General features: G+C 72.0%; 105 protein-coding genes and 3 pseudogenes (1 of these 108 running past the window's edge). 61 read left to right on the top strand and 47 right to left on the bottom strand.

Features of this window, described 5'->3' with window-relative positions; all coding sequences use genetic code 11:
• Positions 1–762, bottom strand: the 5' portion of a protein-coding gene (locus FLL47_RS02995) for a pseudouridine-5'-phosphate glycosidase (protein WP_144119019.1). It extends 150 nt beyond the left edge of the window; the window shows 762 of its 912 coding nt (coding positions 1–762); the start codon lies at positions 760–762; its stop codon lies beyond the left edge, outside the window.
• Positions 763–1,019: 257 nt separating this feature from the next.
• Here FLL47_RS02995 and FLL47_RS02990 point away from each other — a divergent pair, with 257 nt between their 5' ends.
• The 4 genes from FLL47_RS02990 (at position 1,020) to FLL47_RS02975 (ending at position 4,987) form a co-directional block, all read left to right on the top strand.
• Positions 1,020–1,265 (top strand): DUF3039 domain-containing protein, encoded by a 246-nt coding sequence (locus tag FLL47_RS02990; RefSeq protein WP_144118848.1) that lies wholly within the window; start codon positions 1,020–1,022, stop codon positions 1,263–1,265.
• 161 nt (positions 1,266–1,426) lie between these two features.
• On the top strand, positions 1,427–2,368 hold the full coding sequence (locus tag FLL47_RS02985; RefSeq protein WP_144118847.1) for a ribokinase: 942 nt from the start codon (positions 1,427–1,429) through the stop codon (positions 2,366–2,368).
• An 84-nt stretch (positions 2,369–2,452) separates the two neighbouring features.
• Positions 2,453–3,094, top strand: a complete 642-nt coding sequence (locus tag FLL47_RS02980) for a trimeric intracellular cation channel family protein (protein ID WP_144118846.1) — start codon at positions 2,453–2,455, stop codon at positions 3,092–3,094.
• A 174-nt stretch (positions 3,095–3,268) separates the two neighbouring features.
• A complete protein-coding gene (locus FLL47_RS02975; protein WP_281286639.1) occupies positions 3,269–4,987 on the top strand; it encodes a DEAD/DEAH box helicase in 1,719 nt (572 codons plus the stop codon).
• Between the two features lie 256 nt (positions 4,988–5,243).
• Here the strand turns inward: FLL47_RS02975 and FLL47_RS02970 are convergent, their stop codons facing one another.
• Both FLL47_RS02970 and FLL47_RS02965 read right to left on the bottom strand, forming a co-directional pair.
• Positions 5,244–5,477, bottom strand: a complete 234-nt coding sequence (locus tag FLL47_RS02970; protein ID WP_120321755.1) for a DUF7455 domain-containing protein — start codon at positions 5,475–5,477, stop codon at positions 5,244–5,246.
• 381 nt (positions 5,478–5,858) lie between these two features.
• On the bottom strand, positions 5,859–7,556 hold the full coding sequence (locus tag FLL47_RS02965) for an RNA polymerase sigma factor (RefSeq protein ID WP_144118845.1): 1,698 nt from the start codon (positions 7,554–7,556) through the stop codon (positions 5,859–5,861).
• Between the two features lie 236 nt (positions 7,557–7,792).
• Here FLL47_RS02965 and FLL47_RS02960 point away from each other — a divergent pair, with 236 nt between their 5' ends.
• On the top strand, positions 7,793–8,593 hold the full coding sequence (locus FLL47_RS02960; RefSeq protein ID WP_246157462.1) for an inositol monophosphatase family protein: 801 nt from the start codon (positions 7,793–7,795) through the stop codon (positions 8,591–8,593).
• Positions 8,594–8,726: 133 nt separating this feature from the next.
• On the opposite strand, the gene FLL47_RS02955 is transcribed toward FLL47_RS02960, so the two are convergent.
• Complete coding sequence (locus FLL47_RS02955) at positions 8,727–9,257, bottom strand: LytR C-terminal domain-containing protein (protein WP_144118844.1); 531 nt, start codon at positions 9,255–9,257, stop codon at positions 8,727–8,729.
• A 344-nt stretch (positions 9,258–9,601) separates the two neighbouring features.
• On the opposite strand from FLL47_RS02955, the gene FLL47_RS02950 reads away from it, so the two are divergent.
• Entirely contained in the window at positions 9,602–9,898 is a 297-nt protein-coding gene (locus FLL47_RS02950; RefSeq protein ID WP_144118843.1) for a DUF4193 domain-containing protein, read from the top strand.
• 202 nt (positions 9,899–10,100) lie between these two features.
• Entirely contained in the window at positions 10,101–10,928 is an 828-nt protein-coding gene (locus tag FLL47_RS02945) for a hypothetical protein (protein ID WP_246157460.1), read from the top strand.
• Here the strand turns inward: FLL47_RS02945 and FLL47_RS02940 are convergent.
• Entirely contained in the window at positions 10,911–11,354 is a 444-nt protein-coding gene (locus tag FLL47_RS02940; protein ID WP_144118842.1) for a DUF3093 domain-containing protein, read from the bottom strand. The two genes, FLL47_RS02945 and FLL47_RS02940, sit on opposite strands and share 18 nt — an antisense overlap.
• Positions 11,355–11,533: 179 nt before the next feature.
• On the opposite strand from FLL47_RS02940, the gene dut reads away from it, so the two are divergent.
• The 4 genes and pseudogenes from dut to FLL47_RS02920 all read left to right on the top strand — a co-directional run.
• A complete protein-coding gene (dut, locus tag FLL47_RS02935) occupies positions 11,534–11,989 on the top strand; it encodes a dUTP diphosphatase (RefSeq protein ID WP_144118841.1) in 456 nt (151 codons plus the stop codon).
• 9 nt (positions 11,990–11,998) lie between these two features.
• Positions 11,999–12,751 (top strand): annotated as a pseudogene (locus tag FLL47_RS43875) (DUF3710 domain-containing protein); the annotation flags it as partial.
• Between the two features lie 388 nt (positions 12,752–13,139).
• On the top strand, positions 13,140–13,529 hold the full coding sequence (locus tag FLL47_RS02925; protein WP_144118840.1) for an OB-fold nucleic acid binding domain-containing protein: 390 nt from the start codon (positions 13,140–13,142) through the stop codon (positions 13,527–13,529).
• 42 nt (positions 13,530–13,571) lie between these two features.
• Positions 13,572–14,268, top strand: a pseudogene (locus tag FLL47_RS02920) (DUF3159 domain-containing protein); the annotation flags it as partial.
• A gap of 168 nt (positions 14,269–14,436) precedes the next feature.
• On the opposite strand, the gene FLL47_RS02915 reads toward FLL47_RS02920, so the two are convergent.
• Together FLL47_RS02915 and FLL47_RS02910 are read right to left on the bottom strand one after the other, a co-directional pair.
• Entirely contained in the window at positions 14,437–15,129 is a 693-nt protein-coding gene (locus tag FLL47_RS02915; RefSeq protein ID WP_144118838.1) for a potassium channel family protein, read from the bottom strand.
• Between the two features lie 11 nt (positions 15,130–15,140).
• Complete coding sequence (locus FLL47_RS02910; protein WP_144118837.1) at positions 15,141–15,803, bottom strand: potassium channel family protein; 663 nt, start codon at positions 15,801–15,803, stop codon at positions 15,141–15,143.
• Between the two features lie 184 nt (positions 15,804–15,987).
• On the opposite strand from FLL47_RS02910, the gene FLL47_RS02905 reads away from it, so the two are divergent.
• The 7 genes from FLL47_RS02905 to FLL47_RS02875 all read left to right on the top strand — a co-directional run bounded on the left by FLL47_RS02905 (position 15,988) and on the right by FLL47_RS02875 (position 26,698).
• Positions 15,988–17,994, top strand: coding sequence for an APC family permease (locus FLL47_RS02905; protein WP_144118836.1), 2,007 nt, complete (start codon positions 15,988–15,990; stop codon positions 17,992–17,994).
• Complete coding sequence (locus FLL47_RS02900) at positions 17,994–19,202, top strand: class I SAM-dependent RNA methyltransferase (protein ID WP_144118835.1); 1,209 nt, start codon at positions 17,994–17,996, stop codon at positions 19,200–19,202. Before FLL47_RS02905 ends, FLL47_RS02900 begins: the two co-directional genes overlap by 1 nt.
• Positions 19,203–19,412: 210 nt before the next feature.
• Positions 19,413–21,350, top strand: coding sequence for a 1-deoxy-D-xylulose-5-phosphate synthase (dxs, locus tag FLL47_RS02895; protein WP_144118834.1), 1,938 nt, complete (start codon positions 19,413–19,415; stop codon positions 21,348–21,350).
• A 144-nt stretch (positions 21,351–21,494) separates the two neighbouring features.
• Positions 21,495–22,811, top strand: a complete 1,317-nt coding sequence (locus FLL47_RS02890) for a PQQ-binding-like beta-propeller repeat protein (protein WP_144118833.1) — start codon at positions 21,495–21,497, stop codon at positions 22,809–22,811.
• Positions 22,808–24,109 (top strand): PQQ-binding-like beta-propeller repeat protein, encoded by a 1,302-nt coding sequence (locus FLL47_RS02885; protein ID WP_144118832.1) that lies wholly within the window; start codon positions 22,808–22,810, stop codon positions 24,107–24,109. The genes FLL47_RS02890 and FLL47_RS02885 overlap by 4 nt, the downstream gene beginning before the upstream one ends.
• The gene (locus tag FLL47_RS02880; protein ID WP_144118831.1) at positions 24,106–25,401 is read left to right on the top strand and encodes an outer membrane protein assembly factor BamB family protein; all 1,296 of its coding nucleotides are present in this window, start codon (positions 24,106–24,108) and stop codon (positions 25,399–25,401) included. Before FLL47_RS02885 ends, FLL47_RS02880 begins: the two co-directional genes overlap by 4 nt.
• A gap of 22 nt (positions 25,402–25,423) precedes the next feature.
• Positions 25,424–26,698 (top strand): outer membrane protein assembly factor BamB family protein, encoded by a 1,275-nt coding sequence (locus FLL47_RS02875; RefSeq protein ID WP_144118830.1) that lies wholly within the window; start codon positions 25,424–25,426, stop codon positions 26,696–26,698.
• Positions 26,699–26,762: 64 nt separating this feature from the next.
• Here FLL47_RS02875 and FLL47_RS02870 read toward each other — a convergent pair whose 3' ends face one another.
• Complete coding sequence (locus FLL47_RS02870; RefSeq protein WP_144118829.1) at positions 26,763–28,049, bottom strand: C39 family peptidase; 1,287 nt, start codon at positions 28,047–28,049, stop codon at positions 26,763–26,765.
• A 129-nt stretch (positions 28,050–28,178) separates the two neighbouring features.
• On the opposite strand from FLL47_RS02870, the gene FLL47_RS02865 reads away from it, so the two are divergent.
• From FLL47_RS02865 to FLL47_RS02845, 5 genes are all read left to right on the top strand, one after another.
• Complete coding sequence (locus tag FLL47_RS02865; RefSeq protein WP_144118828.1) at positions 28,179–28,859, top strand: response regulator transcription factor; 681 nt, start codon at positions 28,179–28,181, stop codon at positions 28,857–28,859.
• Positions 28,856–30,016, top strand: a complete 1,161-nt coding sequence (locus FLL47_RS02860) for a sensor histidine kinase (RefSeq protein WP_246157459.1) — start codon at positions 28,856–28,858, stop codon at positions 30,014–30,016. Before FLL47_RS02865 ends, FLL47_RS02860 begins: the two co-directional genes overlap by 4 nt.
• Positions 30,013–30,402, top strand: a complete 390-nt coding sequence (locus tag FLL47_RS42665) for a VOC family protein (protein ID WP_186315533.1) — start codon at positions 30,013–30,015, stop codon at positions 30,400–30,402. The genes FLL47_RS02860 and FLL47_RS42665 overlap by 4 nt, the downstream gene beginning before the upstream one ends.
• Positions 30,403–30,492: 90 nt before the next feature.
• Positions 30,493–30,693, top strand: coding sequence for a type II toxin-antitoxin system VapB family antitoxin (locus FLL47_RS02850; protein ID WP_222105943.1), 201 nt, complete (start codon positions 30,493–30,495; stop codon positions 30,691–30,693).
• A 41-nt stretch (positions 30,694–30,734) separates the two neighbouring features.
• Positions 30,735–31,130, top strand: a complete 396-nt coding sequence (locus FLL47_RS02845) for a PIN domain-containing protein (RefSeq protein ID WP_186315532.1) — start codon at positions 30,735–30,737, stop codon at positions 31,128–31,130.
• A 130-nt stretch (positions 31,131–31,260) separates the two neighbouring features.
• Here the strand turns inward: FLL47_RS02845 and FLL47_RS02840 are convergent, their stop codons facing one another.
• From FLL47_RS02840 to FLL47_RS02830, 3 genes are all read right to left on the bottom strand, one after another.
• Entirely contained in the window at positions 31,261–33,288 is a 2,028-nt protein-coding gene (locus FLL47_RS02840) for a 3-hydroxyacyl-CoA dehydrogenase NAD-binding domain-containing protein (protein WP_144118825.1), read from the bottom strand.
• Positions 33,285–34,481: a thiolase family protein gene (locus tag FLL47_RS02835; protein WP_144118824.1), complete on the bottom strand. Its 1,197-nt coding sequence runs from the start codon at positions 34,479–34,481 to the stop codon at positions 33,285–33,287. The genes FLL47_RS02840 and FLL47_RS02835 overlap by 4 nt, the downstream gene beginning before the upstream one ends.
• A 194-nt stretch (positions 34,482–34,675) precedes the next feature.
• On the bottom strand, positions 34,676–36,037 hold the full coding sequence (locus tag FLL47_RS02830; protein ID WP_144118823.1) for a ribonuclease D: 1,362 nt from the start codon (positions 36,035–36,037) through the stop codon (positions 34,676–34,678).
• A gap of 195 nt (positions 36,038–36,232) precedes the next feature.
• Here FLL47_RS02830 and FLL47_RS02825 point away from each other — a divergent pair, with 195 nt between their 5' ends.
• Positions 36,233–37,447 (top strand): S1C family serine protease, encoded by a 1,215-nt coding sequence (locus FLL47_RS02825; protein WP_144118822.1) that lies wholly within the window; start codon positions 36,233–36,235, stop codon positions 37,445–37,447.
• 49 nt (positions 37,448–37,496) lie between these two features.
• Positions 37,497–38,363 carry a hypothetical protein gene (locus FLL47_RS02820; protein WP_144118821.1) on the top strand — a complete coding sequence of 289 codons (867 nt, stop codon included), beginning with the start codon at positions 37,497–37,499 and terminating at the stop codon, positions 38,361–38,363.
• A gap of 99 nt (positions 38,364–38,462) precedes the next feature.
• Here the strand turns inward: FLL47_RS02820 and FLL47_RS02815 are convergent, their stop codons facing one another.
• Positions 38,463–39,035 (bottom strand): DUF3000 domain-containing protein, encoded by a 573-nt coding sequence (locus FLL47_RS02815; RefSeq protein ID WP_144118820.1) that lies wholly within the window; start codon positions 39,033–39,035, stop codon positions 38,463–38,465.
• A gap of 104 nt (positions 39,036–39,139) precedes the next feature.
• Here FLL47_RS02815 and hemE point away from each other — a divergent pair, with 104 nt between their 5' ends.
• The 10 genes from hemE to FLL47_RS02765 all read left to right on the top strand — a co-directional run bounded on the left by hemE (position 39,140) and on the right by FLL47_RS02765 (position 54,106).
• Positions 39,140–40,210, top strand: coding sequence for a uroporphyrinogen decarboxylase (gene hemE, locus FLL47_RS02810; RefSeq protein WP_144118819.1), 1,071 nt, complete (start codon positions 39,140–39,142; stop codon positions 40,208–40,210).
• Positions 40,211–40,232: 22 nt separating this feature from the next.
• Positions 40,233–41,624: a protoporphyrinogen oxidase gene (gene hemG, locus FLL47_RS02805; protein ID WP_144118818.1), complete on the top strand. Its 1,392-nt coding sequence runs from the start codon at positions 40,233–40,235 to the stop codon at positions 41,622–41,624.
• 5 nt (positions 41,625–41,629) lie between these two features.
• Positions 41,630–42,331 (top strand): hydrogen peroxide-dependent heme synthase, encoded by a 702-nt coding sequence (hemQ, locus tag FLL47_RS02800; protein WP_144118817.1) that lies wholly within the window; start codon positions 41,630–41,632, stop codon positions 42,329–42,331.
• Between the two features lie 123 nt (positions 42,332–42,454).
• Positions 42,455–43,474 carry a LacI family DNA-binding transcriptional regulator gene (locus FLL47_RS02795; RefSeq protein WP_144118816.1) on the top strand — a complete coding sequence of 340 codons (1,020 nt, stop codon included), beginning with the start codon at positions 42,455–42,457 and terminating at the stop codon, positions 43,472–43,474.
• A gap of 735 nt (positions 43,475–44,209) precedes the next feature.
• Positions 44,210–45,589 (top strand): ABC transporter substrate-binding protein, encoded by a 1,380-nt coding sequence (locus FLL47_RS02790; protein WP_144118815.1) that lies wholly within the window; start codon positions 44,210–44,212, stop codon positions 45,587–45,589.
• Positions 45,590–45,734: 145 nt separating this feature from the next.
• Entirely contained in the window at positions 45,735–46,688 is a 954-nt protein-coding gene (locus FLL47_RS02785) for a carbohydrate ABC transporter permease (protein WP_144118814.1), read from the top strand.
• A gap of 11 nt (positions 46,689–46,699) precedes the next feature.
• Positions 46,700–47,587, top strand: a complete 888-nt coding sequence (locus FLL47_RS02780) for a carbohydrate ABC transporter permease (RefSeq protein WP_144118813.1) — start codon at positions 46,700–46,702, stop codon at positions 47,585–47,587.
• An 86-nt stretch (positions 47,588–47,673) separates the two neighbouring features.
• Positions 47,674–49,323 (top strand): glycoside hydrolase family 13 protein, encoded by a 1,650-nt coding sequence (locus FLL47_RS02775; protein WP_246157457.1) that lies wholly within the window; start codon positions 47,674–47,676, stop codon positions 49,321–49,323.
• A 128-nt stretch (positions 49,324–49,451) separates the two neighbouring features.
• Positions 49,452–52,910, top strand: a complete 3,459-nt coding sequence (locus tag FLL47_RS02770) for a galactose-binding domain-containing protein (protein WP_222105942.1) — start codon at positions 49,452–49,454, stop codon at positions 52,908–52,910.
• A gap of 197 nt (positions 52,911–53,107) precedes the next feature.
• Complete coding sequence (locus tag FLL47_RS02765) at positions 53,108–54,106, top strand: LacI family DNA-binding transcriptional regulator (protein WP_144118812.1); 999 nt, start codon at positions 53,108–53,110, stop codon at positions 54,104–54,106.
• A gap of 72 nt (positions 54,107–54,178) precedes the next feature.
• Here FLL47_RS02765 and FLL47_RS02760 read toward each other — a convergent pair whose 3' ends face one another.
• Complete coding sequence (locus FLL47_RS02760; protein WP_144119010.1) at positions 54,179–54,616, bottom strand: GNAT family N-acetyltransferase; 438 nt, start codon at positions 54,614–54,616, stop codon at positions 54,179–54,181.
• A gap of 122 nt (positions 54,617–54,738) precedes the next feature.
• Here FLL47_RS02760 and FLL47_RS02755 point away from each other — a divergent pair, with 122 nt between their 5' ends.
• From FLL47_RS02755 to FLL47_RS02740, 4 genes are all read left to right on the top strand, one after another.
• Positions 54,739–55,470, top strand: a complete 732-nt coding sequence (locus tag FLL47_RS02755; protein WP_144118811.1) for an ATP-binding cassette domain-containing protein — start codon at positions 54,739–54,741, stop codon at positions 55,468–55,470.
• The gene (locus FLL47_RS02750; RefSeq protein ID WP_246157456.1) at positions 55,467–57,614 is read left to right on the top strand and encodes a YhgE/Pip family protein; all 2,148 of its coding nucleotides are present in this window, start codon (positions 55,467–55,469) and stop codon (positions 57,612–57,614) included. The genes FLL47_RS02755 and FLL47_RS02750 overlap by 4 nt, the downstream gene beginning before the upstream one ends.
• A gap of 196 nt (positions 57,615–57,810) precedes the next feature.
• Positions 57,811–58,413, top strand: coding sequence for a TetR/AcrR family transcriptional regulator (locus FLL47_RS02745; RefSeq protein WP_246157455.1), 603 nt, complete (start codon positions 57,811–57,813; stop codon positions 58,411–58,413).
• A gap of 53 nt (positions 58,414–58,466) precedes the next feature.
• Complete coding sequence (locus FLL47_RS02740; protein WP_144118809.1) at positions 58,467–58,715, top strand: SCO4848 family membrane protein; 249 nt, start codon at positions 58,467–58,469, stop codon at positions 58,713–58,715.
• Here FLL47_RS02740 and FLL47_RS02735 read toward each other — a convergent pair whose 3' ends face one another.
• Both FLL47_RS02735 and FLL47_RS02730 read right to left on the bottom strand, forming a co-directional pair.
• On the bottom strand, positions 58,716–59,084 hold the full coding sequence (locus FLL47_RS02735) for a VOC family protein (protein ID WP_144118808.1): 369 nt from the start codon (positions 59,082–59,084) through the stop codon (positions 58,716–58,718).
• Between the two features lie 197 nt (positions 59,085–59,281).
• On the bottom strand, positions 59,282–60,340 hold the full coding sequence (locus FLL47_RS02730; RefSeq protein WP_144118807.1) for a 3-deoxy-7-phosphoheptulonate synthase: 1,059 nt from the start codon (positions 60,338–60,340) through the stop codon (positions 59,282–59,284).
• A gap of 380 nt (positions 60,341–60,720) precedes the next feature.
• Between FLL47_RS02730 and FLL47_RS02725 the strand changes: the two genes are divergently transcribed.
• The 3 genes from FLL47_RS02725 (at position 60,721) to FLL47_RS02715 (ending at position 62,839) form a co-directional block, all read left to right on the top strand.
• Positions 60,721–61,380 (top strand): GntR family transcriptional regulator, encoded by a 660-nt coding sequence (locus tag FLL47_RS02725; protein ID WP_186315531.1) that lies wholly within the window; start codon positions 60,721–60,723, stop codon positions 61,378–61,380.
• Positions 61,381–61,522: 142 nt separating this feature from the next.
• A complete protein-coding gene (locus tag FLL47_RS02720) occupies positions 61,523–62,176 on the top strand; it encodes an MBL fold metallo-hydrolase (RefSeq protein ID WP_144118805.1) in 654 nt (217 codons plus the stop codon).
• 141 nt (positions 62,177–62,317) lie between these two features.
• Positions 62,318–62,839: a flagellar basal body L-ring protein FlgH gene (locus FLL47_RS02715; protein WP_144118804.1), complete on the top strand. Its 522-nt coding sequence runs from the start codon at positions 62,318–62,320 to the stop codon at positions 62,837–62,839.
• A gap of 3 nt (positions 62,840–62,842) precedes the next feature.
• Here the strand turns inward: FLL47_RS02715 and FLL47_RS02710 are convergent, their stop codons facing one another.
• Positions 62,843–64,048 (bottom strand): RNA polymerase sigma factor, encoded by a 1,206-nt coding sequence (locus FLL47_RS02710; protein ID WP_144118803.1) that lies wholly within the window; start codon positions 64,046–64,048, stop codon positions 62,843–62,845.
• A gap of 1 nt (position 64,049) precedes the next feature.
• A complete protein-coding gene (locus FLL47_RS02705; RefSeq protein ID WP_144118802.1) occupies positions 64,050–64,397 on the bottom strand; it encodes a YciI family protein in 348 nt (115 codons plus the stop codon).
• A gap of 191 nt (positions 64,398–64,588) precedes the next feature.
• Between FLL47_RS02705 and FLL47_RS02700 the strand changes: the two genes are divergently transcribed.
• Positions 64,589–64,795, top strand: a complete 207-nt coding sequence (locus FLL47_RS02700) for a hypothetical protein (RefSeq protein ID WP_144118801.1) — start codon at positions 64,589–64,591, stop codon at positions 64,793–64,795.
• 60 nt (positions 64,796–64,855) lie between these two features.
• Here FLL47_RS02700 and FLL47_RS02695 read toward each other — a convergent pair whose 3' ends face one another.
• Positions 64,856–67,606, bottom strand: a complete 2,751-nt coding sequence (locus tag FLL47_RS02695; RefSeq protein WP_342780297.1) for an FtsX-like permease family protein — start codon at positions 67,604–67,606, stop codon at positions 64,856–64,858.
• Positions 67,607–67,611: 5 nt separating this feature from the next.
• Entirely contained in the window at positions 67,612–68,367 is a 756-nt protein-coding gene (locus FLL47_RS02690; protein ID WP_144118799.1) for an ABC transporter ATP-binding protein, read from the bottom strand.
• Positions 68,368–68,460: 93 nt separating this feature from the next.
• On the opposite strand from FLL47_RS02690, the gene FLL47_RS02685 reads away from it, so the two are divergent.
• Positions 68,461–68,979 carry a PadR family transcriptional regulator gene (locus tag FLL47_RS02685; RefSeq protein WP_144118798.1) on the top strand — a complete coding sequence of 173 codons (519 nt, stop codon included), beginning with the start codon at positions 68,461–68,463 and terminating at the stop codon, positions 68,977–68,979.
• Between the two features lie 3 nt (positions 68,980–68,982).
• Here the strand turns inward: FLL47_RS02685 and FLL47_RS02680 are convergent, their stop codons facing one another.
• Entirely contained in the window at positions 68,983–71,736 is a 2,754-nt protein-coding gene (locus tag FLL47_RS02680; RefSeq protein ID WP_144118797.1) for an FtsX-like permease family protein, read from the bottom strand.
• Between the two features lie 138 nt (positions 71,737–71,874).
• Here FLL47_RS02680 and FLL47_RS02675 point away from each other — a divergent pair, with 138 nt between their 5' ends.
• The 5 genes from FLL47_RS02675 to FLL47_RS02655 all read left to right on the top strand — a co-directional run bounded on the left by FLL47_RS02675 (position 71,875) and on the right by FLL47_RS02655 (position 75,290).
• The gene (locus tag FLL47_RS02675; protein ID WP_144118796.1) at positions 71,875–72,447 is read left to right on the top strand and encodes a dihydrofolate reductase family protein; all 573 of its coding nucleotides are present in this window, start codon (positions 71,875–71,877) and stop codon (positions 72,445–72,447) included.
• A 49-nt stretch (positions 72,448–72,496) separates the two neighbouring features.
• On the top strand, positions 72,497–72,769 hold the full coding sequence (locus FLL47_RS02670) for a hypothetical protein (protein ID WP_144118795.1): 273 nt from the start codon (positions 72,497–72,499) through the stop codon (positions 72,767–72,769).
• Between the two features lie 212 nt (positions 72,770–72,981).
• Entirely contained in the window at positions 72,982–73,185 is a 204-nt protein-coding gene (locus FLL47_RS02665; protein ID WP_120318694.1) for a cold-shock protein, read from the top strand.
• A gap of 175 nt (positions 73,186–73,360) precedes the next feature.
• Positions 73,361–74,773, top strand: coding sequence for a DEAD/DEAH box helicase (locus FLL47_RS02660; RefSeq protein ID WP_246157454.1), 1,413 nt, complete (start codon positions 73,361–73,363; stop codon positions 74,771–74,773).
• Between the two features lie 253 nt (positions 74,774–75,026).
• On the top strand, positions 75,027–75,290 hold the full coding sequence (locus FLL47_RS02655) for a hypothetical protein (protein ID WP_144118793.1): 264 nt from the start codon (positions 75,027–75,029) through the stop codon (positions 75,288–75,290).
• 15 nt (positions 75,291–75,305) lie between these two features.
• On the opposite strand, the gene FLL47_RS02650 is transcribed toward FLL47_RS02655, so the two are convergent.
• Complete coding sequence (locus FLL47_RS02650) at positions 75,306–76,079, bottom strand: class I SAM-dependent methyltransferase (protein WP_144118792.1); 774 nt, start codon at positions 76,077–76,079, stop codon at positions 75,306–75,308.
• Positions 76,080–76,202: 123 nt separating this feature from the next.
• Between FLL47_RS02650 and FLL47_RS02645 the strand changes: the two genes are divergently transcribed.
• Entirely contained in the window at positions 76,203–76,973 is a 771-nt protein-coding gene (locus FLL47_RS02645) for a hypothetical protein (RefSeq protein WP_144118791.1), read from the top strand.
• Here the strand turns inward: FLL47_RS02645 and FLL47_RS02640 are convergent.
• The 3 genes from FLL47_RS02640 to FLL47_RS42660 all read right to left on the bottom strand — a co-directional run bounded on the left by FLL47_RS02640 (position 76,970) and on the right by FLL47_RS42660 (position 80,356).
• Positions 76,970–77,398 (bottom strand): hypothetical protein, encoded by a 429-nt coding sequence (locus FLL47_RS02640; protein WP_144118790.1) that lies wholly within the window; start codon positions 77,396–77,398, stop codon positions 76,970–76,972. The two genes, FLL47_RS02645 and FLL47_RS02640, sit on opposite strands and share 4 nt — an antisense overlap.
• Before the next feature lie 29 nt (positions 77,399–77,427).
• Positions 77,428–78,867: a SigE family RNA polymerase sigma factor gene (locus tag FLL47_RS02635; protein WP_144118789.1), complete on the bottom strand. Its 1,440-nt coding sequence runs from the start codon at positions 78,865–78,867 to the stop codon at positions 77,428–77,430.
• A 94-nt stretch (positions 78,868–78,961) separates the two neighbouring features.
• Positions 78,962–80,356: a SigE family RNA polymerase sigma factor gene (locus tag FLL47_RS42660; RefSeq protein ID WP_186315530.1), complete on the bottom strand. Its 1,395-nt coding sequence runs from the start codon at positions 80,354–80,356 to the stop codon at positions 78,962–78,964.
• A 211-nt stretch (positions 80,357–80,567) separates the two neighbouring features.
• Here FLL47_RS42660 and FLL47_RS02625 point away from each other — a divergent pair, with 211 nt between their 5' ends.
• Positions 80,568–80,933, top strand: coding sequence for an ArsC/Spx/MgsR family protein (locus tag FLL47_RS02625; protein WP_222105951.1), 366 nt, complete (start codon positions 80,568–80,570; stop codon positions 80,931–80,933).
• A 64-nt stretch (positions 80,934–80,997) separates the two neighbouring features.
• On the opposite strand, the gene FLL47_RS02620 is transcribed toward FLL47_RS02625, so the two are convergent.
• On the bottom strand, positions 80,998–81,795 hold the full coding sequence (locus FLL47_RS02620; RefSeq protein ID WP_144118787.1) for an isocitrate lyase/PEP mutase family protein: 798 nt from the start codon (positions 81,793–81,795) through the stop codon (positions 80,998–81,000).
• A gap of 122 nt (positions 81,796–81,917) precedes the next feature.
• On the opposite strand from FLL47_RS02620, the gene FLL47_RS02615 reads away from it, so the two are divergent.
• Together FLL47_RS02615 and FLL47_RS02610 are read left to right on the top strand one after the other, a co-directional pair.
• Positions 81,918–83,288 (top strand): DNA-3-methyladenine glycosylase 2 family protein, encoded by a 1,371-nt coding sequence (locus FLL47_RS02615; RefSeq protein WP_144118786.1) that lies wholly within the window; start codon positions 81,918–81,920, stop codon positions 83,286–83,288.
• A 97-nt stretch (positions 83,289–83,385) separates the two neighbouring features.
• Positions 83,386–83,739 carry a hypothetical protein gene (locus FLL47_RS02610; RefSeq protein WP_144118785.1) on the top strand — a complete coding sequence of 118 codons (354 nt, stop codon included), beginning with the start codon at positions 83,386–83,388 and terminating at the stop codon, positions 83,737–83,739.
• On the opposite strand, the gene FLL47_RS02605 is transcribed toward FLL47_RS02610, so the two are convergent.
• Positions 83,732–84,214 (bottom strand): DUF4231 domain-containing protein, encoded by a 483-nt coding sequence (locus FLL47_RS02605; protein WP_144118784.1) that lies wholly within the window; start codon positions 84,212–84,214, stop codon positions 83,732–83,734. The two genes, FLL47_RS02610 and FLL47_RS02605, sit on opposite strands and share 8 nt — an antisense overlap.
• A gap of 146 nt (positions 84,215–84,360) precedes the next feature.
• The gene (locus FLL47_RS42655) at positions 84,361–84,621 is read right to left on the bottom strand and encodes a PASTA domain-containing protein (RefSeq protein ID WP_186315529.1); all 261 of its coding nucleotides are present in this window, start codon (positions 84,619–84,621) and stop codon (positions 84,361–84,363) included.
• A gap of 294 nt (positions 84,622–84,915) precedes the next feature.
• Between FLL47_RS42655 and FLL47_RS44630 the strand changes: the two genes are divergently transcribed.
• On the top strand, positions 84,916–85,050 hold the full coding sequence (locus FLL47_RS44630) for a type II toxin-antitoxin system RelE family toxin (protein ID WP_281286635.1): 135 nt from the start codon (positions 84,916–84,918) through the stop codon (positions 85,048–85,050).
• A gap of 44 nt (positions 85,051–85,094) precedes the next feature.
• Here the strand turns inward: FLL47_RS44630 and FLL47_RS02595 are convergent, their stop codons facing one another.
• The 5 genes and pseudogenes from FLL47_RS02595 to msrB all read right to left on the bottom strand — a co-directional run bounded on the left by FLL47_RS02595 (position 85,095) and on the right by msrB (position 87,174).
• On the bottom strand, positions 85,095–85,670 hold the full coding sequence (locus FLL47_RS02595) for a hypothetical protein (RefSeq protein ID WP_144118782.1): 576 nt from the start codon (positions 85,668–85,670) through the stop codon (positions 85,095–85,097).
• An 84-nt stretch (positions 85,671–85,754) separates the two neighbouring features.
• A pseudogene (locus tag FLL47_RS02590) lies at positions 85,755–85,967 on the bottom strand (peptide-methionine (R)-S-oxide reductase); the annotation flags it as partial.
• Between the two features lies 1 nt (position 85,968).
• Positions 85,969–86,430, bottom strand: a complete 462-nt coding sequence (locus FLL47_RS02585; protein ID WP_222105941.1) for a nucleotidyl transferase AbiEii/AbiGii toxin family protein — start codon at positions 86,428–86,430, stop codon at positions 85,969–85,971.
• A gap of 123 nt (positions 86,431–86,553) precedes the next feature.
• Positions 86,554–86,760 (bottom strand): hypothetical protein, encoded by a 207-nt coding sequence (locus tag FLL47_RS45105; protein WP_144118780.1) that lies wholly within the window; start codon positions 86,758–86,760, stop codon positions 86,554–86,556.
• A gap of 9 nt (positions 86,761–86,769) precedes the next feature.
• Positions 86,770–87,174, bottom strand: a complete 405-nt coding sequence (gene msrB / locus FLL47_RS02575; RefSeq protein ID WP_144118779.1) for a peptide-methionine (R)-S-oxide reductase MsrB — start codon at positions 87,172–87,174, stop codon at positions 86,770–86,772.
• A 29-nt stretch (positions 87,175–87,203) separates the two neighbouring features.
• On the opposite strand from msrB, the gene ligD reads away from it, so the two are divergent.
• On the top strand, positions 87,204–88,229 hold the full coding sequence (gene ligD / locus FLL47_RS02570) for a non-homologous end-joining DNA ligase (protein WP_144118778.1): 1,026 nt from the start codon (positions 87,204–87,206) through the stop codon (positions 88,227–88,229).
• 71 nt (positions 88,230–88,300) lie between these two features.
• On the opposite strand, the gene FLL47_RS02565 is transcribed toward ligD, so the two are convergent.
• Together FLL47_RS02565 and FLL47_RS02560 are read right to left on the bottom strand one after the other, a co-directional pair.
• Complete coding sequence (locus tag FLL47_RS02565) at positions 88,301–89,836, bottom strand: alpha/beta hydrolase (protein WP_186315528.1); 1,536 nt, start codon at positions 89,834–89,836, stop codon at positions 88,301–88,303.
• A gap of 38 nt (positions 89,837–89,874) precedes the next feature.
• Positions 89,875–90,939, bottom strand: a complete 1,065-nt coding sequence (locus FLL47_RS02560; RefSeq protein ID WP_144118776.1) for an ATP-dependent DNA ligase — start codon at positions 90,937–90,939, stop codon at positions 89,875–89,877.
• 229 nt (positions 90,940–91,168) lie between these two features.
• Here FLL47_RS02560 and FLL47_RS02555 point away from each other — a divergent pair, with 229 nt between their 5' ends.
• Positions 91,169–91,678 carry a SigE family RNA polymerase sigma factor gene (locus FLL47_RS02555; protein WP_144118775.1) on the top strand — a complete coding sequence of 170 codons (510 nt, stop codon included), beginning with the start codon at positions 91,169–91,171 and terminating at the stop codon, positions 91,676–91,678.
• On the top strand, positions 91,675–92,355 hold the full coding sequence (locus FLL47_RS02550; protein WP_144118774.1) for a hypothetical protein: 681 nt from the start codon (positions 91,675–91,677) through the stop codon (positions 92,353–92,355). The genes FLL47_RS02555 and FLL47_RS02550 overlap by 4 nt, the downstream gene beginning before the upstream one ends.
• Before the next feature lie 108 nt (positions 92,356–92,463).
• On the opposite strand, the gene FLL47_RS02545 is transcribed toward FLL47_RS02550, so the two are convergent.
• Positions 92,464–93,192: an SDR family oxidoreductase gene (locus tag FLL47_RS02545; RefSeq protein WP_144118773.1), complete on the bottom strand. Its 729-nt coding sequence runs from the start codon at positions 93,190–93,192 to the stop codon at positions 92,464–92,466.
• A 268-nt stretch (positions 93,193–93,460) separates the two neighbouring features.
• Between FLL47_RS02545 and FLL47_RS02540 the strand changes: the two genes are divergently transcribed.
• A complete protein-coding gene (locus FLL47_RS02540) occupies positions 93,461–95,140 on the top strand; it encodes a pectate lyase family protein (protein ID WP_144118772.1) in 1,680 nt (559 codons plus the stop codon).
• Between the two features lie 73 nt (positions 95,141–95,213).
• On the top strand, positions 95,214–96,875 hold the full coding sequence (locus FLL47_RS02535) for a pectate lyase family protein (protein WP_144118771.1): 1,662 nt from the start codon (positions 95,214–95,216) through the stop codon (positions 96,873–96,875).
• 134 nt (positions 96,876–97,009) lie between these two features.
• Here the strand turns inward: FLL47_RS02535 and FLL47_RS02530 are convergent, their stop codons facing one another.
• Positions 97,010–97,594 carry a hypothetical protein gene (locus FLL47_RS02530; protein ID WP_144118770.1) on the bottom strand — a complete coding sequence of 195 codons (585 nt, stop codon included), beginning with the start codon at positions 97,592–97,594 and terminating at the stop codon, positions 97,010–97,012.
• 67 nt (positions 97,595–97,661) lie between these two features.
• A complete protein-coding gene (locus FLL47_RS02525) occupies positions 97,662–98,288 on the bottom strand; it encodes a CG0192-related protein (RefSeq protein WP_144118769.1) in 627 nt (208 codons plus the stop codon).
• A 158-nt stretch (positions 98,289–98,446) separates the two neighbouring features.
• Here FLL47_RS02525 and FLL47_RS02520 point away from each other — a divergent pair, with 158 nt between their 5' ends.
• Positions 98,447–100,192 carry an MOSC and FAD-binding oxidoreductase domain-containing protein gene (locus tag FLL47_RS02520; RefSeq protein WP_144118768.1) on the top strand — a complete coding sequence of 582 codons (1,746 nt, stop codon included), beginning with the start codon at positions 98,447–98,449 and terminating at the stop codon, positions 100,190–100,192.
• A gap of 15 nt (positions 100,193–100,207) precedes the next feature.
• Here the strand turns inward: FLL47_RS02520 and FLL47_RS02515 are convergent, their stop codons facing one another.
• The 10 genes from FLL47_RS02515 to FLL47_RS02470 all read right to left on the bottom strand — a co-directional run bounded on the left by FLL47_RS02515 (position 100,208) and on the right by FLL47_RS02470 (position 112,497).
• The gene (locus FLL47_RS02515) at positions 100,208–101,089 is read right to left on the bottom strand and encodes a DNA-3-methyladenine glycosylase family protein (protein ID WP_246157486.1); all 882 of its coding nucleotides are present in this window, start codon (positions 101,087–101,089) and stop codon (positions 100,208–100,210) included.
• Between the two features lie 37 nt (positions 101,090–101,126).
• Positions 101,127–102,050 (bottom strand): lytic polysaccharide monooxygenase auxiliary activity family 9 protein, encoded by a 924-nt coding sequence (locus FLL47_RS02510; protein ID WP_246157453.1) that lies wholly within the window; start codon positions 102,048–102,050, stop codon positions 101,127–101,129.
• A gap of 98 nt (positions 102,051–102,148) precedes the next feature.
• Positions 102,149–103,108 carry a hypothetical protein gene (locus FLL47_RS02505; protein WP_144118766.1) on the bottom strand — a complete coding sequence of 320 codons (960 nt, stop codon included), beginning with the start codon at positions 103,106–103,108 and terminating at the stop codon, positions 102,149–102,151.
• Positions 103,109–103,131: 23 nt separating this feature from the next.
• Positions 103,132–105,609: an AAA family ATPase gene (locus FLL47_RS02500; protein WP_144118765.1), complete on the bottom strand. Its 2,478-nt coding sequence runs from the start codon at positions 105,607–105,609 to the stop codon at positions 103,132–103,134.
• A 73-nt stretch (positions 105,610–105,682) separates the two neighbouring features.
• Complete coding sequence (locus FLL47_RS02495; protein WP_144118764.1) at positions 105,683–106,846, bottom strand: exonuclease SbcCD subunit D; 1,164 nt, start codon at positions 106,844–106,846, stop codon at positions 105,683–105,685.
• A 31-nt stretch (positions 106,847–106,877) separates the two neighbouring features.
• A complete protein-coding gene (locus FLL47_RS02490; RefSeq protein ID WP_425457642.1) occupies positions 106,878–108,629 on the bottom strand; it encodes an ATP-binding protein in 1,752 nt (583 codons plus the stop codon).
• Positions 108,630–108,821: 192 nt separating this feature from the next.
• Entirely contained in the window at positions 108,822–109,892 is a 1,071-nt protein-coding gene (locus FLL47_RS02485) for a hypothetical protein (RefSeq protein ID WP_144118762.1), read from the bottom strand.
• Between the two features lie 70 nt (positions 109,893–109,962).
• Positions 109,963–110,382 (bottom strand): SigE family RNA polymerase sigma factor, encoded by a 420-nt coding sequence (locus FLL47_RS02480; RefSeq protein WP_246157452.1) that lies wholly within the window; start codon positions 110,380–110,382, stop codon positions 109,963–109,965.
• Positions 110,383–110,567: 185 nt separating this feature from the next.
• Positions 110,568–111,278 carry a pyrimidine reductase family protein gene (locus FLL47_RS02475; protein WP_425457641.1) on the bottom strand — a complete coding sequence of 237 codons (711 nt, stop codon included), beginning with the start codon at positions 111,276–111,278 and terminating at the stop codon, positions 110,568–110,570.
• Between the two features lie 148 nt (positions 111,279–111,426).
• A complete protein-coding gene (locus tag FLL47_RS02470; protein WP_144118760.1) occupies positions 111,427–112,497 on the bottom strand; it encodes a potassium channel family protein in 1,071 nt (356 codons plus the stop codon).
• A 283-nt stretch (positions 112,498–112,780) separates the two neighbouring features.
• On the opposite strand from FLL47_RS02470, the gene FLL47_RS02465 reads away from it, so the two are divergent.
• Complete coding sequence (locus tag FLL47_RS02465) at positions 112,781–114,085, top strand: ABC transporter substrate-binding protein (RefSeq protein ID WP_144118759.1); 1,305 nt, start codon at positions 112,781–112,783, stop codon at positions 114,083–114,085.
• Positions 114,086–114,141: the final 56 nt, after the last annotated feature.

Below are 114,141 nucleotides of genomic sequence, written 5' to 3'. Positions count from 1 at the left end.
GCGCTCCACGATCGCCAGGCCCTCGGCCAGGGTGCGGTCGTGCAGATCCGGGTCGAGCTGCTCGTCCTGCGGCAGCGGGTTGGCCACCACCAGCGCGCCGCGGTGCACGCCCTGGTCGCGCTGCGCCCGCATGGCCGCCGCGATCTGCTCGGGGGTGTCCACCCGCCAGTCCACACCGAAGCCGCTGTCCCGGATGAAGAAGCCCGGGAAGCGGTCCGTCCGGTAACCGGCCACGCCGACCCCCAGCGTCTCCAGCCGCTCCAGCGTGGCGCCCACGTCGAGGATCGACTTGACCCCGGCACAGACCACCACGATCGGCGTCTGGGAAAGCGTCGTCAGGTCGGCGGACTCGTCGAAGGTCTGCGCCGCCTCGCGGTGCACGCCGCCCAGGCCGCCGGTCGCGAACACGCCGATCCCGGCCGCGGCGGCGATCGCCGAGGTGCTGGCGACCGTGGTCGCGCCGTCCACGCCGAGCGCGGAGGCGATGGCCAGGTCGCGGACCGAGAGTTTGGCCACGTTCGCTCCGGTGGCCAGGCGGGTCAGCGTCTCGTCGTCCAGCCCGGCGACCAGCCGGCCGCCGACCATGCCGATGGTCGCCGGTACCGCGCCGTGGTCGCGTACGACCTGCTCGATCTCGCGGGCCACCCGCAGATTGTCGGGGCGGGGCAGCCCGTGCGAGACGATCGTGCTCTCCAACGCCACCACCGGCTGCCCGGTCGCCAGCGCCGCCTTGACCTCGGCACCCAGGTGGATGCTGCTCACATCAGTCACGATCATGAGGGTACTGGGCGGGCGGATCGCCGCCCCCATGAACCTGCACCCCCGAGGGCCGCCACCATCGCCGCGTTCGGCCGCCGGCGTCACGCGCCACCAAGGAGGTAAGCGCAGCGAAGCCGACGACTGGCGCGTGACGCCGGCTGAGAGGCCGGACGCCGCGCCCGCCGGAGGCGGGCGCGGACAACACAGCGTGGCGGGATATCAGGCTGGGCTGCGAGCCGGTGACCTGAGACAATGTTCGGGTGACCACACCAGTGACGAATCCCAGCACCATCCTTGAAGAGCGCACAGCCACGGACTATCGCCTTGACGAGGGCGACCACGAGCGTCTGTCGCACTACGCGCCCAAGGACAAACTGCTCGAAGCGATGATCGAGGGTACGCCGGTGCGCGCCCTGTGCGGCAAGGTCTGGGTGCCCACCCGCGACCCCAACCGCTTCCCGGTGTGTCCGGAGTGCAAAGAGATCTACGAGAACCTCTCCGAATGATCCGGCTTGCGCGCCGACGCACGGCTGTCACGGCCGCGCGGCACGGGGGTCTCGGCGCGCTCCGGGCTCTTTCCTGAGGAGCAGGGCGGAGCGAGCGTCAGCGAGCGAGTCGGCAGGATCCGGTCAGGTCATGCCGCCGACGAGCGCAGCGAGGAGCAGGCATGACCGCGAGCGTGGTCGTTGTGGGCAGCGCGAACATGGACCTGGTGGTGGCGACGCCCACCCTGCCCCGCCCCGGCGAGACCGTGCTCGGCGAAGAATTCACGACCGTTCCCGGCGGCAAAGGCGCGAATCAGGCCGTCGCCGCCGCCCGGGCCGGAGCCCGGTGCCACTTCCTGGGTGCCGTCGGCCTGGACGCTTTCGGTGACGAGCTCAAGGGCTGCCTGGCCGCGGCCGGTGTCGGGCTGGACGGGCTGCGCCGGGTGGCGGGCGCCTCCGGGGTGGCGCTGATCGCGGTCGACGCGGCCGCGGAGAACCTCATCGTCGTCGCTCCCGGTGCGAATGCGCAGCTCACCGAGCTGGACGCGGTCGACCGGGAGCTCATCGAGAGCTGCGACGTGCTGCTCTGTCAGCTGGAGATCCCGCTGGACACGGTCCTTCAGGCCGCTGTGGCGGCGCGAGCGGGGCAGACCGCCTTCATCCTCAACGCCGCCCCCGCCCGGGCGCTGCCGGACGAGCTGCTGGCCCTGGTGGACGTGCTGGTGGTGAACCAGACCGAGGCGGCCGTGCTGGCCGGGCTCGACGGCGGCCGGGACGCCTCACGGGCCGAAAACGTGCCCGAACTACTCGCGAACCTGCTGGCAGCCGTGCCGCGGGTGGTGCTGACGCTCGGCGCGGCCGGGGCCGCCTACGCCGACCGCGACGGGACGCGGCTGGAGGTGGGCGCGCCGCCCGTCGCCGCGACGGACACCACGGCCGCCGGGGACGCCTTCACCGGCGCGTTCGCCGTGGCCTGGGCCCAGGGCCGCCCCGTCGAGGAGGCTTTGCGCTGGGCCTGCGCCGCGGGCGCGGCCTGCGCCCAGCACTGGGGCGCCTCGACTTCCCTGCCGCTGCAGGCCGACATCGACGCGCTCTACGAGCGCGCCTACCAGCCCCAGACCTGACCCGGCCACACCGGGCAGGTTCCGGTGCGCGGTCGGCGGCGAGGCGGCGCGGGGGTACGGCACACGGCGTCGTAGCCTGCGCCGGTGGACAGTTCGTCGGCCCTGCTGATCGGGGACCTCGCCGGGGTCGCCGTCTTCGCCGCGTCGGGCGGCTCCGCCGCCGTCGGCAAGCGGCTCGACCTGTTCGGCGTGGTCTTCGTGGGCTTCGTGGCCTCGCTGGGCGGCGGCATCCTGCGCGACCTGGTGATCAACCAGGTGCCGCCGCTGGCCTTCGCCGACTGGCGGTATCCGGCCACCGCGACCGTCGCCTCGCTGGCCGTGTTCTGGCTGCACCCGCACCTGGAACGGCTGCGGCGCACGGTGCTCAGCCTCGACGCGGCCGGGCTCGGTCTGTTCACGGTCACCAGCACGCTCAAGGCGTTCGACGCCGGGGTGCCCGCCGTGGGCGCGTGCCTGCTCGGCATGCTCACCGGCATCGGCGGGGGACTGGTCCGCGATCTGCTGCTCAACGAGATCCCGGTGGTGCTGCGCCGGGAGATCTACGCGGTGGCGTCGCTGCTCGGCGCGATCGCGGTGGCGGTCCTGGTGCGGCTCGGCTGGGGCAGCGTGCTCACGTTCACCTGCGCGGCGCTGCTGGTGTTCGTGGTGCGTATCACCGCCCTCTACCGCCACTGGTCAGCACCGCGGCCGCGGCTCGGCGGAGGCGCCACGACCGAGTCCGGCTAGCCGCCCCGGATCGGGTGGTGTGTAAAGCGACTCACTGATTTCCGACCGACAGTCGCGCGGACCTGTCCTGACGAGCCGATAGACTCAGGGCCCCGCCTTCGAGGTCCCGCCGAGCCGTGGCCGACCCGAGGGCTCTTTCGTGCGATTCCCCCTTGAAGAGCAGGAGGCTGCCGCGTGGCGCTGGCCCGCCCCGTCCCCGAGTCGTTCCCGGCGCTGCGCGCCTGGCAGCGCAAGGCAATGGTCGAGTACCTCCGCCGGCGCTCTCCCGACTTCCTGGCGGTCGCCACGCCCGGCGCGGGCAAGACGACGTTCGCCCTGCGCATCGCGGCCGAGTTGCTGGCCGACGGCAGCGTGGACGCGGTCACCGTGGTCGCGCCGACCGAGCACCTGAAGTTGCAGTGGGCGCAGGCCGCGTCGCGGGTGGGCATCGAGCTCGACGCGATGTTCCGCAACGCCGACGTGCACACCAGCGCCGACTTCCACGGTGCGGTGGTGACGTACGCCCAGGTCGGCATGGCCCCGCAGGTGCACCTGCGGCGCACGCTCACCCGCAAGACGCTGGTGATCCTGGACGAGATCCACCACGCGGGCGACTCGCGCAGCTGGGGTGACGGCGTGAAGGCGGCCTTCGAGCCCGCCGTGCGGCGGCTGATGCTCACCGGGACCCCGTTCCGCTCCGACGAGAACCCGATCCCGTTCGTCAGCTACGAGCGGGTCGGCGAGGTCCAGCGCTCCCGCGCCGACTCGGTGTACGGCTACGCCGATGCGCTCGCCGACGGCGTCGTCCGGCCTGTGATCTTCCTCGCTTACTCGGGGGAGACCCGGTGGCGCACCAGCGCGGGCGATGAGCTGGCGGTGCGCCTGGGCGAGCCGCTCACCCAGGACCTGATCGCGCACGCCTGGCGTACCGCGCTGGACCCCAAGGGCGACTGGATGCCGCAGGTGCTGCGGGCCGCCGACGCGCGGCTGCAGGTGCTGCGCGCCGGGGGCATCCCGGACGCCGGGGGCCTGATCATCGCCTCGGACCAGCAGACCGCCCGGGCGTACGCCAAGCTGATCGAGGTCATCTCCGGCGAGAAGGCCGTGGTGGTGCTCTCCGACGACACCGGGGCGTCGGCCAGGATCGCCGAATTCGCGGGCTCCCAGCAGCGCTGGATGGTCGCGGTGCGCATGGTGTCCGAGGGCGTCGACATCCCGCGGCTGGCCGTCGGCGTGTACGCCACCAGCGCCTCCACCCCGCTCTACTTCGCCCAGGCCATCGGCCGGTTCGTGCGGGCCCGCCGCCCGGGGGAGACGGCGAGCGTCTTCGTGCCCAGCGTGCCGACGCTGCTCGGCTTGGCCAGCGAGATGGAGCTGGAACGCGACCATGTGCTCGGCGGCCCCAAGGCCAAGGACGGGCTCGACGACGAGCTGCTGGAACGCGCTCAGCAGTCCGAGAAGGCCAGCGGGGAGCTGACCAAGTCTTTCGAGGCGCTGTCCGCCACCGCCGAGCTCGACCAGGTGATCTTCGACGGCGCCACCTTCGGCCTGCCCGCCCAGGCCGGCACACCCGAGGAGGAGGACTTCCTCGGCCTGCCCGGCCTGCTCAGCGCCGACCAGGTGGCCGCCCTGCTGACCAAGCGCCAGGCCGAGCAGGCCGCCGCGGTACGCCGCAACCGGGCCGAGCAGACCCCTGCCCAGCGCGAGCCCGCGGTCCGCGACATGTCCGCCACCGAACGCCGCATCCACCTGCGCCGCCAGCTCAACGCGCTGGTCGCCGCCCACCACCACCGCACCAACCTGCCCCACGGCAAGATCCACGCCGAACTCCGCGCCAAGTGCGGCGGCCCTCCCAGCGCCCAGGCCACCATCGAACAGCTCGAAGAGCGCATCGCCACCATCCAGAGCTTCTGACCCGAAACCACGACGGACCCGGCGCGCCCTCCCATCGGAGGGCGCGCCGGGTCCGTCGTGCCGCCGCCTCGCAAGCGTCGTCATGATCACTCGACTTGCCGGGCAGGTGGGCGTATCCGCGCTCAAGATACGCACAGGTGCCCGGCAAGTCGGACGATCTTGGGCGGAGGGCCGGCCGCGGCGCGCCAGCCTGGCGCCGAATACGCCGAAGGGGCACCGCTGGTTGCGGTGCCCCTTCGGGTCAAGCTTGTTGGTGTTACTTGGCCATCATGTCGGCGCCCCGCCAGGTGAACTCGGGGTCCGCCGCCACTTCCACGGCAATCTTGACAAGGTCGTCGGCGTACTTGTTGGCGTGGTGTCCGCAGAACACCAGCTCGCCCCCACCGGCCAGCTTCACACGCAATTTGCCCGCCGCGTTACAGCGGTCGCACCGTTCATCGGCGGCTGGGGCAGCCACCGTTTCCGGCGGCGGCGTGAGGGTCTGGGTCATCGCCTTCCTCCTCTGGTCGTCACCGATGCTGATATCCATCGTCGATCCGCCGAGTCCAGCAGCGCCGAACCCGCCATTGTCATTCAGCTCGTTGCCCATGTAAGCCTCCAACACCGGCCGTGCCTGAGGGCTTCCCGGCTGGGGCCTCGGGGGGACCGGGGTCACAGCCGTTGGGCGATCGAGCCTACCTGGTCAGACGGGCTATCGGGGAGATGACCCGTCCTGCACAGTGTGCCGTCCCACCAGAGTGCCACGTCAACGATCGCGCGTCGAACAGAAACAGAGCGCCTACCCGTCTATGTACGCACGGTGAGTATCTCTGTACGTTCGGTGGATACCAAATGCCCGAATCGCGATGAATGTCGACTTGACCTGCCGGTGTTAGTCGAGGTAGTCGCGCAGGACCTGAGAGCGCGACGGGTGCCGCAGCTTGGACATGGTCTTGGACTCGATCTGCCGGATCCGCTCCCGGGTGACCCCGTACACCTGGCCGATCTCGTCTAAAGTCCGCGGCTGGCCGTCGGTGAGGCCGAACCGCAGGCGCACCACGCCCGCCTCCCGCTCGGACAGCGTCTGCAGCACCTGCTGGAGCTGGTCCTGCAGCAGCGAGAAGGAGACCGCGTCGACGGCCACGACCGCCTCGGAGTCCTCGATGAAGTCGCCGAGCTGGCTGTCGCCCTCGTCGCCGATGGTCTGGTCCAGCGAGATGGGCTCCCGGGCGTACTGCTGGATCTCCAGCACCTTCTCCGGGGTGATGTCCATCTCCTTGGCCAGCTCTTCCGGGGTGGGCTCACGGCCCAGATCCTGGAGCAGCTCACGCTGTATGCGGCCGAGCTTGTTGATCACTTCCACCATGTGCACCGGGATGCGGATGGTGCGGGCCTGGTCGGCCATGGCGCGGGTGATGGCCTGGCGGATCCACCAGGTGGCGTACGTGGAGAACTTGTAGCCCTTGGTGTAGTCGAACTTCTCCACGGCGCGGATGAGGCCGAGGTTGCCCTCCTGGATCAGGTCCAGGAACGCCATGCCGCGGCCGGTGTAGCGCTTGGCCAGCGACACCACCAGGCGGAGGTTGGCCTCCAGCAGGTGGTTCTTGGCGCGCTCGCCATCGCGCGAGACCCACAGCAGGTCCCGCTGCATGTCGCGGGTGAGCTGCAGGCCCTCCTCCTCGGCCTGGCGCAGCCGCTCGGCGGCGTACAGGCCGGCCTCGATGCGCTTGGCGAGCTCGACCTCCTGCTCCGCGTTGAGCAGCGGCACCTTGCCGATCTGCTTGAGGTAGGCCCGGACGGAGTCGGCCGACGCGGTCAGCTCGGCGTCCTTGCGGGCCTGCTTGAGCGCCTCGGACTCCTCGGCGTCCCACTCGAAGTCGTCGGAGGCGGCGGCGTCGGCCTCGGCGGCCTGGGCCACCTCCACCGGCTCGTCGACGACGACGTCCTCGAGGTCGGCGGCCAGCTCCTCGATGGAGATGTCCGCGCCGTCGGGCTCTTCGCCCTCGCCGGGCTCGCCCTTCTTGGCGGCCTTGGCGGGCGCGGCCTTCTCGCCTGTCTTCTTCTCGACAGCCTTCTTGGCGGCGGCCTTCTTGGCGGGTGCCTTGGCGGCGGTCTTCGGGGCCTCCTCGGCACCGTCCTCCGCCTTGGCGGGCGCGGCCTTGGTGGCGGCCTTCACCGGCTTGGCCGCTGGGGCGGCCTTGGCCGGAGCGGCCTTGGGGGCCAGCTTCACCGGCGCGGGCGTCTCGGCGCCGCTCTCGGTGGGCGTGGCCTGCTTGGGTGCGGCGGGCTTGGCGGTCTTCGACGCGGCGGGCGGGGCCGCCTTCGCCGTGGTGGCCTTCGAGGCCGGGGTCGCGGCCCGCGCGGCGGCCACCTTGCGGCGGCCGTTGGCGGAGTCGTCGACCTCGACCGTCACGCCCGCCTCGAGCAGTGCTCGCAGCATCTTCTTGGCCTGGGCGGGGGTGACGTCGGCAGCCTCCACGGTGCGCGCCACATCCGCAGGCGTGAGCCGGCCGCCGGCGCCTGCGGCTTGGGCGATCAGCATGTCGGTGAGCGTGCGAACGTCGGCGCTGATCTGGCGGGCTTCAGTCACGGACGACCTTCCGGAGGCGAGTATCAAACAAGAATCTGCGGCTTCGGCCGCGTCGCATGGCGCGTCGCGGTGGGTCAGCCAGTGTGATGTGTGGATGCGCCCCGCACCTTCGGCACGTGGCAGGCGTGAATTGTAGCGCCGTACTCGGCGATCATCTCGGCGCGCACGCCGCAGGAGGTCCGCGAGCGGGCTCCGGGGCCTTGGCAGGATGGCACCAGGTGACGAGGAGGACGGTCGTGAACGAGCTGGAACTGCTGGATATCGCGGTGCAGGTGGCCGCTGACGCGGCCGACACCGCCCGCCGTATGCGTAACGAGGCGATCAACGATGTCGGCACGAAATCCACCGCCACGGACGTCGTGACGGCCGCTGATCGCGCGGTCGAGCAACAGGTGATCGCCGCGCTGGCGGCGCGGCGCCCGGGTGACACGGTACTCGGCGAGGAGTTCGGCGGCGCGGGAATTGCCGACAGCGGCGGGGTCCGCTGGATCGTGGATCCCATCGACGGGACGGTGAACTACCTCTACGGGCTGGCCCAGTACGCCGTGTCGATCGCCGCGGAGGTGGACGGGGAGGTGGTGGCGGGGGTGGTGCGCAACGCGGCCACAGGGCACACCTGGACGGCGGCGCGGGGCCACGGTGCGTGGCGGGACGGTCGGCGGCTGACCGGCTCGACGGCGACCGAGCTGGCCCTGTCGCTGGTCGGCACGGGCTTCGGCTACGCCCGGGAGCGGCGTGCCCATCAGGCCGCGGTGGTGGCGCAGGTGCTGCCGCTGGTACGCGACATCCGGCGGATGGGCGCGGCGGCGCTGGACCTGTGCGCGGCAGCCGAGGGGATGCTGGACGCGTACTACGAGAAGGGCCTGGCGGAGTGGGACCTGGCCGCGGGCGGCCTGATCGCGCGTGAGGCCGGGCTGCTGGTCACCGGCCTGTCGGGGCGTCCGGCCGGCGGGGACATGGTGCTGGCCGCCCCGCCCGCCCTGCACGGCCCGCTGGACGCCTTGCTCACCGGCCTCGTCGCGGACGGGGGGCCGTAGCCGCCGCACCGGCGGCCCGCCGGACCCGGCCCGGGTCCACGGGTACCGGAAACGTCCGAAGGCTCCGTCCGGCTGCGCACAGCGGCCGGACGGAGCCTTCGCTCAGGGCGGGGTGACCCCGTGGGACGGCCGGTCAGGGCTTCTCGGCGCAGGTGCCCTCGGGCAGCGCGGGACGGCCCAGCGCGGCGACCGCCTGACGCATCTCGGTGGGCGTGGCAAGCTGCTTGAACTGCCCGCCGATGATCACGTCGATGGTGTCGTTGTCGCGCTTGATGTCGAATACCGGCTCGACGTCGTTGAGGAAGTACGCCTTCAGCAGCTGGGCCGCGCCGACCGTCTTGGGGCCGTAGCGCAGCTCCGCGACGATGTCGGGCTGGGCCTTCTTCTCGTTGCCCGTCTTCTCCACCTTGAACTTGCGGTTGGTGAAGTCCGCGGCCACGTTACGGGCGAGATCCACCGTGGTCGTGGCGTTGTAGACGTTGATCTTCACTTCGCTCTCGGAGTCGGGCAGCGTGTTGTCGACGGGCACCCAGCCTGCCGGGCAGCTCTCTGCCACCGGAGCCTCGCTCTGCGTGTCACGATTGAGCGTGATCACGGCCAGGGTGATGCCGATGATCGCCAGGGTGCTGATGATGGCGATCGCCCGAATTCGTGCCAGTTGCATATCGGTGCCGCTCCCCGTGAGCCAGAGGTCCGCTGCCGCCACTTTGACGGTATGGGCCAGAGGTTATCGGTTGACCGGCCCGCCGGGGGCCGCGACCCGACAGACGGCCGGAATTGGCCGGACGTTCCCGGCGCGCCGACCGTGATCGGCGGGCGGCTGCCCCTACCTTGGTCTCGCCTGACCCGACGGCCCCATAACGCTGTCGGCTCAGTCACATCGGGAACATCTTGGCGTGCAGGAGCGTACAACTCCCACACGGGCGCGCTAAAGTACCGCGCTCGTCGAGAGTGACGACGTCACGTACGCGATGACGGACAAGACACAAATTGGGAGTGTGACAATCGATGGCCACCGACTACGACGCCCCGCGCCGTGACGAGGCCGACCTCGGTGAGGACAGCCTCGAGGAGCTGAAGGCCCGGCGTGTCGACACACAGTCGGGCAGCGTGGACGTGGACGAGACCGACATCGCCGAGAACTTCGAACTGCCCGGCGGTGACCTCTCCGACGAGGAGCTGACGGTCAAGGTCGTGCCGATGCAGGCCGACGAGTTCCGCTGCTCGCGCTGCTTCCTGGTGCATCACCGCAGCCAGCTGGCAGGCGAGCGCAACGGCGAGCCGATCTGCCGCGAGTGCGCCTGACCGCGTGAGCCCGTCGTCTCGCCAGCGGTGGTGAGCGAGCATGCACAGGGCTTGACGCGATGGGGTGAGATGGCGCAGAACATCTGGGTACACGGATCGGGGCACGCCGCATCGGACGCGGCGTGCCGCACGGTCCGGATACCGGGTGACCGCGACGGCCGTCGCGGGCGCCGGGCGCCATCTCAGCTGACAGGAGCCTGCCATGACCACCAGCCCCGACCAGGTGCCCGACGAGACCTCGTCGGGCCCTGCCGCACCCGGCACCGGAGCCGGGCGGCCGGACGAACTGGCGCTCGCGGTGGCGGGCCTCGCCGACGAGGACCTGGACAAGGCGGGCCGGCGCAAACTGCTCGGGCGGATGCTGGTGGGCCTGCGCGAACGCGGCGTCAAAGAAGTGTTCATGCCCCGCAAGGCGATCAACTGGATCACGGAGGCGGTGTCCGACCTCGCCCCGCACGTGCCGGTGCGCAGCCTGGAGACGCTGCGGCGGCACTATCCGGGCCTCGACGATGAGGCCCTCGCCGAGCGGCTGATCCGCAACGCGGCCCGTGCCGCGGCGGGCGTCGGCGCGGTCGGTGGTGGCATGGCCTCCATCGAGTGGGCGGTGCCGCCCACCCTGCTGTCCACGCCGGTGCTGCTGGCGACCGAGACGGTCGGCGTGGTCGGCATCGAGCTCAAGCTCATCGGCGAGCTGCACGAGGTGTACGGCCAGCCGGTGCTCGGCACGCCGTCCCAGCGGGCGGTCAGCCTGATGCAGGGCTGGGCCAGCCACCGGGGCATCAGCCCGATGCTGCCCGGCGCCGCCGCGGCCACCGTGCTCGGCACGGCCACCCGCAAGCAGCTGCGCGACATGGTCCTCAAGCGGTTCGGGCGCAACCTGACCTCGCTGGGGCCGCTGCTGACCGGCGCGGCCATCGCCAGCTACCTCAACCGCAAGGCCACCCGCCGCCTGGGCGACGACATCCGTCGCGACCTGAGGGACAAGCGGAATCGCCAGGCGCTGCCGCCGGGGTCAGCCGACGCGGCGTAGCGCGCGGGCCAGCTCCTCGGGCCGGCGGCTGCTGATCACCCAGTACGGCGTGACGTCGGCCGGGTCGTCGAGCACCACCTGCACCGCGCCGGGGACCCACGGGCGCTGCACCACGAAGGCCATCGGGTCTGCGTGCACCCCGAGCAGGTCGCGCTTGGTGGCGGCGTCCAGCGGGATCGCCTGTGCCACGTGGCGCAGCGGCAGCCGGGCGTCGTCGACCAGGAAGTCGTCGGCCGTCACGCTGATCCGGATCCGCCCCAGCCGCCACAGGCCCACCGCGACCAGGGTCAGCACCACGGGGTAGGCCACCCAGCCGCGCGGTCCGGCCGCGCCCAGCCCAACCTGAGCCGCCAACACGGCTCCGACCAGCAAGGACGGCAACCAGAGCCACCACGGCACGGACAGGCGCTCGGTGTGACTCGGCACAGGCCGTGCCGCGCCGCCCCCTGTCGCCGTTGTGCCTGAGGATGCCGTACCGCTGCCTGGATGTGTCACAGCATCGAGGGTAGGGCCCGTCGGGTCCGCCGGGCGCGGCAGGATAGAGGCAAGGAGACGCAGCTCCCGTCGCGGGCGCGCGTCAAGCACTTCCCCCGGAGGTTTGACCGTTGTATCCCCCTGCGACCCCACCCGTCGTGGTGCCGATCCGCCGGCTCGACCCGGACCTGCCCCCGCCGTCGTACGCCCATCCGGGCGACGCGGGCGCCGACCTGTACACCGCCGAGGATGTCGTGCTCGCCCCCGGCGAGCACCGGCTGGTGCGTACGGGCGTGGCGATAGCCCTGCCCGACGGGTTCGTGGGTTTGGTCCACCCCAGGTCCGGTCTGGCCGCCAAACTGGGGGTGACCGTGCTCAACGCACCCGGCACCGTGGACGCGGGCTACCGGGGCGAGATCCTGGTCCAACTGATCAACCACGACCGGGCGAACACCGCCAAGATCTCTCGCGGCGACCGCATCGCGCAACTTGTCGTGCAGCGGGTGGAGCGGGCACACTTCCACGACGTCGCCGAACTGCCGGAGTCCGTACGGGGCACCGGTGGGCACGGCTCGACGGGGAAATGAGGAGGAACAGTGATCTTCTCGCGACGACGTGCGGCCACCGGCCGGCACGCCAAGGCGGAGGAGCCGAAGTTCGAGGACGCCCGCGCCGCCCGGCGCGCCGCGCTGCTCGGCGAGGACTGGCAGCCTGAGGAGGCTGACGCGCCCGCCGCTCCGACCGCCAACGGCACGAACGGCGCCCACTTCCCCGAGGCCTCGATCTTCGGCGACGACGGCCCCTACGACGCCGCGGACGCGCCCGACGCGCCCCGGTTGGACCTGGGCAGCCTGCTGCTGCCCGCGGTCGACGGGGTCGAGATCCGGGTGCAGGCCGGCGAGCAGGGCGTGATCCAGCAGATCGCGCTCGTGCACGGCCCCAACGCGCTCCAGCTGGGCGTCTTCGCGGCGCCGCGGACCGAGGGCATCTGGGACGAGGTGCGCGAGGAGATCCGCAAGTCCCTGTTCGCCGACGGAGTGGGCGCCGAGGAGGTGACCGGGCGCTGGGGCATCGAGCTGCGCGCCCGCATCCGCACCCCGGACGGCTTCAACGACCTGCGCTTCATCGGTGTCGACGGGCCGCGCTGGATGGTCCGCGCGGTGTTCCAGGGCCCGGCCGCCATCGACGTGACCGAGGCCGGCCCGCTGACGCTGTGCCTGACCGGCCTGGCGGTGCGCCGCGACGACACCGCCCGCCCGGTCCGTGAGGCGCTGCCGCTGCGCCTGCCGGCGAACATGGCCGAGGAGGCCGCGGCCCGGCAGGCCGCCGCCGGGCAGGCAGCGCCTGAGCCGCCCGTCGAGCAGCCCCGCCAGCCGCAGTACGGCGAGGGCGCCTACGGCGGCGACCCGTACGGCGGTTCCGGCAACCAGCTCGTGCCGGGCCGGGTGCCGCCGACGCCCGCGCCGACGCCGTTCGGCTCGATCGCACCGGCGGGCGTCAACGGCACCGCGGCTCCCGCCGTGGGCGACGTCCCGCGCCGCAAGCCCTCCCCGCGTCCGCGCCGCGACTGACCTCGGCGGAACACGGCTCGTCCCGGCGCGCCGCCGTATACGCGGCGCGCCTTTGGGGACTCGCCATGTTCCGCCCGGGGTGTCCCCAGCCGGGGCACCCCGCAGTAGGCTGGCTGTTGCGCGCCGTTCGGGGACCTCGCCCCGGCGGGGAAGGATGAAGCAGGTCATGTCGACCGACGACGCCCGATCACGGAACAAGGGGCTGCGTGGCATGCTCCACCGGCTCACCGCCACCGACTCCGAACTCGAGTCGGAGGAGCTGCGCCGGGACACCGAACGCGCGGGTTGCGTCTGCGCGGACACCGTGCACCGTGGCGATCTCGTCAACGTCAGCGGCCGGCTGCGTACGGTCGTCTACACGCCGCGCACCAACCTGCCGACGCTGGAAGCCGACCTCTACGACGGCACCGACCTGATCACCCTGGTGTTCCTGGGCCGCCGCCACATCAACGGCATCGAGCCGGGGCGCGGGCTGCACGTGCGCGGCCGGGTCGCCGTGCGGGACGGGCGCAAGGTCATCTACAACCCTTACTACGAGCTGGAAGCGGCCGCGTGAGCGAGCGATCCGCGCGCAGCGAGGAGCAGTCATGAGCGAGCTTCGCAAGCCCATCAGCGACCGGGACCGTGCCCTGGCGGACGATCCCGAGCAGCTCCCGCCGTTCGCGGAGCAGATGGCGCAGCAACTGGGCGGCTGGCGCGGGATGACCGAGGCGGCCATCCCGGTCATCGTGTTCGTGCTGACCAACATCGTGCTGGGCTTCTGGTTCCCGGCGGAGGAGTCGCGCACCGCGCTGCAGAGCGCGATCGGCGCGTCGGCGGCGGTGGCGATCGGTATCGCGGTGGTCCGGCTGGCCCAGCGGCGGCCAGTGCGCTTCGCGCTGAACGGCCTGTTCGGCATCGGCCTGGGCGCCTGGATGGCCTGGAACTCCGGCAAGGAGGTCGACTTCTACCTGCCGGGCATCTGGATCACCATGGGCCAGATCGTGGTGCTGCTGGGCTCGATCGCGCTGCGCCACCCGATGGTGGGCTGGTTCTGGTCGGTGATCGCCAACGGCGGCCGCAACGACTGGCGCGAGGACACCCGGCTGGTGCGCGTCTTCTCCCAGCTGACCGCGCTGTGGGCGGTGGTGTTCGCGATCAAGGTGGCCGTCCAGGGCGGGCTGTGGATGACCGAGCAGGGCACCGCCCTCGGCATCGCCCGCATCGTGATGGGCACGCCGCTGTTCGCCCTGCTCGTCGTGATCAGCTTCGGCGTCGTCCGCCGCGTCCGCCGCGAAGAACCCCGACCGGCCTGACCGGCCGACCGTCACGCCGACCGGTCCTGTGGGGTCCGCGCGGCGCCCCTCCGCCCCGATTTTCGTAGACGCTGGCCTATCTCATCGAAAGATCTGCGATCGTTTTCGACGAGATAGGCCAGCGTCTACGTTGGGCGGGGTGTGTGCATGTGGTGTGGGGCGGGTGGGTCAGCGGCGGCGGGCGCGGGTCTTCTCGACGCTGTCGGCACCGAGCATGACGGAGCGGACCTGCTCCTCGACCTCGACAGTGCAGACGAAGACCAGCTCGTCGCCGACCTCGACCGGGTCGTCGGGAGTCGGGGTGAGCACGCGGCGGCCGCGCACGATGGCGACCAGGGCGCTGTCGTGCGGCAGGGGGATGGAGCGGATCGGCAGTCCCACGTGCGGGGCGTCCTCGGGGAGGGTGATCTCGACGAGGTTGGCCTCGCCGTGCCGGAAGGTCATCAGCCGGACCAGGTCGCCGACCGTGACCGCCTCCTCGACCAGGGCCGCCATGACGCGCGGCTTGGAGACGGAGACGTCCACGCCCCACTGCTCGGTGAACAGCCACTCGTTCTCGGCCCGGTTGACCCGGGCGACCACCCGCGGCACCGCGAACTCGGTCTTGGCCAGCAGCGACACCACGAGATTGACCTTGTCGTCACCGGTGGCGGCGACGACCACGTCGCACGCGGCGAGGTTGATCTCCTGGAGGCTGGACAGCTCACAGGCGTCGGCGAGCACCCAGTCCGCGGCCGGCACCCGCTCGGGGCGCAGCATGCGCGGCTGGCGCTCCAGCAGCATGACCTGGTGGCCGTTCTCGATGAGCTCCTGGGCGATGGAGCGCCCGACGTTGCCCGCCCCGGCGATGGCGACCCGCATGGTGACTCCTCCTAGGCCGCGGCCGGCGGCGCGGCGGCGATCTTGGTGACGGTTTCCGCGATGTCGTCGGTGACGAGCATGAAGACCTGATCGCCGTCCTGCAGCACCGTCGACGAGGTGGTCAGCGTGCCGAGGCCGAAGCGCATGAGGAACGCGGTCCGGGTGCCGGTCGCTTCCTCCAGCGTGTGCAGCGGACGGCCGATCCAGGCCGGGTTCACCGGGGTCTCGATGATGGCGACGGTGCTGGTGGGGTCGCGGTAGAGCTCCGTGGCGCCCTCGGGCACCAGGTGCCGCACGATGCGGTCGGCGGTCCAGCGCACGGTCGCCACGGTGGGGATGCCGAGCCGCTCGTACACCTCGGCGCGGCGCTGGTCGTAGATGCGGGCCACGACGCGCTGCACGCCGAACGTCTCGCGGGCCAGCCGCGCGGAGATGATGTTGGAGTTGTCGCCGCTGGAGACCGCGGCGAAGGCGTCGGCCCGTTCCACGCCGGCCTGGATGAGCACTTCGCGGTCGAAGCCGACGCCGGTGACCGTGGTGCCGGCGAAGTCAGGGGAGAGCCGGCGGAACGCGTCGGCGTCCTGATCGATGATCGAGACGGAGTGCCCGCGCGCCTCCAGGCTGTGCGCGAGCGTCGAGCCGACCCGGCCGCACCCCATGATCACAACGTGCACGTCACGTCCTCCCGACAATGCCGTCGTCCCGGCCACCGCGAAAGCGGCTCGTCCCGGCGCGCCGCCGTTCGAGCGTCACACCCCACGGGACTCCCCACCCTCGCCCAGCCTGCCATGCGCACGTACGGCGCGCGACATCAGAGTGCCACGTGCCTTCGCGCCCGGGCGTCGTAGGCTCCGTCATGTGGCGAGCCCTACCTCCCTGCTGAAGCGTCTCCTGCTCGGCAGGCCGTTCCGTTCCGACCGACTGCAGCACACCCTGCTGCCCAAGCGCATCGCACTACCGATCTTCGCCTCCGACGCGCTGTCCAGCGTCGCCTACGCGCCGAACGAGATCCTGCTGACCCTGTCGATCGCGGGCGCCGCCGCCTACGCGTACTCCCCGTGGGTGGCCCTGGCGGTCGTGGTGGTCATGCTGACCGTCGTCGCGAGCTACCGGCAGAACGTGCACGCCTACCCGTCCGGCGGCGGCGACTACGAGGTCGCCACGGTCAACCTGGGTTCCAAGTCCGGTCTCGCCGTGGGCAGCGCACTGCTGGTGGACTACGTGCTGACGGTGGCGGTGTCGATCTCGTCGGGCGTGGAGAACCTGGGGGCGGCGATCCCGCTGATCGGCCGGCACGAGGTGATCACCGCGGTGCTGCTGATCGCGCTGCTGGCTGCCGTGAACCTGCGCGGCCTGCGCGAGTCGGGCTTCATGTTCGCCATCCCGACGTACCTGTTCATGCTGTCCATGCTCGGCCTGATCGGCTGGGGTGTGGTCCGGATCTTCGTGCTGGGCGAGGACCTGAAGGCCCCGAGCGCGGACCTGACCATCCTGCCGGAACACGGTCTCCAGGTCGGTGCGAGCTTCGCCTTCGCCTTCCTGCTGGTGCGCGCGTTCTCCTCGGGTTGCGCGGCGCTGACCGGTGTGGAGGCCATCTCCAACGGCGTGCCCGCGTTCAAGCCGCCCAAGAGCAAGAACGCCGCCACCACGCTGCTGATGCTGGGCCTGTTGTCGATCATCATGCTGGTCTCGATCATTGCGCTGAGCCTCAAGACCGGCCTGCAGTACGTGGAGAACCCGGCCGAGCAGATCGTGGGCGTCGCCCCGGGCTACGTGCAGCCGACCGTCATCGCGCAGCTCGCGTCGACCATCTTCGACCACTTCACGCTGGGCTTCTACCTGGTGATCGCGGTGACCGCGCTGATCCTGGTGCTGGCCGCCAACACCGCGTTCAACGGCTTCCCGGTGCTGGGCTCGATCCTGGCGCAGGACCGCTACCTGCCGCGCCAGCTGCACACCCGCGGTGACCGGCTGGCCTTCTCCAACGGCATCCTCCTGCTGGCCTTCTTCGCCGCGGTCCTGGTCATCGCGTTCCAGGCGGAGACCACGCGACTGATCCAGCTCTACATCGTCGGCGTGTTCGTGTCGTTCACGCTGTCGCAGATCGGCATGCTGCGGCACTGGAACCGGCTGCTGCGCACCGAGCGCGACCAGGCGGCCCGCCGCCGGATGAAACGGGCCCGGGCGATCAACGGATTCGGCGCGGTGCTGACCGGTTTCGTGCTGATCCTGGTGCTGGCGACGAAATTCACCCACGGCGCCTGGATCTCGATCGCGGCGATGGCGGTGATCTACGCGATCATGGTGGCCATCCGCAAGCACTACGACACGGTCGCCCGCGAGCTGGTGCCGTCGGAGGAGCGGCCGGTGCTGCCGGCCCGCAACCACGCCATCGTGCTGGTCAGCAAGCTGCACCTGCCGACCATGCGGGCGCTGGCGTACGCGAAGGCCACCCGGCCGGACACGCTGACCGCGCTCACCGTGAACGTGGACGTCGCGGACACCCGGGCCATCCAGGCCGAGTGGGAGCGCCGCGGCATCAACACCCCGCTGACCGTGGTCGACTCGCCCTACCGGGAGATCAGCCGGCCCATCATCGAATACGTGAAGTCGCTGCGCCGGGCCTCGCCGCGCGACGTGGTGACGGTCTACATCCCCGAGTACGTGGTGGGCCGGTGGTGGGAGCACATCCTGCACAACCAGTCCGCACTGCGGATCAAGGGCCGGCTGCTGTACGAGCCGGGCGTCATGGTCACCAGCGTGCCCTGGCAGCTGGCCTCGACCAACAGCACCGACCTGGATCGGCTGGACCGGGACCTGGTGCGCAGCCCGGCCCGAGGCCCGCGTGCGGGGGAGGACTCCTGATGACCACCGTGACGGAGCTCTACGAGGGCGACAAGGTCGAGGTGACCGTCGGGCCGATCGCGCACGGCGGGCACTGCGTGGCCCGGCACGAGGGTCAGGTGATCTTCGTGCGGCACGCGCTGCCCGGGGAGCGGGTGATCGTGGAGATCACCGAGCTGCACAAGGCGTACCTGCGCGGGGACTGCGTCGAGGTGCTCGAGGCGGCCGCCGACCGGATCACGCCGCGCTGCCCGTACGCCCATGCCAATGGTTGCGGCGGCTGCGACCTGCAGCATGTCGCGCCGCCGGCGCAGCGGGAGTGGAAGGCCGCCGTGGTGCGCGAGCAGCTGGCCCGGCTGGGCAAACTGGACGCGGCCGAGGTCGAGGCGCTGGGCGTGACGGTCGCGGCGCTGCCCGGCGGCGACGAGGGCTGGCGCACCCGGGTCCGTTACCGCGCGGACGCGCTGGGCCGGCCGGGGCTGCTCAAGCACCGCTCGAACGAGGTGGTGGCGATCGGGCGCTGCGCCATCGCGCACCCGGAGATCCAGCAGCTCGACGTGCTGGACCGGCGCTGGCCGGACACCGACCTGATCGACGTGGTCAAGCCGTCCACCGGCCCGGCGCAGCTGGTCCAGGACCCGCCGCAGCAGCTCGTCGAGCGGGCCGCCGGGCACGACTTCACGATCTCCGCGGGCGGCTTCTGGCAGGTCCACCCCGCCTCGGCGGACACCCTGGTGCAGGCGGTGCTGGAGTTGCTGGACCCGCGGCCGGGCGAGCACGCCTGGGACCTGTACGGCGGCGCCGGGCTGTTCGCCGCGGCGCTGGCCGACCGGGTGGGGGTGACCGGCGCGGTGACCATGGTCGAGTCGGCGCGCGACGGCGTCGCGGCGGCCCGGGGCAACCTGGCCGCGCTGCCCGTGCGCGTCGTCGACGCGACCGTGGAGCGGGCGCTGCACCGGGACCGGCGGCCCAAGGAGCGGCTGCCGCGGCCCGACGTGGTGGTACTGGACCCGCCGCGCACCGGGGCCGGCGCCGCGGTGGTCAAGGCGATCACGGCGGCCCGCCCGCGCGCCGTGGCATACGTGGCCTGCGACCCGGCGGCGCTCGGCCGGGACGTGCGCACCTTCCGCGAGCAAGGCTGGAAGCTGGCGGCGCTGCAGGCCTTCGACTGCTTCCCGCAGACCCATCATGTGGAGTGCGTCGCGCTGCTGACACCGGCGGCCGGGTGAAGGTCCCGTGAAGGGGTGGGCGAGGCGGTTAACGGCCGTGCGTGCTGCCGATAGACTTCCCCGGCATGGGTAAGCGGAACGTAGGGCACCCCCACCGGAGTGCCGTACGCGACGGCGGCGAGAGCGAGGCGAGGGCATGAGCAGGCGGAGCGAACGAGTCGTGACGCTGTGTGTGGTTCATGTCGCCGACCAGCGCAGCGAGGAGAAGGTATGAACGAGGGTGCGACCCTGCTGGGTTCCGTGAAGGGGCCGCAGGACCTCAAGACCCTGTCCCCGGAGCAGCTGACCGGCCTGGCGGCCGAGATCCGCGACTTCCTGATCGCCAAGGTCGCGCGCACCGGCGGGCACATCGGCCCGAACCTCGGTGTGGTGGAGCTCACCCTGGCGATGCACCGGGTCTTCGACTCGCCGGCCGACCGCTTCATCTTCGACACGGGCCACCAGGCATACGTGCACAAGATGGTCACCGGCCGGATGGACGGCTTCGACCAGCTGCGCCAGCGCGGCGGCCTCACCGGCTACCCGAACCAGGCGGAGAGCGAGCACGACCTGGTCGAGAACTGCCACGCCTCGACCGCGCTGTCCTACGCCGACGGCATGGCCAAGGGCTACGCGCTGCGCGGCGAGAAGCGCCACGTGGTCGCGGTCGTCGGCGACGGCGCGCTGACCGGCGGCATGTGCTGGGAGGCGCTGAACAACATCGCCGCCACGGACAACCCGCTGGTGATCATCGTCAACGACAACGGGCGCTCGTACGCCCCGACCATCGGCGGGCTCGCCGACCACCTCGCCACGCTGCGCCTGAACCCCGGCTACGAGAAGGTCCTGGACCTGGTCAAGGACGCGCTGGAGAAGACCCCGCTGGTCGGCAAGCCGCTGTTCGACGCGCTGCACGCGGTCAAGAAGGGCATCAAGGACGCGGTCGCCCCGCAGGCGATGTTCGAGGACCTGGGCCTGAAGTACATCGGGCCGGTCGACGGGCACGACCAGGCCGCCCTGGAGTCCGCGCTGGGCCGCGCCCGCCGCTTCGGCGGCCCGGTGATCGTGCACGCGGTCACCGCCAAGGGCTACGGCTACCAGCCGGCGCTCAACGACGAGGCCGACCGGTTCCACGCGCCCAGCGCGTTCGACCCGGAGACCGGCCGGCTGCTGGCGGCACCCAGCCTGAAGTGGACCAACGTGTTCGCCGAGGAGCTGGTGGAGATCGCCGGCGAGCGGCCCGACGTCGTCGGCATCACCGCGGCGATGCCCGAGTCCACCGGCATCGACAAGCTCGCCGCGGCGTACCCGGACCGGGCGTACGACGTGGGCATCGCCGAGCAGCACGCGACCACCTCGGCGGCGGGCCTGGCGCTGGCCGGCCTGCACCCCGTGGTCGCCGTGTACGCCACCTTCCTCAACCGCGCCTTCGACCAGGTCCTGCTGGACGTGGCGCTGCACAACCTGCCGGTGACGTTCGTGCTGGACCGGGCCGGCATCACCGGCCCCGACGGCCCGAGCCACTACGGCATCTGGGACATGTCGGTGTTCGGCGTGGTCCCCGGCCTTCGGGTGGCCGCCCCGCGCGACGCCGAGACGCTGCGCGAGGAGCTGCGCGAGGCGATCGGCATCGCCGACGGGCCGACCATCGTGCGCTTCCCGACCGGTTCGGTGCCCGCGGCGCTGCCCGCGCTGCGCCGCGTCGGCGGCTCGGACGGCCTGGGCGGCATGGACGTGCTCGCCGAGGCCGAGCGCAAGGACGTGCTGCTGGTGTCGATCGGCGCGTTCGCGCACCTGTCGGTGCAGGTCGCCGCGAAGCTGGCCGAGCGCGGCTACGGGGTGACCGTGGTCGACCCGCGCTGGGTGCGCCCGGCACCGGTGGACCTGGTGGCCCTGGCCCGCGAGCACAAGCTGGTGGTGACGCTGGAGGACGGCGTGCGGGCCGGCGGCGTCGGCGACGCGGTCTCCAAGCTGCTGCGGGACAACGAGGTGGACGTGCCGCTGCGCGACCTCGGCGTGCCGTCGACGTGGATCGAGCACGGCACCCGCGCCGAGATCCTCGCCGAGATCGGGCTCACCGTCCCGGAGATCACCGAGCGGGTCACCAAGTGGGCCGCCGCGGTCACTCCCGCCGCTCCGTCGCCGCTGGCGACCTCGGTGCGCGGCTAGTACGACAGCACACGACCGAAGCCGCCGACGACAACCCGTCGGCGGCTTCGGCGCGTCTGAGCACGCGAAGCCCCGCGGGTCGCGCCAGGCGGCCGCCGCCGGCGGTGCGCAGACCCGTGGACGGACGCGTGAGGTGGTGCGGGCGTGGTGCGTGAGCCGGACGGGGTCACGGTCATCGACCTCGGGGTGCTGCCGACCGGCGAATCCGACGAGCCCGCGGTGGCGGTGGGCACGTTGCGCTGGGGACGCCGACTGGCGGCGGTGCTGGCAGGTCTGGCTGTGCTGACCGGACTGGCCGCGGCTGATCCGCTGCCGCGGCAACGGGTGTCCACGCTGGCCTTCCTCCCGTCGTCGACCGGCGTCGCGCAGGTGGTCGACGCGGGGCTGGTGGTGGTGTTCGAGAACCGGCGCGCGGTCGCCTACGACCCGGACGGCTGGCGGGAGCTGTGGTCCGTGCCAGGCTCCGCGATCTCCCACGCGGTCGCGTACGAGGACCTGGTGGTGCTGTTCCGCGGCGACGCGATGAACGAGCCAGCCGGGGAGAAGCCCGAGTGGGCTCTCGCCGTGGACCGGGCGACCGGGCAGCGGCGCTGGAGCAGCGAACGGCGGGTCGAACTGTGGGACGACGTCATGAACACTTATCTGCCCAACGGTGTGGGGCAGGAGGTGGAGTTCCGTGACACCCGCACCAACGGGCTGCTCTGGCGGCTGCCGGACGCGCAGAGCTGGGCACGCGACGAGCAGCGGTCGGCGCTGTGGCGCATCGCCCCGGACGGTGCGCTGGTCGAGCACGATCTGCATACCGGGGTTGTGCGCCGTGCCGCGCGCGTCCGGCTTCCCGAGTCGAGCCGGAGTCTGAACCTGACGATCAGCCGCGGCGCGGTGGGCATCGTCGGATTCGGCGACAACGGCCCACAGGACAGCGCGACGCTCTGGTACGACGCCGCCGACCTCACCGGGATCGACGGGGCCGGCCGGTGGTCCTGGGAGCACGACTGCGGCCGCGGGCTGTCGTGCGCCTACACGTTCGACGGCGACCAGGTGTACCTGATCGACCCGGCCACCGGCGTCGCCCTGCGTTCCGTGCCGGGCGGCCGGGCGATCGGCAGTCCCCTGGGGCTGCTGATGCTCGGTCAGGACGGCGACGCCGACTTCAGCCTGCCGACGGTGCGCGCCGTGCAGGACCCGCGGACGGGCGACACGCGGACGGACCTCAAGGGATGGCGGGTGCTCGGCATGGGGCGGATGCTCGGCATGGACGACAGCCTCGTGCGGGTGCTCGCCCACTACGACCTGCCGCACAGGCTCACCTACCTGGCCGAACTGACCGAACAGGAGGCGGTGCGGCTGGGTCCGGTGCCGCACCTGCTGAGGGAGTGCACGCAGGCCGGGCGGACCCTGGTCTGCGCCACCATGGCCGGCGACATCGTCGTGCTGCGGATCGAACAGGAGCGCCGGTGACGACCGGGGCGGGTCCGGCCGCCGTGATCGACCTCGGTGACGACTGGGCCTCCGCCGATACTCCGCAGCCGACACGACCGGCCGGGCGCCGCGGACCGACCGTGCTCGCCACCGCGGCGTGCGGTGCACTGCTCGCGTTCACCATGACCTCCGCCGCGCCCTCGCCGGAGCCCCGGCTGACCGAGCTGGCCCGCTGGTCCGCGCCGCAGGCGCTCATCCTCTCCACGGCGGGCGGCGACACGGTCCTGCTCCACGCCCCGAGCGAGGTCACGGCATACGACGCGGCCGACGGACGTCGGCGCTGGCGGATGCCGGGCGCGATCGACTGGATCCACGACGTCGGCGACCTGGTGGTGCTGGGCTTCTCCCGGCCGGGGAGTACGTCGTCGGAGCCGCAGTTCGCGCTCGCCGACGCGGTGGCCGTCGACCGGGTGACCGGGCAGGTGCGCTGGCGTGCGGTGACGTATCTGGAGCAGGTCGCCGGCCTGCTGGTCAGCTTTTCCGGGCATCCGGAGCGGCCGGTGGTCGAGGTGCACGACGCGGCGACCTTCGCGCTGCGCTGGCGCGTGGTGCCGGAGCGATCGTTCGCCGTGGACCGCTGGGGGTCGGCGCTGTGGGAGCTGGCCGCCGACGGTGTGCTGGTCGAACACGACCTGGCCACGGGCACGGTGCGGCGCAGCGCGCGGGTGCGGCTGCCGGCCGGGACGCGGGTGGCCGTCCTGGCCAGCCGCGACGCGGTCGGGATCGTCGGCCACCGGTTCGACGCGAACGGCTTGGAGGAGCGCTCCAGCGCATTGTGGTACGGACGGGCCGACCTGGCCGCCGTGGCCGCGGCGAACCGGTGGTCCTGGGAGACCGACTGCGGTGCGGGGACGAGCTGCGCCTACCCGTACGACGAAGGACCGCCCTACCTGATCGACAGTGCCACCGGTGCCCCGATCCGGCCCCTGGAGGGCACGATGCACGTCGGCAGCCCGGCCGGAATGCTGCTGTTCGACAACGACGGCGAGCCCGGGAGCAGGATCAGCGCCCGGCTGGAGCCGGCCGGTGGCCGGTTGCGCACGGACGTGGCCGGCTGGCGCGTCCTGTCCACGACGGGACAGGTGGCTCGGGTCCTCGGGCATGACGACGGAGAAACGTTCGCCACCCATCTCGCCGAACTGACCACCGACGGGCTGCGCCTGCTCGGCAGGGAGCCGCACGGGCTGGTGCAGTGCGTGTCCGTGCCGCGGGCGGTGGCCTGCACGACCCAGGCCGGCGAGGTCGTCATCTGGCGTATCGGGGAGGAGCAGCCATGAACATCGCCGTGGGGCGGCCGGACGGCGCGGAAGTGATCGAACTGGGCGGCGGCTGGCGTGACGCGCTGCCCGAGCCCGGTGAGCCGCGCCGCGGCCTGCGCGCCGCCGCGACGGCGCTCGGGGTGGCGCTGCTGCTGTCCTTCGGCGGCGCGGCACCGCTGCCGGTGAACCTGGTCGAGCTCGCCCGGATCCCGGTGGCCGACGCGCGCGCCACCGACCCGGTGTTCGCCCGGGACGTGGTGCTGCTGCGGGGACAGGGCCGGCTCACCGCGTACGAGCTGAGCGACGGCTCGCCGCGCTGGAGCGTGGAGCTGCCCGAGAAACCGCAGCTGAGCAACATCGTGGTCGCGCCGGCGGTGCCGGAGATCGTCGTGGTCGCGCAGGCCGACGGGGACGGCGAACTCAGCGTCGCGCTCGACCTCGTGACCGGTGCCGAACTGTGGCGGACCCGCGAACTGATGGTGCCGGTCGGTGACGTCGTCCACTCGATGGGTTCGGTCTACGTGGCGGACGGGGCGCCCGCCGTCCATTTCGCCGATCTGCGGACCGGGGCGCGGCTGTGGACGATGCCGGACGCGGTGAACGTCGCGTTCGACGACGAGGACGACACGGCCTGGACGGTGAGCCCGACCGGTCTCGTGACGGCATACGACGTGCACGACGGCCGGGTGCTGCGTACCGGCACCGTGTCGGTGCCCGCCACGGTCGACTCGGCGTTCGCCGGGGGCGGAGAGCTCGTCATCGGGTACTCCGCCGCGGCAGGCCCCCGACTGGCCCGGTTCGACGGGACGACGCTGGCGGCGCTGCCGGTCACCGCGCCGGGCGGCTGGGGCGGCGCCGAATGCGGCCCGGTGTTCCGGTGCGCACTTCTGTCCGACCCGGTGGGCGGACTCGAGGTGGTCGACCGAGCGACCGGCGCGGTGGTGCGCCGGCTGCTCAGGGGGCCGTTCCTGGTCCGGGGCTCGCACCTGCTCGTCTTCGACCGGGACGGCGACCGGGACGGCGACCTGGACGGCGGGCTCGGCCCGCGCCCGCATACGGTGATCGACCTCGGCTCCGGGCGGGAGACCGACGTCGCGGGCTGGACGGTGCTGTGGGAGCAGACACCGATCACGGTGCTGGTGCGGCCGGTCGAGGACGGGGCGGTGCTGCAGGTCGCCCGGCTCGGCCCGGACGGTCCGGAGATCCTGGCGCAGCTGCCCGGTCGTGTGCAACGGTGTGCGTTCGAGCAGCGGACCCTGCTCTGCACGCACGACGGGAACCAGGCGACCCTCTGGCGGCTCCTCGACTGAATCCGGTGAAGCGGGAGGCAGGGTGACCGTGCTCATCGACCTCGGCGACCCGCGCGGGGACGCCGAGGAGCCCGGCGACGGGCCGCGGCTGTCCCGGACCGGGCGGCGGTTCGTCGCGCTGCTGAGCGTCGCGCTCACCGGGCTGCTGGCCTGCGCCGGATCGGCCCCCGTCGCCGCCGCGCCGCTGCGCCGGATCACCGAGCTCGCGCCGCCGCTCGCCGCGCCCGTCGTGTTCGCGGGCGGCCTGGTGCTGGCGGTGCACCGCGGCGAGGTCGCACGGCACCTGGTCGCCGTCGGGGACGCCGACGGCGCGGTGCGCTGGCGGGCACCGCTCGACGGCCGGTCCACCGAGGTGCACGAGGCCCGGCAGGTCGACGGGATGCTGCTGGTGACCGTGCTCGACACCGCGTCGGCGGACGAGCCGTGGACCACGTACGCACTGGACGCGGCGACCGGCCGGCGACTGTGGCAGGAGCGCGCCTACCTGGTGGGCGTCGCAGCCCGGACCGCCGTGCTGGCGGGCATGTCCGCCCCGGTCGACTGGTACGGCGGCTGGGACGTGCAGACCGGGCGTCCGCTGTGGCGGCACACTCTCGACAGGTCGTACCGGCTGGCGCCGTACCTGGTGGACGGACTGCTCGCGGGTATGGTGCTGGTCGAGGACGGCGAACGCGACCGGGTGCGGCTGGTGGGCGTCGACGGCACGCTGGGTGCCGTACACGAGCTGCCCGCGCAGACGACCGCCGTGCAGGTGGTCGGCGGCCTGGTGGTGGGGGCCTACGAGCGGGACGGGCGGCGCCGGGTCGCGGCGCTGCGGCTGCCCACGCTGGAGACCGCGTGGGACGTCGCGCCCGCGTTCGACAGCCGACACGTCTACCTGACCGAGTGCGCGCCGCTGGTCTGCGCCAGCGCGGCCGACGAGGTCTGGCTGCTCGACCCCGTCGACGGCACGGTGCGCTGGCAAGGCCGGGTCGGCGGGTTCACGCCACTCGGGCCGGGCCGGGTGCTGACCGGCACCGACGAGCGCCCGCAGGCCGGCGTGCTGCGTGACACCACGACCGGCGACCTGCTGCTGCGGCTGGACGGCTGGACGTCGGCCGGGACCGACGGCCGCAGGCTGGTGCTGACCCGGACGAAGGGGAACCAGACCTGGTTCGGTGTGGTGGACCTGGCCCGCCCGGCCCGGGTCCGGCTGGTCGGCGTCGGCGGGATCACCCTGGACCGCTGCTGGCTGGGCGGCGCGGCACTGGTCTGCCAGTCACTGGTCGGCCTGGACGTCTACCGCCTCGCGGGCTGACCGGCCGGAGGTCCCGCGCCGCCGACGGCAGGCCGGGGTCGCCGCGGCGCGGGCCGACCGGTCGTCACCAGTTGGCCTGGCCCGGCGGCGTCGGCAGCGGCACCGACGCGGGGTGGATCACGTAGACCAGGCCGCGGCTGCTGTTGAGCCAGGCCGACTCCCACTCGGCCCGGCCGACGGGCTTGCGCACCTCCGCGTTGGTGGGCGAGTTCGGGTCGTTGAGCACCGGGTCGCCGGCGGCGGTGAAGCCGACCAGCGCCATCAGGTGGCCGTTGGTGCCGTACGACAGCCCCGGGATCTCGCTCTTCTTGAACGAGGCCGACGCGATCAGCGGGATGCCGGCGGCGATGAACCGTTCGGCCTCGTTGAGCGAGCGCAACCGGGTGACGAAGCCGCGCATCCCGAACCGGCCGGCGTAGGCGGTGTTGAAGGGCCAGTTGCCGCAGCCCGAGAAGTCGTGGTCGAAGGTGTGCCGGGCGGCGAAGTCGACCCAGGGATCGGCGTAGGCGGGATCGACCCAGGCGTAGTCGGCCGGGGTCGGGCCCGTGCCCCAGTAGGCCAGCACCATCGAGGTGGAGGTCGGGCTGCACCAGGCCTGGCCGCCGTTGTCCCACTGCGGGTACTCACCCACGTGGATCTGCTGGGAGTAGGACGGCACGTCGAGCACCACGCCCTGCGCCGCGAGCGGGACGCTCGGGGTGAGCTTGCCGGGCGCGGGCAGCGCCGAGGCGACCGCGCCGAGGGTACGCAGCACCGGCGCGTCCGTGCTGCCCACCGGCCGGGCGAGCGTGGCCCGCAGCCGCCAGGAGGCCAGGGCGCGCCCGTCGGCGGCGGCGTAGGTGTCGGCGTACACGGTGCCGTCCGCGTCGGCCTGGCCGCTTACCGAGGTGCGCCGGAAGGCCGTGTCGTCGGCGGCCCAGTTGCCGAGGTTGAACCACTTCGTCGTGGTGCCCGCCACGGTCGTGCCGCTCAGCTCGATCCGGACGAAGCTGCCGCCGGGGGTGTCGGCGGTCCAGGACGGGATCACCTCGGTGGCGGCGAAGCCGGTGGCCGTCTCCGGGCCGGTCCAGGCGGCGGTCTCGTAGTCGGTGGTCAGCCCGGTGGCGGGGTCGGTGTGGGACAGCGTCCCGGTCGCGGCGGCGAAGGCGAGGCCTCCGGTGCCGGCGAAGACGCCGCTGCCCGTACCCTCGGCCCAGCGTTGCGGGGAGTCCCACCGCCGGAAGGCGATGTCGCGGCCGCCGGACGGCTTCTTCTTGGCATCCGCGGCCGCGGCTGCCTGGGCCGGCACCGCGGCGGCCGCGGTCGCGACGACCGCCCCGGCGGCCGTGCGCAGCACGTTGCGTCGATTCATCGGTGCCTCCCGTGGGTTGCCGAGCCCTGGCGATTCTCTGCGATGAGAGTTCTATAGGCGAAGATTTTTTGCAATGGCCCGGGGGCTCTATCTTCGGGGACGTAATACGGCGGCAGGAGAGGCGGAGACGTGCGGGTGCTGGTGGTGGAGGATGAGCGGCACTTGGCCGATGCGATCGCCCGGGGGCTGCGCCGGCACGGGCTGGCCGTCGACGTGGCCTACGACGGCAGCACCGGCCACGAGATGGCCTTCGTCACCCGGTACGACGTGGTGGTGCTGGACCGGGACCTGCCCGGCATGCACGGCGACCAGCTGTGTGCCGAGCTGGTCGGCTCCGGCGCGCTGACCCGGGTGCTGATGCTGACCGCCAGCGGCAGCGTCGCCGAACGGGTCGAGGGCCTGCGGCTGGGCGCCGACGACTACCTGCCCAAGCCGTTCGCCTTCGACGAGCTGGTGGCGCGGGTGCAGGCGCTGGGCCGGCGGGCCACCCCGGTCACCCCGCCCGTGCTGCGCGCCGGTGACCTCGAACTGGATCCGGCCAAGCGCTCGGTGACCCGGGGCGGCGTGCTGATCGACCTGACCAACAAGGAGTTCGGCGTACTGGAGGAGCTGCTGCGGGCCCGCGGCGGCGTGGTCTCCACCGAGGAGCTGCTGGACCGGGTCTGGGACGCCAACACCGACCCGTTCACGACCATAGTGCGGGTCACCATGCGCACGCTGCGCATGAAGATCGGGCAGCCCACGCTCATCGAGACGCTGGTCGGCGCGGGCTACCGCATCCCGTCCGCGGCCCAGGACGGCGCCGCGTGATCGCCAGGCCGGTGCGCGTGCCGCGCCGCGGGCTGCGGCCTACCCTGCGCCTGCGGCTCACCCTGCTCAACGGGGTGCTGCTGGTCGGCGCGGGAATCCTGCTCATGCTGGTCGCCTGGCTGGTGGTCAACGCGGTGCTGCACCCCGCTGACGAACTGGCCGCGGGCACCATGGTCCGCCTCGCCGACGGCCAGGAGCTGGACGCGCGCCAGTGGCAGGAGTCGGTGCTGTCCGCCGCGCAGACCGAACTGACCGTCAAGGGCCTCGTCGCTGTGCTGGCGATCAGCGTGGTCGGCATCCTCGGGGCGTACGCCGTGGTCGGCCGCGCCCTGCGCCCGCTGCACCACGTCACCGCGACCGCCCGCAAGCTCGGCGGGGAGACGCTGGACCAGCGCATCCGCTACACCGGCGCGGACGACGAGGTGGCCGAGCTGGCCGACACCTTCGACGCGATGCTCGACCGGCTCGGCGCGGCCTTCACCGCGCAGCAGCGTTTCGTCGCCAACGCCTCACACGAGCTGCGTACCCCGCTGGCGGTGATGCGCACCGAGATCGACGTGACGCTGTCCGATCCCGCGGTCGACACCGCCGAGTTGCGGCGTATGGCGACCGTGGTGCGCGACGCGTCGGAGCGGGCCAACGCCCTGGTCGACGCGCTGCTGATGCTGGCCCGCAGCGAGGGCCGCACGGGGCTGCGCAACGAGCCGGTAGACCTCGGCGCGGGCGTGCTGGGCGCGCTGTCCGCGATGGAGCACGAGGTGCGCCGCACCAAACTCGCGGTGGACACCCAGCTGCACCCGGCCCCGGTCATCGGCGACCCGAGCCTGCTGGACCGGCTGGCGGGCAACCTCATCGAGAACGCGGTCCGCTACAACCACCTGGGCGGGCAGATCTGGGTGGAGAGCCGCCACGACGGCGAGTACGCCCGACTGATGGTCGGCAACACCGGGTTCCGGGTGGAGCAGGCCGACGTGCCAGGGCTGTTCGAACCGTTCCGCCGTGGCGGCCGCGAGCGCACCGGCGCGCGGGGCTCCGGCCTGGGCCTGTCCATCGTGCGCGCGGTCTGCGTGGCCCACGGCGGTACGGTCGGCGCGGTGGCGCTGCCCGGTGGAGGTATGGAGGTCACCATCGCCCTGCCTTTAGCATCGGAGAAATGACCTCTCTGATCCGGCACCTCACCGTGGACTGCACCGATCCCTACGCGCTGGCGGGCTTCTGGAGCGAGGTCACCGGCTACCCCCGCGACCCCGACGACAAGCCCGAGGACCCGGCCGCACTGCTGATGTCGCCCGACGACGGGCCCGGGCTGCTGTTCATCGCCGTGCCGGAGGGCAAGGCCGTCAAGAACCGGGTGCACTTCGATCTCCAACCGACAGACCGCAGCCGCGACGAGGAGATCGAGCGGCTGCTCGCCGTCGGCGCGACGCTGGTCAACGACCTGCGCAACCCGGACGGCACCGGCTGGGCGGTCATGGCCGATCCGGAGGGCAACGAGTTCTGCGTCGAACGCTCCGCCGCCGAACGGGCCACCGCCGCCGTATGAGCAGAACCTCGTGGGTGTCGATGCGACCCTGTGCGGTGATACCATCTGAGGTGAGTCTTGATATCAAGATCAAGATGTAAGGGGGCTCCCGTGCGGACAGTGATCAACTTGGACGACGAGGCCTGCGCCGAGGTGATGGAGCTGCTCGGGGTGCGCACCAAGACCGATGCGGTCAACGTCGCGCTCCGTGACGTGCTGCGCCGGTGGCGGTTGCAGACCCTGCTCAAGGAGACGGCTGACATCCCGGTTATCGCGGATCCAGAGGAGCACTACCGAGCTGCGGGCCGGTAGCGATGGCGGCGGCAGTCCGGTACCCCTTCACGATCTACCTCGTGGACACCTCGGTATGGGCACGGCGGACCACTCCGTCGGTCGCCGACGCGCTGTCGGAGCTGAGCCGCTTCGGTGAGCTGGGCACCTGCGCCCTACTCACTGCCGAGGTCTGCTACAGCGCTCGCAACGTGGACGAGTTCCGGCGGCTGCGTGAGCTGCTCGACGCGACCATCATGCTGGGCGGCGACGACCTCGTCGAAGAGAAGGCGTTGGCGGCGCAGGCGAAACTGGCCGCCTCGGGACAGCACCGTACATCCGTGGTCGACCTGTTCGTCGCAGCCGTCGCGGCCGCACATGATGCGGTGGTGCTGCATTACGACAGCGACTATGAGCGCATCTGCACCGCAGTGGGTGCCCGCGCTCAGTGGGTGGTGCCGAGGGGGACAGTCGCCTGACCCGGCCTGGTTTGCGGTGTCGCTCCCCGAAACGGCGATGGATCGCTGTTTCGGGTCAGGAAGTGGGGTAGAACCCCGGCTCTGACCCGAAACAGCGATCATCAAACAGCCGCGTCGCGGCCGCGGCCGCTCAGCCGAAGGTGCGGCCGGTTACGGACTGGGAGACGCCGGCGCGGTCCAGGTACGGCGTGATGCCGCCCAGGTGGAACGGCCAGCCGGCGCCCAGGATCATGCACAGGTCGATGTCGGCGGCCTCGGCCACCACACCCTCGTCCAGCATGAGCCGGATCTCCTGCGCCAGCGCGGCCAGCGCCTTCTCACGGACCTGCTCACCCGTGAGCGGGGCGTCGCCCTGCACGAGCAGGGCCTCCACCTCCGGGTTGAGCCGCTCGTCGACCAGCAGCGGCAGGCCCGACTTCGCGATCGCGGCCAGGTTGGGGCTGGCCGAGAAGCGGTCTGGGAACGCCCCGTGCAGCGTGCCGCCCACGTGCGCGGCCACGGCCGGTCCGACGAGCGCCAGCAGCGCCATCGGGCGCATCGGCAGGCCCAGCGGGTCCAGCGCGCGGTCGGCGGTCTTGAGCGGGGTGCCCGCGTCGACCGCGTTCCAGATCTCACCCAGGAAGCGGGTCAGGATCCGGTTCACCACGAACGCCGGCGCGTCCTTGACCAGTACGCAGCTCTTCTTCAGCTGCCTGCCCACGGCGAACGCGGTGGCCAGCGTGGCGTCGTCGGTGGCCTCGCCACGGACGATCTCCAGCAGCGGCATCATCGCGACCGGGTTGAAGAAGTGGAAGCCCACCACCCGCTCCGGGTGCGCCAGGTCGGCGGCCATCGCGGTGACCGACAGCGACGAGGTGTTGGTGGCCAGCACCGTCTCCGGCTTGACGATCTGCTCCAGCTCGGCCCAGACCGCCTTCTTGACCGACAGCTCCTCGAACACGGCCTCGATGACCAGGTCGGCGTCGGCGAAGGCGGCCTTGTCGACCGAGCCGCTGACCAGACCGCGCAGCTTCGCCGCGGTGCCCACCGACATGCGGCCCTTCGACACGGCCTTGTCGATCTCGGCGTGCACGTAGCCCACGCCCTTGTCGACCCGGGCCTGGTCGAGATCGGTCAGCACGACCGGCACCTCGAGCCGCTTGGCGAACAGCAGCGCCAGCTGCGAGGCCATCAGGCCCGCGCCGACGACGCCGACCTTCGTGATCTTGCGAGCGAGGGACTTGTCCGGCGCGCCCGCGGGGCGCTTGGCCCGGCGCTGCACCAGATCGAAGGCGTACAGGCCGCTGCGCAGCTCGGGCGTGACGGCGAGGTCGGCCAGGGCCTGGATCTCGGTCTCGATGCCCTCGGCGGTGACGCCGTTCTTGGCCAGCGCCAGCAGGTCCAGCGCCTTCGAGGCGGCCGGGACGGCACCGTGCAGGCGCTTGTCCAGCTCGCCGCGGGCGAAGCCGACGACGGCGTCCCACATCTCCGAGCGGTCCACCTCGGCCCGGTTGACCGTGACGGTGCCGTTGACGACACCCGCGGCCCACTCCAGCGAGCGCTCCAGGAAGTCGGCCGGCTCCAGCAGGGCGTCGGCGATCCCCATCTCGAAGGCCTGCTTCGGCTTGAGCATCTTGTTCATCATCAGCGGGTTCTGCACGACGACCTGCGCCGCCGGCACGATCCCGATCAGGTTCGGCAGCACCTGCGAGCCGCCCCAGCCCGGGATGAGGCCCAGCGAGACCTCGGGCAGGGCGAGGGCGGCCGCACCCGAGGAAAGCGTCCGGTAGTGGCAGTGCAGCGCCACTTCCAGGCCGCCGCCCATCGCCGCGCCGTTGACGAACGCGAACGTCGGCACGGTGCTCTCGCGCAGCTTCGCGAAGGTGGCGTGGCCCAGCCGGCCGATCTCGACGACCTGCTCGCGCGAGGTCATCGCGGAGAATCCGGTGAGGTCCGCGCCGACGCAGAAGATGTACGGCTTGCCGGTCACCGCGATGAACGACGGGTTCGCGGCGTGCGCCTCGTCGATCGCCTGCGACAGCGAGGTCAGGCCGCCGGGGCCGAACGTGTTCGGCTTGGTGTGGTCCAGCCCGTTGTCCAGGGTGATCAGCGCGGCGGGCCGGCCGAGCCCGGGTACGGCGATCAGCCGCAGTTTCGCGTGAGTGACGATCTCGCTCACTTGTCCCCCTCGAAGTTCGGGTTCTCCCAGATCACAGTGCCGCCCATGCCGATGCCGATGCACATGGCGGTCAGGCCGTAGCGCACCTCGGGGTGCTCGGCGAACTGGCGTGCCAGCTGCGTCATCAGCCGTACGCCGGAGGAGGCCAGCGGGTGGCCCACGGCGATCGCGCCGCCCCACGGGTTGACCCGCGGGTCGTCGTCGGCGATGCCGAAGTGGTCGAGGAACGCCAGCACCTGCACCGCGAACGCCTCGTTCAGCTCGAACAGGCCGATGTCGTCGATGGTCAGCCCGCCCAGGCGCAGCGCCCGCTCGGTCGACGGGATGGGGCCGACGCCCATCACCTCGGGCTCGACGCCCACGAAGCCGTAGGAGACCAGCCGCATCGCGATGGGCAGGCCCAGCTCGCGCGCGGTGTCCTCGGCGGCCAGCAGGCAGCTCGTCGCGCCGTCGTTGAGGCCGGCCGCGTTGCCCGCGGTGACCTTGCCGTGCGGGCGGAACGGGGTCTTCAGCCCGGCCAGCTTCTCCAGCGTGGTCTCACGCGGCGCCTCGTCGGCGGTGGCCAGGCCCCAGCCGGTCTCCGGGTCACGGGTGGCCACGGTGACCAGGTCGCCCTGCAGCTTTCCGGCGGCGTACGCCGCGGCGGTCTTCTGCTGGCTGGCCAGGCCGAACGCGTCGGCCCGCTGCTTGGTCAGGTGGGGGAGCCGGTCGTGCAGGTTCTCCGCGGTCGCGCCCATGACCAGCGCGGACGGGTCCACGATCTTCTCGGCGAGGAAGCGGGGGTTCGGGTCGACGCCCTCGCCCATCGGGTGGCGGCCCATGTGCTCGACCCCGCCCGCGATCGCGACGTCGTACGCGCCGACCGCGATGCCGGAGGCGACGGTCGTGACGGCCGTCATCGCGCCCGCGCACATGCGGTCGATCGCGTACCCGGGGACCGTCTTGGGCAGGCCGGCCAGCAGGGCGGCGGTGCGGCCGATGGTCAGGCCCTGGTCGCCGATCTGGGTGGTGGCGGCGATGGCCACCTCGTCGACGCGCTCCGGCGGCAGCTGGGGGTTGCGGCGCAGCAGCTCGCGGATGCAGCGCACGACGAGGTCGTCGGCGCGGGTGTTCGCGTAGATGCCTCCGTTCGCCTTGCCGAACGGGGTGCGCACGCCGTCGACGAAGACGACGTCGCGGACTTCACGGGGCACGGTCTGCCTCCTTGCAGATAGGGAGCTGCCCCGGATGCTACTCGTGAGTAACTAGTCCGGTGAAGGGAACCGCTGTGGCTTGACTCACAACCTGGCACGATCGGCGCGCACAGGCACCCACCGCCTCGATCGGCCGCCCCGTGGACGGCGCACCGGCGCCCTCGCGCCGGTGGCCGTCGGACGGACCGCCCGGCTCAGGCGGCCGCGCCGTCCGGCTCCGCGTCCGGCCCGGACGGTTCCGTGGCCGAACCGTCCGGCTCGGCCTCCGCGGGGACGGGGATCAGCGCCTGTGCCAGCTCCTCGGCCAGCAGCCCGCACTGCCATGCGCGGGCCCCGAGGTCGCCGAGCACTTTGGTGACCGCGGCCGCGTCGGGTTCGGCGGGCGGCTCCCAGGCCAGCCGGCGGATGAACTCCGGGGTGATCAGGTTCTCCGGCGGCAGATGGTGCTGCTCGGCCGTCTTGGTGACCACCTCGCGGCAGCGGGCCAGCCGCGCGGCGGCCTCCGGATCCTTGTCGGCCCACCGGTGCGGCGGGGGCGGCCCCTCGAACACCGGCGTCTTGGGCAGGGCGTCGTCGGGCAGCGCGCGGGCTTTGTCGAGCGCCTCCAGCCAGGTCGTCGCCAGCCGGCGCACCGACCGGCCACCGAAGCCCGGCAGCAGCAGCAGTTCGCGCTCGGTCTTGGGGTTCATCTCCGCCGCCGCGACGATCGCGGCGTCGGGCAGCACCCGGCCGGGCGCCGTGTCGCGGCGCACCGCGATGGTGTCCCGGGCGTACCACAGCGCGCGCACCCGCGACTGGGCACGCGCCCCGCGCACCCGGTGCATGCCGGACGTGCGCCGCCACGGGTCGGTCCGCTGCTTGGGCGGGCGCGCGCCGCCGGCGACCAGTGCGGCGAACTCCTGCGCGGCCCAGGCGGTCTTGTCCTGGCGGTCGAGCTCGTCCGCGAGCGCGTCGCGCAGCTCCACGAGCAGCTCCACGTCCAGTGCCGCGTAGGTCAGCCAGTCACGGGGAAGTGGACGGGTGGACCAGTCCGCCGCGGAGTGATGCTTCTCCAGGGTGCGTCCCAGTAGCTGTTCGGTCAGCGCGGCCAGACCGACCCGCTCGAAGTCGGCCAGGCGGGCGGCCAATTCCGTGTCGAACAACCGCCGCGGCCGCAGGCCCACTTCGGCCAGACACGGCAGATCCTGACTGGCCGCGTGGAGCACCCATTCGGTATCGGCCAATGCGTCGTCCAAGGCGGACAGATCGCCCAGCGGCACCGGATCGATGAGCGCGGTGCCGGCGCCTCGGCGCCGCAGCTGGACCAGGTATGCCCGCTGGCTGTATCGGAAGCCGGAGGCCCGTTCGGCGTCCACGGCGACCGGGCCGGTGCCCGCGGCGAACCTGGCCACGACCTCCGCGAACTCCGCTGGGGTGACCACCGGCTCGGGGGTGCCTTCAGCCGGTTCGGTCAGCAGTGTCGGCCCACCGCCGTTCGGTGTCACGTCCGGCGCGCCGTCGCCTGTCGGCGTGCGATGGCGGGTCCGACGGCGCAGTGGTGCGTCCTCGTCGGTCATGGTCACACCGTACGGCCAGCCGGTCGGCGATGACGGCAGCACCCCGGGTATGGCGCGTCGGTGACGGGTGGGACAGGTGTGACAGAGCTGTGAACGTCGTGCGAAGAGGCCCGCGAACGGGGCGCTGGGAGTCGACAGCACCCAGTATGGTGTGCCAGCCGATCAGCGCATGATCGGCCGCACGGGGAGGAACACATGAGCACGGGCCATCAGCCCGACACGTCGCAGGGCGCTGTCCCCCAGGGCGTGCCCGCACCGCACGCCGGTGCCCCGATCCCGGCCCAGCCGGCTCCAGGCCAGCCGATTCCGGCCCAACCGGTTCCGGCCCACGTGGCCGGACCGTACCCGCCGCCCCCGGCAGGACCCGTGCCCGCGACGCCGGTGCCGTACCCGCCCGCGCCGCCGGGATACGGCGGCGCGCCGGCCGGACCCGTGCCCAGCCAGCCGGCGGGTCCCTATCCGCCGGTTCCGGCCGGTCACCTACCGGGTCCGTTCCCGCCCGCCCCGCCGGGCCACCCGCAGCAGCCGTGGCCGCCGCAGCAGCCCGTCCCGGTGGCGTACGCGCTGCCCGGGCACCCTGCTTCCGCCATGCCGGTCCCGCCCGCGACGCCTGCGTCCGGCGGCCGGCTGCGCCGGATGCTGCGCTTCAACACGGTCCTGGCGGTGCTGCTGGCCGTGCTGATCGGCCTGGTGGCCTGGCAGAACGTACGGATCGGGGAGCTGAGCACGGCGCTGGAGGGTGCCGACCAGCGCCTCACCGAGCTGCAGCAGAAGGACGGCGGCCGCTTGGACGACGCCGAGTCCCGGCTCGGCGCGCTGGAGAAGGAGGTCGGCGGGGCCTTCAACGTGGAGAAGCTCGCCGCGGCCGTGCTGCCCAGCGTCTTCCGCGTGGAGGCCGGTCGCGCCACCGGCACCGCGTTCGCGGTCGGGCCGAAGGCCTCTGACGGCGGCACCAACCTGTTCACGAACTACCACGTGGTCGAGGAGCTGTACAAGGACGGCGGCCGCACCGTGAAAATCACGCGTGACGGACAGCGGTTCGATGCGAAGATCGTCGGCGTCAACAAGCTCCGTGATGTGGCCCATCTGCACACCACGGCGAAGTTCACCGGTCTCACGGTCGCCAAGACGCCCGCGAAGCCCGGTCAGCAGATCATCGCGGTGGGCGCCCCGCTGGGCCTCACCGACACCGTCACCAGCGGGGTCATCAGCGCGATCCGGGAATCCGGATACGAAGAGGGCCCGATGGTCCAGTTCGACGCAGCCATCAACCCCGGCAACTCCGGCGGCCCGGTGATCAACGGCCAGCAGCAGGTCGTCGGCATCACCGTCGCGGGATACCTCAACGCCGAAGGCCTCGGCCTGGCGATCCCGATCGCCGACGCCTGCAAGCTCTTCGCCATCTGCTGACCGGAACCCCTTCGGCTCAGTGCGCACCACCATCACGGAGGAAACAGTCATGACCCATCCCGCGTCCCCGGCCGACGAGGCTCCCGCGACGGCAGTGCCCGCGCAGGCGCCCGCTCTTCCGGAGACCGCTCCCGCCACGGAGCCCGTGGCGGTCGCACCTGCCCCGGCCTACCCCGCCGCCCCGCCGGCCGCCGCCCCCGCCGCGCAGCCGGTCGCCCCGCAGCCCGCGGACGCCTACGCCGCCGCGGCGCAGCCGGTCGCCGGGTACCCGGCCACCGCGCCGCAGCCTGTGGCCGCCTACCCGGCCACCGCGCCGCAGCCTGTGGCCGCCTACCCGGCCACCGCGCCGCAGCCCGTGGCCGCCTACCCGGCCACCGCTGCCCAGCCGGCCGGATACCCGGTTCCGGCGCAGCCGGTCCCCGCGCAGGCCGGTTACCCGGCGGGCTACGCCGCGATTCCGGCGCAGCCGGAGGGCTACCCGGTGTCGGCCGTGCCGGTGTCGGCGTACCCGACCTCGGGTTACGGCTACCCGGCCGCCGCCCCGGCGCCGGTCAAGAAGTCCAAGGCCACGCTGCTGCTGGCGATCGCCACGGGTGTGCTCGTGCTGGCCACCGGTGTGATGACGACGCTGTTCGTGCTCAAGTCGGGCGAGCTGGCCGACACCAAGACGACGCTGACGCAGCAGGTCACCGAGCGCGACAAGACCATCAAGTCCAAGGACGGCGAGATCACCTCGGGCAAGTCGCAGCTGGAGACCACCAAGGACGAGCTGGATAAGTCCAAGCAGGACCTCGAGGGCGTGCAGAACGAGAACAAGGCGATGGTGGCCTGCCTCGACAAGCTCGACGCGTTCTTCAGCGCGCCGTCCGAGGTCCGGGCGAACGCCATGGACAAGGCCTGCAAGGCCTATTTCTGACGCTGCGCAGCGGGGCCGAACGGTCCGGGCGCGATGCGTGACCGCGTGAACCGCTGAGAAGGGCGGCCGGAACTCCGGCCGCCCTTCGTCATGCCGGGTTCAGCGCTGTTCGACGCGGCGCAGCGGCAGCGCGGACACGCCGACCGGCGGCAGGCCCGCGGTCGAGGCGAGCAGCGCGCACCAGGCGGCGACGTGGCCGTCCAGGTTCAGGTCCAGCGGCGTCCAGGAAGCGCGCAGCTCCAGGTCGGTGGTGGGCGGCCCGTCGGCGGCCAGCGCACCGAAGCGGCTGGAGATGGTCTGCGTCACCGTGCCGCCGATCGCGCCGTATCCGGAGGTGTGCGCGTCGAGCGCGTCCACCAGCCAGCTCCAGCCCACCTGGGGCAGCAGCGGATCGGTGGCGAGCTCCGGCTCCAGTTCCGCGGTGACGTACGTGACGAGCCGGGTGTCGCCCTCCCACGCCTCGTGGCCCGCCGGGTCGTGCAGCAGGATGAGCCGCCCGGTGGTGACCTCCTCGCCGCGGCGCAGCACGGTCGCGCCGAGGGCGAAGGCATACGGGGCGAGCCGGCTCGGGGCCGGCACCTCTTCCAGCGCTATCTCGCTCCGGGGGTGGGCGGCACGCAGCGCGGTGACGGCGCGCGTGAACGTCTCGGGGAGTGCCGTCGTGAGCGCCATAGCCGTACCCTAGGGCGCTTCGGGACCGTTGTCGTGGTTCGGCGCGCCGATACGGCTCACATCAACGCCACCCGTTCGGAGATCGTTATCTGACCGGTGGCACGATGGCCGTGATGAGCAGCGCAGAGCAGACCAGTCCCGCGGACCGCCCGACGGCGGGTTCCGCTTTCGTCCGCGCGTGTCGGGGCGAGCCCGTCACGCATACCCCCGTGTGGTTCATGCGGCAGGCGGGGCGCTCCCTGCCGGAGTACCGCGAGCTGCGGGCCGGGGTGCGCATGCTGGAGTCGTGCCGGCGGCCCGACCTGGTCACCGAGATAACCCTGCAGCCGGTACGCCGTCACGGCGTGGACGCGGCCATCCTGTTCAGCGACATCATGGTGCCGCTCGACGCGGCCGGGGTCGACCTGGACATCGTGGCCGGCACCGGGCCGGTCGTCGCCGAGCCGGTGCGTACGCTCGCGGACCTGGACCGGGTGCGCCCGCTGGACCCGGCCGCGGTGTCCTACGTGGACCAGGCCGTGCGGTTGCTGACCGCGGAGCTGGGCGCGACGCCGCTGATCGGCTTCGCGGGCGCGCCCTTCACGCTCGCCAGCTACCTGGTCGAGGGCGGCCCGTCGCGCAACCACACCCAGACCAAGGCCCTGATGTACGGCGACCCGCAGCTCTGGCACGCGCTGCTGGACCGGTTGGCCGACATCACGCTGACCTTCCTCCAGGTGCAGATCGCCGCGGGCGTCAGCGCGGTGCAGCTGTTCGACTCCTGGGTCGGCGCGCTGTCCGAAGCGGACTACCGCGAGTACGTGCAACCACACTCGCGCAAGGTGCTGGAGGGCCTGGCCGACGCCGGGCTGCCGCGCATCCACTTCGGTGTCGGCACCGGGCTGCTGCTGCCGGCCATGGCCCAGGCGGGCGCGGACGTGGTCGGCGTCGACTGGCGCACGCCGCTGGACCAGGCGGCCAAGCAGGTGCCGGGGCATCCGGTGCAGGGCAACCTCGACCCGGCGGTGCTGTTCGCGCCGTGGGAGGTCGTCGAGCGAGAGGTGCGCCGGGTGCTCGCCGAGGGCCGCACCGCCCCCGGGCACGTGTTCAACCTCGGGCACGGGGTGCTGCCGGAGACCGACCCCACCGTGCTCACCCGCGTCGTAGAGCTGGTGCACACACTCAGCGCCCGATGAGCGAGCGGCGCGAGGAGCGGGTATGACCAGCCATACCGTCGTCGTCGGGGGCGGCATCGCCGGGCTGGCCGCCGCGTTGCGGCTGTCCGGCGCGGGCGGCCGGGTGACCCTGGTGGAGCAGTCCGCCCGGCTGGGCGGGCGGATCAGCACCCGGTCCGACGGCGTCGACACCGGCGCGGAGCAGTTCCTGATGCGCGACCCGGCCGGCGGCCCGAGCGGCGCGAAACGACTGGTCGACGAGCTCGGGCTGGGGGACCGGCTGGTCCACCCGGCGATCGCCGGGGCCGGGCTGTGGCTCGGCGGGCAGCTCCGGCCCCTGCCCGCCGGCACCGTGATGGGCGTGCCCGGCCCGCAGGCGGTGCTCGACGGCATCGCGACGCTGGACGACCAGGACGTGGATCGCGGCGTCCCGGTGCTGCCCGCGGGCGAGGACCGGTCCGTGGGCGCGCTGGTCCGCGAGCGGCTCGGCGGCGAGGTGGTCACCCACCTGGTCGACCCGCTGCTCGGCGGCGTGTATGCGGGCAGCGCCGACGGCCTGTCGCTGGCCGCCACGGTGCCCGCGCTGCACCGGCTGCTCGGCACCGAGCACACGTTGCGCGGCGCGGTGGCGCTGACCGCGGCCGCGAGCCGGGCCCACCAGCCGGGCAGCCCCGTCTTCGGCACCCTGCGCGGCGGCCTGGGCACGCTGATCGACGCAGCCGCCGCGGAGCTGGCCCGCCGGGATGTGCGCGTGCTGACCGGCGTGCCGGTGCGGCGGCTGGAGCGCCAGGGCGCGGGCTGGGCGCTGTCGGTGGGCGCGGCTGCGCCCGACGCCCCCGAGAGTGTGCGCGCGTCGCGTATCGAGTGCGACGCCGTGGTGCTGGCCTGCCCTGCGCGCCCGGCGTCGCGGCTGCTGCACGACGTGTCGCCGGATGCGGCGGCCCTGGTCGGCACGCTCGACTACGCCAGCGTCGCGCTGGTGACGCTGGAGTTCGCGGGTGTCGAGCTGCCCACGCTGACCGGCTTCCTGGTCCCGGCGGACCAGGGGCTGACCATCAAGGCGGCCACCTTCTTCAGCACCAAATGGGCTCACCATGCCCGCGCCGACGGCCGCGTGCTGCTGCGTGCCAGCGTCGGCCGGTACGGCGAGCAGGCGGTGCTCCAGCGCCCCGACGCGGAGCTGGTGCGCACGGTGCACGCCGATCTGAGCACGGTGCTCGGCAGGGCCCTGCCCGTGCCCGTCGCGGCGGAGGTGACCCGCTGGGGCGGCGGCCTGCCGCAGTACGCCCCCGGTCACGTGGACCGGGTCGACCAGGCCCGCACGCTGCTGGCCGACCTGCCGGTGGCCCTGGCGGGGGCGGCCTTCGACGGGGTCGGCATCCCCGCCTGTGTCACCTCCGCGGAGCAGGCCGCCGACCGCATTCTGAAAGGATGACCGACATGACCGAACAGACCAACGCGGCCCGGCTGCGGGAGCTCAACGACACCATCCGCTACACGATGTGGTCGGTGTTCCGGGTCAAGGGCCCGCTGCCCTCGATCCGGTCCGAGGTGTCGGGTGAGGTCGAGTCGCTGTTCCAGCAGCTCGCCGAGAAGGACGTCACGGTGCGCGGCGTCTACGACGTGGCGGGCCTGCGGGCCGACGCGGACGTGATGATCTGGTGGCACTCGGGCTCCGCCGATGCGCTGCAGGATGCGTACGGGCTGTTCCGCCGGACCGCGCTGGGCAAGTGCCTGACGCCGGTGTGGTCGCAGGCGGCGCTGCACCGCCCGGCCGAGTTCAACAAGAGCCACATCCCGGCGTTCCTGGCCGGTGAGGAGGCCCGCCGGTACGTCTGCGTCTACCCGTTCGTGCGCTCCTACGAGTGGTACCTGCTGCCCGACGAGGAGCGCCGGGAGATGCTGGCCGAGCACGGCAAGATGGCGCGCGGCTACCCGGACGTGCGGGCCAACACGGTCGCCTCGTTCGCGCTGGGCGACTACGAGTGGATGCTGGCGTTCGAGGCCGACGAACTGCACCGGATCGTGGACCTGATGCGCGACCTGCGCGCTTCGTCCGCCCGCCGGCATGTGCGCGAGGAGGTTCCGTTCTACACGGGCCGCCGCCGCTCGGTGGAGGACCTCGTCGCCGCCCTGCCGTAGGGGGAGCGCTCCCGGCGCTCGGCGGGTCGTTACGTCCCGCCAACAGGGCCGAAGAGAAGTTCTGCAAACTGTAGGGCAACCCATGCAACTGATTTGCACGATCGTGCCCTACACTTGCGTACCATGACGCGCAGACTCGCCGAAGTGGCGAAGTACGTGGGAGTGAGCACGGCGACCGTGAGCAGGGTGCTCAACGGTCGCCCCGGCATCTCCGAGGCCACCCGAACGGCCGTGCTCACCGCGCTGGACGTGCTCGGCTACGAGCGGCCCACCAAGTTGCGCGGCGAACGGGCCCGGCTGGTCGGGCTGGTGCTGCCCGAGTTGCAGAACCCGATCTTCCCGGCGTTCGCCGAGGTCGTGGCCGGCGCGCTGGCCAAGCGCGGGTTCACCCCCGTGCTGTGCACCCGCACCGCCGACGGCGTGGCCGAGTCCGACTACGTGGACATGCTGCTGGAGCAGCAGGTGTCCGGCGTCATCTTCGCGGGCGGCAACTACGCCCAGGCCGACGCCGACCACGAGCACTACCGGCGGCTGCTGGACCGCGGGCTGCCTGCGATCCTGGTCAACGCCGGCATCGACGACCTGGGCTTCCCCCGGGTGTCCGCGGACGACGCGGTCGCCACCGAGCAGGCGTACAACCACCTCGTGTCGCTGGGCCACGAGCGCATCGGCCTCATCCTGGGCCCGCCCGACCACATGCCGTCCTCCCGCAAGCGCCAGGCCTTCCCCGGTGCCGACGACATGGTCGAGCGCACCATCTTCTCCATGGAGGGCGGCCACGCCGCCGCGGCGCGGCTGATCTCGCGCGGTGTCACCGGCCTGATCTGCGCCTCCGACGTGCTGGCGCTGGGCGCGGTGCGCGGCGCCCGCCGCCTCGGCCTGACCGTGCCCGGCGACGTGTCGCTGGTCGGCTACGACGACTCGGCCGTGATGACCTGCACCGACCCGCCCCTGACCACGGTGCGCCAGCCGATCGAGGCGATGGGCCAGGCTGCGGTCGCGCTGCTGGTCAGTGAGATCGCGGGCAACGTGGTTCCCGCCGACGAGCTGCTGTTCGAGACCGAGCTGGTGGTGCGCGGCTCGACCGCCGCCGTCCCCGCGCACGCCCGCCTCGTCCCCGCCCAGGCCCGCGCCACCGACTGACCGCTTTCACCTCCCCACGGCTCCGTCCACCCGTGCAAACGGTGTGCACGGAGCCGTTCGCTTTCCCGCCGCGCCCAGCAGCGCCGCCGATTCCGACCGCCCTCCCCGCCGCGCCTCCCCGCCGCCCTTCCGGCCCGCCCTCCTGCCGCAACTCTCAAAGAGTGGCGCCATTCGGGGCGTCCGGAAGCCGCGACTCTTTAAGAGTTGCGGCAGGGGCCGGGGCGGGTGGGCGCCGCGTGTGGCGGTTGGCGCGGGGCGTTGAAACGTTGCGTAAACGTGACCGCGGTCGGCTGCCGTCGATGCTTCGCCGTCGCCGGGCGCTCCCACTGCGGTGCAGGTCGTCAGCGGATGGGCGTGCTTTGCCGGGTTTGCAGACTTGAGCTGCACGTTTATGACACAGCACCGGTCATCGCGTACGCCGCACCGCAAAGACATGACCGCGTGCAAACCAGATTGCGAAACGGCATCGACACATGCCATGTGAACCAGACCACAGGCAGTCCTTCCAGCACATACGCTCGCTCGTGCGCGACAAGGTTCGGTCAAAAAATTGCGTAACTATCTCGACACCTTGCGGAAATGAGTCGCCATCGCTACAGTGACTTCACCTAAGCCTGACCTTGGAAAATGCGAGGCAGGTCACACGGAAGTCAGCGCAACAACAAGAGGCCGCCGCGGCGATCCGTCCTCGCGGCTCCGTAGATCTCAAGAACTGTTTCCCGAAGGGATGGACAGATGTCCGTACCGCACTTCCGGAAGGTCGCGGCGATCGCGCTCGCGACCGGCCTGGGACTGGGCCTCGCGGCCTGCTCCACCAAGAGCGACGATGGCGCGGATGCTGCCGGCAAGACCATCATCACGGTCGACTGCCAGCCGGTCGGTGCGCAGAAGAACCTGCTGCAGGCGTGGAACGACGACGTCAAGGCGTTCGAGGCGGCCAACCCCGACATCAAGATCAAGAGCGTTTCGGTCGGCACCCAGTGCGCGAACCCGCCGGACTTCACCGCCCGCCTGCAGGGCGGCTCGATGACCGACGTGTTCTACGGCTACATGACCGACGTGCAGCAGGTCATCGACTCCGGCCAGGCGATGGACATCTCCGCCTTCGCCAACAAGGACAACATCCCGACCTGGGACGATGTGCTCGGCGACGCGAAGAACACGTTCACCAAGGACGGCAAGGTCTGGGGCATCCCGACCAAGAACTACTCGATGGGCCTGGTCTACAACAAGACCCTGTTCAGCAAGGCCGGTCTCGACCCGAAGAGCCCGCCGAAGACCTGGGCCGAGGTTCGCGAGGCCGCCAAGAAGATCTCGGCGCTCGGTGACGGCATCGCCGGCTTCGGCGAGTACAGCTCGGGCAACACCGGCGGCTGGCACTTCACCGCCGAGCTGTACGCCCAGGGCGGCGCGCTGGTCACGGCCGACAACAAGAAGGCCGACTTCAACAACGACATGGGCAAGAAGGTTCTGCAGAACCTCAAGGACATGCGGTACGGCGACAACAGCATGGGCGCCCGCCAGCTGCTCGGCTGGGGCGATCTGCTGACCATCGCGGGTGCCGGCAAGGTCGGCATGTTCATCGGCGCGCCCGACGCGACCACCGCGATCGTCACCCAGTTCCAGGGCAAGTACGAGGACTGGGCGATGGGCGCCATGCCCGGCCAGGACGGCGCCGCCAAGGGCACCCTCGGCGGCGGTGAGGGCTACTTCTTCAAGAAGGGCCTGACCGACGACCAGGTCAAGGCCGGTCTGAAGTGGCTCGCCTTCGAGAAGCTCACCCCGGGCAAGGGCCAGTTCGACTACGCCCGGGCCAAGACTCTGGGCGAGCAGGTCGGCCTGCCGCAGCCGCAGCTGTTCACCCCGGGCAGCGCGTCGCAGAAGTCGGAGTTCGACCTGCGCAAGGCGAACGGCAACATCGCGCCGGACGACTTCGCCGCCTTCGAGAACAACCCCGTCACGATCAAGTTCGAGCCGCCGAACGCGCAGGGCATCTACGCGATCCTCGACGGTGCGATGTCGGCGATCCTGACCAACCCGAACGCGAACGTCGACGCGGAGCTCAAGAAGGCCGAGGAGAAGGTCAACCAGCTCCTCACCCAGGCCGCCAAGTGACGTAGGGGCGCCGGTGGCCAGTCCTCGGAGGTCCGCCGTCCAGGCGGGCCACGGGACGAGCCACTGGCGAAGGGGAGCCGGGCACCACGCCGGCTCCCCGTCCTCACGCGGACCTGACCCCGCACCTTCCCTCAGGAGTGATGACATGGCGATCGCCACCGTTCCTGGCGCCGGCATCGACGTCGGCAGCCAAGCGCCAGCACCCGTCGATCCGCGGCGCGCGCGGCGCAACCGCCGGCTCAAGGACAACCTGACCGGCTACGCGTTCCTGATCGGCGCGGTCATCTGCTTCGCGTTCTTCTCGTGGTACCCGATGATCCGCGGCGTGGTCATGAGCTTCCAGCGCACCCGCGCGGGCGAGACCACCTGGGTGGGCTGGGACAACTACGACCGGATCGTCAACGACCCGAGCTTCTGGACGGCCTGGCAGAACACCCTGTACTTCACGGTGCTCGCGCTGATCCTCGGCTACGCGGTCCCCTTCTTCCTGGCGGTGCTGCTCAACGAGTTCCGGCACGCCAAGGGTTACCTGCGCATCCTGGTCTACCTGCCGGTGATGCTGCCCCCGGCCTCCGCACTGTTCCTGTTCAAGTACCTCGCCTACGACCCCAGCGACGCCGGCCTGTTCAACTCGATCCTCAAGGGGCTCGGGCTGCCGACCTCGCAGTGGATGCAGTCGACGGACATGACGATGCCCGCCATGGTCATCGCCTCGACCTGGATGAACATGGGCGGTGCGGTCCTCATCTACCTGGCCGCGCTGCAGAACATCCCGGGCGAGCTGTACGAGGCCGCCGAGCTCGACGGCGCGGGCCTGTGGCGGCGCATCACGAACGTGACGATCCCGCAGACCAAGCTGATCCTGTCGCTGATGGCGATGCTCCAGGTCGTGGCGACCATGCAGCTGTTCATCGAGCCGCTGATCCTGGCCAACGGCGCGGGCTCGGAGGATTCGGCCACCTCGGTCGTGTACCTCATCTACCAGCACGGCTTCTTCCAGAACGACCTCAACGGCGCGGCGGCGCTCGGCGTGATCATGCTCGTGGCGCTGATCGGCTTCTCCGCCGTCTATGCCCGACTGAACGCGCAACAGGACTAGGGGAACGAGTCATGGCGCAGCAATCCGAGACGCGGTCGCTGGTCTCCTTCGCGCAGCTCCAGCGGGGTCGCGGCAAGGCGATCTACTGGACCCTGCTCATCACCGTGCTCATCCTGTTCACGCTCGTCTTCATCGGGCCGCTGTACTGGATGGTCACCGGCGCGCTGAAGTCCAGCCCCGAGCTGGCGCAGACCCCGCCGACACTGTGGCCGGCGGACCCGCAGCCGGAGAACTACACCGAGGCGTGGGACCGGCTGGCCCTGGCCAAGCTGCTGTTCAACACCTTCTACTACGCGATCGGCGCGCTGGTGTTCCAGCTCGTGCTGGACACCGCGGCGGCGTACGCGCTGTCGAAGCTGCGGCCGAAGCTGGGCAACCTGGTCCTCGGCATGATGCTGGCGACGTTGATGATCCCGGCGATGGTGCTGATCATCCCGCAGTACGTGACGGTGATCGACCTGCCGATCCTGCACATCAGCCTGATCGACTCGCCGTTCGCGATCTGGCTGCCGGCGGTGGCGAACGCGTTCAACATCTTCCTGCTGAAACGGTTCTTCGACTCGATCCCGGAGGACCTGATGTCGGCCGCGACCATGGACGGCGCGGGGCCGATGCGCACGCTCTGGTCGATCGTGCTGCCGATCTCCCGGCCCATCCTCGGTGTGGTCTCCATCTTCGCGGTGACCGCGGTGTGGAAGGACTTCCTCTGGCCCAAGCTGGTCATGCCCTCGCCGGAGACCCGCACCATCAGCGTCGGCATCTACGCCTTCTCCGGCGGCACGCCGCAGAACGTGGTCGTCGCCGCGGCGGTCATCGCCGCGATCCCGACCATCGTGTTCTTCCTGATCTTCCAGCGCAGCATCATGTCCGGCCTGACCGCCGGCGGTCTCAAGGAGTAGCCGGCCGCAGGCCCGCGCACCGCGCGCGGGCCTGCCCGCCGTGCCCCACGTCCAGTTCGTGTTCCGTAACAGGAAGCAGGTATCTCGTGGTTGACATCGGAGCCCCCGCGCCGCAGGGGGTGCGCTCGGCGACGGACGCCTGGTGGCGCGATGCCGCCATCTACCAGGTGTACGTCCGCAGCTTCGCCGACGGCAACGGCGACGGGGTCGGCGACCTGGCCGGTGTCCGGGCGCATCTGCAGTACCTGAGGGACCTGGGCATCGACGCCATCTGGTTCAACCCCTTCTACGTCTCGCCCCAGGCGGACGGCGGGTACGACGTGAGCGACTACCGCAACATCGACCCGATCTTCGGTGACCTGGCCGAGTGCGAGCAGATGATCCGGAAGGCCCACGAGCTGGGCATCCGCGTCATCGTCGACGTGGTCCCGAATCACTGCTCCGACCAGCACCCCTGGTTCCAGGCGGCGCTGGCGGCGGGCCCGGGTTCGCCGGAGCGCGAGCTGTTCTGGTTCCGCCCCGGCAAGGGCGAGCACGGCGAGCTGCCCCCGACCGCGTGGACCTCCAACTTCGGCGGAGGCACCTGGACCCGGGTGCCCGACGGCGAGTGGTACCTGCATCTGTTCGACGGCGCGCAGCCCGACTGGAACTGGGACCACCCCGCGGTGCGGGAGGAGCACGAGAACGTGCTGCGCTTCTGGTTCGACCGGGGCGCCGACGGCATCCGCATCGACTCGGCGGGCCTGCTCATCAAGGACCCGACCCTGCCCGAGGTCGGCACGACCGAGCGGCACCCGTTCGAGGACCTCGACGAGGTGCACGACGTGTACCGCGCCTGGCGGCGCATCGCCGACGAGTACGGCGGCCGCGCGCTCATCGGCGAGGTGTGGATGCCCGACGTGCAGCGCTTCACCAACTACCTGCGCCCGGACGAGATGCACACCGCGTTCAACATGAACTTCCTGTGCTCGCCCTGGGATGCCGCGCTGCTTCGCGACGTCATCGACGACACGCTGCAATCGCACGCGCCGGTCGACGCCCCCGCGACCTGGGTGCTGTCCAATCACGACGTGACCCGCCACGTCAGCCGTTACGGCCGCGCCGACACCTCGTTCAGCTTCAAGGGCCGCACCCACGACACCCCGGTCGACCTGGAGCTGGGCACCCGGCGCGCCCGCGCGGCGATCCTGCTGGCGCTGGCACTGCCCGGCTCGGCCTACCTGTACCAGGGCGAGGAGCTGGGCCTGTGGGAGGTCGAGGACATCCCGGCCGAGCTGATGCAGGACCCGATGTGGCACCGCACCGCGGGCGCCGACCCGGGCCGCGACGGCTGCCGGGTGCCGCTGCCCTGGTCGGGCGCGCAGGCCCCGTTCGGCTTCAGCCCCGACGGCGCACCGGCCAAGCCGTGGCTGCCGCAGCCGGCGGCGTGGAAGGCGTACACCGCCGAGGCGCAGACCGGTGACCCGGGCTCGATGCTGGAGCTGTACCGGCGCTGCCTGAGCCTGCGCCGCAGCGAGCCCGCACTCGGCGACGGCCCGATGTCGTGGCTGGACAGCTCCGCCCAGGTGCTGTCGTTCCGCCGTCCCGCCCCGGACGGCCTCGACCTGATCTGCGTGGTCAACCTCGCCGACCACACCGTCGACCTGCCGGCGTACGCGCAGGTCCTCGTCGCCAGCGGCCCGCTGGACGGCAACCGCCTGCCCGCGGACACCGCGGTCTGGATCCGCCCCGCCTGACCCGTCGCATACGGGCTGGAAAGGAGCCCGTAGCTCAGCATCGCCACGGCCGTGGCGGCGCGCACCCCCGATTCGCGCCGCCTCACTCCGCTCCGGTCACCCGTCCCCACCGGAAGGCAGCACAGGCAATGAACGAGCACAGCACCCCACCCGCCCCGACGGGCCGCGCGTCAGCGCCTCGCCGCCGCACCGGGCTGGCCGCCGCGGCCGCCAGCTCGATGCTGGCCGGCGTGGCGCTGGTCGCGGTCACCGCTTTCGGCACCTCGAGCCCTGACCTGCAGCAGGTCGCGTCGATCTCCCCGTTCTCGATCGCCGGGCGCGGCGCGACCGTCGCGTTCAAGGAGTTCGAGGCCGAGGAGCAGCCGACCAACGGCACGATCCTGGCGCACACCCGCTACTACGGCCAGCTGGCCTCCGAGGCGTCCGGCCGCCAGGCCGTCGTCCTCGACGCGGTCGGCGAGTACGTCGAGTTCACCCTCTCGGCGCCCGCCGACTCGATCAACTTCCGGTACAGCCTGCCGGACAACGGCGCGGGCACCGGCCGCGACGCCACCATCGACCTGCGGGTCAACGGGTCGCTGCTGAAGACCGTCCCGGTGACCTCCAAGTACGGCTGGTACTACGGTGGCTACCCGTTCAACAACAACCCGAACGACACCAACCCGCACCACTTCTACGACGAGCAGCGCAGCCTGCTCGGCAGCACGTACCCGGTGGGCACGAAGATCCGGCTGCAGGTGAACTCGACCGCGCAGTCGCCGACGTTCACCATCGACCTGGCCGACTTCGAGGTCGTCGGCGGGCCGAAGAGCAAGCCCGCCAACGCGATCGACGTGGTGGCCGACTTCGGCGCCGACCCGAACGGCGGCACCGCCGACAACACGGCGAAGTTCCAGGCCGCGGTCGACGCGGGCCGGGCGCAGGGCCGGGTCGTCTGGATCCCCGCGGGCACGTACACCGTCTGGGACCACATCGTGGTCGACGGGGTGACCCTGCAGGGCGCGGGCATGTGGCACTCGGTGCTCACCGGCCGCCACCCCACCCAGCGCAACCGCGCGGTGGGCGTCTACGGCAAGTATGTCGCGGGCGGCGGCTACGGCGGCGAGATCCGCGCGCACGAGGCGGGCGGCCCGAGCCGCAACGTCACCCTCAAGGACTTCGCCATCATCGGCGACATCCGCGAGCGCGAGGACAACGACCAGGTCAACGCCATGGGCGGGGCCATGACCAACTCGGTGGTCGACCACGTGTGGATGCAGCACACGAAGGTCGGCGCCTGGATGGACGGCCCGATGGACAACTTCACGATCCGCAACAGCGTGATCCTGGACCAGACCGCCGACGGCGTGAACTTCCACACCGGCGTCACCAACTCGACGGTCACCAACACCTTCGTCCGCAACACCGGTGACGACGGCCTGGCGATGTGGCCCGAGCGCATCCCGAACGTCAACAACACGTTCTCGTTCAACACGGTCGGCGTGACGATCCTGGCGAACAACATCGTGTCGTACGGCGGCCGCGACATCAAGATCACGGACAACGTGGTCGCGGACACCATCACCAACGGCGGCGGCATCCACATCGGCAACCGCTACCCGGGCGTCAACTCGGGCCAGGGCACCGCCGTGGCGGGCACCTTCACCATCGCCCGCAACACCCTGATCCGGGCCGGCAACTCCGACTACAACTGGAACTTCGGCGTCGGCGCGATCTGGTTCTCCGGCCTCAACGAGCCCATCGCCGGAGCGACCATCAACGTCACCGACGCCGACATCCTGGACAGCTCCTACGCGGCGCTGCACTGGATCGAGGGCGGGGCCAGCGGCATCCACTTCAAGAACGTGCGCATCATCGGCGCGGGCACGTACGCGCTGCAGGTGCAGTCGCAGGGCCAGGCCACGTTCGAGAACGTGACCGCGACCGGCATCGCGCAGAGCAACCCGATCCACAACTGCGTGGGCCCGTCGTTCCAGATCACCCAGGTGGGCACCAACTCCGGCTGGTACGCCAACCCGCCGGCCTGCACCGGCATCTGGCCGACCCCGGTCTGGACCAGCGGCTCCACCCCGCCGAGCAACAGCCCACCGCCGCCCAGCTCCCCGCCGCCGCCCTCGGCGCAGCTGAGCCTGAGCACGTCGAACCTCGTGTTCGGCACGCAGAACGTGGGCACGACCAGCGCCGCGCAGACGGTCACGGTCAGCAACCCGGGCACCATCACCGCGAACCTGAGCGGCGTCGCCGTCAGCGGTGACTTCGCCCGGACCACGAACTGCGGCACGACGCTGGCACCCGGTGCGAGCTGCACGGCCTCGGTGACGTTCACGCCGACCGCGACCGGCACCCGCAACGGGCAGCTGTCCGTGGGCAGCAACGCGCAGGGCAACCCGCACGTGGTGAACCTGTCCGGCATGGGCTTCAACCCCAACGGCAACCTCGCCGCGGGCCGCCCGACCACGGAGACCAGCCACACGCAGTCTTACGGCTCGGGCAACGCGGTCGACGGCGACGTGAACACGTACTGGGAGAGCAACAACAACGCCTTCCCGCAGTCGATCACGGTCGACCTGGGCACGAGCGCGACCGTCAACCAGGTCGTGCTGAAGCTGCCGCCCTCGTGGGGCACCCGCACCGAGACCCTGCAGGTGCTGGGCTCGACGGACGGCTCGAACTTCAGCAGCCTGGCGGGTTCGGCGGGCTACACGTTCAACCCGGCCACCGGCAACAGCGCGACGATCAACTTCACCGCCGCGTCGCGCCGCTACGTCCGGGTGACGGTCACCGGCAACACCGGCTGGCCCGCGGGGCAGTTCAGCGAGTTCGAGGTGTACGGCAACGGCACCCCGCCCCCGCAGACCCCCGCGATCGGCCTGTCCTCGTCGAGCCTGTCGTTCGCGAACCAGACCGTCGGCAGCACCAGCGGCGCGCAGTCGGTGACGGTGACCAACACCGGCACGGCGTCGGCGACGCTGGGCGCGGTCAACATCACCGGCAACTTCGCCCGCACCACCACCTGCGGTTCCTCGCTGGCGGCGGGCGCGTCCTGCACGATCTCGGTGACGTTCACGCCGACCGCGTCCGGGGCCCGCTCCGGCTCGGTCAGCTTCACCAGCAACGCGCCGGGCAGCCCGCACACGATCAACCTGTCGGGCAACGGCGTCGTCGCGAACACCAACCTGGCGCTCAACCGCCCGGTCACCGAGAGCGGCCACGCCGACGTGTACGGCGCGGGCAACGCGGTCGACGGCAACGCCAACTCCTACTGGGAGTCGCTGAACAACGCCTGGCCGCAGACCATCACGGTCGACCTCGGCGCGACGACCTCGGTCTCCCGCGTCGTGCTCAAGCTCCCGCCCGCGTCGGCCTGGGCCACCCGCACCCAGACCCTGTCGGTCCTCGGCAGCACCAACGGCTCCTCCTACAGCACGGTCAAGGCCTCGGCCGGGTATGTCTTCAACCCGTCCTCGGCCAACACCGTCACCATCACGTTCCCGGCGACCGGCCAGCGCTACCTGCGCCTGAGCTTCACCGGCAACACGGGCTGGCCCGCCGGCCAGCTCTCCGAATACGAGGTCTACGCCTCGTAACTCCCCCCAGCCCCGGTGGAGAGGGTGAGCGGCCCTCTCCACCGGTTGAGTGAAAGGAAGGGCACCTTCACATCGCTCCGCGATGTAGAAGGTGCCCTTCTTAACACCGGCAGGGCAGTCGCCCCAGGCCGTAACGTGATCCGGTTTACCGGTTCGCCCGGCCACCGTCACGCAGCGGGCCGGTTACAGTAACCGGCGTGACGCGCAGACTCGCCGAAGTGGCGAAGTACGTGGGGGTGAGCGAGGCGACGGTGAGCCGTGTGCTCAACGGCAAGCCCGGCATCTCCGAAGCGACCCGAACCGCCGTACTGACCGCCCTGGACGTGCTCGGCTACGAGCGGCCCACCAAGTTGCGCGGGGAACGGGCGCGCCTGGTCGGCCTGGTGCTGCCCGAACTCCAGAACCCGATCTTCCCGGCGTTCGCCGAGATCGTGGCGGGGGCGCTGGCGCAACGGGGCTTCACCCCGGTGCTGTGCACCCGCACCGAGGAGGGCGTGGCCGAGTCGGCGTACGTCGACATCATGATGGAGCAGCAGGTCTCCGGCGTGATCTTCGCGGGCGGGCTGTACGCCCAGGCCGACGCCGAGCACGAGCACTACCACCGGCTGCGCCAGCGCGGCCTGCCCGTGGTGCTGGTCAACGCTGCCATAGACGGTCTGGGCTTCCCGGTCGTGGCGGCCGACGACGCGGTCGCGGTCGATCAGGCCTACGGCCACCTGTCGTCCCTCGGCCATACGAAGATCGGCCTGCTGCTCGGGCCGGTCGACCACGTGCCGTCGGCACGCAAGCTGGCCGCGTTCCGCAAGCGCACCGGGCAGAAGAACCCGCCGGTCGCGCGCACCATCTACTCCATGGAGGCGGCGCAGGCCGCGGCCGTGCGGCTGATCAAGGAGGGCGTGACCGGGCTGGTCTGCGCCTCCGACGTGTTCGCGCTGGGTGCGGTGCGCGCGGTGCGCCGGATGGGGCTGCGCGTGCCGGAGGACATCTCCGTGGTCGGATACGACGACTCGCTCTTCATGGCATGCACGGACCCGCCGCTGACCACGGTGCGCCAGCCCATCGGTGCGATGGGCCAGGCCGCGGTGGCCATGCTGGTGTCGCAGGTGGACGGTGGCGAGGTCGCCCCGGACGAGTATCTGTTCGACCCCGAGCTGGTGGTGCGCGGCTCCACCGCGGTGGTCGCCGCCGCCTCCTGAGCCGCCTGCTCCTGAGCCGTGGCCGGTTGGGCCGTGGCCGTCGTGTCCGCCGAACGACGCGACGACCAGCGCTCAGCCGCGGCGCATGGGCACGTGCGGGATGCCGTCTTCGAGGAACTCCGGGCCGCTCGCGGCGAAGCCGTACTTGGCGTAGAACTTCGCCAGGTGCGACTGCGCGTCCAGCACCGCGGGACGGTCGCCGACCGCGGCCAGCGCCGCCGTGAGCAGCTGCCCGGCCAGGCCGTCGCCGCGCGCCTCGGGGGCGGTCACCACCCGGCCGATGCGGCACACCGGGCCGTCCGGCTCGGCGTCCTCGAGCATGCGCAGGTAGGCCACGGGCCTGCGGTCCACCTCGTACCACAGGTGCCGGGTGCCGGGCTCGCCGTCACGGCCGTCGAGCTCCGGGTAGGGGCACGACTGCTCCACGACGAAGACGTCCACGCGCAGCTTGAGCAGGGCGTAGAGGGTAGTGGCGTCCAGGTCCTGGAAGCTCGCCGTGCGGAAGATCATTGGCTCTGCCGAGATCACCTCTGGATCGTAGTCGGTGAGACGCCTCACCCTCACTTCCGATCGCGTCCCGCTGTGAGTGAGTATTTGAACTGACTAGTCGGTTCAAATACTTTGGGGGCGGCGTGGAACGGGCACTGCTGCGGGCCGAAGGGCTCGGACTGCGTACCCGCCGGGGGTGGGTCTTCCGGGATCTCGACCTGGTGGTCCATCCGGGCGAGCTGGTCACGCTGACCGGCCCCGCGGGCGGCGGCCGGACCAGCGCGCTGCTCGCGCTCGGCGGCCGCTTCCGCACCACGCACGGGAGGTTGACCCGCGGGCGTACGGCGCTCGGCCTGGTCCCCGGCGTCAACGAGCCGGAGCCCGCGCTCACCGTCGCCGAGCACGTCGGGGAGCGGCTGCGCCTGCTCGGCCAGGTCCGGCCCTGGCACCGGCGCAGCCGGCATGCACTGCTCGCCGCCGAATCCGACGAACTGGTCCGCGACCTGTCCCCGCTCGGCCGGCACCGCCTGATGATCAAGCTTGCCCTGCTGGAGGACCCCGACGTGCTGCTCGTCGACGACATCGACGTGGGTCTGACCCCCGCCGAGACACAGACCCTGCTCAGTGAGCTCGATGCGACCGGCCGAGCCGTCATCGCCGTATGCCGCGAAGCCGCCGCCCTGACCGGCGCTCCCGTTTCGCGGGGCACGGTGACCGGCGCTGCCGCGGTCGGCGACGACGGTCCGCGCGTCGCCGGCACTCCGCTGGGCACCCTGACCAGCGCTTCCGCTCCGCGGAGGTTGGGAAGGGCACCTTCTACAACGCATAGCGATGTGAAGGTGCCCTTCCTTTCGTGGGTGGGGGTGGGGCGGTGAGTCTGGGCAGGCTGGAGTTGCGGCGTTTTCGGCGGCATCGGATGACGCGGGCCGCGCTGGTGGTGCTGACGCTGGTGCCGCTGCTGTACGGCGCGTTGTACCTGTGGGCGTTCTGGGATCCGTACGGCAACATGCACCGGATCCCGGTGGCGCTGGTGGTGGAGGACCGGACCGCGAGCGACCCGGACGGCGGGCAGGTGCACGCGGGGCGGGATCTGGCCGAGGAGCTGGAGCAGCGGCAGGTCTTCGGGTGGCAGCGGGTGGACGCGGCGCAGGCGGTGGACGGGCTGCGGGACGGGACCTACCAGCTGATGCTGCGCATCCCGGCGGACTTCTCGGCGGCGCTGGTCACCGGGCCGGACCCGGCTGCGGCAGCCCGGGCCGGGCAGCTCACCGTGGTCAGCGACGACGGGGTCAACTACATCTCCGGGATGCTCGCGCGCAGCGCGTTCACCGAGATCCGGGCGGCGGCGGCCGAATCGGCGGCGGCGAAGTACTTCGACGGCATGCTGATCGGCTTCGCTGATGTGAGGTCGGCGCTGGGTGAGGCGGCCGGCGGCGCGGGTGAGCTGGCCGGCGGCGCGGGCGAGGCCCGGGACGGCGCGGACGCGCTGGCCGACGGTGCGCACAGTGCCCGGGACGGAGCGGGCACCCTGGCCGACGGGCTGGCGCGGGCCGAGTCGGGCTCCCGCGAGCTGGCCGGCGGCCTGGCCACCCTGGAAGCGGGCGCGGCGCAGCTCGCCGACGGCGCGGCCCGGGCCGCCGCGGGCGGTGCGCAGCTCGCGTCCACCGTGGACGGTGCCGCCGACCGCGTCGAACCGGTGCTGCGCGAGCACGCCGACACCATCGAGCAGGGTGCGAACTCCGTCGCGGCGGCGGCCGACGCCCTCGCGACCCGTCTGGACGCGCTGCCGAAGCTCGCCGACCAGGCCGTACGCCGCACCGCGGAGGTCGTCACGTCGCTGGACGCGCTCGCCGAGGCGCACCCCGAACTCGCCGACGACCCGGCCTTCACCGCCGCCCGGCGGGCCGCCTCGGCCGCCGCCGACGCCGCGCAGGACCTGGCACACCGACTCGATACCGCAGGGCTGCCGCAGGTCAAGGCGAAACTGACCGAGGTCGCGGCGGCCGCCCGCACGGTCGCGCGGGCCGCCCCGCACCTGGCCGACGACGTCGCCGCGGCCCGGCGCAGCGTCGACGAGCTGGCCGCGGGACTGGCCGCGCTGTCCACCGGCGCGGACCGGCTGCACGGCGGTGTCGCCGGCGCCGCCGCGGGCGCGAAGTCCCTGCACGGCGGCCTGTACCGGCTGTCCACCGGGGCGCGGCAGCTCGACGGTGGGCTGGTCCGGCTCTCCGGTGGCGCGGGCGAGCTGGCCGCCGGGCTCGCCCGGCTCGACGACGGGGCCCGCACGCTGGCCGCCGGGTTGGCCGACGGGGCGTCGCAGGTACCCGGCTACGACGCGGACACCCGCGCGCAGCGGGCCGGGGTGCTGGCCGCGCCGGTGACCCTGGAACGCGACGTGTGGCACGCGGCCGCCGCGTACGGGGCCGGGTTCGCGCCGTACTTCCTGGCGCTGGCGCTGTGGGTGGGCGCGATGCTGACGTACATGCTGCTGCGGCCGCTGACCCGGCGGCACGTGATGACCGGCGCCCCCGCCTGGCGGGTCGCACTGGCCGGCTGGCGGCCCGCGGTCGCGGTCGGATTCGCCCAGGCCACCGTTCTGTACGCGGTGCTGCTCCTGGCGCTGGGCCTGGACCCCGCGCACCCCTGGGGCATGTACGGCTACCTGCTGGCCACCACGCTGGCCTTCACCGCCGTGCTGCAGCTGCTCGGCGCGGCACTCGGCTCGGCCGGCCGCCTGGTCGCCCTGATCCTGCTGATGCTCCAGCTCACCGGCTCGGGCGGCACCTACCCCGTGGTCACCAGCCCTGGCTTCTTCCAGGCGATCCACCCGTACCTGCCGATGACGTACGTCGTCGACGGCCTGCGCCGGCTCATCCTCGGCGGCTCCACGGCCACCGTCGTCACCGGCGTCGCGGTCCTGCTCGGCGTGGCCGCTCTCGCCCTGACCCTCACCACCCTGACCGCCTCCCGCGCCCGCCGCCTGACCCCCGACAAACTCCACCCCGCCCTCACCATGTGAGCCCTCCGCCATCGCCAGGCGACTTCCCACCCCTCGCCCAAGGCGACCATGAACCTGTGGCACGGTGGAGTCGCATGCCCGCGGCGGCTCGCAGCTCCGGGGAAAGTGCACGAATCGGCGTGCCGATGGGCGCAGTTTCCCCGAAACTGCGGCTCGGGAGACCATGCAGACCCTGATCGAGGTAGGAGGGCGCGGCGTGGACGGACGGACCGCCCGGCGGGACGCCACGCGGCAGAAGCTGTTCGAGGCGACCATGGCGCTGATCGCCGAGCAGGGCTTCTCCGACACCACGGTGGATCAGATAGCCGAGCGCGCCGGGGTCGCCAAGGGCACCGTGTACTACAACTTCGCCTCCAAGAGCGTGCTCTTCGAGGAGCTGCTGCGCTACGGAGTGGGCCTGTTGACCGCCGACTTCAGCGCGGCGATCGCGGAACGGCCGCCCGCCGACGCGGTGGCCGCCCTGGTCCGCGCGGAACTGGCCTTCATCCAGCGCTACCGGTCCTTCGCGCAGCTGCTGCTGTCGGAGATGTGGCGCACCCAGCGCGACTGGCAGCAGACGCTGCACCTGCTGCGCGAGGAGGCGATCACCGTGATCGCCACGACCCTTCAGGCGGGCGTGGACAGCGGCGAGTTCGCCGCGGACCTGGACGTGCGCCTGTCCGCCTCGGCGCTGTTCGGGGTGTGCCTGGTGGTGGCGCTCGACTGGCTGGTGTTCACGCCCGAGCGCCCGATCGAGCAGGTCGAGTCGGCGGTGCTCGCGATCGTGCGCAGCCGCGCCGCCGTCAACGTCCGGCCCTGACCCGCGTGCTCCAGGTGCGGGCGGATGAGCGCTGACTGGCATACTCGCCGGTTATGAGGTTGTCGCGGGGCTGGTCGCTGTTCCTGATCGGGGTCGGCGTGTGGACCTGGCTCATCTGGCCGCGGTTCGCCCTCGCGATCTGGGACGACCCGCGGGCCTGGTCGACCGGCGTGTCCGGCGACGGCTCGCCGACGAGCTTTCTGTGGGTGCACGCGCTGCTGATCGGCGCCTCGCTGGCGATCGGCACCACCGTCGCCGTGCTCGGCGTCAAGGGCGTGCTGGCGGCGCGCCGCGAGCGCTGATCACCCGGGCAGGTGGCAGACCGCCTCGACGTTGTTGCCGTCCCGGTCGCGCACGAACGCCCCGAAGTAGTTCTCGTGGTATTCGGGCCACATCCGCGGCTCGTGCAGCACCTCGGCACCGGTCCCCACGGCCGCCTCGAAGAAGGCGGTGACCGCCGCGCGATCGGCGGCGACGAAGGCGATGTGCGCTTCGCGCGCGACGCCCTCCGTCGTGACTGGACCGAGCCAGAAGACCGGCCGGTTGACGCCGTAGCCGATGGCGTCGCCGAACTCCAGAATGCGCCGCCCACCGAGCGGTTCCAGCACGGTGTCGTAGAAGTACGCGGCCGCTTCGACGTCGGCGACCTGGATCGACAGGTGATCGAGCATGCCTGTCACCTTAGCGGCGGCCCCCGATCCCGCATCCGCCCCGCACGGGGCGTGCCGCCTGGCGGTGTTCGACGCCATCGCCGAGCGTCTGCTCGCCCGCTGACTTCGGGCGGGCATACGAAGATCGCCGCTTCCGATCGGAACCCGCTGGTCCGGCCGGAAACGGCGATCTCGGCGCGCCGGGAAATCCCGGTGGATCAGACGGCCGCGCGGCGGGCGGTGACGGCCTGGGCCAGGGTGGCCAGGGTCTGCTCGGTGGTCTCCCAGCTCATGCAGGCATCCGTGACGCTCTGGCCGTAGGTCAGCGGCGGCCCGGAGTCGAGGTCCTGGCGGCCCGCGACGATGAAGCTCTCCAGCATCACGCCCGCGATGCCGGCCTGGCCGCCCGCGACCTGCGCCGCGATCTCGTCGGAGACGACGGCCTGGCGCTCGTGGCTCTTGCCGCTGTTGCCGTGGCTCGCGTCGATGACCAGGCGGTGCTTCATGCCGGCCTTCTCGGTCATGGCCAGCGTCGAGGTCACCGACTCGGGGCCGTAGTTCGGGCCGCTGCGGCCGCCGCGCAGGATCACGTGGCAGTCCTCGTTGCCGGTGGTGGTGACGATCGCCGCCCGGCCGTCGGTGTCCACCCCGAAGAAGACGTGGCTGTTGCGGCCCACCTCGCAGGCGTCGATCGCGCCCTGGATGCCGCCGTCGGTGGTGTTCTTGAACCCGACCGGCATGGACAGGCCGGACGCCAGCTGGCGGTGCACCTGGCTCTCGATGGTCCGGGCGCCGATCGCACCCCAGGTCACCGCGTCGGCGATGTACTGCGGGCTGGTCGGGTCGAGGAACTCGCAGCCCACCGGCACGCCCAGGTCGAGGATGTCGAGCAGCAGCGCCCGCGCCGTACGCAGCCCGCGGTGCACGTCGTAGGTCCCGTCCAGCCCTGGGTCGTTGATGAGGCCCTTCCAGCCGATCGTGGTGCGCGGCTTCTCGAAGTAGACGCGCATCACCACACACAGCTCACGGGAGTGCTGCCTGGCGGCCTCGGCCAGCCGTCGGGCGTAGTCCATGGCCGCCTCGGTGTCGTGCACCGAACACGGGCCGACCACCACCAGCAGCCGGTCGTCGCGACCGGTGAGCACCTCCCGCACCTCATGGCGGGACCGTTCCACCAGCGCCGCCCGATGATCACCGAGCGGCAGCTCCGTGAGCAGCTCGCGCGGCGGGCGCAGCGGCTCGAAGGACAGGACGTGGACGTCGTTGGTCTGGGTCATCGGAGCGTCTCCCGGTTCCGTGGGGGGACGGGCCCCGCACCTCGGAATGTCCCAGGCCAGCCCGTCCATGACATGGCAAAGGGCGAAGACGAGACGTCTTCGCCCTGCTGGCTCTGGGTGGAATCGCGGTCAGCGCATAGAACCGCCGGCTCCACCCAGAGCCAGCGTAAAGCGCCAATACATGCGAACCACGGAGCGAAGCCTACCCCATGTGACCGGATCGATCCAGACTGCTGTCCGGACGGAACCGGACAGGGGGGCCGAGAACTCCCGGCCGACCGGGTGGGCCGAGCGCGGCTGTGGTGATGGACTCATGGCAGCCGTCACGTCGATACGTTTACTGTGGGCGCTCGAGACGGACACGACGAGGAGGCGGCCAGGTGCCCACAGCAGATCTGCCCGCCGAACCGATGCACGTGACCCGCACCCTGTCGGACAACGTCTACCGGTGGCTGCGCGACCAGATCGTGTTGGGCAAGATCGGCCCCAACGAGCCGCTGGTCGAAGCCGTCATCGCGGAGAAGCTCCAGGTCAGCCGTACGCCCATCCGGGAGAGCCTGCAACGGCTGGCCGCCGACGGACTGATCGTCTCCCACCGCCGCCGCTGGATCGTGCGCCAGCACGGCCGCGACGAGATCGTGGCCATCTACGAGGTGAGAATGGCGCTGGAGTCGTTCGCGGCCCGCTTCGCCTGCCAGCGCGCCACCGACCAGGAGCTCGCCGCCATCGCGGCGCACTGCGACACCTGGTCGGCCGGCGGCCCGCCCGACGAGTTCGTGGTCTTCAACGACCGATTCCACCACCTGATCGTCGAGGCCGCCCACAACCCCCGCCTGGCCCGCGTCATCGAACAGAACCACCTCTACTACTTCAACGACCAGATCGCCGCCCACTACCGTCCCGACGAGATCACCGCCGCCCAGACCGAACACCAGGCACTGGTCGAGGCCCTGCGCACCCGCAACGCCGACCGCGCCGCCGACCTCTCCCGCCACCACGCCGAAGAAGCCCTGGCCCTGATCCTCGCCCGCCTCTTCTAACCCCTGCCCCTCGCTCGCGGTCGATCTTGCGTGGGTGTACCCACGTCACGGGCGGCCACGGGGCCGTTTGCGCAAGACCGTCGGGATCTTGGGGCGTGGAACTTCGGGCGCCGGGCGGGTGGCGCCGGGTTAGGCTGCGGGTGTGTCTTATACCGGTGATGTGCGCCGCGGGGCGGCTGCCGATGTGCGTGAGCTCGAAGATCTGGTCATCAGCAAGGTTTCCGTCGGGCCGCACGACAACAACGCGTATCTGCTGCGCTGTCGGCACACCGGCGAGCAGCTGCTGGTCGATGCCGCAAACGACGCGGACACCCTGTTGGCGCTCGTGAGCGACGGTGGCCTGGCGACCGTGGTGACCACGCACCGGCACGGCGACCACTGGCAGGCGCTCGCCGAGGTCGTGGCGCAGACTGGCGCGACACCGATCGCGCATCCGGACGACGCCGAGGAGCTGCCGGTCAAGGCGCAGACCGTCGAGGAAGGACAGACGGTACGCGTCGGGCAGGCCGAGCTGGAGGTCATCCACCTCGTCGGGCACACCCCGGGCTCGATCGCGCTGCTCTACCGGGACCCGCACGGGCAACCGCACCTGTTCACGGGCGACTCGCTGTTCCCCGGCGGGGTCGGCAACACCTGGGGCGACCCGCAGGCGTTCGCGTCACTGCTGCACGACGTCCAGACGAAGCTGTTCGACCGGCTGCCGGACGAGACCTGGTTCTACCCCGGTCACGGCAAGGACAGCACGCTCGGCCGCGAGCGGCCGTCCCTGCCGGAGTGGCGCGCCCGCGGCTGGTGACGGACCGACGTGATCGAACCGCCGGGCCCCCACGTGCCCGGCGGTGCACCGTGATCGAATCGTGGCCGGCCCGGTCGGCGTCGAGCCGGGGACTGGGGGCAGGCTGTGGCGACAATCGTTCGGGAAGGAAACCGTCTCGCCATGCGCCGTCTGGTTCTGCCACTCGTGTTCAGTTCGGTCCTGCTCGCCTCGGCCGCGTGCGCGGGCACCCCGGAAACCCCTGTTCAGGCCGCGCCTTCGGGCGCGGTGACCTCGGCGGCCCCCACGCCGAGCCGGTCGCCGCAGGACTCGCCGTACAAGGCCGTCTGCAGCGGCCGGACGGAGCCGTGGAAGGAGGTCTTCGTGCTGGCGGGGGTCTACGACGGCCTCGTCCAGGGGATCTACCCGGGTGGGAACGGGGGCAAGAAGGCCGCGCTCGCCGACCTGGTGAAGGTGACCGGCGCGTATCGCGGCTACCTGAACTCCGTCGCCACCGGCAGCACCGACCCGAAGGTCGCCGAGGCGGCCCGGGTCGACGTCGCCAGCCTGGACAAGTCGATCGCCGGTCTCAAGTCGGTCGGCACGGACTGGGACGGCAAGGTCGCCAAGGCCGTGGCCGCTCTGCAGCAGTCCATCATGGGCGGAAGCAGATTCCACATGTTCTGCAACGGAGAGGGCCTGTGACGCTCACCCGCTGAGCGCGTCGCGGCGGCGCTGCAGGAAGGCGCGCTCGGTCTCGTTGCCGGTGCAGGTGATCGCGGCCTGGTAGGCGGCGGCGGCGTCGGCGTCGCGCCCCAGGCGGCGCAGCAGGTCCGCGCGCACCGCGTGGTACACGTGGTAGCCGTCCAGGTCCAGCGAGTCCAGCAGGTCGAGGGCCGGGCCGGGGCCGTCCACTTCGGCCACCGCGACCGCCCGGTTGAGCGCCACGACCGGGCTGGGCGCCAGCGCCAGCAGGCGGTCGTAGAGGGCCAGCACGCGCGGCCAGCCGGTGGCCGCGGCGTCGGGTGCGGCGGCGTGCACCGCGGCGATCGCCGCCTGGAGCTGGTACGGGCCCAGCTGACGCCGCCGCAGGCACCGGCCGACCAGGGCCAGCCCTTCGGTGGTCAGTGCCCGGTCCCACCGGCTGCGGTCCTGTTCGGGCAGTGGCACGAGCTGCCCGGTCGTCGTGGTGCGCGCGGCCCGGCGTGCTTCGGTGAGCAGCATCAGGGCGAGCAGGCCCAGCGCCTCCGGCTCGTCGGGCATCAGTTCGGCCAGCAGCCGTCCCAGGCGTAGCGCCTCCTGGCACAGGTCCGCGCGCACCAGCGCGTCCCCGGAGCTGGCCGTGTAGCCCTCGTTGAAGACGAGGTAGACCACGGCGAGCACGGAGCGCAGGCGGGCGGGCAGGTCGGCGTCGCGGGGCACCCGGTACGGGATGCCCGCGCCCTTGATCTTGTTCTTGGCGCGGACCAGCCGCTGCGCCATCGTCGCCTCGGGCACCAGGAACGCGTGCGCGATCTCGGCGGTGCTGAGGCCGCCGAGCAGCCGCAGCGTCAGCGCCACCTGGGCGGTGAGCGCGAGCGCCGGGTGGCAGCAGGTGAAGATCAGGCGGAGCCGGTCGTCGGGCACGGGCCCCTCCTCGGCGGGCTCGGACGGGGCGGCCAACAGCGCGGCCTGCGCGTGCCGGTCGTCGCGCGTGGCCTCGCGCCGCAGCCGGTCCACGGCCCGGTTGCGGGCCGTGGTGATGATCCAGCCGGCCGGGCTGGGTGGGACGCCGTCGTCCGGCCAGCGCCGCACCGCCTCGGCGAACGCGTCCTGCACCGCCTCCTCGGCGAGGTCGATGTCGCCGAAGGCGCGCACCAGCACGGCCACGGCGCGGCCGTACTCCGCCCGGAAGACGCCGTCGACGTCGGCCAACTCAGACCTCGGAGTGCAGGGGGCGCACCTCGATCGGCAGGGTGACCGCACGGGCCGCCTTGGCCGCCCACTCGAGCGCCGCGTCGAGGTCGGGCGCCTTGATGATCCAGAAGCCGCCGATGTGCTCCTTGCCCTCGACGTACGGGCCGTCGGTGAGCAGGATGTCGTCGCCCTTGGCGCGGACCACGGTGGCGGTCTCCGGCGGCAGCAGGCCGTCCTTGAAGACGATCACGCCCGCCGCGTCGAGTTCGGCGTTCAGCGCGTCGAGGGCCCGCAGTACCGGCTCCAGGATCTCGGGCGGCGGCGGGCCGCCGTCGGGCTGATAGATGCTGAGCAGGTACTGCTTCATGACGGTGCTCCTCGCCTCGGCTGCTGCTGACATCTCACCCTCTGTACGAACGTCCGCCCGAATCGACACCACCCGCCGTGCAGTTTCCCGAAAGCGCAGCGCAGGTGTGGCGCAGGTATCGATCGGCACCCCTTCCCGCAGGTGCAGGCGCGGCGGTAACGTGAGCGCTCCCCGCCCCCTCGGAGAGTGTCATGCCTGCCACGGAGCCCGTCGTCGCCGACCGGTTGCTGCTGGTCAGCGCGCTCACCATCGGCGACTGCGTGATGGAGCTGTCGGAGACGGTGATGGTCCGGCCCGGTCAGCGCACCTGGGTTCAGGGCAGCACCTACTTCGTGCAGTCGCCGAACGGCCAGACGCGCGCGATCGAGGGCCGGGTCCATCCTTTCTCCGCCTGCTGAGGCGACAAGGTGCAAGGGGCGCCCCCGAGGCCGGGGACGCCCCTTGCACCGTTCAGCGGGTCACTCCTGGGCGAGCAGCGTCGACAGGCGCAGTCGGCGTACGGACAGGGCGGGCAGCACCGCGGCGAGCCCGGACAGGGCCACCCCGGCCAGCGCCGCGGCGGCGGTGACCGCCACGGCCGTCGCGGGCACGGCGGCGGCGAACCGGTCGACGAAGAACAGCCCCACACCCGCTCCGACCAGCGCGCCCACGGCCCCGATGAGCAGGCCCTCGTACGCGATCAGCCGGGTCAGCGCCCCGTCACTCCACCCGGCCGCCTGCAGGGTCGCCAGCTCGGCCGAGCGTTCCCGCACGTTGAGGTAGAGCACGTCGGCCAGGGCCAGCACGGCCAGCACCAGTGTGGCCGCGACCGCGACCGCGTCCACGGCGCGGACCCGCAGTGACACCGCGTCGCCGAGCAGTGTGCCGGTGACGTTGCCGTGGAACACCCAGGTCAGCGTGAGCAGCGTGGTGAACGCCCCGACGCCGAGCGCGACCGCGGCGGCGGCCAGCAGCGTGCGGCCCGGCCTGCGCCGGGTGTTGCGCAGCGCGGCGGACAGCACGGTGTGCCCGGTCAGCGAGCGCCGCGCCCGGCGTACCGGGGAGACCAGCGGGGCCAGTGCGGTGCCGGGGTGGGCGCGGGCGGCCTGGATCGCCGGGACGACCGCGGCCACCACAGCCAGCAGCAGCGCGAGCGGCACCGCCGCCAGCGCCTGGCTCGCGCCGGCGGGCACGTCCACGACCAGGCTCAGCGGCACCGCGAGCCCGGCGGAGACCAGCCCGGCGGCCAACCCGACGACCGCCACCTCACCGGTGACCAGGGCGGCCAGCCGATGCCGCGGCCAGCCGACGCAGGCGAGCACGGCGAGTTCCCGCCTGCGGTCGCGGACCGCCGCGGTGGTCGCGTTGGCCAGGAACAGCACGCAGACGACCAGGATCAGCCCGAACAGCAGCACGCTCTTCCGATCGATCGCGTCCATGATCGCCACGGCGACGCCCTTGCGGCTCCACCACTCCGTGAGGCGCAGCTCGGGCCGCCCCAGCGTGCCGGCGGCAAGCTCGACGGTCTGCGGCTGCAGCGAGGAGCCGACGGTGATGTCGACGTCGAGGCCGGTCGTGGTGCCGATCTCCTCGGCGATGCGGCGGATCCGCTCGCGGGTGAGGTCGTCGAGCGTGTGCACGTCGGCGACCCGGATGCGAACCGCCGAGATGGCGTTGTCCGCAGCCTTCGCGCCGAGTAGGCCGGGTACCGCGGCCAGCGTCGTGATGAGCTGCGGCGCCGAGACCAGGTAACCGGCCGGGTTGCTGGACGGCGCCAGCGGCCGGTCGCCGAGCAGTTCCCGGCTGCGGGGGTCGGCACCCTCTGCCTCGGGAGACCGGTACGTCTCCAGCGGCACCCTGCTCAGCTGGGAGTAGCCCTGCAGTTTCGCCGGGTCGAAGACGCCGACGGGGTCGGCGGACAGGAGAGCCTCGCGGTTGATCACTTCGATGTCGCGGAAGGCGGTGTCGAAGATGAGGCTGGGCGTGCCACCACCGCCGAGCAGCGGGCCACCGTTGATCCAGCTTCCCGGAGCGGCGTCGCTGACGACGGGGCGCAATGTGCCGTCGGCGGTCGTGTTGTACCGGGGCAGCCCGGTCCGCAGCACGAACATGAAGATCACCAGCGGGGTCTCGAGGGCGGGGTCGGCCTCGGCAGGCCGTGCCTCGAACGTGCGGGTCCCGGCCGGTGCCACGCCGGCCTTGCCGAGTCTGGCGTGCAGGACGTCGCTGCGCGTGCCCGGGATCGCGCGGACCAGGTCGTCGTCGACGGTGGCCAGGGTGACGCGCATCGTCTCGTCGATCTGCGGCAGGGCTGCGGTCAGCACGGGCAGCCGAACCTTCTTCGCCGGTTCGCCGGTCTCGTCCGGGCGCAGGTAGCGGCCCGACACGAGAGCCTGGTCCAGGCCCAGCAGGCGCGCCTCCGCCGCCGGATCTACCGCCGCGAGCCCGACGATCGTCATCCACCAGATGTTGACCACGAGGCGGTCCGTCGCGTACTGCGTGTCGCTGGTGTCGCTGCTGAAGCGACCGTCGGGCAGCAGGCCGTAGACCTCGAACGGCGGGGTTCGCAAACCCGCGTAATCCTCCGACCAGCTCGACAGGGACGCCCCGCACAGGCGCTTCTTCGCGCCGTCCTCCTGCACCTCCAGCACACCGGTATCGCAGTATTCCGTGGGCGGTACGGCGGTGCCGTCGGTGAAGTATGTGGTGGGGCCGGTGGACTTCGCGGTGTCTATGCCGATGAGCGGCCGCCGGGTGACGTAGACGTAGGTGCTGGCCCGCACTCCGCGCGACAGCCCGCGGTCGGCCAGCAATGTGGGGTCGAGGCGGATCAGCTGGCGGGTCTTGGACCGGTCGACGAGATCGGTGATGTCCACCCGGGCGGTGTTCGACACGAGCGTGGAGCCCAGCGTCGCGATCGGGGCCGCCACCTCGACGCCCTGCACCGCCTGGATCGCGCGGTACTGCGCCATGGTGATGCCGCCGTGCGTGCCGGACAGCTGGTTGGGCGCGACCGTGCCGCGCTCGTTCTCCACCGCGGTGCGGGCGCCCTTCGGGCGGACCAGGATGTCGTACGCCCCGCGGAAGTTCGCGTCCACCTCCCCGGTGACCTGCAGGCGCGAGGTGTTGACGGTGCCCGTGAGCACGGTGAAGCCGGTCGTGGCCAGCAGGATCGCGCCGAACAGCGCGCTGCTGCGCCACAGCCGGCGGCGCAGCAGCGACCAGATCATGGTGATCACAGGCGGGGACCGCCCAGCCGGCTCAGGGTCTGCTCCGGGTGCTCGCCGCCGGCCAGGGACACGTCCTGCACGACCTCGCCGTCGCGCAGCCGGATGAGCCGGTCGCAGGCCGCGGCGACGTGCTGCTCATGCGTGGCGACCAGCACCGTCATGGCGTGCTCGGCGCGCAGCGCGGCCAGCAGGTCCAGGATCTCGGTGCCGGTGCGGGAGTCGAGGTTGCCGGTGGGTTCGTCGGCCAGCAGCAGGGTGGGCGCCCCGATCAGCGCGCGGGCGATGGCGACGCGCTGCTGCTGACCGCCGGACAGCTGGGAGGGCAACGAGTTCTCCCGGCCCGCGAGCCCGACCGCGGCGAGCAGCTCCCGGCCGCGGGCGGCCTTGTCGAACTTCACCCGGTACGGCACCACGGGCGCGATGACGTTGTCGAGCGCGGTGAGCGCGGGCAGCAGGTGGTAGCGCTGGAAGACGAAGCCGACCCGGCGGCGGTATGCGGTGAGGTGGCGGCGCTTCACGGAGGTGATCTCGACGTCGTCGACGGTGATGGTGCCCGCGTCGGGGGCCTCGATCGCGCCGATGAGGTGCAGCAGGGTGGACTTGCCGGACCCGCTGGGGCCGGTGATCGCGGTCATGGTGCCCGGAGCGAACTCCAGCGACACCCCGGCCACAGCGGGTATCCGCACGTCGCCGCCTTGGTAGTGCTTGGCCAGTCCGGCCACGCGCACCTTGGCGCCGGCCCCCGTCGTGCTATCGCTCATGGTGATCACTGTCGGTGCTACATTGTCGCAATGCAAGGCCCGTTCGGGCGGTTGTGACACAGCTGTGATGTCGAGAGGGGAGGGTGGTGTGCCATGCCGATCCAGCATGCGGTGCTGGCCCTACTGCGCGAAGGGCCGAGCCACGGGTACGAGCTGAAGAGCGCGTTCGAGTCCGCCGTCGGCCCGCAGTGGGGCGCCCTCAACATCGGGCACCTCTACCAGGTGCTCGACCGCCTGTCCCGGGACGGTTTCGTCGACTCCAGCCGCATGGCGCAGGAGGTCAAACCCGACCGCGTGGTCTACCGCATGACCGACGCCGGGCAGCGTGAACTGGGCGAATGGATGACCTCGCCCAGCCCGCGCACCACCGGCTTCCGGGACGACCTGTTCCTCAAGGTGGTGGCCGCGACCCGCACCGGCGACCGGGACACGGTGTCCGAAGTGCTCGCCACCCAGCGCGCCCACCTGCTGCGCGAGCTGCGCAACCTGGAGACCCTGCGCCGCGACCCCGCCCGCGAGACGGTGGTGCGTCTGCTGCTGGCCGCCGCCGCCCGCCACGTCACCGCCGACCTGACCTTCCTGGAGGACGTCGAGGCCGAGCTGCTCGCCTGAGCCTCATTCCCGGGCGAGCAGCAACGCCAGCGGCAGCCGGCGCACGGACAGGGCGGGCAGCACGGCCGCCGACCCGGCCAGGGCCAGCCCGCCCAGGGCGGCCCCGGCGCTCACCGCGTACGCCGCGGGCGGGATGCCGCCGGCGAGCCGGTCGAGGAACAGCGCCCCGGCCGCGGCCCCGGCCGCCGCGCCGGCGGCACCGATCACCAGCCCCTCGTAGGCGACCAGCCGGATCAGCGGGCCGTCGCCCCAGCCCGCGGCGCGCAACGCGGCCAGCTCGGCGGCGCGTTCGCGGACGTTGAGATAGAGCACGTCGGCGACGACGAGGGCGGCCAGCGCGAGGGTCACCGCGACCGCGACCGTGTCGACGGCCCGGACCCGCAGCGAGACCGCGTCGCCGAGCAGGTTGCCGGTGACGGCGCCGTGGAACGCCCAGGTGAGGGTCAGCAGCGCGGTGAACGCGCTCACCCCCAGCGCGACCGCGGCGATGGCCAGCGCGGTACGGCCCGGTCTGCGCCGGGCGTTGCGCAGCGCGGTGGCGAGCACGGTGCGGCTGGGCCGCGCCCGCCGCCGCCGCACCGCCGAGGCCTGCGGGGCCAGCGCCGTGCCGGGGTGGGCAACGGCCGCCCGGATCGCCGGCACGATCCCGGCGAGCAGCGCGAGCAGCAGCGCCAACGGGGCGGCGGGCAGGGTCTGCGCCATGGTGATCCGGACCCCGGCGGCCGCGCCGAGCGGCACGCTCAGCCCGGCGGCGACGACGCCCGCGGCCAGCCCGACCAGGGCCACCTCACCGGTGACCAGCGCCGCCAGTCGACGCCTGGGCCAGCCGACGCAGGCGAGCACAGCCAGCTCGCGGCGGCGGTCGTGCACCGCGGCGGTGGTGGAGTTGGCCAGGAACAGCAGGCAGACCAGCAGGATGAGGCCGAACAGCAGCGCACTCTTGCGGTCGACCGCCTCGATGATGGCGACGGCCACGCCCTTGCGTGACCACAGCTCCGCCAGGCGCAGCTCGGGTCGGCCGAGCTTGCCCGCGGGCAGCACGACCGTCTGCGGCTCCAGCGAGGAACAGACCGTGATGTCGACGTCGAGGCCGGTCGCCGCGGCGATCTCCTCGGCGGTGCGGCGGATGCGCTCCCGGGTGACCTCGTCGAGGGTGTGCACATCGGAGATCCGCACCCGTACCGCGGAGATCGACTTCTCGGCCGCGTCCCGGCCGAGCATGCCCGGCAGCGCCGCGAGTGAGGTGAGCAGCAGCGGAGGGGAGACCAGATAGCCCTGCGGGGCGCCGGACGGCCATAGGGGGCGGTCGCCGAGCAGCGCCCGGCTCGCGGCGTCCGCACCCGCCGCCTCCGGTGCCTGGTACGTCTCCAGCGGCACCCGCCCCAGCGCAGAGTTGCCGTGCAGCCGGCCGGGGTCGAAGGTGCCGACCGGATCGGCGGCGATGCTTGCCTCGTCGCGCATCACCGCGTCCAGCGGCCGGAACGTGATGTCGTTCAGGAACACCGGGAACATGCCGCCCGACACCCGGTAGAAGCCGGTCCACCGGGTCGGGTCGGGCGCGCCGGCGACCGGGGCCAGCGAGCCGTCGGACCCGGTCCGGTACTCGGGCAGCCCGCCCTGCAGGAGCATGTTGAAGGCGACGACGGCCTGGCCGTGGAACCGGGACATGTCACCGCGCAGTGCCGCCGCGTCGAGCAGCCGCTCGCCCCGTGCGGTCACCGTGGTCGCGGCGAGCCGGGTCCGCAGCACGTCGCTGCGCGTGCCGGGCAGGGCGGCCACCGCCGCATCGGGCACCGCCGAGAAGGCCAGCCGCAGGCTCTCGTCCACGTACGACTCGTCGGCCACCAGCACGGGCACGCTCTTGCCCACCTCGGCGGGCCGGGTGGCGTCCGTGCCGGTCAGGTAGCGCCCGGACACGAGCGCTTCGTCGAGGCCGACGAGCCGCGCCTCCGCCGCCGGGTCGACGGCGGCGGCACCGATCACGGTCCACCAGACGACCGGGAGGACCAGCCACGGCTGCGGGCCGATCGGGGCGCCCAGCTGCTCGAAGCGGCCGTCGGGCAGCAGCCGCACGATCGCGAACCCCGGCGCGCCCTCGCCGGAGTCGCCGTCGCCCGGCTGCGCCACCGAGGTGGTGCAGATGGGCTGCTTCGTGCCGTCCTCCTGCACCTCCAGCACCGCGAGCGGGCAGCGCGGGTCGTCGGGGCGGGTGGAGCCGTCCGGGTAGCGCAGAGTCCCCCCGGCCTGTCGCACGTTCTGCGGCGCCAGCAGCGGGCGCGTGGTCACGTACACGTAGCCGGGGGTCTTGCGGTACGACGAGAGCCCGCGGTCGGCCAGGAATGTCCGGTCGAGCCGGATCAGCTGCCGGGTCTTGGCCCGGTCCACCAGGTCCGTGAGGTCGACGGGGACGGTGCGGAGCACCGCGACGAAGCCGAGGTTGGCGATCGGCGCGGCCACCTCGATCCCGCGGATCGCCTGGATGGCCCGGTACTGCGCCTGCGTGATGCCGCCGAACGTGCCCGACAGGTGGTTCGGGCCGACCAGGCCGCGCTGCTGCTCGATCGCGGTGCGGGCGCCCTTCGGGCGGACCAGGATGTCGTACGCCCCGCGCAGGTTGGCGTTCACGTCCCCGACGACCTGCAGGCGGGCGGTGTTGACGGTGCCCGTCAGCACGGTGAACCCGGTGGTGGCCAACAGCACAGCGGTGAACAGGGCACCGGTGCGCCAGGCGCGGTGGCGCAGTTGCGACCAGATCATGGCAAGCACTCGACCACTGTCACTCCATGCATTGTCACAATGCAAGACCGGTCGACACTCGTGACTCAGCTGTGATGTCCGCTGTGGATCGTGGCAGCATGGAGGTCGCATTCACGGCGCTCTACGACGGGGAGACCGATGGCACAGGTGATCGCGCACGTGACGATGTCGCTCGACGGGTTCATGGCAGGGCCGGACGTGGACGCGGCGCATCCGATGGGGCACGGCGGCGAGCGGCTGCACCGGTGGATCTTCGACGAGTCGAGCGAGTCGGACGCCGCGGCGGTGCGGCGGCAGTTCGCGCTGACCGGGGCCGTCCTGCTTGGTCGGCGCACGTTCGACGTCGGGTTGGGCCAGTGGGGCGACACGCCGTATCCGGTGCCCTGCTTCGTGCTGACCCACCACCCGGCGCCGGACCGGACCGAACGCAGCGGCACGTTCACGTTCGTGCACACCGGGCTGTTCGACGCGCTGGATCTCGCCGCCGCGGCGGCGGGCGACCGCGCGGTGACACTGATGGGCGCGGACGTCGTCCAGCAGGTGCTGCGGGCGGGCCGGCTCGACGAGATCCACCTGCAACTCGCCCCCGTGCTGCTGGGCGGCGGCCGCCGGCTCTTCGAGCACCTCGGCACCGACCACATCGAACTCGAACGCCTCCAGGTCGAGGAGTCGCCGCACGTCACGCACCTGCGGTTCCGAGTCGTGAAATAGCAACGCCGGTCACTGGCCCCGGCGCGCCGCAGCGGCTACCTTCGGTCGCATGTCTGCCGGTGAGGTCCTGCTCTGGGTGCTGCTCGGGCTGGCCGCGCTGGCCATCCTGGCCTTCGTCGGCATCGTGGCCAAGTTCGTGCTGAAGGCGGCCGCTTCGTACGCCCGCCGCAAGCCCGCGCAGGCGGTGGGTTTCTTCGTCGTTCCGGGCGGCCTGGCCACCTTCGTCGCCACCTTCTTCGGGGCGGGGCTGCCGCTGGCCATGGGCATCGGGATGATCACGGGACTGGCAGTATTCCTGCTCGTCGCGATGGAGCTGGGTTAGCCAGGACACACCGGCGCAGGCCCGGGACACCCGCTCGGGGGCGACGGGACGTGTATGGTGGAGAGACAGTTTCTTGTTTGTGGTTGCTTCACCTGCCTGGTTTCAGTACACCGGGATCGGTTCTCCTTCCGGATCACCGTTGGTTTACCGCTGCTCGAGACGGCCCATCCGGGCCTCGCAGCGAGCGTGGCCCATCCGTAGAGGAGAACACAATGGCTTCTGGCGTCGTGAAGTGGTTCAACGCCGACAAGGGTTTCGGCTTCATCACCGTTGACGGTGGTGGCGCGGACGTCTTCGTCCACCACTCGGTCATCCAGCTCGACGGCTTCCGCGAGCTGCGCGAGAACGAGCGCGTCGAGTTCGAGATCGTGCAGGGCCCGAAGGGCCCCCAGGCTGAGGCCGTCCGCCTCGTCTGACCCCCCGCCACGCCCCTGAGCGTGGTGCGGCATGCTTGATTGTCCGGTTCCGCGGCGTAAACGTCGCGGAACCGGATGCAATACCCCACCATTCGGTTCGTTACCTGTCGACTCTCCCCGGCACCACCGGGTTCGAGAGCCTTCGCGCGGCGTGCCGACAGCGAAAGGCTCCAATTTGACCGCCGCAGTACACCATTCGTCGGCCCACCCCGTGCGCCGTCGTCCCCGTCGCCGCCCCACGCAGAACGGCCAGCCGGCCGTCGCCAAGGCGACCGCCGCCCCGACGCCGGTTCCGGCCGAGCCGGAGTTCACCGGCCCGGTGGCGACGAGCTTCACCGAACTGCCGCTCCACCCCTCGCTGGCCGGCGTGCTGGCCAAGCAGGGTCTGACCGTGCCGTCGCCGATCCAGGCGCGCACGATCGCCGACGCCGTCGCCGGGCGCGACGTGCTCGGCCGCGCCCGCACCGGCTCGGGCAAGACGCTCGCCTTCGGGCTGCCGATGCTGACCCGCCTGGCGGGCCGCCGCGCCCGCTCCCGCCAGCCGCTGGCCCTGGTGCTCGTTCCCACCCGGGAACTCGCCGCCCAGGTCGCCGCAGCGCTGACCCCGTACGCCACCGCGCTGAACCTGCGCACCGTCACCGTCGTCGGCGGGCTGTCCCTGGGCCGCCAGGCCGACCAGGTGCGCGCCGGTGCGGAGATCGTCATCGCCACCCCGGGCCGCCTCAACGACCTGCTGGACCGCGGCGACTGCAAGCTCGACCAGGTCGACATCACGGTGCTCGACGAGGCCGACCAGATGGCCGACATGGGCTTCCTGCCCCAGGTCACCTCGCTGCTCACGGCCACCGCGCCGGGCGGCCAGCGCATGCTGTTCTCGGCCACCCTCGACGGCGACGTCGACCGGCTGGTCCGGCGCTTCCTGAGCAACCCGGCCCGGCACTCGGTGGACCCGCCGGCCGGCGCGGTCACCACCATGGAGCACCACCTGCTGCACGTCGACGCGGCCGACAAGGACACCGCCACGGCGCACATCGGGGCCCGCGACGGCCGGGTGATCATGTTCGTGAAGACCAAGCACCGCGCGGACCGGGTCGCCCGACGGCTGCTGGCCAGCGGGGTCACCGCGGCCGCGCTGCACGGCGGCAAGTCGCAGCCGCAGCGCACCCGCATCCTGGACCAGTTCAAGTCGGGCGCGGTCAACGCGCTGATCGCCACCGACCTGGCGGCGCGGGGCATCCACATCGACGATCTCGACCTGGTCGTGAACTACGACCCGCCGAACGACGCCAAGGACTACCTGCACCGCGGTGGCCGCACCGCCCGCGCCGGCCGCACCGGCACGGTCGTCACCCTGGTGGTGGCCGAGGAGCGGCGTGAGACCGCGCGGCTGGTCGCCGCCGCGGGCGTCGCCGCACGGACCACCGCGATCCGCCCGCACGACCAGGAGCTGTCCCGGATCACCGGGGCGCGCACCCCGTCGGGCACCCCGGCCGTGCTGCCGACCCCGGCTCCGTCCGCGGCCGCACCCGGCACCGACGAGCCCGCCCGCCGTTCCAGCCGCTCCCGCCGAGGCCGCCGCTCACGCTGACGCGCCTCACCGCGCCGACACACCCCGATTGTCATAGACGCTGGCCTATCTCATCGAATTTTCGTGACTCGAATTCGATGAGATAGGCCAGCGTCGTTGCGTGGGGCGGCGCCGCGCGGCGCGAAGGGGCGTCGGGGGAGGTGCGTGGCGCAGTGGGGGCGTGTCGAGTGGTCGGTCGCGTTCAGTGGCCGGTGTGGCGACGCTGAGTGGTCGCGTTTGGACAGGCCGCTTGCCGCTGCGGCACAATGGCCGCATGACGCGCTGGCAGTACGCACGGCTCGAATACCGATCCGCGGGCACCCTGGGCGCGGACCGCTTCATGGACTGGGATGCGGTCTTCCACAGCCCGGACGGCGTCGAGCGGTGGGGCACCGACGAGCGCTTCGACGACCTGCGCCACCTCAACCGGGCCGGTGAGTCGGGCTGGCAGGCGTACGACCGGGACTCGGTGTTCCTGCACACCGAGCCCTACCGCCTGCACGCCGTCACCTACTCGCTGCGCCGCCGGATCGCCTGAGCGACGACCCCCGGCTCAGGCCGTGCGGCGGCCCAGGTAGAGCAGTGTCTCCACGGCCAGCGTCACCTTCTCCGGCAGGCGCTGCAGCAGCGCCGTGAACAGCGCCTCGCGGGTCGCCTCCGGCAGGATGCGATACGTCGGCTGGGTCGACAGGTACGAGACGTAGTCGTCGGCCGACAGCGTGCGCTCCCAGGTGTAGAGGCGCTCGGTGAGCTCGCCGAACTCGGGCAGCGCGGCCAGGTCCGGTCCCGGCCAGTACGCCGACAGCTCGGTGCCGTCCGCGGGCTCCTCGTCGATCATGGCGTGCGGGGCGTAGCCGGCGTGCACCTCGCGGACCAGGGCGCGCAGGTCGTCGTCGGCGATGCGGTCGAAGTTCCAGAACAGCGCGATCGTGCCGCCGGGCGCCAGTGCCGCCGCGGCCCGCCGCCAGCGCTGCGAGCCATCGGTCCACTGCCACGCCTGCGCGCAGAACAGCAGGTTGAAGGCGAGGTCGGGCTCGTACTGCTCCCACAGCGAAACCACGATGCGCACCGAGGACTGCCCGGCCAGCCGCTCGGACAGCAGCGCGGCCATCTTCGGGTCCGGCTCGATCGCGGTGATCTGCAGCCCGCGCGCCGCGAATGCCGTGCTGGCCTTGCCGGTGCCCGCGCCCACCTCCAGCGCCTGCACCCCGATCCCGGTGTACGCGAGCACGTCGTCGACGAGCCCTTCCGGGTAGCCGGGACGGATCCGGTCGAACTCCTCGGCGATCTCACCGAACATGAGGCCCTGGCCGCGCGCGTCACTCATTCGCGAGAGCGTAGTGCCATCCCGGTCGGCGCGACACCCGGGGGAAACAATCCGCGTTCGTCGATCAGGGGGCGCTCCGAAACGGAGTGAAGGCCCGCGCCGCGCGTTGCTACGCTGCCGGCCATGGTGCGGGTGACGAACAGGACCATGACCGGCAGCTGCTTCGCCGGGGTGAAGGTCACGCTCGACGTGGAGCAGGCCGCCGAGCGCAGCGTGCACGTCGCCGACGACTTCATCGACCTGCGCGACCGCGACCGCGACGACGAGTACATGCGCGAGGAACTCGCCAACGAGCAGTGGGTGGCGGAGCTGACCAAGGGGGCGCTGCGGGGCGTGCGCCGCGCGCTCATGCAGTACGAGTACCGCACCGGGCCGCTGCGCGTGGTGCTGGTCAAGCACTACCTGCACATCGTCGACTCCGGCTACGGGGCGGTGTCGAGTGGCGCGTCCCTGGCGGTGCAGGCGGCGATCGCACTGCTTCCGCACCGCATGGTGCGCGACTGGGTAACGTTCACCGAGGCCGGTCCGGTCGTGCGGCTGGCCAACCCCGTCGACGCCGAGGTGGGGATCACCGACGCCGAGGTCGTCATCGAGGTTACGCCCGCCGCCGAGCGTGCCGTCGTGCTCGCCGAGGACTTCGCCGCCGACGTCACCGCACCCCGCCTGGACGCGGCGGACCTGGCGCGGATTCCCGACATCGCGGTCGCGGCCGCGCACGCCGCCCTGGACAAGCACGAGGAGCGGGTCGGGCCGCTGCGCCTCACGCTGCTCGGCCACCGACCGCACCAGGCCGTGCCCTGGTCGCTGGAGCACCAATACGGGGGTGCCCTCGACGACGGGGTGCGGATGGCCGTGGAACAGCTGGAGTTCGCCCTGGCCGAGCAGGCCGGCTAGGGCCAGTCGTCGCCCGCGTCCAGGCGGCGCTGCAGCAGCGTCTCCAGCGGCATCGACTCGCCGTCGCGCGCGCCCCGGCCGACGATCAGCGGTGGGTCGGCGGGTGGCACCTCCGCGCCGAGCACCCGGGCCCGCAGCGACGACGGCACGCCGAGCACGTAGTAACGGCCGTCCTCGGTGATCGCGAGGGTGCGGTTGCGGTGCACGTACCAGCCGCGCAGGTTCGTCCGGTAGCGGCCGCCGCCGTCGTAGGCGAACGCCGTCAGCGCCGTGGTGCGCAGGCCGCGTGCGGCCGCCTCGCGGGCGAACCGGGTCACCAGCTTCATCGCCTGCGCCGTCTCGGCCGCCCGGCGGCGCTGCTCGGCCAGCGCATGCTGCGCCACCGCGTGATCGCGCCGCGCGCGCCAGTCCGACTGCTCCGCCACAGCCCGACCCTAACCCGGCCACCGGGCGCTCAGCCCGCCGGCATCACCGCCAGCCACCAGTCGCCGGTCAGGTGCTCGGGCTCGACGGTGATGGTGAGCAGGTCCGGATACTGGGCGCTCAGTCCGCGCACCTTCGCGTCGTCGGAGGCGGGCGCGAACTCCGACTGCCACGTCTGCTGCTCGTAGTCCCACCAGGTCGTGACGTCGACGAGCACGCCGTTGATGCGCAACCGCAGCACGCCGGGCGTCTGCGACCGGGCCATGATGCGCACCCCGCCGCTGCGCCAGTCCAGCGTCGCGGTGCGCGGGCCGTCCGCGGTGAGCAGCACACTGGTGCCCGTCGCGTACGCGGGCCGGTCCAGCGGCGGCAGCACCGCCGGGCGCTCGGGCAGGTCGACCTGGTCGAACCCGACGGCCTCGCCGACGAGCAGAGCGAGCACACCGTCCGCGGGCACCTCGGCCTTCGGCTCCGTGACCGGGGTCGAGGATCCCGTGTAGACGTACGCGACGTCCAGCGCGAAGGTGACCGTGACCGGCTTGCCAACCTCGACGCCGGCGGCACGCAGGGTGTCCGCGGCGGGCGTGAGCCGGCTGTCGAAGGACAGGCCGTCGGTCGCGCAGTCCACCGCGCCGAGCGCGTTGCCGCCGACCCACACCTTGACCTCGAGTGGCACCTCGTACCCGGAGTGCGTGCAGGCGGGGAAGAACGCCAGGTCGAGAGTGGACGGGGTGAAGGTGAGCTCGCCGGTCTCCGCGGCGAAGGTGGCCTGCGCGCGTTCGGTGATGCGGTAGCCCTGGTGGAAGTCGGGCACGCCGGCCAGGCCGTCCGGCTCGCGACCCGGTCCGATGGCATATCCGGTGATGCCGGCCAGGACCACGGCGAGCGCCGCCGCGGCGGAGGCGAGCCGGCCGCGGCGCTGCTGCACGATGCGCTGGCGTACGCCTGCCAGCCGCTCGTTGCCGGCCGGGGCGTCCTCGTCGATCGCGGGCAGGGCCTGCAGGTCGGGGTCGAGCCGCAGCCGGGCCAGGCCCTTGGCGGCGTAGCTCTTCACCGAGCCCGGCGAGATGTCCAGCGCCTTGGCGATCTCGGCCTCGCTGAGGTCCTCGAAGTAGCGCAGCACCAGCACGACCCGCTGCTGGCGGGACAGCCTGCCGAGCGCCCGCCACACCTCGTCGCGCTCGTCGACGGCCGCCTGCGGCGCGGCCATCGGCTGCTCGGGCAGCGTCTCGGCGGGGCGCTCGCCGTTCCACCGGCGGCGCCACCAGGACCGGTACGTGTTGAGCAGGACCTGCCGCACGTACGGTTCCGGGTCGCCGTTGATGCGCCTCCACGCCGACCACGACTTGACCAGGGCGGTCTGCAGCAGGTCCTCGGCCAGCGCGTGGTCACCGGTGAGCAGGTATGCGATGCGCAGCAGGTGCCGCGACCGCGCCATCACGAACTCGTCGAACTCCGCCGTGCCGGCCATGCTCCGCAAGCCTCCTGATCGCCGCCGTCAGCAACACGTACCGGTTGGACGGCGGCGTCGGTGGGTGGTGTCGCGAGAAAATCTCGCCCGTAGGCTACTTGCCGGGCAGGGCGGCGGTCAGCCACCAGTCGCCGGTCATGTGCTCGGGCTCGACGGTGATCACCACCGTGGCGCCGGAGTCGAGGTCGAGTCCCAGCCGCTGCGCGTCGTCCTTGCCGAAGCTCAGCACGGCCTGCGGGTTCTGCTCGTAGTCCCACCACTCGAACTTCTCGACCGGGATGCCGTTGATGGACACGAGCAGGCTGCCGGGGGTCTGCGCACGGGCGCGGAAGGTCAGGGCGCCCTGCCACTTCAGCGTGGTCACCCCCGCTTCGGGGCCGTCGACCCGGGCTCGGCCGGGCACGGAGTCGGGACCGGGCAGCGGTTCGAGTCGCGCGGGCCGCGACGGCAGCGGGTACTGCTCGAACGGCAGCCGCTCGGCCACCGCCACCGCCATCACGCCGCCGCCGTCGCCCGACCGGTCGGCCGAGACCGCCGCGCCCACGGCGGTCAGCGTGATTCGGGCGTGCTGCCCGACGCGCACGTTCCAGGCCGCCGCGGTCCTGTCGGTCAGGGGGCGGGCGGTGGCGAACTCCAGCCGGGTTCCGCAGGCGATGGTGGTCACATAGTTGCCGTTCACGCTCAGCTCGACCTCGGCCGGCAGCAGGCCGGTCGCGCAGTCCGCGAACAGGGTCAGATCGGTGCTGCCCGGCGTCCACACCACCTCCGCCGTGCGCTGGGAGAAGTCCGCCTGCAGCCGGGCCACGATGCGGTGCCCCCGGTACAGCTCGGGCAGGCCGGCGACGTCACCGCGGTCCGGGCCGGGCGCGACGGCGTAGCCCGAGACCGCGGCGATGACGACCAGGCAGGCCGCGGCCGCCGCGGACAGCCGGTTGCGGCGGCGCTGCGTGATCCGCCGACGGACGGCGACCAGCCGCTCGTTGCCCACCGGCGCGTCGTCGGGCTGCGGCAGCGCGCGCAGCGAGGGGTCCAGGCGCAGGGTGGCCAGACCCCGGGAGGCGTACGCCTTCACCGCGCCCGCTGAGATGTCCATGGTCCGTGCGATCTCCGCCTCGGTGAGGTCCTCGAAGTACCGCAGCACCAGCACCACGCGCTGCTGGCGGGGCAGCCGGTCGAGGGCGCGCCACAGCTGGTCGCGCTCGTCGACCGCGCTGTGCGGCGACGGCCCGGCGTGCTCGGGCAGCGTCTCGGTGGGGCGCTCGCCGTGCCAGCGCCGCCGCCACCACGAGTTGTACGTGTTGACCAGCACCCGGCGCACGTACGGCTCGGGGTCGCCCTGGATGCGCTTCCACGCCGACCAGGACTTGGCCAGCGCGGTCTGCAGCAGGTCCTCGGCCAGGATGTGATCGCCCGAGAGCAGGTACGCGATGCGCAGCAGGTGGCGCGAGCGCACCGTCACGAACTCGTCGAACGTCGCCGTGTCGGCCATGCTCCCCGTGCCTTTCCGTCTGCGGTGTCGAGATCCTGTACGACCTGGGCCGCCGCCGGGGTTGCGCGACCGGTGCGAAGTTTTCGGCGGGGGGTGTGTCCGCGCCGGCAGCGGCGCTCCGGGCTCGTGGAGGCGAGCGCGACGGTCTCACGGATCTCGTCGGTCCGCTGCCCGAACCGGTCCCGGGATCAGGGAGGATGGCGGGGTGGAGATGTGGAACAACCCTTCGTGCTCGAAGTGCGCCGATGCCCGGGAGACGTTCGAGCTCAACCAGGTGCCGGTGACGCTGCGGCCGTACCTGGACGCGCCGCCGACCGCGGCCGAGCTGGCCGAGGTGCTGGGCCGGCTCGGCGCGCAGCCGTGGGAGATCTGCCGGCTGGGCGAGCCGGTCGCCGCCGACCTGGGCCTGGCGGACTGGAGCCGGGACGAGGCCGACCGCCCCCGCTGGATCGCGGCGATGGTGGCGTACCCGCAGCTCATCCAGCGCCCGATCCTGCTACTCGACGACGGCACCGCGATCGTGGGGCGCACCCCTGAGGCACTGGCGCGAGCCCTGGCCACGCCGACCACCGACTGACACGGCACAGGCAGCCGTCCCGGCGGAGTCCGCCCGGGACGGCTGCCTGCTGCGGGCGGGTGACTCAGGCCAGCAGCTTGTTCAGCTCGCCGTAGCTCAGCGCGCCGGTCAGCGTGTCGTAGGTGCCCTTGGCCAGCAGTTCCTCGGTCGCCCGGCGCATCACCGCGTACGCCGCCTCGGCCACCGACGAGCCGAGGCTCACCCGGGCCACCCCGAGTGCGGCCAGCTCGGCGACGGTCGGGGAGCCCGGCCCGGCCAGGATGTTCAGCGGCGCGCCCACCCCGGCGACCAGCTCGGCGATCACGGCGGGGTCGGCCGTGCCGGGCACGAAGACGCCGTCCGCGCCCGCCGCGACGTAAGCCCGTGCGCGGGCGAGGGCGTCCGCGACGTCGCCGCCGCGCAGGAACGTGTCGACCCGGGCGTTGATGAACAGTCCCGCCCCGGCGGCGGTGCGGGCGGCGGCGATCCGCCGGGCGGCCTCGTCCACCGGCAGCAGCGGCGCGGGGCCGACCCGGTCGCTGTCCTCCAGGTTGACCCCGGCCGCACCGGCCGCGACCACCAGCCGGACCGTCTCGGCGACCCCGGCCGCGTCGGTCGCGAACCCGCCCTCGATGTCGGCGGTCACCGGCACGGCCACCGCGCCCGCGACCCGGGCGACCAGGTCGACAGCGCGGTCGCGGTCCAGCACGTCGCCGTCCGCCGCGCCCAGGCTCCAGGCCACCCCGGCGCTGGTCGTCGCCACCGCCGCCGACCCCGCCTGCTCGGCGAGCCGGGCGCTGGCCACGTCCCACGCGTTGGCGAGCAGGAGCGGAGTGCCGGGCTGGTGCATGGCGCGGAAGGCGCCGTACTTGTCGATCGTCATGGGCACAGTCCACCACGGGCTCCCCGACGGCGGCTGGCGGGAAAACGACGTCGACGTGCCGCGCGACCGCGATGTCGTTTTCTCGCGAGTCACCCGGTCCCCGCCCTGGCTACGGTGGGGGCATGCACGAGAACTTCGAACGCTGCGTCCGCGCGGTGCAGTCCCGCGACGCCCGCTTCGACGGCTGGTTCTTCACCGCGGTGACCAGTACCCGCATCTACTGCCGGCCCAGCTGCCCGGTGCCGCCGCCCCAGGTGCGGCACATGACCTTCCTGCCCAGCGCGGCCGCGGCCCAGCAGGCCGGATTCCGGGCCTGCAAACGGTGCCGGCCCGACGCGAGCCCCGGCTCGCCGCAGTGGAACGCGCGCGCCGACCTGGTGGGCCGCGCGGTCCGGCTCATCGCCGACGGGGTCGTCGACCGGGAGGGCGTGCCGGGCCTGGCCCACCGGCTGGGCTACAGCACCCGGCAGGTGCAGCGGCACGTGCTGGCCGAACTCGGCGCGGGGCCGCTGGCGGTGGCCCGCGCGCAGCGCGCCCAGGCGGCCCGCACCCTGATCGAGACCAGCACCCTGCCGCTGGGCGACGTCGCGTTCGCGGCGGGCTTCGGCAGCATCCGCACCTTCAACGACACCGTCCGCGAGGTGTTCGGGCTGACCCCCGGCGAGCTGCGCGAACGGGCCGGTCGCGGCGTACGTGTAACGGCCGCGCCGGGCACCGTCACGGTCCGCCTGCCGTACCGGGCCCCGCTGGCCGCCGATGAGCTGTTCACGCAGCTCGCCGCGGACGCGCTGCCCGGGGTGGAGGAATGGCGCGACGGGGCGCTGCGGCGCACGCTGCGGCTGCCCCACGGCACCGGCGTCGTCGCGTTGCGGCCCGCCGCCGGGCACGTCGAGTGCCGGCTGTCCCTGGCCGACCTGCGTGACCTCGGCAGTGCCGTCAACCGGTGCCGGTGGCTGCTCGACCTCGACGCCGACCCGGTCGCCGTGGACGCCGCGCTGGCCGCCGACCCGCTGCTCGCGCCGCTCGTCGCGGCCCTGCCGGGGCGGCGGGTGCCGCGCGCCGTGGACGGCGTGGAGCTGGCGGTGCGGGCGGTGCTCGGACCGGACGCGGCGGCGCGGCTCGTCACGGCGTACGGCGAACCCGTGGCCGATCCGGACGGCGGTCTGACCCGCGTGTTCCCCGACGTGTCCACGCTGGCGGCAGTCGATCCGGCGCTGCTGGGGGTGGCGGAGCAGGCCGAGAAAGCGTTCACCGCGCTCGTCGACGCGGTCGCCGTGGGCGAGCTGGACCTCGGCGTCGGCGCCGACTGGACGGCGGCCCGGCGGCGGCTGCGGGAACTGCCGGGGCTGGACGACTCCACCGTGGAGCTCATCGCCATGCGCGCCCTCGGCGACCCCGACGCCTGGCCCGCGACCGGGCACGACAGCGGCGTCGCGCCGGCCGAGCAGTGGCGGCCCTGGCGGGCGTACGCCCACCGGCACCTGGCGGGGTGACGACCGGGGCTGCGGGCTTGGCGTCTTCCGGCACCGGGTGGGGTGGTGACCGGGACGGCGTCTTGGCGGGCGACGCGGCCCGGATTACAGTGCGACGATGCGAGAGACGTCGATCAGTCGCGGTGCCGCCGGGACGGTCAGCGCGGCACTGCTCGTGCTGGTGCTGGCCTACCTTTACGGGGCCGTCGCCTACCTCGTCAGTGACGCGGCCTACTTCCCCGAGCAGTCCCCGCCCGGCTGGTCCTGGCCGGCCGTCCTGGTGACCATGTTCGGGTTCGTGCCCGCCGCGGTCATGCTGCTGTTCGCCTGGGGCGCATGGCGGTCGCCGCAGGTCCGGGCCGACCCGTTCACCCGGCGGCTGCTGGTCGCGGCCGGGGTGGCCACCGCGCTGATGCTCCTGGTGATGGCCACGCCGCCCGGCTGGGAGCTGTTCGACTGGTACGTCAGCTGACCGGCTGCTGCTCCGGCTCCGAGCGGCGCACCGTGCGCTGCTCGGCCCACTGCGACGTCTCCGCGGCGACCAGGCTCTCCACGTTCTCCACGAGCAGGGTGTCGGCGCGCTCGCCGTCGTAGGGCACCGCGCCCGCGCTCCACACCACGGCCTCGCGCTGCATCGCGACCAGCGTCGCGCTGGCCCGGATCCAGCTCTCGCCCGGCCGGACCAGCTGCCGCAGCCCGGCCAGCACCGCGACCAGCGCACCGAGCACCGCGGCGACGGCGGTGGACGCACCGAGCGCGGCCGCGGCGGGGATGCTCGCCGCGATCACGACGGTCACCCCCTCCAGGGTGTAGTTCGTGACGCGCTGGCGGCTCACCTGCCTGGCGTACCACAGCAGGCGTTCCTGCACGCTCACCGGCAGCTGTGCGCCGCCGGGCGAGGTGAGCCGCTGCCACCAGATGCTCTGCGCCGTGCCGCCGTCCGCCATCGCGTTCCTCCCGGAAGTCCCGATGATGGTGGCACGGCGAGGGATACGGGACCAGACGTCGTGGAAACTTCCCGACAGCGGGTGTTGTCCGAAGCAGATACGCGAGTGTCGACTTCCTGAGCAAACGTCGACTGGATGCCCTGCGGTCAGTCGTCGGTGTACTTCTTGACGGTCGCGGTGATGAAGCTGCCGGCGTCGACTCGCCCTCCCGCAGGCGGATTCTGTGAGAGCACCACCCAGTTCGAATCGATCATGGGTAGCCGGTGGGCGCCCGTCGCATCGTGCGCCGGTGCGACATGCAGGCCGGCCGCGCGCCAGATGTCCTGGGCGGCCTGGTAGTCCTTGCCGACGCCGTCAGGAACGACGACCTGGGTCGGCGGAGTCGGCGTGGACTCGGGCGACCGCACCGGCACATCGGCTGCCGTGGCGGCGGGTCGAACGGCCGGGGTCGCACTCGGTGTCGGCACTTCATGCGAGATCTCGCGCGGGGGAGTTCCGGCGCATCCCGCCAGTACGAGTACGAGTGCCGCCACTGCACCTGTGCACCTCCGGCGTGACGGACGGGGACGGTCCGAGGGCGGTCCATCGGTGAGCGGGCTCAAGCGTTGCCGTGCCGGGGGGATCCACATTTTTCCCACGTTATCGTTCGATACATGGCCAGATACCCCTTGTCACCCTGTCGAGGGCGGAAGAGATTGCGCGTGCCGCGAGAGCTGACGGGACGTCATTACGCCAGGCGCGGTGAGTATCGGATCATCTATGCCATCCACGACGAGCGGGTGGTGGTCGAGGTCGCCAACGTGCAGCGACGATCAACCGTCCACCGCACCCGCTGATTCCTCCGGTTCCGGATCGAGGCGCACGACGGCCACCCGCAGTTTTATGTCGTCGAGTCGGCCGGTGCTGATGCGGCAGGTCGTGCCCGAATGGCTGCGGCGACGTTGAGCGCGGCGAGCAGCAGGACCAGGCCGCCCGTGAGCCAGGCGCCGTAGCCTAGGCGGAGTGGGGCCGTCGGCCACTTCTGATGCATGTTCGCGGCGGCCTGCCATAGGCCGAAGGCGAGTGTCGCGGCGGCGCCGAGACCGGCGCACAGGGCAAGGATCCGCTGCGACCGAGGGGTGGCCAGGAACGCGGCCAGTGCGCCTGCCGAGATCAGCACGACGGCAAGGTTGAGTACCGCGCTGCCGGAGACCTGGAACGTCTGCTCGTCTCCGACCCACATGAGCAACACCTCCGGCGGCATCTCCTGTAGCTCGTACGCCTGCGCGGTCTCGCTCCACATCAACTGCTCGAAATCGACTTCCGGGGTGCCGCCGACGACCAGATCCCACCCGTTCCAGGAGATGTCGTACCGGCCCTGCTCACTCCCCTGGCCGAAATGGAGGAAGGGCAGTATCAGGCATGCGCCGGCGGCCAGGAAGCCGATGGTGTTCAGTATGCGTCCGAGCCTTGTCATTGATTCCCCGTCGTCCGGTGTCCGCGACGGTGAGTGTCGCAGTGCGGGTCAAGGCCAGGGCTCGGTTGGGTGGCTCGACCCGGGTCAGGCGTCCGGTCCGGCTTCCAGGTCGAGGCACACGCTGTTGATGCAGTAGCGGGCGTCCTTCGCGGTGAAGCCCTCGCCGTCGAACCGGTGCCCCAGGTGCGAGTCGCAGTTGGCGCACCGCACCTCGACCCGCAGCATGCCCATCGACCGGTCCTCGATGTAGCGGATGGTCCCCGGCAGCGCCTCGTCGAACGACGGCCATCCGCAGTGGTCACATTGTCGAATCGCGCCTGTGAAGCATTTGGTCGAGGGCGGCGTCCAGATCACGGCTCCGGTTGAATCCACGCTTAGTGATCAGTTCGATCGCTGCGCGGGCAACGGTTAAGTCTTCGCTGTTCGCGACCGAGAGCAGGGCCCGCAGATCGGCGAGATCCTGCGGGCGGGACTCATCGTCACAGGCAAGTAGTTTGAGTGCTATGAGATGCCCTGTGGTGGCGACCGGCAGCAACAGCCCAGAAACGATTTCCAGCTGTTCTGCGGCGTTGGCAATCTCCGGCTCGATCCCGGAACTTGCGAACAGCAAGTCCACCGTAACGCCGACGCCATCGCTCAGCCGCTTCAGTCTTACCGTCGCCAATCTCCCGTTGTCGTGTTCGACAGAGGCGGAGAAGGTGTAACCGTTGCCGAGGAAGTTGCGGACCAATGCCTCGGCTGCGTCGTCATTCGCCACCATCACCGCGACGTCGACGCCTAGGCTCGGTTCTCGCTGAAACCGCGAACCCTCCGACCAGGGCCCACTTGGAACCGTATCGATAGAGGTCCTTTGTCGCCTGGTGCAGGGCTTCTTCGACGCGGTTCATGCAAACCTGTGCGACGGACGTCCCGGTGCATCGCCAACCGGGGCGTCGGGCCTGGATGACAACCACTCTTGAATGGCTGCGTCGATCTCGGCATCGGATGCGGATGGCCGCGAACGCCGAAGCCGGGTTCGCAGCATCCGCTCGCCAAGTTCGTACATCTCCAGAGCCACGCGTAGTCGATCGGCCGCTGTTTCCTGGGACATGCAGCCAGCCTACGCGGGCTTCTCCTCGAGGTCGAGGCACACGCTGTTGATGCAGTAGCGGGCGTCCTTCGCGGTGAAGCCCTCGCCGTCGAACCGGTGCCCCAGGTGCGAGTCGCAGTTGGCGCACCGCACCTCGACCCGCAGCATGCCCATCGACCGGTCCTCGATGTAGCGGATGGTCCCCGGCAGCGCCTCGTCGAACGACGGCCACCCGCAGTGGCTGTCGAACTTGGTCACGCTGTCGAACAGCGCCACGCCGCAGGCCCGGCAACGGTAGGTGCCCGGGGTCTTGGTCTCGACGTACTTGCCGCTCCACGGGGCCTCGGTGCCCGCCTGGCGCAGCACGCGGAACTCCTCGGGATTGAGGCGCACGCGCCACTCTTGCTCGCTCAGCTGGCTGACGTTCTGCTCCATGCCTCGACCGTACGCGGTAGCGTCGGGCCATGCCCAAGGCCCCAGCGCTCGAGTACGAGGTCGGTAACCGTTCCGTAAGACTCAGCAGCCCGGACAAGATCTACTTCCCGGACCGCGGTTTCACGAAGCAGGACGTCTTCGAGTACTACCTTGCCGTGTCCGAGCCCATGCTGCGGGCGATGCGGGACCGCCCCACCATGTTGCAGCGCTTCCCCGACGGCATCGACGGGGAGATGTTCTTCCAGAAGCGGGTGCCGGCCCGGGGCGTGCCGGAGTGGATCACCACCGCGGAGATCAAGTTCCCGAGCGGGCGCAAGGCCGACGAGCTGTGCCCGAAGGAGCCCGCCGCCCTGCTCTGGGCGGCGCAGATGGGCACCATCGTGTACCACCCGTGGCCGGTGCGCGCACCCGTCACGGAGAACCCCGACGAGCTGCGCATCGACCTCGACCCGCAGCCCGGCACCGACTTCGCCGACGCGGTGAAGGTGGCGGGGCTGGCCCGTGGAGTGCTGGACGACGCGGGGCTGGTCGGCCACCCGAAGACCTCCGGCGGCCGGGGCATCCACATCTATGTGCGGATCAAGCCGGACTGGTCGTTCGTCGAGGCGCGGCGGGCGGCGATCGCGTTCGCCCGGGAGCTGGAGCGGCGCGACCCGAAGCTGATCACCACGGCGTGGTGGAAGGAGGAGCGCGGCGAGCAGGTCTTCATCGACTACAACCAGATGGCCCGCGACCGCACCATCGCCGCGCCGTACTCGCTGCGGGCCAACCCCCGCGCCACCGTGAGCACCCCGGTGACCTGGGACGAGCTGACCCAGATCGAGCCCAACGACTTCGACCTGCGCACCGTGCCGCCGCGGCTGGCCGAGGTCGGCGACCTCTACGCGGGCATGGACGACGTGCAGCACGACCTCGGCACGCTGCTGGAGTGGTGGGACCGCGACGAGCGTGACCGCAAGCTCGGCGAGATGCCGTACCCGCCGGACTATCCGAAGATGCCCGGCGAGCCGATGCGGGTGCAGCCCAGCCGCGCCCGCACCGACCACGCCGAGTAACTCGTCCGCGGACGCGGAGATGCCCCGCCACCGAGCCGGTGGCGGGGCATCTGCGTGCTACGACGGGCGGCTCACTGCGCCGGGCACACCGTGCCCGGCGGCGGCACCACCAGGTTGATCAGGAAGTCGTTGACGTGCTTGTTGATGCAGCGCGTCTCCGGGTAGGCGGTGTGGCCCTCGCCGTCCCAGGTGAGCACGACGCCCACGCCGAGCATGTCGGCGAGCTTCTGGGTCTGCTCGTACGGCGTGGCCGGGTCGCCCTTGGTGCCCACCACCAGGATCGGCGGTGCGCCGTCGGCCTTGCCGGTCGGGTACGGGTCGCGCTGGGCGGGCCAGATCGAGCAGGTCAGCATGCCCACCGCCAGTGGCGCGCCGAACAGCGGGTACTTCACCCGCCACTCCGACTGCAGCCGGCGGATGTCCTCGACGGTCGCCGGTTTGCCGTCGTCGGCGCAGTTCACCGCGGCGTTGGCGTCGAACAGGTTGGTGTACTCGCCGTTGGCGTCGCGGTCGGCGTAGGAGTCGGCCAGCGCGAAGATCGCCTCGGACTTGCCGTCCTGCAGGTCCGCCAGGGCCAGGCCCAGGTCGGGCCAGCGGGCCTGGGTGTACAGCGACGACACCACGCCCCAGAAGATCCAGCCGGCGGTGGCCTTGCGCCCGTCGGGGTTGCCGACGGGGTTGGTGTCGGCCTCCTGCATCAGTTTCTCCACGACGGCGCGGGCGTCGCCGTCGATCGGGCACTGGCTCTTGTTCTTCGCGCACCAGGCGGAGAAGTTGTCGAACGCGCGCTCGAAGCCCATCGCCTGGCTCTCCGAGGACTGGATCGACGACTGGAGCGGGTCGACCGCGCCGTCGAGCACCATGGCCCGGATGTTCTTCGGGTACAGCTGCGCGTACACCGCGCCGAGCAGGGTGCCGTAGGAGTAGCCGAGGTAGTTCATCTTGCCCTCGTTGAGCGATTCCCGGATCGCCTCCATGTCCCGGGCGGCCTGCTCGGTGGCGAACAGGCCCAGCCGGTCGCCGTACTTGGCCTTGCAGCCGTCGGCCATCTTCTTGGTCAGTGCCAGGACCTCGTCGAACTCCTCCTGCGTCACCGGGTCGGGCTCGCTGGCGAAGGTGGCGTCCAGGTCGGCGTCGGTGTAGCAGTCGACCGGGGTGGAGCGGCCGACGCCGCGCGGGTCGAAGCCGACGATGTCGAAGCGCCGGGTGATCTCCGCGGGCAGGCCCAGGGTGAGGTATGCCGCCAGGTCCACACCGGACGCGCCGGGCCCGCCCGGGTTGACCATCAGCGCGCCGATGCGGTCGCGCTGGTCGGTGGCCCGGGCCCGCATGACCTCGATGTCGAAGGTCTGGCCGTCGTCGGGTTTGTGCCAGTTCTGCGGCACCTTCACGATCTTGCATTCGAAGGTGTATCCGGACGGTGCCTTGCCGAGCAGGTCAGCGGCGATCTCCGGGCACAGCCGCCAGCCCGGTTCGGGGCTGACGGCGGCGGCCTCGGGGCGGCGGCCGAAGTCGGGCAGCGGGAGTATGCACCCGGTGGTGGTCAGTGCCGAGGCCGCCAGCGCGACGACGGCGCGCGCCACCTTCTTGTCAAGCCTGAGTCGCACGAGCGTGTTCACTCCCCCCGGAACGGATCCGCCCGAGCCTACGGGGTACGCAGTACCTCGTCGACGTTGAGGCTGATAGGACGGTCGAGCTGGTCATAGGTGCAGGACCGGGGGTCGCGGTCGGGGCGCCAGCGCTTGAACTGGGCGGTATGCCGGAAGCGGTCGCCCTCCATCGCGTCGTAGCCGACCTCGACCACGAGCTCGGGGCGTAGCGGTTCGAAGCCAAGGTCCTTCCCCCCACTCCATCGGCTGGGCGCACCCGGCACACGCTGACCGTCCGAAGCCGACCCCCAGGTGTGCTCGGCGGGGTTGCGGTACGGCTCCAGCTCGTCCAGCAGCTCGGCCCGGCGTGCCGCGGTGAACGCCGAACTCGCGCCGACGTGGTGCAGCACGCCGTGCTCGTCGTACAGGCCGAGCAGCAGCGACCCGACCACCGGCCCGGAGGTGTGGTACCGGAACCCGGCCACCACCACGTCCGCGGTGCGCGCGTGCTTGATCTTTAACATGAGCCGCTTGCCGGGGGAGTAGGGCATGGCGGCCGGTTTGGTGATGAGCCCGTCGAGCCCCGCGCCCTCGAACGCGGTGAACCACTCCCGGGCGGTGTCCGCGTCGGTGGTGACCGGGGTCAGGTGCACCGGCGGCTCCACGTGGGCCAGGGTCTGCGCCAGCAGCGCCCGGCGCTGGGCGTACGGCTGGTCCATCAGCGACCGGTCGTCCAGGGCCAGCAGGTCGAACGCGATGATGTCGGCGGGGGTCTCCACGGACAGCTTGTTCACCCGGGAGGCCGCCGGGTGGATGCGCTGGTTGAGCATGTCGAAGTCGAGGCGGGGGATGCGGCCGGTGTCGCGGCGGATGCAGACCAGCTCGCAGTCGATCACCGACCGGGCCGGGAACTGCTTGAGGGCCTGGTTCACGACCTCGGGAAAGTATCGGGTCAGTGTCTTGCCGCCGCGGCTGGCCAGCTCGACCTCGTCTCCGTCGCGGAAGATGATGCAGCGGTAGCCGTCCCACTTGGGCTCGAACGTCATACCCGGTTCATCGGGAATCTTCGACACCGGCTTGGCCAGCATCGGTTCCACAGGGGGGTTCACCGGTAGATCCATGCCACCAGTCAACCAGCAAACCGCCCACCCCGCGCCAATCCCCCCGTTTTCCCAGCCCGTTCTCACGTTTCGTGTTGATCATGAACCTATGGCACGGTTCGGCGGCGTGTCACGTCCACCACTTCATGATCATCAGCGTGGGTCGGGCCGCCGGCGAACCGGTTCGTCCGGCCGAGCAACCCACGCGCCCGAAGCCGCCGTTTTGACGGCGACCGAGAGGGGTGAGGCGATGCCGGACGACTCCGATTTCCGCGAGTACGTGACAGGCCGGCTCGACCAGTTGCGCCGCACGGCATACCTGCTGTGCGGTGACTGGCACGCCGCGGACGACGTCACGTCGACCGCCGTCATGAAGCTCATGCGGCACTGGCGGCGCATCCGTGAGCTGGAGAACATCGACTCGTACGTCCGCCAGGTGCTGCTGCGCACCTGGCTGGACGAGCGCCGTCGCCCGTGGCGGCGGGAGTGGGCGACAGCGGTGCTGCCGGTGCGGGCCGTCGCCGCAGCGGACCGGGTGGTGGACGAGCGCCTCGCCATCATGGGCCACCTCGCCGCGCTGCCCGCCCGGCGCAGGGCCGTCATCGTGCTGCGCTTCTACGACGACCTGTCGGTCGAGGAGACCGCCGCGGTGCTCGGCTGCAGCACGGGCACGGTCAAGAGCCAGACGTCGCGCGCGCTGGACACCCTGCGCGCGGCGCTCGTCCCCGTTCCGGAGACCGCCGAGGAGGCAGCGCGATGAACCTGCAGGAGATGCTGAAGACCGCCGTGGCCGACCCGCCGCCGCCCGCCATCGACCTCGACGATCTGACCCGGCGGGTACGCCGCAGGCAGGTGTCGACGCGCTGGGCCGTAGGCACCGGTGGGCTCGGCCTTGCGGTGGCCATGGCGGTCGCCGCCGTCGGCCTGGCACCGCTGGACGGCGGCGCGCCGTGGCAGCCGGAGAGCGGTGCCACTCAGCTCGTGCCGCCGGTCTCCGCCGATCCGCGGCAGGAACTGCTGGCCGCGCGCCTCACCGCGCAACTGCGGGAGCTCGGTCCGGAGTTCGGCGTCCCGGCCGGCACGGTGTTCACCGTGGAGCGGGGCGAGTGGGGCGCCGCAACGGACGGCTACTGGTACGTGGCCCGCTGGTCCTCCGGCGGCGTCCAGCTGGCGATCATCGTGCGGCGGGCGCTCATCCCGCTGGAGGACGGGTGCGCCAAGAACGGCCCGGACATGTCCTGCGAGCGCACCGAGGGCGCCGACGGCTCGGTCAACTACGTCGTCACGGAGGGCGCCGGTGCGGCGCCGTCCCGCCAGGCGGAGAACTACCGGCTCGACGACACCGCGGTGATGGTCACCGCCGCCGGCGGAACGGCTTTCACCGTGGAGCAGCTGCTGACCCTGGCCCAACTGCCGGGCTGGTCACTGGTCGGCTGAGCCCCGCCCGCGACGGGCGCGCCACCGGCGATGGGACCGGGGCGCGCCCGTCGTGCCGCGGCCGACACAGGCTGGCCGGTGCTTCGCCGCCGTCGTGTGCCGTCGGGGTCACGTGGTGGCCGGGCCGGAAGCGGCCTGCTCCTGCTCGAACCGGAACTCTCGGATGAAGCAGTCGCGCGGCTGGCCCACCGCGAAAAGCACGCAGTCGGCGACCGAGCGCGCCGTGAGCATCGCCTCGGCGGTACGCGGCCCGTCCTGCACGAAGTCCGGTGGGTACAGCGAGATCACCCGGATGCCCTCGGGGCGCAGCCGGTGCGACAGGATGCCGGCCAGCCCCGCCTGCGCGTGTTTGGCGGCGTAGAAGGCCGGATGGGCGGTCGAGCGGTGGTGGCCGGTCTCGCCGCAACCGGAGATCAGGTTGACGACGTCCGGTCGGGTCGATGCCCGCAACAGTGGCAACAGGTGCTTGATCAGCAGCGTCGTCCCGGTCGCCGCCCCGCTGATCATCGACACGATGGCGTCGTCGGGGGCGTCCTCCAGACCTGGCCCTTTCGCGTACGCGGCCGCGTTGTTGACGAGCACGTCGAGGTGACCGGTCCGTTCGGCGAGCGCGGCGGCGAACCCGCGTACCGCGTCGGGGTCGGCCAGGTCGCACCGGAACGCCTCGGCGCGGCCCGGCCCGTCCTTGTTGATCAGGTCAGCGGTGGCGGTGGCGGCGCCGACGTCCCGGGCGGACAGGTACACGTGCGCGCCCCGGGCCGCGAAGTCGGCGGCGAGCAGCCGCCCGGTGTCCCGTCCCGCGCCGGTGACCGCCACCCGCAGTCCCTCGAAGATCATGCCGATATCCCACCACCTCCACCGCACTTGAGGTCAACTGACCGTCCTCCCCCGACGATCATGAACTTAGGCCGGCGACACGCCGCCGAACCTGCCCCTAAGTTCATGATCAACGCGGGATGCGGCGGTGCGTGGGCGGTGGGCTGCAACAAACCTGCACATCGATTGTCTTGCATGCGCGGAAAGCGCTTTCCTATGCTCGGGTACTACGTCGAGTTGTGTCGATGTTTCGATCTCTTGACGATCCGGTCTCGCGGAAGGAAGGCGCATGAAGGTACGTTTCCGGCTCGCCACCGCCGCGGTGGCGGCCACGGTGGCGGCGGCGATGCTGTACGCGGGCACCGCCAACGCCGCCACGCTGTTCAGCGACGACTTCAACGATGGCAACTCGTCCGGCTGGACCACGTCCGGCGGGACCTGGTCGGTCGCCGCCGACGGGACTTCAGTGCTGCGGCAGGCGGGCACGAGTTCCGACGCCCGGGCCCGGGCGGGCTCGACGGCCTGGGCGAACTACACGGTGACCGCGCGGGTGAAGCTGACCGCGGTCAACGGCACGAACCGGTTCGCCGCGCTGCTGGCCAGGGCGCAGTCCAACACCAGCTACTACTACCTGGCGCTGCGCACCAACAACACGGTCGAGCTCAAGAAGCTGGTCGGCGGATCGTCGACGACCCTGGCCAGTGCGGCGGTGACCGTCACCACCGGCGCCTGGTACACGCTGAGCCTGAACGTCAGTGGCAGCAGCCTGCGGGGCAGCGTCAACGGCGGCGCTGCGGTGTCCGCCGTGGACAGCCAGTTCGCCACCGGCCAGATCGGCGTGGCCACCTACAACGCGGCCGCGAACTTCGACGACGTGCTCGTCGCCGACGCGGCCGGCCCGTCGCCGAGCCCGAGCACGGGTCCGTCCGCGAGCCCGAGCTCGAGCAGCAGCCCGAGCGCGAGTCCGCGGCCCAGCAGCCCCAGCCCGAGCGCCAGTCCCAGCGCCAGCCCGAGTCCGAGCGGGCCGCCGCCGAACCCGCCGGGGCCGGGGCAGCCGGACGGGTTCGCCACGGTTGCCGGATACGGTCAGGCCACCACCACGGGCGGGGCCGGCGGGCCGGTCGTCACCGTGGACACCACCGAGGAGTTCCTGGACTACATCGCCCGCACCGGGCCGTACACGATCCAGGTGTCGGGCACGATCACGCTGCCGACGGGCACCACGGACGGCATGCACAACGTCAGCTCCGACAAGACGATCGTGGGCCTGGGCTCGACCGCGCGCCTGGTCGGCGGGGGCCTGAACATCGGCGTGCCGGTCAGCGACGCGGTGACCTCGCCGCCCGCGAACGCGGTGCACAACATCATCATCCGGAACCTGTCCATCAGCGGCGCCACCGACGACCTGATCAACGTGCAGATGTTCTCGCACCACATCTGGATCGACCACAACGACCTGTCCGACGGCGGCGACGGCGCGCTCGACATCAAACGCGGCTCCGACCTGCTCACGGTGTCCTGGAACAGGTTCCACGACCACGACAAGACGACCCTGGTCGGCCACGACGACGCCAACGGCGCGCAGGACACCGGCCGGCTGCGGGTGACGTACCACCACAACTTCTTCGACCGCTCCGACCAGCGCAACCCGCGGGTGCGCTTCTCGCCGCTGGTGCACGTCTACAACAACTACTACTTCGACAACAGCTACGGCATCGCGTCGACCAACGAGTCCGGCCTGTTCGTCGAGGGCAACTACTTCTTCAGCGTCAACAACCCGGGCCGGGTCGAGTTCAGCGGCCCGCTGGGCCGCATGGTCGAGCGCAACAACATCCTCGTCGAGTGCAACCACCCGATCGAGGTGCGCGGCACCGTCACCGACCCGGCGACCTTCTACCCGTACACCGTGGACGACCCGGCCTCCGTGCCGACGATCGTCCCGGCGGGCGCGGGCGTCGGAAAGATCTGAGGGGGTACGCCATGATCGAGCGCGTCGTGACAGTCCAGCCCTTCGCCGTCGACGAGTCTGTCGAGGTGGCGGCATGAGGGCGGCACACCGGGCGTGGGTCGCCACGGCCGTGCTCGCCGCGACGGTGGCGTTCAGCGCCGTCGCGGTCAGCCGGGCCGACGCGGCCACGCTGCTCAGCGACGACTTCGCCGACGGCAACGCGAGCGGCTGGTCGACCTCGGGCGGCAGCTGGTCGGTGTCCGGCCAGGCCTACCGCCAGTCGAGCACCGGCGCGGACGCCAAGGCCCAGGCGGGCTCGACCGCGTGGATCGACTACACGGTCCAGGCCCGGGTGCAGCCGACGGCGTTCGGCAACAGCACCCGGTCGGCGGGTGTCGTCGCCCGCGCCCAGAACATGACCAGCTTCTACGCGCTCGTGCTGACCGGCGGCGGGACGGCGCAGCTGCGCCGGGTCTCCGGCGGCGGCGTGACGACCCTCGCCAGCGCGCCGGTGGGCGTCACCACCGGCACCTGGTACACGCTCGCGCTGCGGGTCAGCGGCTCCCAGCTGTCCGGCGCGGTCAACGGGGCGACCCTGCTGACCGCGACCGACGGCACGTTCGCCGCCGGGCGGGTCGGCCTGTCGGCGTCCTACGCGAGCGCGGCCTTCGACGACGTGACCGTCGACGGCGGCCCCGGCACCCCGCCGAGCCCGAGTGTCAGCCCGCCGCCGTCACCCTCGGCCAGCGCGTCACCCGCACCGAGCCCGTCCGCCTCCGCGAGCGCGTCACCGAGCCCGAGCAGCAGCCCGCGCCCGAGCGCCTCCCCGTCGCGGCCGCCGAGCCCGTCGCCGAGCACCAGCCCCGGCCCGGTGCCGCCGAACCAGGCCGACGGATTTGCGAGCGTGAATGCACTTGGCCAGAACGGCACCTACGGCGGCGTGGGCGGCCCGACGGTGGTGGTCGACACCACGGCTGAGCTGCTGGCCGCCATCGACGCCATCGGGCCGATGGTCATCCAGGTGCAGGGCACGATCACCATCGACAGCAAGCGGGGGGTACGCCCGAACAAGACGATCGTCGGGCTCGGCTCCAACGCGACGATCAGCGGCGGCGGGTTCGACTTCTACCGCTCGTACAACGTGATCGTCAGGAACCTGACCTTCACTGGCGCCGAGGACGACGCGGTCAACGTGGGCCAGAACTCGCACCACGTCTGGATCGACCACAACCGCTTCGTGGCCCCCGTCGACGGCTCCATCGACATCGTCCGCGGCGCGGAGTACGTGACCGTCTCCTGGAACCACTTCGACCACACCGACAAGTCGATGCTGATCGGCCACTCCGACGGCAGCGCGAGCGAGGACGTCGGCCACCTCAAGGTGACCATCCACCACAACTTCTTCGACCACAGCCGCCAGCGCCACCCCCGCGTGCGCTGGGGCGACCCGGTGCACGTCTACAACAACTACTTCCTGGCCAACGAGCTGTACGGCGTCGCGTCCACCCAGGACGGCGGCGTCCTGCTGGAGGGCAACTACTTCCAGGACGTGCCGTTCCCCTGCTTCTCGGCGAGCGGCTACGCCGACAGCGGCCCGGGCCGGCTCGTCCAGCGCAACAACGTGTTCGTCGGCTCCGGAACCTGCGAGGTCTCCGGCACGGTGGCCGACCCCGGCACGTCCTACGCCTATACCGTGGCGGCCCCGGGCACCGTGCCCGCGGCAGTGACCGCGGGCGCCGGCGTGGGACGGATCTGACGGTGGGCGGTGGGGCGGCGTCCCGGCCGCCCCACCGGCCGGGGCCCCTCACCTGAGTTGATCATGAAGTTGTGGCTGTGACACGCCGTCGAGCCGTGCCACAAGTTCATGATCAACGCGGGAACGCGGACGGGTCAGCAGGAGCCGAGGGTGGTGGTGCGGGTGACGCGGAAGGTGGCGATGGGGGCGACGGGTGGGTTTTCGACGGCGTACGCGGTGCCGTCGTGCTTGCTGAACTCCGCCACGGCCTGCCCCGACATCGGCACGAGGACCAGGTTGAAGTCCTTGCCGGAATCGCCGGACGTGCCGATCACCACGCGCTCGGCCCGCCACGTGTCGCCGTCGAACTTCAGGAGCTTCTCCCAGTAGTACTTCGGGTCGCCCGGGCGCTGGACGAACAGCCCGACCTCCCGGCCCGGCGGCTTGCTGCCCTGCCCGGTGAGGTCCGCGCACCGCGGCACGGCGGCGGCGCTGGTCAATTGGAAGCCGACCGGGGACGGCGACGGCGCCGCGGACGGGGTGGCGGCCGGTGGCGGCCCGGAGCCGGTGGCGGCGGGTGGTGGCGGTGCGGAGCCGGTGGCTACGGGGGATCGGCCGGGTAACGACTGGTTGAGCAGCGCCACGGTCACGCCGATGAGGGCGGCCAGCACGAGTCCCAGGAGGGCCCACTGGGTTGCGCCCCAGCGGCGCTTGGACGGCTTGTTCTCCGGCGCGGTCATCCCTTGTGGATACCGCACGCGGGCGAGGTGCGCCACCGCCCGCGTGCGGTCGGCCCGAAGGCCCAGATCAGCGCAGCGTCGCCTGGGCCAGGACGGTCGGCGATCCGCCGTCCCAGGAGCCGGTGAGCACGAGTCCGCTGCCGACGGCGGAGCCGAGCACCCGGTGCACGGTCAGCTCGACCGCGCCGGTGACGACACGGGTCGGGTCGCCGTCGGTGGTCTGCTCGATCGCGCCGACGACCGGAACGGTGGTGCCCGGGACGCCGCTGCCGCGCAGCGACATGGCCGCGGCCCGCTTCTCCGGCCGGCCGTCGACGTCGACGAACTCCTCGGCCTCGCCACCGCCGGTGAGGATCGCGGTGGTCAGCGTCTGCAGGTAGACCGGGTCGCCGGCGGCGTCGTACACCCAGCGCCTGCCGAGCACGGAGTGCTCCGTGGTGCCGACGAGCCACGGCTCACCGCCGGGCAGCGGCGCACCCCGGTAGGTGAGCGGGACGTGCAGCACCGGGCCGTCATCTGCCTGGACCAGAATCGTCTCGACGCCGACCTCGCCGTCGGGGTCGTCGAAGCGGCACGCGGCCACCCGGTGCGCGCCAGGCGCCGCCGGCCCCTGGTACCAGGAACGGGTGGGCAGCCAGGAGTCGATCAGTTCGAGCTTGGTCGGTCGGATGTCCGCGCGGTACAGAAGTGCCATGTCCGGCATCGTAAACGCCGGGCCGGAACGCCCGACGGGGTCGCTTCCGGGCGGTGGCACGCGGCACCGGCGAAACGCGGCAGGCGGCCCCGTGCGGCGATACGGCTGAGATCGGCAAAGCTGCGCCGGGCGTACGCGTGGCGCGTAGGTTCGGACGGGTGGCCACCTTGACGGCGGTGAACGTCGGCCTGCCCAAGGACGTCGACTGGCGCGGGCGGACCGTGTACACCGGGGTGTGGAAACAGGCTGTGGACGGCCCGGTGATGCTGCGCCGGCTCAACCTCGACGGCGACGGCCAGGGCGACCTCGGCGGGCACGGCGGCGAGCAGCGCGCGGTGCTCGTGTACCAGCAGGACTCCTACCGCTACTGGCAGCGGGTGCTGGGCCGCGACGACTTCGTGCCCGGTCAGTTCGGCGAGAACTTCACCGTCGACGGACTGCCCGACGACGAGGTGTGCATCGGCGACCGCTACCGCATCGGTGAGGCAGTGGTCGAGGTGACGCAGCCGCGGGTGACCTGTTACCGGGTGGGGCTGCGGATGAACGAGCCGCGGATGGCGGCGCTGATGGTCGCGCACCGCCGGCCGGGCTTCTACCTGCGAGTGCTGACCGAGGGCCTGGTGCGGGCCGGTGACGAGTTCGTGAGACTGTCCACCGGGCCCGAGGCGATGACGGTGGCCGAGATCGACGCCCTGCTGTACCTGCCCGGCCACTCCCGCGACGACGCCGCGCGGGCCCTGCGGATCCCGGCGCTGAGCCCCGGCTGGCAGGCGTCGATGCGGGCGCTGCTCGACCAGGCCGACGGACGGTCGGGCAACCCGGGGCTGGCCACCACCGGTGCACCGCCCGCGTGGGCCGGATTCCGGCCGCTGATCGTCACCGCCCTCGACGAGGAGGCCCGTGACGTGTTCTCGCTGCACCTGGCCGCCGCTGACGGGTCCCCGTTACCCGCGGCGCTGCCCGGCCAGTTCCTGACGGTGCGGCTGCCCGCCGCGGACGGGCCGCTGATCCGCAGCTACTCGCTGTCCGGGACGCCCGGCGACGCGATGTACCGGATCAGCGTGAAGCAGGAGCCGCACGGCGCGGCGGGGGCGTACCTGCGCGCCAACGCCCGGCCGGGCCTGACCGTCGAGGCTGCCGCGCCGCGCGGCTCGTTCACCCTCGACTCCGGCGAGCAGCCGGTGCTGCTGCTGTCGGCCGGGATCGGCGCCACGCCGATGATGGCCATGCTGCACGCCCTCGCCGCTTCGCAGCCGGACCGGGCGGTGTGGTGGGTGCACGGCGCGCGTGACCGCGCCGAGCACGCCTTCGCGGCGGAGAGCCGGGAGCTGCTCGGACGGCTCCCACACGCGCACGTCCAGATCTGCTACAGCCGACCCGCTCCCGAGGACCGGCCGGACCGGGACTTCACCACCGCGGGCCGGATCACCGCCGACGTGCTGCGCGGGCTGGGCCTGCCTCCGGACACCGCCGCCTATCTGTGCGGCCCGGCCGACTTCACCCGGGAGGTCACCGCCGCGCTGGGTGAGCTGGGACTGAACCCGGGACGGGTGCACAGCGAGCTGTTCGGCTCGGAACCGGGACTGACCCCCGGCATCGCCGCCGCGCCCGCGCGGCCGCCGCACCCGCCGGACGGCCCGCCCGGACCAGGTCCGGCGGTGTCCTTCGTTCGCAGCGGGCTGACCGTGCCCTGGGGGCCGGACTACGCCAGCCTGCTCGAACTCGCCGAAGCCTGCGACGTGCCGGTGCGCTGGTCCTGCCGGACCGGGGTGTGCCACACCTGCGAGAGCGGTCTGCTGTCGGGCAAGGTGGCGTACTCGCCCGAACCCGTCGACGCCCCCGGCGACGGCAACCTGCTGATCTGCTGCTCCGAGCCGACCACCGAGCTGGCCCTCGACCTGTGACAGGGCGCCGCCCGGTCAGAACGTCTTGAAACTGCGGATCGGCATCCGGGGGCCGTACTTGGGCGCGCCGATGCCGGAGACCTCGATGAGGTGGCAGACCCGGCCGCGCTGCCCGGCGAACGGGGCGAGCAGCTCCAGCATCCGGGCGTCGGTGCCGCGGGGCTCCCCGGCCAGCGCGTAGCAGACGAAGTTCGGCAGGTGGAAGTCGCCGACGCTGACCGCGTCGGGGTCGCCGAACACCACGGCCGCCGTCTCCGCGGCGGTCCACGGACCGATGCCGCGGATGGTGAGCAGGTGCGCGGTCAGGGCCGCGCTGTCGGGGCGGCGTTCCAGCCGGCCGGCCTGGGCGGCGACCCGCCGCAGCGTGTCGGCTCGCCGCTGCTCCAGGCCGAGCGGGTGGAACTCGTAGTACGGGGTGGTTGCGATGATCTCCGGCTCGGGGGGCAGCCAGAGGTTCTCCACCGGGCCGGGTGCCCTGGTGCCGAACCTGCGGACGATCGCGGCGTACGCGCGGTAGGCCTCGGTGCCGGTGACTTTCTGCTCGCATACCGCCCGTAGCAGCCGGGGGAACGCCAGGCGGGTCGTCGGCAGGCGCAGCCCGGCGTGCTCGCGGGCCAGCCGGGCGACCAGCGGGTGCGCCTTCGACAGCTCGGCGAACCCGGCGACGTCGTCGCGTAGCCCGGCGATCGCATCGGCCTGCTCGGCCAGCCAGGCGGCGCCCTCGCCGTACGCCTCGACCTGCAGGAACCGGCCCGCGGCGCGCAGCGCCAGGCTGCCCGGACCTTGCGGGGTCCGGGCAGCCAGCCAGTAGACGCCGTCGATCCAGCGTGCGCAGGGGTCGTGCCGGCCGAGGCTGAGCTGCCCGAGCGTACCGACGATGTCGTATCGCTCAGGCAGCTCGTGTCGCTCGGTCACGGCATCGAATCTGCCACGCTCAGACGGCCAGCCACAGTGCGGGGGTGGTGGCGGGCTCCCAGCCGCTCAGCGAGGTGTGCGCCTGGCGGCAGGAGTAGACGACGCCCTGGTAGGTCACCCGGGTGCCGGTGGCGTAGCTGACGCCGGGCGCCCACGCCGGGTACGACCCGGTCGGGCTGGCCGACGGGCTGGTGCTCGGTGACTTCGACGGCGACACGCTCGGCGACGGTGAGGCGCCGGCCGACGGGGATGTGCTCGGCCGCGGCGACGCACTGGGTGAGGCCGGCGGCGACGGGACGGTGCCGCCGATGACCACGTCGGCGCACGAGTAGAACGCCTCCGGGCTGTCCGAGCGCTGCCAGATCATGTAGATCAGGTGGCGACCGGGGTGCCCGGACGGGATGTTCCCGGAGAGGCTGTAGTAGCCGTCGACGACCGCCGGATTGGTGACGGTCAGGAACGGGCTGGCCTCCAGATCGCCCCAGCGCAGCGGGGTGGCCGGGTTGTAGCCGGGCCGGGTGATGTAGAGCTGCCAGCTGCCCAGGTGCGGGGCGGTGGCGCGGATGCGGAAGGTGTACGCCCCGGACGCGGGCAGCGTGGTGGTCTTCCAGTCGCTGCGGCCCAGGTCGAGCCCGGCGTACTTGCTGCGGTTGGCGCTGCACAGCTTGCCGTCGGGGATGATGCTGCGGTGCTGCCCGGCGGCGTTGGCGATGTTCACCTCGTTCCAGTCGTAGAGCGGCTGGGTGCCGCCGAGGGCGACGACGGCCTGGCAGGCGGGCGTGTCCGGGGATTCCGGACCCTCCAGGTAGCACGTGTAGACCCGGCTGGCGGGGGTGGTCATGGTGCCGTGGCTCGACGCGGGACCGGACAGGGCGACCACGGCGAGGGTCGGGGCGAGGGCCAGCAGCGTCGTGGCGAGGGCAGCGCGGGTAACGGCGCGCATGCGTTCCACCTCTCTGTGGAAGTTCCAATAAGGAAACTTAACTAAGAGATGAATTTACGCCTCACGTCCATACTGATCAATGGGCTGCGCCCAGACCGTTACGCGGCGGCGGAGGGCCCGCGCTGGGCGGCCAGCGCCAGCGAGCGGTGCAGGAGCTTGCCGTCGCCGAGCAGGTGGCGGAGCTTCTTCTCCAGGCCGGCGATGGGCACCAGATTCTGCGGGGCGCGCGGGTCCTTGTAGGGCAGCGAGGCGAAGCGGGGGATCGTGGCCGTGGACAGCTCGGCCAGCGCGACGGCCTGGTGCTCGGGGACCTCGGCCGAGCACTCCACACGCACGATGCCCGCCCACGGGGAGCTGCCGCCGTGCGGCAGGCGCAGATACCAGGTGAGCCGCTCGTACACGCCGGCGATCCGGAAGACCGGGGTGCGCTGCGCGGGCTGCAGCGCGGCGACCACGCTGATGAGGCGATCCGGCAGGTACTGCTTCTGCTGGGTCTTGATGTAGCCCAGGGTGCGCGGCAGCGCGTCGCGGCTGCGCAGCGGCCCGTCCACGATCAGCAGGTCGCCGTCCTCGCGCAGTTGCCGGGACACCTCGATCTCCAGCTCGGTCAGCGCCCGCTGCACACCGTTGGACAGGTCGCCCTCGTCCGCGCCGACGATGGTCTCCGCGCGGTAGCGGGCAGCCTGCCCGGCGTCCACGTCGGAGGGACGCTCGGCGGCGGTGAACAGGGTTCGCTCGACCTTCACGCCGGTGACGCTCGCGCCGGACGAGCGCTCGCAGCGCACCACGCCGGCCGCGTAGGAGCAGGCCAGGCCGGGGCGGGTCACGCCGTCGTGGTCCTCGATCCACAGCCGGGCGTCGGTACGGCGTACGCCGTCGACGAGCAGCACCACGTCGGGGGCGCGTACGCCCGGCGGGGTGTCCAGGGGTTGCCAGGCCGACGCCGGCAGCTCGATCTCGGCGTCGAGCTTGGCGCTGCTGGCCTCGGCGGGCCCCCGCTCCGCGCCGTCGAGACTGGCGCCGAAGCCGGGATCCCAGGCGTCCACATGGAACTTCATGAGATCTGTCTACCAGCTCTCGTCTATCCGACCCGCTCCACGCGGGCGGTGCGGGCGTCCTTGCTGATCTCGAAGCGGACCGGAATGCGCTCTGCCAGCGCCTGGACGTGTGTCACGACGCCGACCATGCGGTCACCCGTCGCCGCGAGGTTCTCCAGCGTGGCCGCGACCGTGTCCAGAGTGGACGCGTCCAATGTGCCGAAGCCTTCGTCGAGCATGATGGACTCCAGGCTCGCCGTCGGCGACAGGCCGCCGAGCTGGTCGGCCAGCGCCAGTGCCAGCGCCAGCGAGGCCTGGAACGTCTCGCCGCCGGACAGCGTGCGCACCGTGCGCCGCAGCCCCGCGTCGTGGTGGTCGACCACGAAGAACTCGCGGTCCTCGTGGATCAGGTCGTACTGCCCGCCGGACAGCTCCCGCAGGATCGCCGACGCCCCGTCCACCAGCGCGTCGAGAGCTTCCTGCAGCAGCCAGGCCTCGAAGTTGTTGGCCCGCAGGTGGGTGGCGAGCGCGGTGGCCACCTGCCGGTCGGTCTCGATCACCGCCCGCTGCGCCCGCAGCGTCTCGGCCTGGGCGCGCCGCTCCAGCAGCATGTCCCGGGCGGCGGCCATGCGCTCCACGGTCACCGCGGCGGCCCGCTGGTGCTCCCCGGCCCCGGGGCGGGGCAGCTCGGCGGCGGCGAACAGCTCGTCGAGCCGGTGCACCAGCGCGGCCGCATGCTCGCGGGCCTGCGTCAGGCGGGCCCGCTCGCCGTCCCGCTCGGCCTGGGCGGCGCTCGCCTGCTCCCGGGCCCAGCCGTCGAGGGTGCGCCAGGCGGCGGCGAGGTCGTCCCGGTCCGCGGCGGGCGGCGCCAACGCGGCGACCGTGTCCCGGGCCGCGTCGAACGAGCGCCAGCCGGCGGTCAGCCGGTCCTGGGCCTGCTGCGCGACCGCGGCGGCTCGGCGCTGCTCCTCCCGCGCGGTACGCAGCACGGCGGTGGCCGCGGTCAGCTCACGCCGCAGCGCCTCCGCCGCGGTCAGCTGCTCGCGCAACCGGGGCACCGGCGCGGCGCCCTGCAGCACCCGGGCGACCTCGGCGGCGCGCACGCCGAGCTGCTCGCGCTGCGCGGACGCCTTCGCGTGCCGCACACTCGCCTCGTTGACCTTGCGGTCGAGTTGCTCGCGCCCGGCGCGGGTGGTGGCCACGGCCTGCTCGGCCTGCTCGACGACCCGCTTGGCGGCGGTCATCGCGGGCTGGTCGGGCATCGCCGGCACCGTCGCCACGTGCTGGGTGCAGACCGGGCAGGCGTGGCCCGCCTTCAGGTCCCGGCGCAGCCAGGCGGCCCGGTCGGAGGTCTGCGCCGCCTGCAGGGCCTGCTGCGCCTCGGCCAGCGCCCGCTCGGCCTGGGCCTGGCGGGCGACGGCCGCCTGCTGCGCGCCGAGCGCGGAGTCGTGCAGCTGCTGCGCCTGCGACGCGGCGGCGTCCAGTTCGGCCAGCTGGGTGCGCAGGCGTGACGACTCGGCGTGTGCCTCCAGCAGGCCGCGCAGCACCGTCGGGTCGGCGGCGGCCTCCAGCTGGGCGCGCACCTTCTCCTCCGACTCCTCGGCGCTGCCCACCGCGATCGCGGCGTCCTGCGCGGCGGCCGCAGCGGTGCGGGCCGACTCGGCCAGGGTGGTCACCCCGGCAGGTGCGGAGACCGAGGTGAGCACGCGCAGCCGCTGCTCGGCGGCGGTCGCCTCAGCGCTGACCTGCTCGACCCGGCGCTGCGCCTCGACCAGTTCCGGCAGTGCGGCATCCACGTCGGCGGCCAGCGAGCGGGCGTGCGCGACGCGCCGCTCGGCCGCCTCGATCGCCTCGGCGGAGGCGGCCGCGGTCAGCTCGTTGAGCACGGGTTCGGTCGCCGCCAGCTTCACGTTGGCCTCGGTGACCAGCGTGGCGGCCTTCTCCCGGATCTTCTCGTAGACGTCCAGGCCCAGCAGCCGGACCAGGATCTCCTGCCGCTCCGCGGGCCTGGCGTGCAGAAAAGCCGCGAACTCGCCCTGCGGCAGCACGACGCACTTGATGAACTGGTCGTACGGCAGCCCGACCACGTCCGCCACGGCGTGGTCCAGCTCGCTCGGCGTGCCCGCCAGCGCCTCACCCAGCTCGTCGAGCAGATCGTCGCCGTCCAGCGTGGACGCGTCGAAACCCGGGGTCAGCGCCTGCAGCCCCGCAGCCCGGGTCGCGGCCCGGCCCTTGCCGTCCCGGCGCACCACGCGCGTCGCCGCGTACCGGGTGCCGCCGGCCTCGAAGATGAGCCGCACCGCGGCCTCGGTCGCCGACGGCGCGAGCGCATGCGCGACGCTGCGGCCGCCGCCCCAGCGCGGTGCGGTGCCGTAGAGCGCGAAGCAGATCGCGTCGAGCAGCGTCGACTTGCCCGAGCCGGTCGGCCCGACCAGGGCGAAGAAGTCGCAGTCGGTCAGGTCGACGGTGGTCGGCTCCCGGAACACGGTGAACCCGCGCAGATCGAGTCGCAGCGGCCTCATGCCCGAACCTCCCTCGTCGTGCTCGCGGACCGCTGCCCGGCGCGCACCGCGCGTCGGGGCGGGGTCTGCCCGCTCATCCGGCGACCTCCGTGTAGAGGCGCTCGAACAGGGACTTCGTCGCGGTGTCCTCGTGCCCGCGGTGGGTCAGGTAGTCCGAGAACAGCTCCGGTGCGCTGCGGCCCGAGCGCTGCGGCCGGGCGCTGCGGGTCGCCGCGTCGGGCAGCACCGACGGGTCCACCCGGATCTCCAACGCGCGCGGATACAGCTCCTGCACCTGCTCGCGCAGCCCGGCCCGGGGCGGCTCGGCGACGTACACCCGCAGCCAGGCCTCCTCGTCGGCCGACGCCGCGGCCTGCGCGGTCAGCTCTTCGAGCGTGCCGCGCAGCGTACGCAGCGGGGTCACGCTCGGCAGCTCCACCGTGCGGGCCCGCGCGGAGGTGTCCGCAGTCACCTCGACCATGGTCACGCTCGGGCGGTTCTCCTGCTCGCCGAAGTCGACCGCGATGGGGGAGCCGCTGTAGCGGACCGGGCAGGCGCCCGGCAGCAACTGCGCCCGGTGCAGGTGGCCCAGCGCCACGTAGTGCGCGTTCGCCGGGAACACCGACGACGGCACGGCGTAGCCGAGGATGCAGTGCGCGTCGCGCTCGCCGCCGCCCATCGTGCCGCCGACGACGGTCAGGTGCGCGGTGAGCAGGTTGACCGTCTGCGGGTCGCCGAACGCCTGCTCGGCCAGCCGCGACATCAGCCGCGCCAGGTGATCGGCGTACGTGGCCTGCGCCTCCGCCTCGGTCAGCTCGAACATCTCCAGCGCGCGCACGGCGTAGCGCTGGGACAGGAACGGCAGCGCGACGCAGCGCCAGGCCTCGCCGCCCTTGGTCGTGCCGGAGACGATGTGATCGGCCGGGTTGTCGCTGATCCGGCCGCGCAGGATGATGCCCGCCGCGTCGGCCCAGGAGCGCAGCGCGTCCAGCGCCGCGCCGTTGTCGTGGTTGCCCGCGATGGCGAGGACCTGCGCCCCGGTCGCCCGCAGCGCGCTCAGCGCCCGGGTCACGATCTTCGTGGCCTCCGGCGACGGCGCGGCCACGTCGAACAGGTCGCCGGCGACGATGACCAGGTCGGGCTGCTCGGCCTGGGCGATCTGGACCACCGCGTGCAGCGCGGCGATCTGCTCCCCGGTGCGGGAGCGGCCCTTGAGCACCTTGCCGACGTGCCAGTCGGAGGTGTGCAGAATCCGCATCGTCAGTCCTTAAACTCGCTGCTCGGGGGCCTCAGAAGGGGATCTCGTCGTCGGCCATGCCATTGCGGGCGCCGGTGCCGACCACCGCGAACGGATCGGTGGCGCTGACCATGCTGGCCAGCGTCGCCCGCGGCGCGGGACCCGCCTCGCTGGGCCGGGTCGCCCAGGCCGGGAACGGGAACTCCACCGCCAGCGGCACCGGGATCTCCGGCTGGCCCACGAACATGGTGCCCGGCTTGGCCAGCAGCACCCGCTGGCGCTGCGCGGGCGGCAGGAAGCCGTACTCCGGGCGGCCCGCCTCGGCCGGGTCCAGCCGGCCGACGACCCGGATCGCCGAGTTCGCGACGATGCGCCGCTCCACCTCCGAGGCGGTCTGCTGCGCGCCGATCAGCACCACGCCCAGCGAGCGGCCGCGTTCGGCGATGTCGAGCAGCACGTCCTTGATCGGGCTGGAGCCGTCCCGGGGGGCGTACTTGTTCAGCTCGTCGAGCACCACGAACAGCAGCGGCTTCGGGCTGCCCGCCTTCTCCTTGCGCTCGAACTCGGTCTTCAGCGTCACGCCGACCACGAAGCGCTGCGCGCGGTCCGGCAGGTTGTGCAGGTCGACCACGGTGACCTGGGCGCTCTCCGCGGTGGAGATGCTGTGCGCGCGGCGCTCGGGCAGGTCGCCGCGGATCAGCCGGGCCAGGTCGCGCTTGCTGTTGATCAGCCGCCGGGCGAACGCGTTGATCGTGCCGATGCCGACCGAGCTGCCCGACCAGGTGCCCCGGGTGTCCTCGTCGTTGAGCTGCTCGACCAGGTGGTCGACGAGCTGCTCGTAGCTGTTGATCCGGAAGCCGTCGAGTGTGATGCCGCCGTCGGTCGGCACCGCGTTCTTGGCCAGCTGCGCGGTGACCGAGTGCACCACCATCGTGTACTGCTGCCGCTCGTCGTCGGCGTCGGCGAACACGTACGGCAGCAGCCGGTCGGTGCAGAACTGCGCCAGCGTCCAGTAGAACGGGTCCACGCCGGTGAGCCGGCTGGCCACGTCGGGGCTGCCGGTCGGGTCCCCGGCCCGCGCCGGGGCGAACACGCTCACCTGCGGGAACGGCGCGGCCTCCAGGCCGAGTTTGTGATACTGCGCGCGGGTGCGCTCGTCCAGGCGGGTGTTCTGGTGGTCGAGGAACAGCAGGTCCTCGCCCTTGACGTTGAAGATGAGCGCCTTGGTGTTGACCGCGTCGCCGCCGAAGACGCCCGAACGGAACACCGAGTAGAGCAGGAAGGTCGCGAAGCTGGTCTTCGTCGCCACGCCCGAGATGCCGGAGATGGACACGTGTGCGCCCCGGCTGCCGTCGAGGAAGTCGGCGTTGAGGTAGACCGGCTGGCCGTCGCGGCCGGTGCCGATCGGCAGGCGGCGCTGCATGCGGTCGAACGACAGCGCGCTGTCGCGGGACGCGCCCTGGGCCCGGAACGCGACCGCGCCGGGCAGCGGAGGCACGTACACCTCGGGCTCGACCCGGGTGACGGTGACCTCGGCGGCCTCCTGGACCTGCGCGGGCAGCATGCCCTCGGCGATGGCGAACACGTCGGAGTCGAAGCTCGCGCCCTCGTGGCGGGCCCGCACGCTGGTCACCACCCCGGCGATGGTGACCATGCCGATGTCGGGCAGCGGCCGCTGGGTCACCACCACGTCGTCCAGCTGCAGGTATGACCCCTCGGCGACCGCGACCCAGAAGGTCAGCGGACTCGCGTCCTCGGTGCCCAGCACCCGCCCGACCGGGGTTCCCGGCTGCTCCTCGCTCACCCGCAGAACCCTAGCGGTCACCAACGACAAAGCCACCGTTCTCGCGTCCCCACAGTGACCAGCACCCCTCCCCGTGTCGCCACCCCGACACCGGGTCCTCGCCGCCGCCCGCCGCGTTCATGATCGCTGTCTCGTGTCGAAAGGTGTGGTCAGACCTCGATTTTCGACACGAGACGGCGATCATGGCGTCGGTCAGGCGGTCTCCTTGCCGGGGATGACCCGGACGATCCAGGCTCCGGTGACGTCGCGCGGGGTGACGGTGAGCGTGACCAGCGAGCCCGGGGCGGGGGTCGTGAAGCCGGTCACCCATGAGTACGGCCGGAACGTCCCGGTCTGCCAGTAGGTGTTGATGTCGTTCGCCTTGTAGTCCCACCACGACCGGGACTCCACCTCGACGCCGTTGAGCGCGATGCTCAGCGTCCCCGGGGTCTGCGCCCGCAGCCGCAGGTCGTAGCGGTCCTGCCAGACGATGGTGACGCTCATCGGGCGCAGCGGGTCGGCGGGGTCGCTGCGCAGCCACAGGTGCTCCTCGTCGGGCGCGTGCTGCACTCCGCCCATCGACAGCCTGTCGGTGAAGTCGACCGGGCTGAGGGTGGCAGGTCGCGGGGGCAGCGGATAGTCGGCGAACGGCAGGTGCTCGCCGACCGCGACGCTCAGCCAGGCGGTCGGGGGTACCGGGCGGCTCTCCGTCTTGCGGCCCGCTCCGTCACCCCAGACCACCATGGCCTTCGCGGTCATCGTGATGGTGGCGGGTCTGCCGACCTCGATGCCGAGTTTTGCCGCTGCGTCCGGATGATCCGGCCAGTAGGGGCTGCTGGATCCGTTGCAGGTGCCGCCGCCGTAATCGTGTCCGTTGATGGTGAGTTTGTACTCCAGTGCCCCATCGGTCGTGGCCGGTCCGCACCGGTCGAAGATCCGCAGGTCCGTCGTGGTGGGGGTGAAGGTGATGGTCACCGACGTCGCACCGGGAGCGGACGTCGCGGCGGCCACCACGCGGGCGCCGCTGGCATACTCCGGGAAGCCCTCGATGAGGCGGGGCAGCGGGCTCGGGGTGACCGCGGGTTCGGGCGCGCTGCGCAGGGCGGGTGTCACGCCGTACCCGATGAGGATCAGAGCGACCACCGTGGCGAGTGCGCCGCCCACGGTCATCCGGCGGCGGCGGCGCGTGGCGATCCGGCCCTGCACCTCGTCCAGCCGCAGGTGCTGGCTCAGGCCGTCGGGAGGGGCGGAGCGGTCGTCCAGCAGCTCCTTCAGGTCGATCATGCGAAGGCCCCCTCGATCGTGAGCGACTCGTCCAGCCGCAGGCGGGCCAGCGCCTTGGCGGCCTGGCTCTTCACGGTGCGACGGACACCCCCATCGCCTCGGCGATCTGCGCCTCGCTGAGGTCCTCGAAATAACGCAGCACCAGCACGGCCCGCTGGCGGCGGGGCAGCCTGCCCAGCGCCCGCCACACCTCGTCGCGGGCGTCGACGTTCAGGTGCGGTTCGCTGCCCGCCGGTTCGGGCAGCGTCTCGGTGGGATGCTCACCCCGCCAGCGCCGCCGCCACCAGGTGGCATAGGTGTTGACGAGGATGCGGCGCACGTACGGCTCGGGATCGGCGTCGATGCGCCGCCACGCGCTCCATGCCTTGACCTGGCTGGTCTGCAGCAGGTCCTCCGCCTGTCCCCAGTCGTGGGTGGGCAGGTAGGCGGTGCGGAGCAGCCGTGGCGAGCGGGTCGCCACGAACTCGGCGAAGGTGTCGCTGTGCGTCACCGGTCCTCCAGGGTGTCGGTCGCCGGTACTACCACTCGGTCGACCGAAGGGGTTGCCTGCCGCCCTGGAGCTGCCCGCAGGTCCCGTGAACATATCCGCAGTGCTTCCACATCCGCAGGTCAAACCCTATGGAGGGTTAAGAAGGTGCCCTTCCTCTACGGAAAGCGATGTGCAGGTGCCCTTCCTTACCTGCGGACGTGGCGGGTGAGGAGGAAGCCCTCGTCGGTGGTGAGGACGTGGGCGGTGGTCATGGGGCGGGGCGGGTGGGGCGGGCCGGCGGTGATGCGGCCGGAGCCGGGGCCTGCCAGCAGGGGGGAGAGGGTGAGGCAGAGTTCGTCGACCAGGTCCTCGTCACCGAGCGAGCCGAGCAGCGTCGGGCCGCCCTCGCAGAGGAGCTGGGTCAGGCCCTGGCCGTGGAGCAGGCGCAGGCCGGCGGCCAGGTCGGGGACGTCGGCGACGTCGGCGACCCGGGCCAGCGCCCGCCGGGCGGCGGGCTCGGCGGCCGGGCCGGTGAGGATCAGGGGCCGCACGGGGGCGTCGGCCAGCGCGGGCGCGGCCGGATCCAGCCGCAGCGTGGCCGAGACCACGACCAGCCGGGGGTACGCGGGCAGCCCGTGCTCGCCGCGCCAGGCCCGGCGGGCCGGATTCAGGGTGAGCGGGCGGTAGTGCTCGTCGCGCAGCGTGCCCGCGCCGACGAGCAGCCCGTCGCAGAGTTTGCGGAGCAGCCGGAACACGCGCTTGTCGTCGTCGCCGGAGAGCCCGGTGGACAGCCCGTCGACGGCGACCGCGCCGTCCAGGCTGGACACGAAGTTCACCCGCAGCCACGGGGTGTCGGCGCGGGGATACAGCCGCGCCAGGTCGTCGTCGTCGAGCGCGGTCAGTCGTCCGGCGATCACTCGCCCGCCGCCCCGGTGGCCGGGGGAGTCGGCTGTGGCGGCCGGTGCTGGCAGTCGCACCACGACCGGCCCCGGCACTCGCGGTGGCGCCGCTCCCGGCACGCCTGGCAGATCATGTGACTACTTTATCCGCCGGCCCGCGTCCCGGTCAGGGCGTGGCGATGACCGAGGTGACGGCGCCGGCCCGGTTGCGTGGCCGGCAGCCGACCACGACCAGGCTGTCGCCGGACTCCAGCGCGACGACCTCCTGGTAGGGCAGCGCCTTGCCGGCGCGCAGCACCGCGACCACCGGCTCCGGGCAGTCGCGCGGCGTGCGGCCGATCTCCTCCGGCCGTACCGGGCGTTCGACCAGCTCCAGGCCGTCGCCGTGCACCAGCAGGTCCGAGAAGACCTCGCTGACCAGTGGCGACTTGGCGGCGACGCCGAGCAGCCGGCCGGCCGCCGCGGAGGACGTGATCACCGCGTCGGCGCCGGAGCGCAGCAGCAGCGGCTCGTTCTCGGCCTCCCGGATGGCGACGGCGACCAGGCACTTCGGGTTGAGCTGGCGGACCGTGAGGGTGGCCAGCACCGCGGTGTCGTCGCGGTTGGTGGCCACGATGACGCGCGACGCGGTGTGCACCGAGGCCTGCCGCAGCACCACCGCCCGGGTGGCGTCGCCGAGCACGGCGGCATACCCGTCGCGGTTGGCCTCGTCGACGTACTCCTGCCGGTTGTCGACCACCACCACCTGGTCCGGGGATGTGCCGGAGGCCTGCAGTTGGCGGATCGCGTTGGCGCCCTTGGTGCCGTATCCGATGACGACGGTGTGCCCTCGCAAGGTCTTCCTCCAGCGGTCGCGCCGCACTTGGTCACGATAGTTCTTGGTGAGCACCTGGAACGCGGTGCCGACCAGGATGGCCAGGAACGCGATCCGCAGCGGGGTGATGACCAGGACGTTCACCAGCCGGGCGGTGGGGCTGACCGGCACGATGTCGCCGTAGCCGGTGGTGGACAGCGTCACCGTGGCGTAGTAGAGCGCGTCCAGCCAGCTCATCTGCCCGTCGGAGCCGTCCTTGTAGCCGGTGCTGTCGGCCATCACCACGCACACGACGGCGGCCAGGATGCCCAGCCCGTAGAGGACGCGGCGGCCGATCTGGCGGACCGGTGCGACCTCGCGCTCGGGCAGTTTGATCTGCCCGCGCTCGATAGCGGCGGCGGTCTTCGTCATCGGCCCGGCCATGCTCGGAGAGTATCCGACGATCAGCCGCCCAACCCTGACCATACGAACGAATTAATAGTCGTCGAACGGCCAACAACCTGGGTGTCGTTCCTGGCCAGGCTCTCTCGATCATGCAGTGACGTAGGTAACAGAATGGGAACGCTCCCATCACGTCCCTTGACACCCACGTAACCTCACGGCAATCTCATGGGAGCGCTCCCGACCTTGTGGTCCACGCCACACGGGGCACGCGATCCCTACGCATCACCCCCCACCGCACATCGACGACCTGAGAGGGGTCAGGATGAGCACGAACCTGCGGCGCCGTTCCTTCGCGGCGATCGCACTCGCTGCTGCCGTCACGCTCGGCGCAGCGGCGTGCTCGGAGGAGCCCAAGGGCTCCACGAGCAGCGAGCCGATCACCCTGAATGTGGATGTCTTCGGCAACTTCGGTTACGAAGAGCTTTACAAGCAGTACATGGCGGAGCACCCGAACATCAAGATCGTTGAGCGTGGCACCGGCTCCCAGCTGGACGCGCACAACCAGCAGCTGACCCAGCGGCTCGCCGCCGGCGCCGGCGCGGGTGACATCGTCGCTCTCGAAGAGGGCGTGATCATCTCCTACCTGGACAAGGCCAACCTGTTCACCGACCTGGGTGAGCACGGCGCCAAGGACCTCGCGGGCAACTTCATCCCGTGGAAGTTCCAGCAGGGCACCACCGCCGACGGCAAGATCCTGGGCCTCGGCACCGACGTGGGCTCGATGGCCATGTGCTACCGCACCGACCTGTTCAAGAAGGCCGGTCTGCCGACCGACCGCGCCGCGGTCTCGGCCCTGTGGCCGACCTGGGACGACTACATCAAGACCGGTCAGACCTTCAAGAGCAAGGTCAAGGACGCCGGCTTCATCGACGCGGTGACCAACACCTACAACACGATCCTGATGCAGAAGGCCGGTCAGGGCGCGGGCTACACCTACTTCGACAAGTCGGGTGCGATCACGATCGACACCAACCAGGCTGTCAAGGACTCCTACGACCTCGCGGTCAAGATCCTGGACGCCGGCCTGTCGGCCAAGCTGCAGGCCTGGACCCAGGAGTGGAACAACGGCTTCAAGAAGGCCCAGTTCGCCACCATCGCCTGCCCGGCGTGGATGACCGGTTACATCACCGAGCAGAACGGCGCCGACGGCAAGGGCAAGTGGGACATCGCTGCCGCGCCCGGCGGCGGCGGCAACTGGGGCGGCTCGTTCCTCGCCGTGCCGAAGCAGTCCAAGCACGCCAAGGAAGCCGCTGAGCTGGTCAAGTTCCTGACCAACCCGGCCGGTCAGACCGCCTCGTTCAAGTCGAAGGGCAACCTGCCCTCGTCGCCGCAGGCGCTGTCCGACCCGGCCGTCAAGGCCGCCGTCAACGAGTACTTCAGCAACGCCCCGACCGGCGACATCTTCGCCAAGGGCGCGCTGGACCTCAAGCCGGTCTACCTGGGCGCGAAGAACGCCCCGGTGCGCACCGCGGTCGAGAACGCGCTCCGCACGGTGGAGCAGGGCACCAAGTCGGCTGCCGACGCCTGGAAGGCCGCCGTCGATGACGGCAAGAAGGCCGCCAAGTAAGTAACGCCCGATGAAGCCGGGGTGCGCGGTCGAGCCGACCGCGCACCCCGGCCATG

This window comes from Catellatospora sichuanensis (assembly GCF_007483665.1).
In the GTDB taxonomy this organism is placed as follows: Bacteria; Actinomycetota; Actinomycetes; order Mycobacteriales; family Micromonosporaceae; genus Catellatospora; species Catellatospora sichuanensis.
The sequence above is the reverse complement of the archived record's forward strand: the minus strand, read 5'-3'. Positions and strand labels throughout refer to the sequence as shown.

Coding starts and splice junctions, on each gene's coding strand:
- FLL47_RS02985 (WP_144118847.1), top strand. CDS start 1,427: ATGACCGCGAGCGTGGTCGTTGTGGGCAGCGCGAACATGGACCTGGTG.
- FLL47_RS02970 (WP_120321755.1), bottom strand. CDS start 5,477: ATGACCCAGACCCTCACGCCGCCGCCGGAAACGGTGGCTGCCCCAGCC.
- FLL47_RS02955 (WP_144118844.1), bottom strand. CDS start 9,257: ATGCAACTGGCACGAATTCGGGCGATCGCCATCATCAGCACCCTGGCG.
- FLL47_RS02950 (WP_144118843.1), top strand. CDS start 9,602: ATGGCCACCGACTACGACGCCCCGCGCCGTGACGAGGCCGACCTCGGT.
- FLL47_RS02945 (WP_246157460.1), top strand. CDS start 10,101: ATGACCACCAGCCCCGACCAGGTGCCCGACGAGACCTCGTCGGGCCCT.
- FLL47_RS02925 (WP_144118840.1), top strand. CDS start 13,140: ATGTCGACCGACGACGCCCGATCACGGAACAAGGGGCTGCGTGGCATG.
- FLL47_RS02915 (WP_144118838.1), bottom strand. CDS start 15,129: ATGCGGGTCGCCATCGCCGGGGCGGGCAACGTCGGGCGCTCCATCGCC.
- FLL47_RS02900 (WP_144118835.1), top strand. CDS start 17,994: ATGACCACCGTGACGGAGCTCTACGAGGGCGACAAGGTCGAGGTGACC.
- dxs (WP_144118834.1), top strand. CDS start 19,413: ATGAACGAGGGTGCGACCCTGCTGGGTTCCGTGAAGGGGCCGCAGGAC.
- FLL47_RS02880 (WP_144118831.1), top strand. CDS start 24,106: ATGAACATCGCCGTGGGGCGGCCGGACGGCGCGGAAGTGATCGAACTG.
- FLL47_RS02870 (WP_144118829.1), bottom strand. CDS start 28,049: ATGAATCGACGCAACGTGCTGCGCACGGCCGCCGGGGCGGTCGTCGCG.
- FLL47_RS42665 (WP_186315533.1), top strand. CDS start 30,013: ATGACCTCTCTGATCCGGCACCTCACCGTGGACTGCACCGATCCCTAC.
- FLL47_RS02830 (WP_144118823.1), bottom strand. CDS start 36,037: ATGACCGACGAGGACGCACCACTGCGCCGTCGGACCCGCCATCGCACG.
- FLL47_RS02825 (WP_144118822.1), top strand. CDS start 36,233: ATGAGCACGGGCCATCAGCCCGACACGTCGCAGGGCGCTGTCCCCCAG.
- FLL47_RS02820 (WP_144118821.1), top strand. CDS start 37,497: ATGACCCATCCCGCGTCCCCGGCCGACGAGGCTCCCGCGACGGCAGTG.
- FLL47_RS02815 (WP_144118820.1), bottom strand. CDS start 39,035: ATGGCGCTCACGACGGCACTCCCCGAGACGTTCACGCGCGCCGTCACC.
- hemE (WP_144118819.1), top strand. CDS start 39,140: ATGGCCGTGATGAGCAGCGCAGAGCAGACCAGTCCCGCGGACCGCCCG.
- hemG (WP_144118818.1), top strand. CDS start 40,233: ATGACCAGCCATACCGTCGTCGTCGGGGGCGGCATCGCCGGGCTGGCC.
- hemQ (WP_144118817.1), top strand. CDS start 41,630: ATGACCGAACAGACCAACGCGGCCCGGCTGCGGGAGCTCAACGACACC.
- FLL47_RS02795 (WP_144118816.1), top strand. CDS start 42,455: ATGACGCGCAGACTCGCCGAAGTGGCGAAGTACGTGGGAGTGAGCACG.
- FLL47_RS02790 (WP_144118815.1), top strand. CDS start 44,210: ATGTCCGTACCGCACTTCCGGAAGGTCGCGGCGATCGCGCTCGCGACC.
- FLL47_RS02785 (WP_144118814.1), top strand. CDS start 45,735: ATGGCGATCGCCACCGTTCCTGGCGCCGGCATCGACGTCGGCAGCCAA.
- FLL47_RS02780 (WP_144118813.1), top strand. CDS start 46,700: ATGGCGCAGCAATCCGAGACGCGGTCGCTGGTCTCCTTCGCGCAGCTC.
- FLL47_RS02770 (WP_222105942.1), top strand. CDS start 49,452: ATGAACGAGCACAGCACCCCACCCGCCCCGACGGGCCGCGCGTCAGCG.
- FLL47_RS02760 (WP_144119010.1), bottom strand. CDS start 54,616: ATGATCTTCCGCACGGCGAGCTTCCAGGACCTGGACGCCACTACCCTC.
- FLL47_RS02740 (WP_144118809.1), top strand. CDS start 58,467: ATGAGGTTGTCGCGGGGCTGGTCGCTGTTCCTGATCGGGGTCGGCGTG.
- FLL47_RS02735 (WP_144118808.1), bottom strand. CDS start 59,084: ATGCTCGATCACCTGTCGATCCAGGTCGCCGACGTCGAAGCGGCCGCG.
- FLL47_RS02730 (WP_144118807.1), bottom strand. CDS start 60,340: ATGACCCAGACCAACGACGTCCACGTCCTGTCCTTCGAGCCGCTGCGC.
- FLL47_RS02715 (WP_144118804.1), top strand. CDS start 62,318: ATGCGCCGTCTGGTTCTGCCACTCGTGTTCAGTTCGGTCCTGCTCGCC.
- FLL47_RS02705 (WP_144118802.1), bottom strand. CDS start 64,397: ATGAAGCAGTACCTGCTCAGCATCTATCAGCCCGACGGCGGCCCGCCG.
- FLL47_RS02700 (WP_144118801.1), top strand. CDS start 64,589: ATGCCTGCCACGGAGCCCGTCGTCGCCGACCGGTTGCTGCTGGTCAGC.
- FLL47_RS02695 (WP_342780297.1), bottom strand. CDS start 67,606: ATGATCTGGTCGCTGCTGCGCCGCCGGCTGTGGCGCAGCAGCGCGCTG.
- FLL47_RS02690 (WP_144118799.1), bottom strand. CDS start 68,367: ATGAGCGATAGCACGACGGGGGCCGGCGCCAAGGTGCGCGTGGCCGGA.
- FLL47_RS02685 (WP_144118798.1), top strand. CDS start 68,461: ATGCCGATCCAGCATGCGGTGCTGGCCCTACTGCGCGAAGGGCCGAGC.
- FLL47_RS02680 (WP_144118797.1), bottom strand. CDS start 71,736: ATGATCTGGTCGCAACTGCGCCACCGCGCCTGGCGCACCGGTGCCCTG.
- FLL47_RS02675 (WP_144118796.1), top strand. CDS start 71,875: ATGGCACAGGTGATCGCGCACGTGACGATGTCGCTCGACGGGTTCATG.
- FLL47_RS02670 (WP_144118795.1), top strand. CDS start 72,497: ATGTCTGCCGGTGAGGTCCTGCTCTGGGTGCTGCTCGGGCTGGCCGCG.
- FLL47_RS02665 (WP_120318694.1), top strand. CDS start 72,982: ATGGCTTCTGGCGTCGTGAAGTGGTTCAACGCCGACAAGGGTTTCGGC.
- FLL47_RS02655 (WP_144118793.1), top strand. CDS start 75,027: ATGACGCGCTGGCAGTACGCACGGCTCGAATACCGATCCGCGGGCACC.
- FLL47_RS02650 (WP_144118792.1), bottom strand. CDS start 76,079: ATGAGTGACGCGCGCGGCCAGGGCCTCATGTTCGGTGAGATCGCCGAG.
- FLL47_RS02645 (WP_144118791.1), top strand. CDS start 76,203: ATGGTGCGGGTGACGAACAGGACCATGACCGGCAGCTGCTTCGCCGGG.
- FLL47_RS02635 (WP_144118789.1), bottom strand. CDS start 78,867: ATGGCCGGCACGGCGGAGTTCGACGAGTTCGTGATGGCGCGGTCGCGG.
- FLL47_RS42660 (WP_186315530.1), bottom strand. CDS start 80,356: ATGGCCGACACGGCGACGTTCGACGAGTTCGTGACGGTGCGCTCGCGC.
- FLL47_RS02625 (WP_222105951.1), top strand. CDS start 80,568: ATGTGGAACAACCCTTCGTGCTCGAAGTGCGCCGATGCCCGGGAGACG.
- FLL47_RS02620 (WP_144118787.1), bottom strand. CDS start 81,795: ATGACGATCGACAAGTACGGCGCCTTCCGCGCCATGCACCAGCCCGGC.
- FLL47_RS02615 (WP_144118786.1), top strand. CDS start 81,918: ATGCACGAGAACTTCGAACGCTGCGTCCGCGCGGTGCAGTCCCGCGAC.
- FLL47_RS02610 (WP_144118785.1), top strand. CDS start 83,386: ATGCGAGAGACGTCGATCAGTCGCGGTGCCGCCGGGACGGTCAGCGCG.
- FLL47_RS02605 (WP_144118784.1), bottom strand. CDS start 84,214: ATGGCGGACGGCGGCACGGCGCAGAGCATCTGGTGGCAGCGGCTCACC.
- FLL47_RS02595 (WP_144118782.1), bottom strand. CDS start 85,670: ATGACAAGGCTCGGACGCATACTGAACACCATCGGCTTCCTGGCCGCC.
- FLL47_RS02585 (WP_222105941.1), bottom strand. CDS start 86,430: ATGGTGGCGAATGACGACGCAGCCGAGGCATTGGTCCGCAACTTCCTC.
- FLL47_RS45105 (WP_144118780.1), bottom strand. CDS start 86,760: ATGTCCCAGGAAACAGCGGCCGATCGACTACGCGTGGCTCTGGAGATG.
- msrB (WP_144118779.1), bottom strand. CDS start 87,174: ATGGAGCAGAACGTCAGCCAGCTGAGCGAGCAAGAGTGGCGCGTGCGC.
- ligD (WP_144118778.1), top strand. CDS start 87,204: ATGCCCAAGGCCCCAGCGCTCGAGTACGAGGTCGGTAACCGTTCCGTA.
- FLL47_RS02560 (WP_144118776.1), bottom strand. CDS start 90,939: ATGGATCTACCGGTGAACCCCCCTGTGGAACCGATGCTGGCCAAGCCG.
- FLL47_RS02555 (WP_144118775.1), top strand. CDS start 91,169: ATGCCGGACGACTCCGATTTCCGCGAGTACGTGACAGGCCGGCTCGAC.
- FLL47_RS02550 (WP_144118774.1), top strand. CDS start 91,675: ATGAACCTGCAGGAGATGCTGAAGACCGCCGTGGCCGACCCGCCGCCG.
- FLL47_RS02545 (WP_144118773.1), bottom strand. CDS start 93,192: ATGATCTTCGAGGGACTGCGGGTGGCGGTCACCGGCGCGGGACGGGAC.
- FLL47_RS02540 (WP_144118772.1), top strand. CDS start 93,461: ATGAAGGTACGTTTCCGGCTCGCCACCGCCGCGGTGGCGGCCACGGTG.
- FLL47_RS02535 (WP_144118771.1), top strand. CDS start 95,214: ATGAGGGCGGCACACCGGGCGTGGGTCGCCACGGCCGTGCTCGCCGCG.
- FLL47_RS02530 (WP_144118770.1), bottom strand. CDS start 97,594: ATGACCGCGCCGGAGAACAAGCCGTCCAAGCGCCGCTGGGGCGCAACC.
- FLL47_RS02525 (WP_144118769.1), bottom strand. CDS start 98,288: ATGGCACTTCTGTACCGCGCGGACATCCGACCGACCAAGCTCGAACTG.
- FLL47_RS02510 (WP_246157453.1), bottom strand. CDS start 102,050: ATGCGCGCCGTTACCCGCGCTGCCCTCGCCACGACGCTGCTGGCCCTC.
- FLL47_RS02505 (WP_144118766.1), bottom strand. CDS start 103,108: ATGAAGTTCCATGTGGACGCCTGGGATCCCGGCTTCGGCGCCAGTCTC.
- FLL47_RS02500 (WP_144118765.1), bottom strand. CDS start 105,609: ATGAGGCCGCTGCGACTCGATCTGCGCGGGTTCACCGTGTTCCGGGAG.
- FLL47_RS02495 (WP_144118764.1), bottom strand. CDS start 106,846: ATGCGGATTCTGCACACCTCCGACTGGCACGTCGGCAAGGTGCTCAAG.
- FLL47_RS02485 (WP_144118762.1), bottom strand. CDS start 109,892: ATGATCGACCTGAAGGAGCTGCTGGACGACCGCTCCGCCCCTCCCGAC.
- FLL47_RS02470 (WP_144118760.1), bottom strand. CDS start 112,497: ATGGCCGGGCCGATGACGAAGACCGCCGCCGCTATCGAGCGCGGGCAG.
- FLL47_RS02465 (WP_144118759.1), top strand. CDS start 112,781: ATGAGCACGAACCTGCGGCGCCGTTCCTTCGCGGCGATCGCACTCGCT.